The 114,548-nt window shown below is 64.3% G+C and carries 104 protein-coding genes and 1 pseudogene (2 of these 105 running past the window's edge); 57 read left to right on the top strand and 48 right to left on the bottom strand.

The window, feature by feature from the left end; all coding sequences use genetic code 11:
• On the bottom strand, nt 1-345 hold the beginning of the coding sequence (locus CK224_RS06755; RefSeq protein ID WP_066994049.1) for a glycosyltransferase family protein. It extends 870 nt beyond the left edge of the window; the window shows 345 of its 1,215 coding nt (coding positions 1-345); its start codon is at nt 343-345; its stop codon lies off the left edge, out of view.
• Nucleotides 346-1,023: 678 nt separating this feature from the next.
• Between CK224_RS06755 and CK224_RS06750 the strand changes: the two genes are divergently transcribed.
• Nucleotides 1,024-1,887, top strand: coding sequence for a FecR domain-containing protein (locus tag CK224_RS06750; protein WP_095781210.1), 864 nt, complete (start codon nt 1,024-1,026; stop codon nt 1,885-1,887).
• Between the two features lie 178 nt (nt 1,888-2,065).
• Here CK224_RS06750 and CK224_RS06745 read toward each other — a convergent pair whose 3' ends face one another.
• The 3 genes from CK224_RS06745 to uxuA form a co-directional block, all read right to left on the bottom strand.
• Nucleotides 2,066-4,270: an adenylate/guanylate cyclase domain-containing protein gene (locus CK224_RS06745; protein WP_095781209.1), complete on the bottom strand. Its 2,205-nt coding sequence runs from the start codon at nt 4,268-4,270 to the stop codon at nt 2,066-2,068.
• A gap of 215 nt (nt 4,271-4,485) precedes the next feature.
• A complete protein-coding gene (locus CK224_RS06740) occupies nt 4,486-5,730 on the bottom strand; it encodes an MFS transporter (protein ID WP_095781208.1) in 1,245 nt (414 codons plus the stop codon).
• Between the two features lie 351 nt (nt 5,731-6,081).
• Nucleotides 6,082-7,266, bottom strand: coding sequence for a mannonate dehydratase (gene uxuA, locus CK224_RS06730; protein WP_095781207.1), 1,185 nt, complete (start codon nt 7,264-7,266; stop codon nt 6,082-6,084).
• Nucleotides 7,267-7,455: 189 nt separating this feature from the next.
• On the opposite strand from uxuA, the gene CK224_RS06725 reads away from it, so the two are divergent.
• The 4 genes from CK224_RS06725 (at nt 7,456) to CK224_RS06710 (ending at nt 11,565) form a co-directional block, all read left to right on the top strand.
• The gene (locus CK224_RS06725; protein ID WP_245425760.1) at nt 7,456-8,187 is read left to right on the top strand and encodes a FadR/GntR family transcriptional regulator; all 732 of its coding nucleotides are present in this window, start codon (nt 7,456-7,458) and stop codon (nt 8,185-8,187) included.
• A gap of 17 nt (nt 8,188-8,204) precedes the next feature.
• Nucleotides 8,205-8,990, top strand: a complete 786-nt coding sequence (locus tag CK224_RS06720) for an SDR family oxidoreductase (protein WP_095781205.1) — start codon at nt 8,205-8,207, stop codon at nt 8,988-8,990.
• A gap of 671 nt (nt 8,991-9,661) precedes the next feature.
• A complete protein-coding gene (locus CK224_RS06715; RefSeq protein WP_245425805.1) occupies nt 9,662-10,342 on the top strand; it encodes a WecB/TagA/CpsF family glycosyltransferase in 681 nt (226 codons plus the stop codon).
• Nucleotides 10,339-11,565, top strand: a complete 1,227-nt coding sequence (locus CK224_RS06710) for an NAD(P)/FAD-dependent oxidoreductase (RefSeq protein WP_095781204.1) — start codon at nt 10,339-10,341, stop codon at nt 11,563-11,565. Before CK224_RS06715 ends, CK224_RS06710 begins: the two co-directional genes overlap by 4 nt.
• A gap of 99 nt (nt 11,566-11,664) precedes the next feature.
• Here CK224_RS06710 and CK224_RS06705 read toward each other — a convergent pair whose 3' ends face one another.
• Nucleotides 11,665-12,822, bottom strand: a complete 1,158-nt coding sequence (locus CK224_RS06705) for a GNAT family N-acetyltransferase (protein ID WP_095781203.1) — start codon at nt 12,820-12,822, stop codon at nt 11,665-11,667.
• A gap of 280 nt (nt 12,823-13,102) precedes the next feature.
• Between CK224_RS06705 and CK224_RS06700 the strand changes: the two genes are divergently transcribed.
• Complete coding sequence (locus CK224_RS06700) at nt 13,103-14,578, top strand: hypothetical protein (protein ID WP_095781202.1); 1,476 nt, start codon at nt 13,103-13,105, stop codon at nt 14,576-14,578.
• Here the strand turns inward: CK224_RS06700 and CK224_RS06695 are convergent.
• Both CK224_RS06695 and CK224_RS06690 read right to left on the bottom strand, forming a co-directional pair.
• Complete coding sequence (locus CK224_RS06695; protein ID WP_095781201.1) at nt 14,564-15,658, bottom strand: glycosyltransferase family 4 protein; 1,095 nt, start codon at nt 15,656-15,658, stop codon at nt 14,564-14,566. The two genes, CK224_RS06700 and CK224_RS06695, sit on opposite strands and share 15 nt — an antisense overlap.
• The gene (locus CK224_RS06690) at nt 15,655-17,067 is read right to left on the bottom strand and encodes a lipopolysaccharide biosynthesis protein (protein ID WP_245418647.1); all 1,413 of its coding nucleotides are present in this window, start codon (nt 17,065-17,067) and stop codon (nt 15,655-15,657) included. Before CK224_RS06690 ends, CK224_RS06695 begins: the two co-directional genes overlap by 4 nt.
• A 238-nt stretch (nt 17,068-17,305) precedes the next feature.
• Between CK224_RS06690 and CK224_RS06685 the strand changes: the two genes are divergently transcribed.
• The 3 genes from CK224_RS06685 to CK224_RS06675 all read left to right on the top strand — a co-directional run bounded on the left by CK224_RS06685 (nt 17,306) and on the right by CK224_RS06675 (nt 22,173).
• A complete protein-coding gene (locus tag CK224_RS06685; RefSeq protein WP_095781200.1) occupies nt 17,306-19,456 on the top strand; it encodes a GumC family protein in 2,151 nt (716 codons plus the stop codon).
• 20 nt (nt 19,457-19,476) lie between these two features.
• Complete coding sequence (locus CK224_RS06680; RefSeq protein ID WP_095781199.1) at nt 19,477-20,583, top strand: cellulase family glycosylhydrolase; 1,107 nt, start codon at nt 19,477-19,479, stop codon at nt 20,581-20,583.
• Nucleotides 20,584-20,649: 66 nt separating this feature from the next.
• The gene (locus CK224_RS06675; RefSeq protein WP_095781198.1) at nt 20,650-22,173 is read left to right on the top strand and encodes a hypothetical protein; all 1,524 of its coding nucleotides are present in this window, start codon (nt 20,650-20,652) and stop codon (nt 22,171-22,173) included.
• Nucleotides 22,174-22,213: 40 nt separating this feature from the next.
• Here CK224_RS06675 and CK224_RS06670 read toward each other — a convergent pair whose 3' ends face one another.
• Nucleotides 22,214-23,098 (bottom strand): hypothetical protein, encoded by an 885-nt coding sequence (locus CK224_RS06670; protein WP_245425758.1) that lies wholly within the window; start codon nt 23,096-23,098, stop codon nt 22,214-22,216.
• Between the two features lie 513 nt (nt 23,099-23,611).
• On the opposite strand from CK224_RS06670, the gene CK224_RS06665 reads away from it, so the two are divergent.
• Genes CK224_RS06665 through CK224_RS06655 form a run of 3 tightly spaced genes read left to right on the top strand, consistent with a single transcriptional unit; the run spans nt 23,612 to nt 26,456 of the window.
• A complete protein-coding gene (locus tag CK224_RS06665) occupies nt 23,612-24,166 on the top strand; it encodes a MaoC family dehydratase (RefSeq protein WP_095781196.1) in 555 nt (184 codons plus the stop codon).
• A complete protein-coding gene (locus CK224_RS06660; RefSeq protein WP_095781195.1) occupies nt 24,163-25,320 on the top strand; it encodes a CaiB/BaiF CoA-transferase family protein in 1,158 nt (385 codons plus the stop codon). The genes CK224_RS06665 and CK224_RS06660 overlap by 4 nt, the downstream gene beginning before the upstream one ends.
• A gap of 14 nt (nt 25,321-25,334) precedes the next feature.
• Nucleotides 25,335-26,456, top strand: coding sequence for an extracellular solute-binding protein (locus CK224_RS06655; protein WP_095781461.1), 1,122 nt, complete (start codon nt 25,335-25,337; stop codon nt 26,454-26,456).
• Nucleotides 26,457-26,481: 25 nt separating this feature from the next.
• Here CK224_RS06655 and CK224_RS06650 read toward each other — a convergent pair whose 3' ends face one another.
• Entirely contained in the window at nt 26,482-27,318 is an 837-nt protein-coding gene (locus CK224_RS06650; protein WP_095781460.1) for an amidohydrolase, read from the bottom strand.
• 120 nt (nt 27,319-27,438) lie between these two features.
• Nucleotides 27,439-28,224 carry an IclR family transcriptional regulator gene (locus CK224_RS06645; RefSeq protein ID WP_095781194.1) on the bottom strand — a complete coding sequence of 262 codons (786 nt, stop codon included), beginning with the start codon at nt 28,222-28,224 and terminating at the stop codon, nt 27,439-27,441.
• A gap of 156 nt (nt 28,225-28,380) precedes the next feature.
• On the opposite strand from CK224_RS06645, the gene CK224_RS06640 reads away from it, so the two are divergent.
• The 10 genes from CK224_RS06640 (at nt 28,381) to CK224_RS06595 (ending at nt 37,689) form a co-directional block, all read left to right on the top strand.
• The gene (locus tag CK224_RS06640; RefSeq protein WP_095781193.1) at nt 28,381-29,694 is read left to right on the top strand and encodes a sugar ABC transporter substrate-binding protein; all 1,314 of its coding nucleotides are present in this window, start codon (nt 28,381-28,383) and stop codon (nt 29,692-29,694) included.
• Nucleotides 29,695-29,800: 106 nt separating this feature from the next.
• Complete coding sequence (locus CK224_RS06635) at nt 29,801-30,697, top strand: sugar ABC transporter permease (protein ID WP_095777216.1); 897 nt, start codon at nt 29,801-29,803, stop codon at nt 30,695-30,697.
• Nucleotides 30,698-30,699: 2 nt separating this feature from the next.
• Nucleotides 30,700-31,566: a carbohydrate ABC transporter permease gene (locus CK224_RS06630; RefSeq protein ID WP_095777215.1), complete on the top strand. Its 867-nt coding sequence runs from the start codon at nt 30,700-30,702 to the stop codon at nt 31,564-31,566.
• 4 nt (nt 31,567-31,570) lie between these two features.
• Nucleotides 31,571-32,668, top strand: coding sequence for a sn-glycerol-3-phosphate ABC transporter ATP-binding protein UgpC (gene ugpC / locus CK224_RS06625; RefSeq protein WP_095777214.1), 1,098 nt, complete (start codon nt 31,571-31,573; stop codon nt 32,666-32,668).
• A 2-nt stretch (nt 32,669-32,670) separates the two neighbouring features.
• Nucleotides 32,671-33,792, top strand: a complete 1,122-nt coding sequence (locus CK224_RS06620; RefSeq protein WP_095781192.1) for a mandelate racemase/muconate lactonizing enzyme family protein — start codon at nt 32,671-32,673, stop codon at nt 33,790-33,792.
• 2 nt (nt 33,793-33,794) lie between these two features.
• Nucleotides 33,795-34,124 (top strand): L-rhamnose mutarotase, encoded by a 330-nt coding sequence (locus tag CK224_RS06615; RefSeq protein ID WP_067002289.1) that lies wholly within the window; start codon nt 33,795-33,797, stop codon nt 34,122-34,124.
• Nucleotides 34,117-35,190: a Gfo/Idh/MocA family oxidoreductase gene (locus CK224_RS06610; protein ID WP_095781191.1), complete on the top strand. Its 1,074-nt coding sequence runs from the start codon at nt 34,117-34,119 to the stop codon at nt 35,188-35,190. The genes CK224_RS06615 and CK224_RS06610 overlap by 8 nt, the downstream gene beginning before the upstream one ends.
• An 8-nt stretch (nt 35,191-35,198) precedes the next feature.
• Complete coding sequence (locus tag CK224_RS06605) at nt 35,199-35,651, top strand: MaoC/PaaZ C-terminal domain-containing protein (RefSeq protein WP_095781190.1); 453 nt, start codon at nt 35,199-35,201, stop codon at nt 35,649-35,651.
• A gap of 18 nt (nt 35,652-35,669) precedes the next feature.
• Nucleotides 35,670-36,401: an SDR family oxidoreductase gene (locus tag CK224_RS06600; RefSeq protein ID WP_095781189.1), complete on the top strand. Its 732-nt coding sequence runs from the start codon at nt 35,670-35,672 to the stop codon at nt 36,399-36,401.
• Nucleotides 36,402-36,414: 13 nt separating this feature from the next.
• Nucleotides 36,415-37,689, top strand: a complete 1,275-nt coding sequence (locus CK224_RS06595) for an L-fuconate dehydratase (protein ID WP_095781188.1) — start codon at nt 36,415-36,417, stop codon at nt 37,687-37,689.
• A 61-nt stretch (nt 37,690-37,750) separates the two neighbouring features.
• On the opposite strand, the gene doeB is transcribed toward CK224_RS06595, so the two are convergent.
• The 10 genes from doeB to CK224_RS06545 all read right to left on the bottom strand — a co-directional run bounded on the left by doeB (nt 37,751) and on the right by CK224_RS06545 (nt 47,533).
• Complete coding sequence (gene doeB, locus CK224_RS06590; protein WP_095781187.1) at nt 37,751-38,752, bottom strand: N(2)-acetyl-L-2,4-diaminobutanoate deacetylase DoeB; 1,002 nt, start codon at nt 38,750-38,752, stop codon at nt 37,751-37,753.
• A 5-nt stretch (nt 38,753-38,757) separates the two neighbouring features.
• The gene (gene doeA / locus CK224_RS06585) at nt 38,758-39,936 is read right to left on the bottom strand and encodes an ectoine hydrolase DoeA (protein WP_095781186.1); all 1,179 of its coding nucleotides are present in this window, start codon (nt 39,934-39,936) and stop codon (nt 38,758-38,760) included.
• 37 nt (nt 39,937-39,973) lie between these two features.
• Nucleotides 39,974-40,966 carry a cyclodeaminase gene (locus CK224_RS06580; protein ID WP_095781185.1) on the bottom strand — a complete coding sequence of 331 codons (993 nt, stop codon included), beginning with the start codon at nt 40,964-40,966 and terminating at the stop codon, nt 39,974-39,976.
• Complete coding sequence (gene eutB, locus CK224_RS06575; protein WP_095781184.1) at nt 40,963-41,958, bottom strand: hydroxyectoine utilization dehydratase EutB; 996 nt, start codon at nt 41,956-41,958, stop codon at nt 40,963-40,965. Before eutB ends, CK224_RS06580 begins: the two co-directional genes overlap by 4 nt.
• Before the next feature lie 11 nt (nt 41,959-41,969).
• A complete protein-coding gene (gene eutA, locus CK224_RS06570) occupies nt 41,970-42,746 on the bottom strand; it encodes an ectoine utilization protein EutA (protein WP_095781459.1) in 777 nt (258 codons plus the stop codon).
• Nucleotides 42,747-42,751: 5 nt separating this feature from the next.
• Nucleotides 42,752-43,411 carry an ectoine/hydroxyectoine ABC transporter permease subunit EhuD gene (ehuD, locus tag CK224_RS06565; RefSeq protein WP_095781458.1) on the bottom strand — a complete coding sequence of 220 codons (660 nt, stop codon included), beginning with the start codon at nt 43,409-43,411 and terminating at the stop codon, nt 42,752-42,754.
• Between the two features lie 16 nt (nt 43,412-43,427).
• On the bottom strand, nt 43,428-44,087 hold the full coding sequence (ehuC, locus tag CK224_RS06560; RefSeq protein WP_095781183.1) for an ectoine/hydroxyectoine ABC transporter permease subunit EhuC: 660 nt from the start codon (nt 44,085-44,087) through the stop codon (nt 43,428-43,430).
• Between the two features lie 183 nt (nt 44,088-44,270).
• A complete protein-coding gene (gene ehuB / locus CK224_RS06555) occupies nt 44,271-45,071 on the bottom strand; it encodes an ectoine/hydroxyectoine ABC transporter substrate-binding protein EhuB (protein ID WP_245299776.1) in 801 nt (266 codons plus the stop codon).
• A 154-nt stretch (nt 45,072-45,225) separates the two neighbouring features.
• A complete protein-coding gene (ehuA, locus tag CK224_RS06550; RefSeq protein ID WP_067326178.1) occupies nt 45,226-46,011 on the bottom strand; it encodes an ectoine/hydroxyectoine ABC transporter ATP-binding protein EhuA in 786 nt (261 codons plus the stop codon).
• 136 nt (nt 46,012-46,147) lie between these two features.
• A complete protein-coding gene (locus CK224_RS06545; protein ID WP_095781182.1) occupies nt 46,148-47,533 on the bottom strand; it encodes a PLP-dependent aminotransferase family protein in 1,386 nt (461 codons plus the stop codon).
• A gap of 81 nt (nt 47,534-47,614) precedes the next feature.
• Between CK224_RS06545 and CK224_RS06540 the strand changes: the two genes are divergently transcribed.
• The 4 genes from CK224_RS06540 (at nt 47,615) to CK224_RS06525 (ending at nt 52,309) form a co-directional block, all read left to right on the top strand.
• A complete protein-coding gene (locus CK224_RS06540; protein ID WP_095781181.1) occupies nt 47,615-48,100 on the top strand; it encodes an Lrp/AsnC family transcriptional regulator in 486 nt (161 codons plus the stop codon).
• 128 nt (nt 48,101-48,228) lie between these two features.
• Nucleotides 48,229-49,722, top strand: a complete 1,494-nt coding sequence (locus CK224_RS06535) for an NAD-dependent succinate-semialdehyde dehydrogenase (protein ID WP_095781180.1) — start codon at nt 48,229-48,231, stop codon at nt 49,720-49,722.
• A gap of 36 nt (nt 49,723-49,758) precedes the next feature.
• A complete protein-coding gene (locus tag CK224_RS06530) occupies nt 49,759-51,138 on the top strand; it encodes an aspartate aminotransferase family protein (protein ID WP_095781179.1) in 1,380 nt (459 codons plus the stop codon).
• Nucleotides 51,139-51,205: 67 nt separating this feature from the next.
• Nucleotides 51,206-52,309 (top strand): alcohol dehydrogenase family protein, encoded by a 1,104-nt coding sequence (locus CK224_RS06525; RefSeq protein WP_095781457.1) that lies wholly within the window; start codon nt 51,206-51,208, stop codon nt 52,307-52,309.
• Between the two features lie 37 nt (nt 52,310-52,346).
• Here the strand turns inward: CK224_RS06525 and CK224_RS06520 are convergent, their stop codons facing one another.
• The 3 genes and pseudogenes from CK224_RS06520 to CK224_RS06510 all read right to left on the bottom strand — a co-directional run bounded on the left by CK224_RS06520 (nt 52,347) and on the right by CK224_RS06510 (nt 54,608).
• Complete coding sequence (locus CK224_RS06520) at nt 52,347-53,108, bottom strand: SDR family NAD(P)-dependent oxidoreductase (protein WP_095781178.1); 762 nt, start codon at nt 53,106-53,108, stop codon at nt 52,347-52,349.
• Between the two features lie 34 nt (nt 53,109-53,142).
• Complete coding sequence (locus CK224_RS06515) at nt 53,143-53,913, bottom strand: SDR family oxidoreductase (RefSeq protein ID WP_095781177.1); 771 nt, start codon at nt 53,911-53,913, stop codon at nt 53,143-53,145.
• 132 nt (nt 53,914-54,045) lie between these two features.
• Nucleotides 54,046-54,608 (bottom strand): annotated as a pseudogene (locus tag CK224_RS06510) (hypothetical protein).
• Nucleotides 54,609-55,204: 596 nt separating this feature from the next.
• On the opposite strand from CK224_RS06510, the gene CK224_RS06505 reads away from it, so the two are divergent.
• Nucleotides 55,205-56,071 (top strand): hypothetical protein, encoded by an 867-nt coding sequence (locus tag CK224_RS06505; RefSeq protein ID WP_095777194.1) that lies wholly within the window; start codon nt 55,205-55,207, stop codon nt 56,069-56,071.
• Nucleotides 56,072-56,260: 189 nt separating this feature from the next.
• Here the strand turns inward: CK224_RS06505 and CK224_RS06500 are convergent, their stop codons facing one another.
• The 11 genes from CK224_RS06500 to CK224_RS06450 all read right to left on the bottom strand — a co-directional run bounded on the left by CK224_RS06500 (nt 56,261) and on the right by CK224_RS06450 (nt 71,476).
• Complete coding sequence (locus CK224_RS06500; RefSeq protein ID WP_095781176.1) at nt 56,261-57,772, bottom strand: aldehyde dehydrogenase family protein; 1,512 nt, start codon at nt 57,770-57,772, stop codon at nt 56,261-56,263.
• A 183-nt stretch (nt 57,773-57,955) separates the two neighbouring features.
• On the bottom strand, nt 57,956-59,230 hold the full coding sequence (locus tag CK224_RS06495; protein ID WP_095781175.1) for an RNA polymerase sigma factor: 1,275 nt from the start codon (nt 59,228-59,230) through the stop codon (nt 57,956-57,958).
• Nucleotides 59,227-59,601 carry a YciI family protein gene (locus CK224_RS06490; protein WP_095781174.1) on the bottom strand — a complete coding sequence of 125 codons (375 nt, stop codon included), beginning with the start codon at nt 59,599-59,601 and terminating at the stop codon, nt 59,227-59,229. The genes CK224_RS06495 and CK224_RS06490 overlap by 4 nt, the downstream gene beginning before the upstream one ends.
• A 106-nt stretch (nt 59,602-59,707) precedes the next feature.
• Nucleotides 59,708-60,799: a DNA topoisomerase IB gene (locus CK224_RS06485; protein WP_067002336.1), complete on the bottom strand. Its 1,092-nt coding sequence runs from the start codon at nt 60,797-60,799 to the stop codon at nt 59,708-59,710.
• 74 nt (nt 60,800-60,873) lie between these two features.
• The gene (locus CK224_RS06480; protein ID WP_067002338.1) at nt 60,874-61,617 is read right to left on the bottom strand and encodes a hypothetical protein; all 744 of its coding nucleotides are present in this window, start codon (nt 61,615-61,617) and stop codon (nt 60,874-60,876) included.
• A complete protein-coding gene (locus CK224_RS06475) occupies nt 61,614-62,486 on the bottom strand; it encodes a glycosyltransferase (protein WP_067002340.1) in 873 nt (290 codons plus the stop codon). The genes CK224_RS06480 and CK224_RS06475 overlap by 4 nt, the downstream gene beginning before the upstream one ends.
• The gene (locus CK224_RS06470; protein ID WP_067002342.1) at nt 62,486-63,421 is read right to left on the bottom strand and encodes a glycosyltransferase family 2 protein; all 936 of its coding nucleotides are present in this window, start codon (nt 63,419-63,421) and stop codon (nt 62,486-62,488) included. The genes CK224_RS06475 and CK224_RS06470 overlap by 1 nt, the downstream gene beginning before the upstream one ends.
• A gap of 105 nt (nt 63,422-63,526) precedes the next feature.
• The gene (locus CK224_RS06465; RefSeq protein WP_067002343.1) at nt 63,527-64,402 is read right to left on the bottom strand and encodes a transglutaminase family protein; all 876 of its coding nucleotides are present in this window, start codon (nt 64,400-64,402) and stop codon (nt 63,527-63,529) included.
• Nucleotides 64,403-66,814 carry a circularly permuted type 2 ATP-grasp protein gene (locus CK224_RS06460; protein WP_095781173.1) on the bottom strand — a complete coding sequence of 804 codons (2,412 nt, stop codon included), beginning with the start codon at nt 66,812-66,814 and terminating at the stop codon, nt 64,403-64,405.
• Nucleotides 66,815-66,820: 6 nt separating this feature from the next.
• Nucleotides 66,821-70,180 carry a transglutaminase family protein gene (locus CK224_RS06455; RefSeq protein ID WP_095781172.1) on the bottom strand — a complete coding sequence of 1,120 codons (3,360 nt, stop codon included), beginning with the start codon at nt 70,178-70,180 and terminating at the stop codon, nt 66,821-66,823.
• A 105-nt stretch (nt 70,181-70,285) separates the two neighbouring features.
• Entirely contained in the window at nt 70,286-71,476 is a 1,191-nt protein-coding gene (locus CK224_RS06450; RefSeq protein WP_095781171.1) for an acyl-CoA dehydrogenase, read from the bottom strand.
• A 108-nt stretch (nt 71,477-71,584) separates the two neighbouring features.
• Between CK224_RS06450 and CK224_RS06445 the strand changes: the two genes are divergently transcribed.
• Nucleotides 71,585-72,496: a LysR family transcriptional regulator gene (locus tag CK224_RS06445; RefSeq protein ID WP_095781170.1), complete on the top strand. Its 912-nt coding sequence runs from the start codon at nt 71,585-71,587 to the stop codon at nt 72,494-72,496.
• On the opposite strand, the gene CK224_RS06440 is transcribed toward CK224_RS06445, so the two are convergent.
• From CK224_RS06440 to CK224_RS06405, 8 genes are all read right to left on the bottom strand, one after another.
• Nucleotides 72,497-74,818: a Tex family protein gene (locus CK224_RS06440; protein WP_095781456.1), complete on the bottom strand. Its 2,322-nt coding sequence runs from the start codon at nt 74,816-74,818 to the stop codon at nt 72,497-72,499. It lies immediately after the preceding gene.
• A 123-nt stretch (nt 74,819-74,941) separates the two neighbouring features.
• Complete coding sequence (locus tag CK224_RS06435) at nt 74,942-76,120, bottom strand: serine hydrolase (protein ID WP_095781455.1); 1,179 nt, start codon at nt 76,118-76,120, stop codon at nt 74,942-74,944.
• A gap of 30 nt (nt 76,121-76,150) precedes the next feature.
• The gene (locus CK224_RS06430) at nt 76,151-77,347 is read right to left on the bottom strand and encodes a serine hydrolase (RefSeq protein ID WP_095781169.1); all 1,197 of its coding nucleotides are present in this window, start codon (nt 77,345-77,347) and stop codon (nt 76,151-76,153) included.
• Nucleotides 77,348-77,412: 65 nt separating this feature from the next.
• On the bottom strand, nt 77,413-78,441 hold the full coding sequence (locus CK224_RS06425) for an extracellular solute-binding protein (protein WP_176477866.1): 1,029 nt from the start codon (nt 78,439-78,441) through the stop codon (nt 77,413-77,415).
• Nucleotides 78,442-78,488: 47 nt separating this feature from the next.
• On the bottom strand, nt 78,489-79,301 hold the full coding sequence (locus tag CK224_RS06420) for an ABC transporter permease (protein WP_095777180.1): 813 nt from the start codon (nt 79,299-79,301) through the stop codon (nt 78,489-78,491).
• Nucleotides 79,294-80,241, bottom strand: coding sequence for an ABC transporter permease (locus CK224_RS06415; protein WP_082953946.1), 948 nt, complete (start codon nt 80,239-80,241; stop codon nt 79,294-79,296). The genes CK224_RS06420 and CK224_RS06415 overlap by 8 nt, the downstream gene beginning before the upstream one ends.
• A complete protein-coding gene (locus CK224_RS06410; protein ID WP_095781168.1) occupies nt 80,241-81,341 on the bottom strand; it encodes an ABC transporter ATP-binding protein in 1,101 nt (366 codons plus the stop codon). The genes CK224_RS06415 and CK224_RS06410 overlap by 1 nt, the downstream gene beginning before the upstream one ends.
• Nucleotides 81,342-81,484: 143 nt before the next feature.
• Nucleotides 81,485-83,143 carry an amidohydrolase gene (locus tag CK224_RS06405; protein WP_095781167.1) on the bottom strand — a complete coding sequence of 553 codons (1,659 nt, stop codon included), beginning with the start codon at nt 83,141-83,143 and terminating at the stop codon, nt 81,485-81,487.
• Nucleotides 83,144-83,311: 168 nt separating this feature from the next.
• Between CK224_RS06405 and CK224_RS06400 the strand changes: the two genes are divergently transcribed.
• The 3 genes from CK224_RS06400 (at nt 83,312) to CK224_RS06390 (ending at nt 86,235) form a co-directional block, all read left to right on the top strand.
• Complete coding sequence (locus CK224_RS06400) at nt 83,312-84,343, top strand: histone deacetylase family protein (RefSeq protein WP_095781166.1); 1,032 nt, start codon at nt 83,312-83,314, stop codon at nt 84,341-84,343.
• A 414-nt stretch (nt 84,344-84,757) separates the two neighbouring features.
• Nucleotides 84,758-85,468, top strand: coding sequence for a helix-turn-helix transcriptional regulator (locus CK224_RS06395; protein ID WP_067002732.1), 711 nt, complete (start codon nt 84,758-84,760; stop codon nt 85,466-85,468).
• Nucleotides 85,465-86,235, top strand: a complete 771-nt coding sequence (locus CK224_RS06390; RefSeq protein ID WP_095781165.1) for a helix-turn-helix transcriptional regulator — start codon at nt 85,465-85,467, stop codon at nt 86,233-86,235. The genes CK224_RS06395 and CK224_RS06390 overlap by 4 nt, the downstream gene beginning before the upstream one ends.
• A 35-nt stretch (nt 86,236-86,270) precedes the next feature.
• Here the strand turns inward: CK224_RS06390 and CK224_RS06385 are convergent, their stop codons facing one another.
• The 6 genes from CK224_RS06385 to motA are packed head-to-tail and all read right to left on the bottom strand — an operon-like array spanning nt 86,271 to nt 91,154.
• Nucleotides 86,271-86,708, bottom strand: a complete 438-nt coding sequence (locus CK224_RS06385) for a hypothetical protein (RefSeq protein ID WP_067002370.1) — start codon at nt 86,706-86,708, stop codon at nt 86,271-86,273.
• A gap of 19 nt (nt 86,709-86,727) precedes the next feature.
• The gene (flhB, locus tag CK224_RS06380; protein ID WP_095777175.1) at nt 86,728-87,810 is read right to left on the bottom strand and encodes a flagellar biosynthesis protein FlhB; all 1,083 of its coding nucleotides are present in this window, start codon (nt 87,808-87,810) and stop codon (nt 86,728-86,730) included.
• A 24-nt stretch (nt 87,811-87,834) separates the two neighbouring features.
• Complete coding sequence (locus CK224_RS06375; protein ID WP_095781164.1) at nt 87,835-88,851, bottom strand: flagellar motor switch protein FliG; 1,017 nt, start codon at nt 88,849-88,851, stop codon at nt 87,835-87,837.
• A 43-nt stretch (nt 88,852-88,894) separates the two neighbouring features.
• Nucleotides 88,895-89,281 (bottom strand): flagellar motor switch protein FliN, encoded by a 387-nt coding sequence (gene fliN / locus CK224_RS06370; protein WP_095781163.1) that lies wholly within the window; start codon nt 89,279-89,281, stop codon nt 88,895-88,897.
• Nucleotides 89,282-89,311: 30 nt separating this feature from the next.
• Nucleotides 89,312-90,244 (bottom strand): FliM/FliN family flagellar motor switch protein, encoded by a 933-nt coding sequence (locus tag CK224_RS06365; protein WP_095781162.1) that lies wholly within the window; start codon nt 90,242-90,244, stop codon nt 89,312-89,314.
• Nucleotides 90,245-90,278: 34 nt separating this feature from the next.
• Nucleotides 90,279-91,154: a flagellar motor stator protein MotA gene (motA, locus tag CK224_RS06360; RefSeq protein WP_095781161.1), complete on the bottom strand. Its 876-nt coding sequence runs from the start codon at nt 91,152-91,154 to the stop codon at nt 90,279-90,281.
• A 145-nt stretch (nt 91,155-91,299) separates the two neighbouring features.
• Here motA and CK224_RS06355 point away from each other — a divergent pair, with 145 nt between their 5' ends.
• The 26 genes from CK224_RS06355 to CK224_RS06230 form a co-directional block, all read left to right on the top strand.
• Nucleotides 91,300-92,076, top strand: a complete 777-nt coding sequence (locus tag CK224_RS06355; protein WP_095781160.1) for a DUF1217 domain-containing protein — start codon at nt 91,300-91,302, stop codon at nt 92,074-92,076.
• A 7-nt stretch (nt 92,077-92,083) separates the two neighbouring features.
• The gene (gene flgF / locus CK224_RS06350; protein WP_067002386.1) at nt 92,084-92,806 is read left to right on the top strand and encodes a flagellar basal-body rod protein FlgF; all 723 of its coding nucleotides are present in this window, start codon (nt 92,084-92,086) and stop codon (nt 92,804-92,806) included.
• A gap of 4 nt (nt 92,807-92,810) precedes the next feature.
• On the top strand, nt 92,811-94,217 hold the full coding sequence (fliI, locus tag CK224_RS06345; protein ID WP_095781159.1) for a flagellar protein export ATPase FliI: 1,407 nt from the start codon (nt 92,811-92,813) through the stop codon (nt 94,215-94,217).
• Nucleotides 94,198-94,857 carry a hypothetical protein gene (locus CK224_RS06340; RefSeq protein WP_095781158.1) on the top strand — a complete coding sequence of 220 codons (660 nt, stop codon included), beginning with the start codon at nt 94,198-94,200 and terminating at the stop codon, nt 94,855-94,857. The genes fliI and CK224_RS06340 overlap by 20 nt, the downstream gene beginning before the upstream one ends.
• Nucleotides 94,858-94,946: 89 nt before the next feature.
• A complete protein-coding gene (gene flgB, locus CK224_RS06335; protein WP_067002392.1) occupies nt 94,947-95,327 on the top strand; it encodes a flagellar basal body rod protein FlgB in 381 nt (126 codons plus the stop codon).
• 2 nt (nt 95,328-95,329) lie between these two features.
• A complete protein-coding gene (gene flgC, locus CK224_RS06330) occupies nt 95,330-95,746 on the top strand; it encodes a flagellar basal body rod protein FlgC (RefSeq protein WP_067326083.1) in 417 nt (138 codons plus the stop codon).
• On the top strand, nt 95,746-96,075 hold the full coding sequence (locus CK224_RS06325; protein ID WP_095781157.1) for a flagellar hook-basal body complex protein FliE: 330 nt from the start codon (nt 95,746-95,748) through the stop codon (nt 96,073-96,075). The genes flgC and CK224_RS06325 overlap by 1 nt, the downstream gene beginning before the upstream one ends.
• Nucleotides 96,076-96,084: 9 nt before the next feature.
• On the top strand, nt 96,085-96,873 hold the full coding sequence (gene flgG / locus CK224_RS06320) for a flagellar basal-body rod protein FlgG (RefSeq protein ID WP_067002397.1): 789 nt from the start codon (nt 96,085-96,087) through the stop codon (nt 96,871-96,873).
• Nucleotides 96,874-96,879: 6 nt separating this feature from the next.
• Complete coding sequence (gene flgA, locus CK224_RS06315; protein WP_067002399.1) at nt 96,880-97,422, top strand: flagellar basal body P-ring formation chaperone FlgA; 543 nt, start codon at nt 96,880-96,882, stop codon at nt 97,420-97,422.
• Nucleotides 97,419-98,660 carry a flagellar basal body P-ring protein FlgI gene (locus CK224_RS06310; protein WP_095781156.1) on the top strand — a complete coding sequence of 414 codons (1,242 nt, stop codon included), beginning with the start codon at nt 97,419-97,421 and terminating at the stop codon, nt 98,658-98,660. The genes flgA and CK224_RS06310 overlap by 4 nt, the downstream gene beginning before the upstream one ends.
• Nucleotides 98,661-98,722: 62 nt before the next feature.
• Nucleotides 98,723-99,256, top strand: a complete 534-nt coding sequence (locus CK224_RS06305) for a MotE family protein (RefSeq protein WP_095781155.1) — start codon at nt 98,723-98,725, stop codon at nt 99,254-99,256.
• The gene (gene flgH / locus CK224_RS06300) at nt 99,253-99,957 is read left to right on the top strand and encodes a flagellar basal body L-ring protein FlgH (RefSeq protein ID WP_067002405.1); all 705 of its coding nucleotides are present in this window, start codon (nt 99,253-99,255) and stop codon (nt 99,955-99,957) included. Before CK224_RS06305 ends, flgH begins: the two co-directional genes overlap by 4 nt.
• Before the next feature lie 17 nt (nt 99,958-99,974).
• Nucleotides 99,975-100,469: a flagellar basal body-associated FliL family protein gene (locus tag CK224_RS06295; protein ID WP_095781154.1), complete on the top strand. Its 495-nt coding sequence runs from the start codon at nt 99,975-99,977 to the stop codon at nt 100,467-100,469.
• On the top strand, nt 100,466-101,197 hold the full coding sequence (fliP, locus tag CK224_RS06290; RefSeq protein ID WP_095777164.1) for a flagellar type III secretion system pore protein FliP: 732 nt from the start codon (nt 100,466-100,468) through the stop codon (nt 101,195-101,197). Before CK224_RS06295 ends, fliP begins: the two co-directional genes overlap by 4 nt.
• Nucleotides 101,198-101,432: 235 nt before the next feature.
• Nucleotides 101,433-102,317 (top strand): flagellin, encoded by an 885-nt coding sequence (locus CK224_RS06285; protein WP_067002410.1) that lies wholly within the window; start codon nt 101,433-101,435, stop codon nt 102,315-102,317.
• Nucleotides 102,318-102,598: 281 nt separating this feature from the next.
• Nucleotides 102,599-103,483 carry a flagellin gene (locus tag CK224_RS06280; RefSeq protein ID WP_067002412.1) on the top strand — a complete coding sequence of 295 codons (885 nt, stop codon included), beginning with the start codon at nt 102,599-102,601 and terminating at the stop codon, nt 103,481-103,483.
• 187 nt (nt 103,484-103,670) lie between these two features.
• Nucleotides 103,671-105,329: a flagellar basal-body MS-ring/collar protein FliF gene (gene fliF / locus CK224_RS06275; protein WP_067002414.1), complete on the top strand. Its 1,659-nt coding sequence runs from the start codon at nt 103,671-103,673 to the stop codon at nt 105,327-105,329.
• Nucleotides 105,330-105,332: 3 nt separating this feature from the next.
• Nucleotides 105,333-105,959 (top strand): hypothetical protein, encoded by a 627-nt coding sequence (locus tag CK224_RS06270; RefSeq protein ID WP_095781153.1) that lies wholly within the window; start codon nt 105,333-105,335, stop codon nt 105,957-105,959.
• On the top strand, nt 105,956-107,401 hold the full coding sequence (locus CK224_RS06265) for a MotB family protein (protein WP_095781152.1): 1,446 nt from the start codon (nt 105,956-105,958) through the stop codon (nt 107,399-107,401). The genes CK224_RS06270 and CK224_RS06265 overlap by 4 nt, the downstream gene beginning before the upstream one ends.
• Nucleotides 107,398-108,828 carry a chemotaxis protein MotC gene (locus CK224_RS06260; RefSeq protein ID WP_095781151.1) on the top strand — a complete coding sequence of 477 codons (1,431 nt, stop codon included), beginning with the start codon at nt 107,398-107,400 and terminating at the stop codon, nt 108,826-108,828. The genes CK224_RS06265 and CK224_RS06260 overlap by 4 nt, the downstream gene beginning before the upstream one ends.
• Nucleotides 108,825-110,210, top strand: a complete 1,386-nt coding sequence (locus tag CK224_RS06255) for a flagellar hook-length control protein FliK (protein ID WP_095781150.1) — start codon at nt 108,825-108,827, stop codon at nt 110,208-110,210. Before CK224_RS06260 ends, CK224_RS06255 begins: the two co-directional genes overlap by 4 nt.
• Entirely contained in the window at nt 110,140-110,733 is a 594-nt protein-coding gene (locus CK224_RS06250) for a transglycosylase SLT domain-containing protein (protein WP_095781149.1), read from the top strand. Before CK224_RS06255 ends, CK224_RS06250 begins: the two co-directional genes overlap by 71 nt.
• A 221-nt stretch (nt 110,734-110,954) precedes the next feature.
• Entirely contained in the window at nt 110,955-111,623 is a 669-nt protein-coding gene (locus tag CK224_RS06245) for a response regulator transcription factor (RefSeq protein ID WP_067002421.1), read from the top strand.
• A 91-nt stretch (nt 111,624-111,714) separates the two neighbouring features.
• Complete coding sequence (locus tag CK224_RS06240; protein ID WP_067002423.1) at nt 111,715-112,971, top strand: flagellar hook protein FlgE; 1,257 nt, start codon at nt 111,715-111,717, stop codon at nt 112,969-112,971.
• 32 nt (nt 112,972-113,003) lie between these two features.
• Entirely contained in the window at nt 113,004-114,458 is a 1,455-nt protein-coding gene (gene flgK / locus CK224_RS06235) for a flagellar hook-associated protein FlgK (protein WP_095781148.1), read from the top strand.
• A gap of 3 nt (nt 114,459-114,461) precedes the next feature.
• On the top strand, nt 114,462-114,548 hold the 5' portion of the coding sequence (locus CK224_RS06230; RefSeq protein ID WP_067002427.1) for a flagellar hook-associated family protein. Its footprint extends 963 nt past the window's final position; the window shows 87 of its 1,050 coding nt (coding positions 1-87); its start codon is at nt 114,462-114,464; the stop codon falls past the right edge of the window.

The raw sequence follows: 114,548 nt of genomic DNA, 5'->3' as shown, positions 1-114,548 counted from the left end.
GAGCGGTTCCTTGTCGACGATGAAGATATCCGGCCGAAACGTCTCGGCTGTGTGGCGAATGATCGACTGGCGCATTCTTAGCGTCTCATGCAGATCGATATCCTTTTCCAGCGAGGTGTATTCGCCGTTGCGCAACTTGATGACGCTCGGGATCTTCACGAAGTCGACGCGGGCGCGGTAGTCGAAGGCGCCGGCGATAGGCGCGCCCGAAATGATAAGCACTTGAAGTCCGTGGAAATCCTCGACCAGGGAATGCGCGATCGTGCGGCAGCGCTGCAAGTGGCCGAGCCCGAACGTGTCGTGGCTGTACATGAGAATTCGAGCATCTTGTACGTGCTGGGTCATTGTCGAACCTCTTTAGAATTCTCGCCTGAGGACCGCGGGTCCCCCGCAGGATTCGAACCCATTTCTCGCGGGTCTATCGACCTGTTTTGAACATGAGGGAGCAATTTTTTCAAATTATATTACCCAAGAGGGTTCATATGCTGAGCAGCGTCTGCTCAGCTGCTATGCACATTGGATGCGATGCCCAGCCTATTTGCCTTGTCGGCCTCGTGCGCTGCAGATAGATCACGGCGGATACATGCACTTGTATCGAGACGGGTCGCGGGCTGGCCGATTGCTTGCTTTCAGAAAAGCGGCCAGGGCGATGGCGCTCCTCCCTCGTGGCCGACGCGGCTAAACTGCCCAAGAATGGGCTGAAGGTCTTCAAAGACAGCGCGCCGACACAAACCATGATCGATGCCCCAGATGCGGGCGCTCTCACGCCGCCCACGCAGAACATCGCCTTGTCCCTCAGCCAGACGATTCAGTAACAGCATTGTATTGCCGTTGTCCCACCTCCGACCCGATGAGCGAGGGGGCAACCCCGCGCGGCCCACCCAAGCGCAGGACCTAACGTCGACGATTGTGCCTTCGAGCGTCGCCCAAGCGAAAGAGCCATGTCCTACTCAAATTGAGGTATGACTCCGCGGGGACAGCCTTTCAAGCATGTGCTAATAAAGCCGTTTCGGGGAGGATGCCATGCCGTCCTTGAGGTGGGCTGCAGTTGTCGCGCTTGCCGCGAATCTCATCAATGCGACACCGACCATAGCCGCCGAAGCAGTGGGCCGGGCAGTCGTGATCAAGACTGCCGTTACCGGCGCAACCGGACCACTGGTGGTCAGCGCACCGGTTCATCGGGACGAACGTATCAGGACATCCAATACGGGACTTGGCCAATTCGTCTTCCGGGATGGCACCAAGCTGGCGGTGGGGTGGGGTTCTTCCGTCGTCCTCGACAAATACGTCTTCAACGATGATAATTCGGTGAAGAAGCTCACCATCCGCGCTGCCAAGGGAACGTTTCGCTGGATAAGCGGGAGCTCGCCTTCGTCCGCCTACCAGATTGTGACGCCCGCAGGCACAATAGGCGTGCGGGGAACAGCATTCGATGTCCACATCGCGCCCAACGGCAAAACCGCCGTCGTGCTGCTGAAGGGGTCGGCCCGATTCTGCAGCGGCGGCGGATGCAGGGAACTGAAGCGGCGCTGCGATTGTGTGGTCGCGACGCCGTCAGGCGCAATGACCGACGTTGTCAAGGTCAATCGATCTGTGCTCACCACACTCGGGACCTCGCGGGCATTGCCGTTTCTGACCGGCAATCAGCAGCTCTCGGGAGGCTTTGACGCAATCGGCGGAAATTGCGGGCTTACGGCTGCCATTCAGCAGGAGCATACGGCGCGGCCGCAGCGGCGCAACTCACCGGCACCACCCGGTCCGGGCACGCCCGATCCGCCGAGCCCGCCGCGGGGCGACATAGATGACGGCAACAACGGCCATGGAAATGATCCGGGCAAGCACGATCCCAGCAATCCCGGAAAATCCAAGGGTCCTGGCAAAAAGTAGCGGCAGGGGCGGTGGCCGGCAGCGGCAAGAGCAGCGGATAGCCGCTCTTTTTCTCGGCGCGTCCGTATCCGACTTCGCCAACCGGTCTGGGCCAACTCGCCCCTACGTCGGGGTGGACGAAATTATTGCCCTTGAACAGCGGCGAGTCGAGCGGTCGACCGCCCTGCATGAATGAAGGTCAGGAACCGGAGCCGAATTGTTGCTCCGCATAGCCGGCATTCGTTTCCATCGCCGCTCCCGCCCGTTTGCCAGCAAAATCGTCCGCTCTGCGCGAGATCCGGCCATAGAATTCCTGCAATCCTGCCGGTAGCCTCGCGCTTTTGGCTTTGGCCGCCGCGATCATCTTTCGGCTGCCTGGCAAGCGCGATTGCAACGCCTCGACGAGCTTGCCGTGGAGAAGCCGCAATTCCCCAAAATCCGGCGACGACCCAACGTTTTCATCGCCTACGACGGCATTGATTCTGGTCCTCGTGCTCTTTCCCTTGAGTTCCAGCGATCCCGCGTCGAGCAAAGCCCAGCCTTGCAGCGATCTTACTGTGTCGTCGGACGCGAGAATATCGAAACTCACCGTCTTGCACGTTGTCTCGATACGCGCTGCGATGTTCACCGCGTCGCCAACGGCCGAATAGTTGAAACGCGACTCCGCGCCCATATTGCCGACACAGGCGACGCCGGTATGAATTCCGATACCGATGCGAACCGTCTGCCCGGCCCCAAATCCGAATGCATCGCTTTCGTTGAGGCGGGCAATCGTCTCGCGCATCGCCAATGCCGCGCGAGCGGCTTTGCGAGGATGATCGGTGACGTCGACCGGGGCATTCCAAAAGGCCATGATCGAATCGCCGATGAACTTGTCGAGCGTGCCTTCATTGGCGGTGACATGACGGCTGAGCGCGTCGAGAAGCGTGTTCAAAAACCGCACGACGGCGGTGGGCGGCAGTCTTTCGCTGATCTCCGTGAAGTTTCGCACATCGACAAACATCACGGTCAGTTCTCGGTCGTCGCCGCCAAGACGAAGCGCGTCGCGCGTGTGCTCGATGCGGTAGAGAAGCGATGGCGACAAATACTGTCCGAAGGCCCGCCGGATCGCGCGCCGCTCCCGATCAGTCACCAGGAAGCGGAAAGAGGTTGTCGCGAAATGCGTGATCGTGCCCATGAGGATCGGCGCAAACGGGTCGAACAGCAGTCCCCCAAGCGAAAAGGCAAGCCATGATGCGACGAGCGCCAGGCCCGTGATAGCAAGCCCGCAGGCGAGCGCAATCGCGGGGCTTACGAAAATCGTCAGGATCACCAGAAGGCTGCCGAGCATCGCGATCGACGCGATTTCCAGCCCGTTTGCCCAATCGGGCCGAGACAGGTAGTGGCCGGACAGCACCTGTTCAACGATCTGCGCGTGGATCGAGACGCCCGGCACGTTCTCACCGAGCGCGGTGACACGAATGTCCTGCAGCCCGGCGGCCGAAGTGCCGACAAACACGATGCTGCCTTCGATCGCGGCCCTCGTTTCGGACGAGACGCCGCCGGGTGCAAGCACGTCCTTCGCCGAAACATAACGCTCGGCCCTGTCGGGGCTAACGTAGAGCCAGAGTTCGCCGGCCGAGGTCACCGGGACAACGAAGTCGCCGATCTTGACGGAGGTCATTATGCCCTGCCGATCCGGCGCGCCGGTAATGAGGTAGGTGGAGGCCCTCTGCGCTACTCTTATGGCTTCGAGGGCAAGATCCGGATAAAGCTGCTCGCCATCAGTCAGAAAGAGTGGGGCTGTCCTCACCACAGCGGTCGATCTGCCGGGATTGAGGCTGATGTGTCCGATGCCGGGTGAATTGGCCTCAAGCTGCGGCCGCAGCGGCGTGGCTGCCTTGATAGGCGGAGGAGCAGCGATCGGGCTCTCGCCCATAAAGGCAATGCCAGCCTTGATTTGCGGCCGATAGTTCCCTTCGTTGGAGATGCCGTAGCCCAGGATAACTGGCTTGCCGGCGATCGACCCGGCGAAGATCTCGTCATTGTCGGGCAGGCGGTCGAGCAGGGCCGGATCGATGCCCGGCACGTCGCGGAGGACAGTGCGAGGCGACAGACGGTCGGGCTCGGCGAAAAGAATGTCAAACGCGATGGCTGACGCACCAAGCTCCGTCAGCTTTTCGACCAGGGCCGCCATGCGATCCCTGGGCCACGGCCACTGCCCGAACTGCTGCAATGAGACCTCGTCGATGTCCACCACGCGGACGGGCATCGACTCGAAGCGGCGAGGTGCCAGCCTCTGATACTGGTCGAACGTCGCTTCGCGGGCGAGTCTCAACGGCTGCGGGTCGCTCGCCCGGACAATGGTAAGCGCTGCGACCAGCGACAGACCCAGGATGACGCCGGCCAACTGGGCGCGTGTCATGACATCTGCACCAGTAACTGTGCCGCGTATCCTGCCTGCATGGCCCCGCTCCGGGAGGCAGCTTTCGAGCCTCGAAGCTAGGCTGCATTGTTCCCGGCAAATGTGCAATCGCCAACCTTACGCCCAACGGAGCAGCGCGGGCCCAGCGCTGGCGATTTGCGTAGCGACGAGGTTCTCAATCGGCTCCAGCGCTAGACAGTCGAGGAGCAAGAGCGCTAGCGGAGGCCGCCGGCCATTTTCACGCTCTCCGGCAAGTTTCGCAACCACAGCATAGCGGCCGCCCCGAGAAGCGGGCCCGGCACCAGCAGCAGGAAGGCCCAGCGCCAGCCGCCGATGAAGTCGGCGAAGCGCGGCGTCAGCCAGATGGCGAGCACCGTCAGCGCAAAGCCGGCGCCAAGCTGCACCGACAGCGCCGTGCCGACGAAGCGGCGATCGCCGAGCTCGGTCACTGCGGCGGAGAATTGCGCCGAATCGCCGATCACCGAAATACCCCAGACGACGGCGACCAGCATGAAGAGCCAAAGCGGCCCGGCAAACAGGAAGCCCATCAGCAGCGCACAGCTTCCCGAGACGATCATCATGCCGGCGGTGGTCGCGGTTCTGCCGATGCGGTCCGACAGATAGCCGCCCAACAGGCAGCCAATGATGCCGGAGGCGACGACGAAGAAGGTCGAAAGCGAGGCGGAAGCGGCCGATCCGATCGCCTGCGCCTCGAATGCCGAGCGCGTATAGGCAAGCAGCCACGCCCACATGGCGTAGAGTTCCCACATATGGCCGAGATAGCCGAGATTGGCCAGGAGCAGCGGCCGCTCGCGAAACACCTGCCCGATGCGCGATGGCTCGAACACCGCCTTGCCGAAAGGATAGGGCCCCTCCCTTGCGAACAAGAGAAACAGCAGCGCGCCGATGGTCGTTGCTACACTGGCGGCCGCGACCACCGACCGCCAGTCGAGCGCGGTCAGGACAGCGCGAAAGAGATGCGGCAGCGCCGAGCCGATGGTGAGCGCGCCGATGACTGCGCCGAGCGCCAGCCCCCGGTCGCGCGTGAACCAGGTGGCGACCAGCTTCAGCGCCGGCGGATAGACGCCGGCAAGCGCTGCGCCGGTGACAATACGCGCGGCGATCACGCCGCCTGGCCCGGGATGAAGCAGCAGGCTCGCATTGGCGAGCGCGGCGACAAAAGCGGCGGCCGCCATCAGCCGGCTGAGCCGCACCAAATCGGGAAGGTTGACAAGGCTCGCACCCAGCGCACCGATCACGAAGCCGACCTGAACACCGTTGGTCAGCCAGGCCTCCCCGCCGGCGCCGAGCGCAAGCTCCTGCCTCAGTTCGGGCAGGATGGCGGTCGCCGAAAACCAGGTGGTCAGCGACAGAACGACCGCCAGGCAAAGCAGCGACAGCAGGCGCCAGCGGCCGCTGTCGGCGGCCATGCCAAGCGGGCTGCCGCTCACCGCGCTCATGCGCCTTGCAGCGGGACGGTCAACACGGTCGCCGCGCCGGTGGGACAAAGCTCCCCTGGCCGTTGCGTAGGCTGGTCTCGATCTTGCAGATCGGCTTGTCGGGGCGCAACTTCTTGACCTCCACGCGTCCGGTGATCGCCTCGTCAACGCCGACCACCTTGACGAACTTCCATGCGATTTCAAGAAAGACCGTCCCGGCCCCAGGCAAATCCTCCGCGACCAGGTATTGAGAGTACCAGAACTGACGCGGCCGTGGAGGATCAGCTTGCCGAACACCGATTGGTCGGTCGGCACGCGGTCATCATGCAGCGGATTTCGCTCGCCGGTAGCGTCGGTGGAAGGCTTCGATTCCTATGCCAGCCCGAACCGTTCGACGGCCCGCATGATGCCGCGCAGTTCGGCGAGGCCCTTCAGCCTGCCGATCAGCGAATAACCGGGATTGATCCTGGTCTTGCCGATGTCGTCGGCGAGCAGATGTCCGTGATCGGGCCGCATCGGAATGCGCCAGTCGGCGCGGCCTTCCTTCCGACGGCGCGCTTCCTCCTGCATCAGGGCGAGGATGACATGCGCCATGTCGGTGCCGCCCTCGAGATGCTCGGCCTCATAGAAGGAGCCGTCATCCTCGATGGTGACGTTGCGCAGATGGACGAAATGGATGCGGCCCGCGAACTCCTTGACCATGGCGACGATGTCGTTGTCGGCGCGCGTGCCGTAGGAGCCTGTGCAGAATGTCAGCCCGTTTGCCGGGCTGTCCACGGCATTGAGGATGAATCGCGCATCGTCAGCTGTCGAAACGATGCGCGGCAGGCCGTAGAGCGAGAAGGGCGGATCGTCGGGATGGATGCACATGCGCACCCCTTCCTGTTCGGCGACCGGAATAATCTCGCGCAGGAACCAGGCGAGATTGTCGCGCAATTCCCTTGGCCCAATTGAATCGTACTCAGCCAAGGCCTCGCGAAAAGTGTCCCGGTTGTAGCTGCGCTCGGTGGCGGGCAGTCCGGCGATAAGGTTACGCTCGATCCGGTCGATTTTCTCGTCGCTGAGCTCTTTCAATCGCGCTTCCGCTTCGGCGATGCGGGCGGCGATGTAGCCGGCCTCGGCATTCCGGCGCTTCAGCACGAACAGGTCGTAGGCCGCGAAATCGATCGCGTCGAAACGCAATGCATAACCCGTCGTCGGAAGGCGATACGCCAGATCGGTGCGGGTCCAGTCGACCACCGGCATGAAATTGTAGCAGATCGTCGCGATGCCGGCCTTCGCCAGCACTCGGATGGTATCCTTGTAAAAGCCGACATAGCGCAGCCGTTCCGGCGAGCCGATCTTGATCGAGTTGTGGACGGGGATGCTCTCGACGACCGACCAGGTCAGCCCCGCCGCCTCGATGATCCGCTTGCGCTCCAGGATGTTTTCCAGCGGCCAGGCGCGCCCGTCATAGATGTCGTGCAGCGCCGAGACGACGCCCGTCGCCCCGGCCTGCTTGACGTGATCCAGCGTCACCGGATCGTCCGGGCCATACCAACGCCAGCACTGCTCCATTTTCTGCCTTCCTTTGAGAGGGAGCGGCAAGTTATTGTTGGACCACGATGAGAGTCAATCGACAATTTCGGCTTTCTCGGACGCCTGACGGACGACAAGTAGCGTGCTAAACCGATCGAGACGGCATCCAACTCGATTGTTTTCCCGTAATCTTTCGATATTCTGGTCCAACAATTTGGGAGGTCGTCATTGGAAAATTCTCAGGCCGTGCGCGACAGCGTCGCCCGCCGCCACCCCGGTGGCAGCTCGGCGGTCGATGCCGCGGCCGGGCGGATCCTCGATCTCATCCGCTCGCGGCAGCTGAATGTCGGCGACGTGCTGCCGACAGAGCGCGAGCTCAGCGAGATCACCGGCGCCAGTCGCAACACCGTGCGCGAGGCTTTGCGCGCCATCCGGACCTACGGGCTGATCGAACCGAAACCCCGCGTCGGCGCGGTGCTCGCCGACGGGCATAGCATCGCCATCCAGAATTTCTTTGCCGCGCATATGGATGTCTCGCGCTCCTCCTTCGCCGACATTCAGGGCTTCAGGCGCATCATCGAAGTCGGCATCGGTGACCACATCGTGCTCAACGCCACCAACGAGCAGATCGAAGCGCTCGACGCGGTCAACGCGCGGATCGTCGAGAGCCGCTCGATCCAGGAGGCCGCCGAGAGTGATTTCGACTTCCACATGGCGTTGATCGGGCTGGCGAACAACCGCATGCTGTCGGACATGTATTCCTTCCTTTCCCCGGTGATCCTGCGGATCATGACCATCGGCAAGGAGATGCGCCCGGTCCTGGCCGACACCCGCGCCGCGCATGGCGAGATCGTCGCCGCCCTCCGCGCGCGCGACAGGGTGGCCTACGCCTACCTGATGAGCCGCCATCTCGATTTCGCCCTGCGATTCCTGCCGGAAGAGCCGGCGTCGGACACGTGACTGAAGGAGTTCCCGCAATGAAGGATTTTGTTGGCAAGGTCGCCCTGGTGACGGGGACGACGGGAATCGGTCTGGCAACCGCCAGGCGCCTCACCGCAGGGGGTGCTGCGATCATCGCCTGCGGCATCGACCGCTCGGCCAATGCGGCAATGAGAGCGGAGCTCGAAAATTCCGAAGCCGGCGCGCTGGTCGTCGACACCGACGTCTCCGTGGCGGACCAGGTCCGCGATGCCGTCGCTGCCGGGGTCGCACGGTTCTGCGGCCTCGACGTGATCGTCAATTCGGCGGCCGTCCATCCCTACGGAACCGCGACCACGACCGACTGGGAAACATGGAACAAGACCATGACGGTCAATGTCGGCTCGATCTACCTGACGGCGCATTTCGGCATCCCCGAAATGATCCGCCGCGGTGGCGGCGCCATCGTCAATGTCGCCTCGGTGCAGGGTTTCGCCTGCCAGCAGAACGTCGCCGCCTATGCCACGACCAAGGGCGCCATCCACACGCTGACGCGTTCGCTGGCGCTCGATTACGCGGCGGCCGGCATCCGGGTCAATTCGGTCAGCCCAGGCTCGATCCGCACACCGATCCTGGAGAAGGCCGCGCGTGGCGAAACCGGCAGCGATGCCGATGTCGAGGAAGCGTACAGGCGCTTCGGTGCGGCGCATCCGCTTGGCCGCATCGGCGAACCGGAAGAAGTGGCCGAACTCATCGCCTTTCTGTGCTCCTCCAGAGCGAGCTTCTGCACCGGCGCGGATTACAAGATAGACGGCGGCCTGACCGCCGGCATCGGTGTGAAATAGAGCCATGAAGATCGGTCTTGGCCTTTGCCGGAGTAGCTGACGCCGGACGATTTCGCTTTGCCCGTCTGGCGGGCGCCATGCATGTCGCTGCCCGCCTCACCAACTGATTTTCGTGGCCCCGACGATCACCCAGGATAGATCAGGAGCTCGTTGGCATTGCAATGTGGTCGCACCAGCGGCGATCGCATCGCATTCGTGTTGAAAACGCAGCTTCAAAATCACCCAAAAAGCAAGTGAAGTCGAGGTCAAAAGGTTAAACTGATTTATATTTCGATTCAAATTGTCCATATTAACTAACTATTAACATGTCGCTTAACTTTTTGATTTTTTTACGTATGGTGCCATGAAGGAGGTAGTTTGAACTACCGGAGAGTGGGGCGACTTCTCCTATGCGAAAAGTTTTAGAAACTTCAAAAAGAGATTTTGAACAACACAGCGTTACGACCGGCGGATCGGATCCGCTCCACTCCAGCCAACATCTGACGTCCGCGAACCATGAGACCTCTCGTTTTCCCCGGTTGCAGCACCAGACTTCGACCGGACGTCCAAGCGTGACCGCCGTGGCAGCGCTGGAAGCAGCCCCTTCCCGGCAGGACCTGCCTGCATTGCCGACGGTGCAGCTTGGCGGGCTGCCTGTCACCGTGATCGACCGGCAGGGCGCCGCCCGCCTGATGCTCGCGGCGGCGCGGCAGCATCGCCATGGCAGCCGTCCCTACTACTTCACCTCCGCCAACGGCGACGTCATCGCCCAGGCTCGCGCGAAATCGGAGATCGCCGCCCTCTTCCGGGAAGCCGATCAGATCTTCGCCGACGGCCAGCCGCTTGTTCTCGCCTCGCGCCTATTGTGCCGCACGCGGTTGCCGGAACGGGTGGCCACCACCGATCTGTTCCACGATGTGGCAAAGCTCGCCGAGAACGAGGCCGCGACCTTCTACCTGCTTGGATCGACTGAAGCCGGGAACGCCAAGGCCGTGGCCGCCATCAAAGCCAGCTATCCGCGCCTGCGCATCGTCGGCCACAGCCATGGCTACCTCACCGGCGAAGCGCTCGAGAAAAAGCTCGAAGAGATCGACGCGCTTGCACCGGACATTTTGTGGCTCGGCCTCGGCGTGCCGCGCGAGCAGATCTTTGTCCGCGATTTTGGCTCGCGGCTCTCGAATGTCGGTGTGATCAAGACTTCCGGAGGGCTGTTCGACCATATTGCCGGCAAGGTCCGGCGCGCCCCCCTCTGGGTCCAGAAGGCGGGTTTCGAATGGCTGTGGCGCATGTTGATGGAGCCGCGCCGGCTGTTCTGGCGCTACTTCACCACCAATCCGCGTGCCCTTTATGCCCTGTTGAGGTATTCCCAATGACAGCCGAACATTCGCTTCGTCCGCTGCCGGAGGGAACCGACACGGAGATCGCTGTCGTCGGCGGCGGGCTCTCCGGGACACTTGCCGCGACTCTCCTCGGCCGGTCGGGCTACCGTGTCACATTGATCGACCGCCATCCCGTCTTTCCGCGCGAGTTCCGTGTCGAGAAGATCGCCGGCGACCAGATCGACAAGCTGCGCCGGATCGGCCTCCTCGACAGTCTTTCCACGGCGGCCGCGGCATTCGACGAGATCGTCAACGTGCGCAAGGGGCGAGTGCTCGACCGCACGCGAGCCCGCCATTACGGCATCTTTTACGACGACCTCGTCGCGGCGATGCGGGCCGAACTGCCCAAGACCGTTCGCTTCGTCGCCGGCAGGGTGAGCGCTGTGGAGGCCGGGCCGGAGCGGCAGCGTGTGTCGATCATCGGGCAGCCGGATGTGACGGCTCGCCTGCTTGTGCTCGCCACCGGCATGGGCGACATCCTGCGCCGCGACGTCGGCATCGAGCGCCGGTTCGTCCACCAGCGCCAATCGCTGACTTTCGGTTTTAATGTCCGGCCGGCGGGAGCAAGCGCGTTCAAGCATCCGGCACTGACCTATTACGGCGAACGCGTTTCGGACGGCATCGATTACCTGAACTTCTTCCCGGCCGGCGGCGTCACCCGCGCCAACCTCTTTGTTTTCCGGGAGCATACCGACCCGTGGGTCAAGGCGCTGCGCGACCGCCCGCGCGAAACGCTCATCGAAACGCTTCCGGGACTCCTCAGGACCTTTGGCGATTTCGAGGTCATCGACCGCGTTTCGAGCTGGCTCACCGACATCACCGTCGCCGAAAATTGCAAGCGCGACGGCGTCGTCCTGATCGGAGACGCCTATCAGACATCCTGTCCGGCCGCCGGAACAGGCGTCAGCCGCCTCCTCACCGATGTGGAGCGCCTGTGCATGGTGCACGTGCCGCAGTGGATGGCCTCGCCCGGCATGGCGGCGGCGAAGATCGCCACCTTCTATGATGATCCCACGAAGCAGGCGATGGATGAACGGGGGCTCGAGTTGGCGAATTTCCGCCGCAGCCTGACCATCGACACGGACCTGCGCTGGCGCGCGCGCCGGCAGGTTCATTTCAGCCGTCGCCGCATCCTGCACGAGATCGACAAGTTCAGCCCGAGCTTTGCCGCGCGGCTGCGCGGTCTCAGGCGGCCGCAAGTGGAAGCCGTGACCTGATTGCGGGTCAGCCGGCGCATTTCGTTCAAAGTACGCTTCGGCATAGGTGTGCGCGACCGCCTGAAGCTAGCGTAAGGCGTCCGACCCGACCCGTTTCGACTAGGACGACTCGGCGGCCTCATCGGCACCCGGCGGCACGATGACAGCCGAAGGCTTGGCCTTCTTGACATGCGCGGCCTCCAGGATATGCCGCGCCAGCGCCTTGGCCGCCGGCAATTTCTGCACCGTCAGATGCGCCGCATAGCCGAGCGGACTCCCTGCGCGGTAGATTTGCCACATCGGTGAAGGCCGGCCGCCGAAGACGCGCTTGTAGGGCTCGTCGCCGATGGTGAAATCGAGGTGTTGATCGCCGCGCTCGATGCAATCGCGGGCGATCTGCTCGAACATCAGGCTGCCGATCGACTGCTTCCGGTAGCCGGTCTCGTCGAAACCGCCGAGGATGACCAGAAGCGAGCCGCGGTGCTCGAGCCCGAGCGCGCCGGCGATCGGCTGACCGTTCATCCAGAATGCATAGGTGCGGGCGAAGCCGCCGCATCCTTCATTGGCCACGGCCAGGTAGAAATCGAAATAGGAAGGCAGCTGCAAAAGGTCGGCGGGACCGTTGCTGCCGTCGAAGCGTTTGCCGCGATAGAGCTTGAGGGCATCGAATGTCGTGCGGACCGCGGCCGGGCCGTCAACGCATTCGAAGCGCGCCTCCCCGATGCGGTTGAGCTGCCGGGATTTCTTGTCCAGCTCCTTGCGATAGGACCGGTCCAGCCGCTGCTCGCGCCAGCCGGCGAATGTCGGCTCCAGCTTGCTGGAATAGGCGCTCATGCCCATGCTGTCGCGCTTGTCGACGCCAAGCAGGCGCTCCATCGCCAGGGAGCGGTCCGCCAACTTGCCGATGCGCAGGAGATCGTATGGCCGCAGATGCTTGCGGATGGCGGCGACGGTGCGGGCGTCGGCAAGAATGCGGGAGAAGGTCTCCTCGTCGGCCACGGGCGAGACATAGTCCGAAACCCGCATATCCGCGAATTCCACGACCTTCAGCAGCGTGTAGCGGCGCCTCACCAGCGGCAGGACCATCGCGAGCCTTCCGCTCGCACGCACGCGGACGACGATGATCAGTGGCGTGGCGGCGCCTTGCCGCACGAGCCTCTCATAAAGTTGCGCGAGCCAAATCGGATGCTGAAAAGCGGTTGCCGCCGAGCTGGCGAAGAGCTCGGCGTACTCCGTCGAACGAAAATCGAACGCATCCTCGGCAGTGACTTCAAACATGTGATCCGAACCGGCAGGGACAGCGGCTATCCACGACTTCTTACGTTCCAGGTCAAGACCGGTCGCCGCGATTGTTGGAATCTTGGTATATGCCGAAACCGCTAATCTTGCGTTGCGTGGCAGGCCGGGCGGACGACCACAACCGCTTCGGGATCGCAAGTCGAAAATCATGCCGGAAAAGTAGAAATCCGGTTTTGCGTGTAACGCCGATGTAAGTATTTTCGGCCAGTCTCTCGTTCCTCATTGTTGGAAATCCGAGCAGGACATAGCCGCCCAAGACATGCTGGCGATCGAGGTCATCGTTCCGCAATCGGCGCCCCGCCATTGGCAGCAGCTCGCCATAGAGCGGCTGGAGGCGGACGGCCACGATGTCACGGTGGCGCATCAGCCCGGGCCGTCGACCTGGCCGGCCGCGGCAAAAGCCGCCTTCCAGTTCGAGCAACGTCTTTTCCGCCGGCGCGGACCCCTTCTCGGCTCCGCGGTGCAAGCAATCCCGGCACGGCCCGGCAATCGCCCCGCCGCGCTGAGGCTCGATCTTGCCGGCGATGCGGCCTTGTCGAATGTTCCCACCATCGGCCTTCGCTTCGACGGATCCAGCGCCGATCTCTCGGCTGCAATTGCCGTCGCGGCCGGCAGGCTCCCGGTGATCGAGGCCGTGCTCGACAGGAAGACGGTGGTCGGCCAAGCGCGGCCCATGGTCGACAAGCGGGAATCCAGCGCACTCGGCACCGAGGACGTGTTCGCCCGCGCCATCACTCTGGTTCAGTCGGTCACCCGCGCGTTCGCGGCCGACCGGCTGCCACGAGAGGCAATTGCTGAAATCCATGGTCGTGGCGAGCGAGGCGGGTTCACATCCGCCTATTTCGGCTCGGCGCTGCCGCGGCTCGGCCGGGAAGCGCTTCGGCGCGCGCGCTTCCGCCACGCGCATTGGCGTGTCGGCTATCGCTTCACCGATGCCCTGGGCGTCGCCGATACCGGCAAGCTCGGCACCGGCTGGTCGGTGCTGCCGGACCCGGGCGATCATTTCTATGCCGACCCGTTCCCCTTCTGGTGGCAGGGTCAGCCCTTCGTGTTCGTCGAGGACTATCCGCACGCGACCGGAAAGGCGGTCATTTCCGTTGTTCCGTTTGATGCGGATGGCGTTCCAGTTGAGCCTCGGGTCGTGCTGGAGGAGGCTCACCACCTCTCCTACCCGCAGGTATTCGAGCGCGACGGCGCGATCTGGATGCTGCCGGAGGCGAGCGCCGGCGGCAAGCTCACGCTCTACCGCGCGTCGGGCTTCCCGGACAGCTGGCTTGCCGAGACCGTGCTGGTCGAAGGCGAGATTTCCGATGCCACCTTGTTCGAGCATGAAGGCATGCTCTGGCTGTTCGCCACGGATCGTGACGGCCATGGAAGCACTTCCGACACGCTGGTGATTTTCTCCGCCCCCGCGCTTGCCGGTCCGTGGCGGCCGCATCCGGCGAACCCGATCCTGATCGACCACCGCATGGCCCGCCCCGGCGGAGCCTTCGTCCGCAACCGCGACGGCCGCGTGCTTCTTCCGGTTCAGGACGGAACGCTGGGCTATGGCGGCGGGCTGGGCCTGTCGAAGCTGCTGGAACTCAACCAGCAGACGGTGCGGCTGTCGCCGCCGCGGCCGATCGATGCGGCTGGCGACTTTCCTTATCCGAAAATCCACACACTCAATCGGGCCGGGCGCCTGGAAGTGATCGACGGGATCGCCGCCGTGCGCAAGCGGTCAGGCAAGCAGTAGCGCCTCGTAGCCCGCGCACATCCTGGCCGGCGAATACTTGTCCCGCAGCCGCCGTCCCGCGTCTGAAAGCCTGGCCTTGGCTTCCGGCCGCGCAAACAGATCGCCAAGGCCCCTGGCCATGCCGGCAGCGTCGGCCTCGACGAACAGTGCGGCGGGAGAGCCGTCCTCCGCGGTCAGCACCTCGCGCAAGACGTCGAGGTTGCTCGCCACGACCGGCAGCCCGGAAATGGCGGCTTCGACGCAGGCGAGGCCGAAGGTCTCCGTCATCGAGGCAAACGCATAGGCATCGCCAGCCGCGAGGAATTCGAAGATGCGCGCCGGCGGAACCTCGCCCACGAGATGCAGGCGGTCGGCAACGCCGCGGCTTTCGGCAAAGGCGACGAGCGCCTCGCGCTCCGGCCCCGCGCCTGCCAGCGCGACATGGACGTCGGGCAGTCGATCGAGCGCGCCGACAAGCGCGATCTGGTTCTTCATCCGCGTCAGGCGGCCCGATGATACGGCCAGCCAAACGTCCTGCGGTAAGCCGAAGGCGGCGCGCGCCGCTGCCTTGTCGAATTCCTCGCCCGACGCGGGTACGCCGTGATCGATGCGACGCATGCGCCGCCGATAGGAGCGCGGATAGCGATCGAACTGCGCTTGCGTCCAGCCGGAATTGACGACATTCGCCTGGTAAAGGCCGACCGTGCCCATCAGCTTGTCGATCTGGGAGAGCAGCCCCATGACGCCGATGCTTTGCGGGGCGCCGCTTTGGTTTGCGACGATGTGCCTGACGCCGGCCAGCCGGGCGCCGAGCGTGCCGAAGATGTTGCCATAGTGTTGGTAAGTGATGACTGCGTCGGGGCGTGCCGCGCGCAGATATCGCGCCAAGCCGACGGTCGCCCGGATCTGCCCGGGCAATCCGCGCGGTCTATCCGTCAGGACGAAATCCACATTGGGATCGCGGTCGTAGGCTTCGGTCTTGCGGTACATGAAGACGGTGCGCACCTCGTGCCCCCGCACCCGCAATCCCTCGCCCACCATGTCGGAGATGCGCTGCGCCCCCGCAGCCTCCGCCTGGGTCTGCACTTGGACGATCTTCACGTGCGCCCTTTCAGGAGGGCATGAGGCACCAGCCCGATCCTGTCCAGGGACAAGCCGAGGATCGACGGGTTGATGCCGATTCTGCGCCGGGCGATCAATACCCCGAAAGCCGTCCATGCGATGACGGTTCCGGCAATGCTGAGGGCCGCTCCTATGGACCCGAGGTAGTAAGTTGCCACGGCCGTCACGCAAAGTCCGACAACGTTGACGATGACCAGCACCTTGAAGAGCGCATGCTGCAGACCCGTCAACTGCAACAGGACTTCGATCGGGCCGCAAGCGGTGCCGAACGTCGCCCCGATGCCGAAGATGACCAGCGTCGCCCTCATGGTCGGCGTCGCATAGGCCGGATTGAAGATGGACAGGATGAAGTCGCCGAATATCCAGAAGGACGCCAGCACGCACAGCGCAATGGCCGAGCCGCCAAGCGCGGCGAGGCTGGTGATGCGTTGAACGTGAGCCCTGTCGCCGCTGTAGAAGGCCGCCGATATCTGCGGCGCCAGCGCTTGGTTGATGCCGTTGAGGGCAAGGGTCACGAAGCGCGTGGTCCGGTCCGCCACGAAGATCGCGCCTGCCGCCTCTGGCCCGAGGATCATCGCCACGAGCAGGGTGCTGACCTGGCCGAGCGCGGGCGGCAGCGAGGTGACGCCCCACAGGCCAAGCGTCACCGTCTTGAATTCCTGCTTTTGCCCTTCCGTGAGACCACCGCGATCTGCCCGCGCCGTGTCGCGCAACAGCACAATTGTTTGCGGGACGACCGAGAGGATGAGCAGCAGCGCCGTCAGATATGTCGCCGCGATCGCATCGATCTTCACTTGCATGAAGTGCAGCGCCGCAACGGCGGCGATTGTCGCCGCGCGCCAAATGATGTCCCGCGGCAGCAGGCCCGATATCAGCGCGTTCTTGGCCCGGAAGGCGCCCGAGGTAAACTCCGACCAGCCGAGCGAGAACGACAGCACCGCCGCCGCCACGCATAGCGGCAGCCATTCCGGCGTTCCCCTGCCGACGAAGGGCAGGAATCCCACCACGATGATGAGCAGGCTGGTGCCGACAAGCCCGGCCAGCGCCACGAGAATGGCACGCGCCATCAGCCCGTGAGCCGAGCCGAGATCGCCCAGCCCGGCATATTGAGGCCAGAACCTGAGCACGGTGCTCTGCTGGCCCACCGAAGCGAAGAAGGAAACCAGGCTCGCGCCGGCATAGGTAGCGCTGTAAAGGCCGAACTCGCGTTCGTTCGTCACCATCGCCACGGCCACGAACATCAGGAAGGACAGGCCCGCGCTGGCAAGCTTGATGATGCCGGCCACGGCGCCGCTCTTGGCAAGCGCCGTGACCGACATGCGTATGTCGGTCGCCGGGCTGGCCCCTGCCCCGGGGGCGGCCTCGCGGTTCCCTTTAGTGTCCTTCAACCTCGCCTCCTGAGACGATCGGCGATGGGCTACCCGCACCTACGACGACGCTCAAAACCCGATCCTGCATAAGCAAAATGCCGCAACCGCGCCAGCGCGAACGCTTCGCATGGTTACCGGCATCGCCAGCGCCGAGCGCATCGTCACGCCGCCAAGCTTAACGGATGGCTAACGATAATCCTTAATACTGTGGAGACGAGTGAGGTCGTGAAGTCGCGGCTCTCGACGAGGAAAATCGATGAAGCCAGCCAGTATCGACGAGCGCACTCTAACGCCGTTGTTCGACATAGGTGCAGTGTGGGCCATCCTTTGGGCGCGACGCGTGATGGTGCTTGCCATCGCCGGCGCGGCAGTGCTGCTGGCGCTCTCCTATCTTGCGGTGACCAAACCAAGCTATACCGCAACGGCCTCGATACTGATCGACCCCCGCGACACGCGCGCGACCAATTTCAACAACGTGCTTCCGGGGATCGGCTCCGACAGCGCCGCTATCGCCAGCCAGGTCTTCGTCATCCAGTCGCCAGACCTGCTCGGCGCCGTCTTCAAAAGCCAGAAGCTCGACAGCGATCCGGAATTCGCCGGCGGCGGCCTTGCTTCACGTCTGTTCGGAGCCGGCGCAAGCGCGCCGCAGGACGCCGCCTTCAAGCGCTTCCAGAGCAAGGTTTCTGTCGAGCGCGAAGGGCTGACCTACGTCATCAATGTCAGCTTCACGTCGCCGTCGCCGGAAAAGGCCGCGCGCATCGCCAATGCCATCGTCGATCAGTACCGGGCAGGCCTGGTGGGAGAACGCGAGAGCGCCAACAGCGACGTGAATACGCTGCTCACGGACAGGATCTCCGGCCTGCAGCAGGACGTCAGCGACGCCGAGCGGGCGGTCGAGGACTTCAAGACGAAACACAATATCGTCAATTCGACGGACGGCGGCACGCTGCAGTCGCAGCTCGATCAGCTGACGACGCAGCTGATCGCCGCCCAGGGCGACGCCGACCAGGCCAAGGACCGCTACAATCAGGCGCTGGCTGCGGGCAGTTCGCCGGCCGGGCTCGCCAAGCTTGCGGATATTCTTACCTCCACCTCGGCCATCAAATTGCGCGACGACTACAACCAGCGCGCCACCGAGCTTGCCAGCCTGCAAACCATGTACGGGCCGCGCCACCCCACCATCGGGCGGCTGCAGTCCGAGCTGGATAGGTTGAAGCGGCTGATGGCCGCCGAGGCGGATCGCATAAGGCAGCAGTTGAAGGCCAGCTATGATCTCGCCGTGCAGAATGTCGGCAAGCTGCAGGACAAGCTCGAAGCCTTGCGCCAACAGTCGACGAATTCGAACATCGCGCAGGTACAACTGCGGCAGCTGGAATCGAAAGCCCAGGCGGCGCGCGCCGTGCTCGACGACTATCTCAAGCGGGCGCAGGAAACGTCGCAGATGCAGGGCGTGCAGACTTCCGAAGCGCGCAAGATCGGCGTGGCTTCGCCGCCTGTCCAGCCGACATGGCCGAAGCCGGTCCTGCTTCTCTTGGTGAGCGCCGTTCTGGGGCTCCTCGCCGGATGCGGCCTCGCTCTGGCGCTTGGTCCGGTCCCGCAGCCGCAAGAGGACCCGCAGGCGCCGAAGGCGGCCGTGCCGCAGCCGGTCGTGGACCGTAAGGACAGCGCGCCGGTCAGCCCCCGGCCATTGCCGATGCCAGCCAATTTCGGCGAGTACCGTCTGCCCGGCGTCGCCGGTGGGACCGCCTATTCAAACATCAAGGCGATCAGGAAACAGCTCTTCCAGACCGGAAACGAAACGCTGTCGCTCGCCGTCCTGAAGATCATGCGACAGATGGTCTTGCACCTGAACGACCACGGCAAACCGTTCGTCATCCTCGTGTCTTCGATCCACAGCAGTTTCGAGGCAAGGATTGCGGGCGCGATGCTGGGCATAGGCATGCAACGGGCCGATCAGAACGTGCTGATGGTGGAAATTGGCGATCGTCTGTCCAGCGCGACGACAGACGGCGCCGGATTGTTCATCGATGGCGCGACCGGTCTGCAGGCGATCGTGTGCAGCTCAGTGGCGGAAAAAAGTCCTGGCGTTGCCGATCGCAACTCGTTCCGCGGCATTCTGGCCGAAGCCGGGAGCGCGTTCGATTTCGTGCTCGTGATCGCGCCCTCGCTCAATGAGAACGGCTGGAATCCGGAGCTCTTCGCCAAAGCCGATCTTGCGCTTCTGGCGCTCAGCCCCTCCGAGCAGCCTTCGGAAGCCGCCAGGCTGCTCGCGCAAAAATTCGGTGCCGGCCAGATCGGTCGCAGTGCCACTCTTGTCGTCGCGCCGGCTGACGCGCGGCCAGCCGCGGCGATCGACAGTCCGCGAGCGGCCGGCGAGCAGCGCCGCAGCGCCGCCGCCCGGGGCTAGACCGTGGAGGCGGTGCATCGATGACATCGCCGCCCAAGGTGTCGAGGCGACAGGCGCTGGCCTTTGCCGCCGGAGCCGTTTTCGCGGCCTCCCCTCTGCCGCAATCCGCTGCGCTCGCGACGGCCGGCCACGTTCCGTCGCACGGCTTCAACCTTCCCGGATGGCTCGACCGAAACGATGGGCTTGCTCCCGCCACGGCCACGCTTGAGAAGCTGCGCCAATCAGGCTTCGAAACGATCCGGCTGCCGGTCAACGGCGATCTCGTCTCCAACGGCGACCCGGCAACGCTTCGCCGCATCCAGAACGGGATCAGGGATCTTGTCGGGCTGGGCTTTTCGGTCCTCCTCGACATGCATCCTTCTGGCGAGCTCGTGGCGGCTTTTCGAAACGATGCCGAGGCGGCCGCAGGAAGAGTGCTTCAGGCCTGGATGGCGTTGCGTGCCGTCGTTGCCGATCTGCCTGCGGAGTGGGTCTATCCCGAGCTGCTGAACGAGCCCCCGATGGAACGGAGCGCCTGGCTGGCGCTGCGGGAACGGATCGCCGCGGCGCTGCGGGCGAAATGTCCGCGCCACACGCTGGTCTGGGGACCGGCACGGTTTCAGGGCATCTGGGAAATCGCCGACACGCCGCCGCTCGCCGACGACAACCAGATTGCCGCCGTTCACTATTACGCCCCCCTGGCCTTCACCCACCAGTGCGAGACCTGGGATGCCTCGCCGCTTGCCCGCATCGCGGACCTGCCCTTTCCCGCAAGCAAGGAAATGGCCCAGGTGAGCCGGCTTATCTCGAAACTGCGGTCGGCCGGCGACGAAGAAGCCGCCAACCTCGTTGAAGAGGAATTGTCGGCGCCTTGGACGGGCGCGCGGATCGGCTCCGATTTTGCCGATCTGGCGCGCTGGTCCACGACCAACGGCTGCCCGGTCATGCTGAACGAATTCGGTGTGCTCAACTTCTGCGTGGATGCCGAAAGCCGCGCCTCCTGGGTACGCGCCGTGCGCAAGGCGGCTGAAGCGAACCATGTGGCATGGACCTATTGGGAGCTCGATCAGGGTTTCGGCTTCATCAGGACCAGGCAGAGCGTCGAGGGTTTCGACGGCTCAATGATTGCCGCGCTCCTTGGAGGTTAAGCCGGAAATGGACGACAGGCGCCATCTACGCTTGCTGGGACAAGTGACGAGCGGAGCGGATCAGCGATGAGCACGACGCAGGTCTCTTCGCCCGTCGGACTGGGTTTGCCGGGCAGGAATACGCCCGAAACCATGCTCCATGTCGGCACGGCCTTGCTTGTCGTTGCGCTGGCCGTCTCCGCATTTGCCGTGTGGACGCCGTTCGGGATTGCCGCAACATTCGTGCTGACGCTGATCGTTTCGAACGCGATGCCGGCGGGCGTTCCGGTGCTGATCATCTGCGCCTTTCTCTTTCAGAACCTCGTGGTCGCCTGGTTCACCCCCTACATTCCCGACAACGACACGTTCGACGCGCTGCGCGGCACCAATTTCATCATCCTGATGACCGCGTTCGGCATTTTCCTGGCCGCCTCATTTCAGTACCGCGTCCGCGCGCTGACCGAGTTGCGCCCGTGGCTGCTGCTGAGCATGGTCCTGTGCGGAACGATTTGTTTCTATTTCGCTCTCGGCGTCGTGCATGGCGGCCCCAAGGACGCGGTCGTCTATTTCCGCAACACTATCACGCCGCTCGCCTGCTTCCACGTCGCGGTCCTCGCCGCCAGCCTTTATCCCGTCGATCTGCGCAAGAGCATGCTGTGGCTCGGCGCCGGCGCGATCGTCTATGGCTATGCGGAACTGACCTTCACCATGGATTTCCTCGGACTGTTCCACGGTGACCAATATGTCGAGCGCAGCATCTCGCGGCAGGTCGAGACCGGCGTGTGGGAAAAAGCGCTCCAGGAGACCGGTTTCGTTTACCGTGGGATCGAGGACGTGATGACCACGACCTTCTTCAACACGCCGCTGTTCAACGACATCCTGCCAAGCGTCTTCCGCATCGGCGGCCCGAACTTCCATCCGATCAGCTATGCTTACGCCTTGAGCATCATTTCGGCCTGGCTCCTCTTCAAAGGCCGATGGGTGCTGCCTCTCGCGGCTCTACCGCTGCTGCTCGTCATCGGCTCCAAGGGCGCGACCTTCATGCTTTTCGTCGCAATTGCCGTGCGGCTGATCTACAGCCCCTCCCGCGCCGGTCTGGCGCTCATGGCCGCGATGGCCCTGGCAGTGGTCTGGACGACGGCGGCGATCGGCTATGGCGCCACCCATGGCGACTATCACGTCCTCGGTCTGATTGCCGGCATGCGCGATTTCCTGGCCGATCCGCTCGGCCAGGGCTTGGGTCTCGGCGGCAACCTGTCGAGCACCAGCATCAATCTCAACTGGCAAACCGCCCAGGCCGAAGGCGCCGCCTCCGTGCCGGTCGAGAGCGCGGTCGGTGTCATGCTTTACCAGATGGGCGTGGGGAGCCTCGTCTTCTTCGGCTTCCTGGCGGCGCTGGCCGTGGCATTGCGACGGCAGCTTATCCAGACCGGCGACCCGGATTTCCTGTTCGGCTTTGTCGGCATCGCCACCATTTCGGCCAATGCCGTATTGCAGGAGGAGGCTTTCTACTCCCCTCTTGCCCTCGCCTTCTGTCTGCTGCTCGTGGGCGTCTCGCTGGGAACACGCTGGCGCATGGCCGCGGCGGCAAGAGCCGAAGCGGCGGGCTGACTTCGGATCGGCTGATTCCAGACCGGCTTCGCGATTTCGTTCAGGAACCGAACAGCACCATTTCGGTGAACGTCAGGTCTCCCGGAGAAGGCGATTTCGGACCCTTGAAATATTTGATTCCCTTGTTCGGAAAATACCTGCCGGACAGACCGGGAACCGGCCCCATCGCATCGACGAGGCAAAGCAGCTGTCCGCGCCGCAGGAGAAAGCGGCCCACGACCCCGGCGCACCTGACCAGATCCGCGTGGGATCGGCAGTAGACGACCTGGCAGCACGGCACGAGGCCATGCAATATCCGGCGCGGCTTCAGAACAAGCGGCAACGCCAGACCGTCGCAGACGCAGATCAGCGAAAGACAGCCCAACGCGGCGTGCTCGAGCAATATGTATCTTTCGTTGTCGGTGAGTTCAGCCATTTCGGCGAGGTCCGCATAGGCTTCCAACACCCGGTCCGGACGCGGCATACCATTCAGAATGGGCAAGAAGGCGATCTGTCCGCCGGAAAACAGGCGAAAACCGAAGGCTTTGTTGAGCCTCACTGTCCCGGACGATGGAGAAATATTGGTGTAGACCACATCCTTGCGCAGGATAACCGTCGCGATCATCCGGCTGGCATAGGGCCGGAATTCCGCGTCCACGGACCAGCTCGAGAGATTGCAGCGGATTTCATCGCCTTCCAGGCTTCTGTGCCTGGCATAGAGCGTAAGCACCGCGCCGACGATCCGGCCCGACTTCTCCAGGACGAACCCATATCGCGGAAAATCGGCGACCGCGGGCCGCTGCGACAGGCGGGTCAGCGCTTCTATCCAATAGCTCCTGCTGCGCTCCGGAAACCCTCGGTGCAGGCAATCCGCCACGCCTCCCCAATCCCCCTCGTCGAAGGGCCGGCAACCGATACCGGGAGGGAATGCGCCGAGAACCGCCATAGTCGACTCAAGAAAAAGGCACCAAATATGTCGAGGTCCGGGTTATCCTGACGATCGATTACTAACCAATTACACCGCTATCGAAGCTAATTTTATTGGCCGGATTTGACGGGATCGTGCAGTGCTCCTCCGCCTACAACTGATCGTCGCATTACCCTTAGGCGGGTTACAATTGTAGGATTGACTGAAACAATCATTGGTTTTGCATGATTCGGGCCGGTGGCGGTCCTTTCCTGGCAGAAGCGCCTCGCCATCCCGGCCGGCACAGCGGCGTTCGCCGTGACCCGGAAGTCCGCCGGCAACTGCCGGAAGTAGCCGGGCCTGGCGCTGTGCCTGCTGCATCCAAGGCAACTCCGAGTTCGATCGTGCAGGCAAAATTTCACCTGACCGGCTTGTGCGCAAATCTCATATGTGAATATAGTATTCACAAAAGAAGATTTGGAGGATCGATCGCGTCCGACTCCGGCTTGCCGGAACGGTGCGGCCATTCTCCCGGAGCGGACGAACAGCGCAATGACCAGCTTCCCGCCCACCGTCGGCGTCGTTTCGACCTGCCCTGCCGACATGCCGCCCAATCACGCCTTGCTGCCGGTATGGAATGCCGAAAACTGGTTCTATGAAGATTGGCCGATCGGCCAGAAAATCCGCTCGCTCCGGCGCACTATGGCCGAAGGCGACAGTCATCTCTTCAACACCCTGGTGCTCGACATCCACCCTTATGTGCAGGACCAGATGTTCGCCGAGCGCGAAGGTATCTTCGGCAAGCGCCTCGTGGCGGGCGCGTTCGTTTTCTCGGCCGGGCTCGGTCTAGTCGCCACCAACTGCGTCAATGCCTTTTCCTACGGCTATGACAAGCTCCGCTTCATAAAGCCGGTCTTCATCGGCGACACCATCTATTCGATCCGCACCAACATGGAAAAGAAGCCCCGCTACAAGGACATGGGGCTGATCCGCGCCAGCTATGAAGTGTTCAAGGGCGAAGGCGACCTGGTGCTCTACTGCGAGCATCTGCAGACGGTGAAATACAGGGACCCGGCCGACTTCGCCGGCAAGACGGAGAAGCAATGATGGCCGCCGAACAGCCGCTGTCCGGCCTTGTCGTTGTCGACATGAGCCAGTTCCTGTCGGGACCTTACTGCTCGCTGAGGCTCCTCGACCTTGGTGCCCGCGTCATCAAGATCGAGCGGCCCGATGGTGGCGACCTGTCGCGCCGGCTCTATCTCAGCGACACCGAGATCGGTGGTGATTCCACCATCTTCCACGCCATCAACCGTGCCAAGGAAAGCTTTGCGGTCGATCTGAAGAACGACGACGACCTTAAAGCGCTGCGCGGGCTGCTCGCCAAGGCCGACGTGCTGATTCAGAACTTCCGGCCCGGCGTCATCGAGCGGCTCGGCCTCGATTACGAGCATGTGCGCACGATCAATCCGCGCCTGGTCTACGCCTCGATCAGCGGCTATGGCGAGGAAGGACCGTGGGTAAAGCGTCCGGGCCAGGACCTGCTTGCCCAGGCGCGCTCCGGCGTCATGTGGCTGAACGGCGACGAAGATCAGGGTCCGGTGCCGTTCGGCCTGGCAATCGCCGACATGCTGGCCGGCGCCGCCTGTGCGCAAGGCATCCTTGCAGCACTGGTCCGGCGCGGCATCACCGGCGCGGGCAGCCATGTCGAGACCAGCCTGTTCGAGGCGCTGATCGACCTCCAGTTCGAGGTGCTGACGACGCATCTCAATGACGGCCGGCGGCTGCCGCGCCGTTCGTCGTTCCATAGCGCCCACGCCTATCTGGCGGCGCCCTACGGAGTCTATCCGGCCAAGGACGGCTTCCTGGCGATCGCCATGACGCCGATCCCGAAGCTCGCCGACCTGCTCGAGATCGAGGGGCTGGCGCCCTATCGCGACCAGCCGGCGACCTGGTTCACAGCACGCGACGAGATCAAGGCGATCATCGCGCAACGCATCGCGCAGAAGTCGGTCGACGAATGGCTGGCGATCCTCGAGCCCGCCGACATCTGGTGCGCGAAGGTGCTGAACTGGAAAGAGGTGCTGGAAAGCGACGGCTTCAAGGCGCTCGACCTGCTGCAAACCGTGACGCGCGAGGACGGTGTTTCGATCGATACCACGCGGTCACCGCTCAGGATCGACGGCATGCGCGCCAAAGTCGAGCAGGCGGCGCCGCGCGTCGGCGAGCACAGCGCAAAAATCCGCAAGGAGTTCGGCCTGTGACGACACTCAAGGGCATGACCTGGAACCATCCGCGCGGCTATGATCCGATGATCGCGTGCTCCAGGCTGTGGCAGGAAAAGACCGGCGTCTCCATCGAGTGGGAGAAGCGCTCGCTGCAGGACTTCGAGTCCTTCTCTGTCGAAGAACTCGCCCGCGCCTACGACCTGATCGTCATCGATCATCCGCATGTCGGCCAGATCACCGCCGAGAAGTGCCTGGCCCCGCTCGACGTGCCCGGCCGCGAGGCGGAGCGCGAAGCGCTGGCGAAGGCAAGCGTCGGCCGATCCTATCCGAGCTACACTTGGCAGGACCGGCAATGGGCCTTTCCGATCGACGCCGCGACGCAGGTGCAGGCCTGGCGACCCGATTTGATAGACGCCGCGCCGAAGATCTGGACCGAAGTGCTGGAGCTTGCCCAGCGGGGCCGAGTGCTCTTGCCGCTGAGGCCGCCGCACTCGCTGATGTGCTTCTTCACGCTTGCCGCCGATCTCGGCCGGCCATGTGCAGTCGAAAGCCCGAGCGATCTGATCGATCCCGATACCGGCGAGACCGTCTTCGAAATGCTGCGTGAGATCGCGGCACTCCTCCATCCCGAGTGCTTGACGATGGATCCGATTGCGGTGTTCGAAAAGATGGCCGAGGCCGGCTCGCGCATCGCCTGCGCGCCGCTGATCTATGGCTACGTGCCCTATGCCACTGCAGGCTTCCGGCCGAACCGGCTCTTCTTTTGCGACATGCCGACTGTGGGCGGCAACGGCCCGGTCGGCTCCGCGCTCGGCGGCACCGGCATCGCCGTCTCCGCCTTTTCCGCTGCCGGCGAGGAAGCGATCGACTTCGCCTACTGGATCGCCAGCGGCGACGTGCAGCGCGGCCTCTATGCCGCCGCCGGCGGCCAGCCCGGCCATGCCGCCGCCTGGGAGGACGAAGCCGTGAATGTCGCGACGGGCGACTTCTACCGCGGCACGCGGGCGACGCTGGAAGGCGCCTGGGTGCGCCCGCGCCACGACGGCTACATGGCGTTTCAGCAGGCGGCGTCCGATCGCCTCAACGAGGGTCTTGCCGGCCGGCAGGACGCCCCCCGCGTCGTCGCCGACATCAATCGCTTGTTCCGGCAGAGCTTCGCGGCGCCCCGCTAATACAGTCAGGCATCGGCCTTGCGGCTCACAGCCGCCAGAGCTTCTTCGCGTTGCCGGAGAGCAGTTTCGCGCGCTCGGTTTCGCTCGCCCCGGCAAGGAGGGCGTGCGTCGCCGCCACCCAGCCGAGCAGTCCGCCGCCGAGCGTGCAGACCGGCCAGTCGCTGCCCCACACGACGCGATCCCAGCCGAAGCTGCCGATCGTGTGCTCGACATAAGGCCGCAGGGTCTCGACGGTCCAGCTCGCCGGATCGGCATAGGCGACGACGCCGGAGATCTTGCCGACGACATTGGGGCGCCGGGCGATCTCGGCGATCTGCTCGCGCCAGGGATGCTGGGCCTTGCCCTGGATGTCGGGCACGCCGCAATGATCGAGAACGAATTGCACGTCAGGCGCCAAATCGACCAGCGCGATCGCTTGGCTCATCTGTCGCGGCAGGACGCAAAGATCGAAGGTCAGCCCGCTGCCGGCGATGCGCCTGATGTTCTCGCGGAACAGGGCGCCCTCGGAGACGTCGTCGGGCACGACATGCAGCACGCGGCGGAATCCTTTGACAAATGGATCGGCCTTCACCTTGTCCAGCCAGGCGGCGAAGCCAGGTTCTTCCGGCCGGCAAGACACGATCGCGCCCCGCACCAGGCTGCCGGGCTTGTTCGACAGTCCTTCGACAAGGCCTGTCTCAGCCGCGATATCTGCCGGGTGGACGTCGACCTCCATATGGAGCGCCAATTCTATGCCCGCGCGGCGCGCCTCGGTGGCGTATTCGTCGTGGGAAAAATCGCGGTCGAGGGCCGGCACGCCGGACAGCCAGGGATAGCGTAGCGCCGCCCTGTCGATGAGATGCAGGTGGGTATCGACGATCATGGCTTCCTCCCTTGTCGCGCTATCCACGTGGCCCGAATTGCGCAGCGGCTTTTGCGCAAACGACATGCTTCAGACATGGACTCGATCATCTCACCGGAGAATTCGCCATTCAAATAAGAATTATTCCTTTGACCTGACATCCGACCCGGCGAGTTGCGACAGGCGGGCCGCTGCTGCCTGGAGCAGCGTGATGGTCCTGGTGATATCGGGCGCTGCCGGCGCGTTGACCAGAGTGATATAGGGTATGGTGAGCGCGGCGATGCCGTGCCCGTCGGAACCGAGCACCGGCGCCGACAGATTGTAGACGCCGGCGGTCTGCAGCGAAGCCATCATCTCGTAGCCACGATCGCGCACCTGGTCAAGGCGGGCGAAGAAGTCGGGCGACAACTTCATCTCCTCGTTGCTGCGCAAATGCTCGGCGATCATCATCTCGCGCTCTTCCGGCGAGCGGAAGGCCAGCAGCACATGTCCCGAGCCGGTGTCGAACAGGCTGATATGCGAGCCGACGCGGATCGAGATGCCCCAGTATCGCGGCGCTTCCTGCTGGGCAATGACCACGGCGCTGCCGCGGTCGAACACGACGAGCTGGTTTGCCTGCCAGGAGGTCTCGGCCAGCTCGCGCATGATCGAGGTGGCGTAGGAGACCAGCCTGCGCACCGGTGCATGCAGCTGGCCAAGCCCGAACAGCTTCAGGGTCAGCGAATAGCGGTCGCCGTCTGGCCGGGTGACGTAGCCGCGTTTCACCAGACGGTCGAGCATCCGGTAAAATTCGTTCGGGCTGCGGTCGAGCCGCTTGGCGATCTCGGCCTGGGTCAGGCCGCCATCGACGCTGGCGAGCAGTTCCAGAATGTCCAGCCCCTTGTCCAGTGCCGGCGCGCGATAGCGATCTTCCTCGTCGTCCTGCACCCGATGCCCTCTGGTGAATTGTGATCTTCATATACGCAAGACAGCCTTCATAGGGAAGAAGTTTCGGCTTGACGACTTATGAATAATTTGTTTGCATATGAATGAAGCATGGAGCTTCAGCCATGACGGCCTGCGGCCGTTCCAGGGAGGATATTCATGAACAGACTGCTTTCCGGCGTCGCCGCCGGCGCATTGCTCATGGCATCGGGTGCGGTCTTTGCGGCCGACCTGCCGGGCAAGTTCACCGGCGTCACGATCGACGCCAAGCTGATCGGCGGCCAGCAATACGAAAAACTCTACGCGCGCATCGGCGAGTGGGAGAAGGCGACCGGCGCCAAGGTCAACGTCATCTCCAAGAAGAACCACTTCGATCTCGACAAGGAGATCAAGTCGGACATCGCCTCCAACTCGATCACCTGGTGCGTCGGCTCCAACCACACCTCGTTCGCGCCCCAATATCCAGGCATCTACACTGACCTCGCCAAGCTGCTGCCGAAGGAGGAGATCGACGCTTTCGTCCCGGCCAACATCGCCGCCGGTACGCTCGACGGCAAGCTGGTGATGCTGCCGCGCGCGCAGTTCGACGTCTCGGCGCTCTACTACCAGAAGAGCCTCTACCAGGACGAGGCCAAGAAGAAGGCCTACAAGGAGAAGTACGGCGAGGAGCTCGCCCCGCCGGACACCTTCGACGAGATGGCTCAGCAGGCGGAATTCTTCGCCAGCCCGCCCGACTTCTACGGCACGCAATATGCCGGCAAGGAAGAGGCGATCAACGGCCGCTTCTACGAGATGCTGATCGCCGACGGCGGCGAATATCTCGACAAGGACGGCAAGCCTGCCTTCAACTCCGAGGCCGGCGTCAAGGCGCTCGACTGGTTCGTCAAGCTCTACAAGGCCAAGGCTGTGCCCGCCGGCACGACCAACTATTTGTGGGATGATCTCGGCCAGGGGTTCGCGTCCGGCACGGTGGCGCTCAACCTCGACTGGCCGGGCTGGGCCGGCTTCTTCAACGACCCGAAGTCGTCCAAGGTCGCCGGCAATGTCGGCGTCAAGGTGCAGCCGAAGGGCTCATCCGGCAAGCGCTCGGGCTGGTCCGGCGCGCATGGCTTCTCGGTGACCGAAAACTGCGCCAACAAGGAGGCCGCCGCCTCCCTCGTCTGGTGGCTGACCAACGAGGACAGCCAGAAGCTGGAAGCCGCGGCCGGCCCGCTGCCCACCCGCACCAAGGTGTGGGAATGGGACCTCGAGCAGGCCAAGTCCGATCCTTACAAAACCGAAGTGCTGCAGGCCTTCCAGGAAGCCGCCAGGAACGCCTTCCCGGTGCCGCAGACGCCGGAATGGATCGAGATCTCCAACGCGGTCTATCCCGAACTTCAGGCCGCCATCCTCGGCGACAAGACCTCCAAGCAGGCGCTCGACGACGCTGCCGCCAAGGCGACGCAGATCCTCGAGGACGCCGGCAAGCTCTAAGGACTATCCTCCCAGCGGCGCCGGTCTTCACGACCGGCGCCGCTTTGACCGAGGCGGCCGCCCTGCGATTGGATCGCCGGCCGTGCAAACAATTTTGGGACTTTGCATGACGGCCAAGCGGCTTTCCGCGCCAACGCTTCTTCTGCTGCCGGCCGTGCTCGTTCTGGCGGCCGTGGTGGTCGTGCCGCTCTGCCTGTCATTCTATTCGAGCTTCACGCCGTTCAGGCTGACGCGGCCGGAAACCTTCTTCACCTTCATCGGCCTGCGCAACTATCGCAACATTCTGTCCGACGCGAATTTCTGGTGGGCCTTCGGCCGCACCGTGCTCCTGCTCACCATCGCGCTCAATCTCGAAATGCTGCTCGGTCTCGGCCTCGCGCTGCTGGTCGAGAAGGCAAGCCGCGGCCAGCGGTTGCTGCGCACCATCATGATGTTCCCGATGATGTTCTCGCCGATCCTGGTCGGCTTCCAGTTCAAGTTCATGTTCAACGACAATATCGGCTTGGTGAACAACGCGCTGCAGTCGCTAGGCATCACGCGGGACGCCATTCCCTGGCTGATCGAAGGCCATCTCGCCTTCATCGCCATTTCAGTCGCGGAGATCTGGTCGTCGACCTCGATCTTCGCGATCCTGATCCTCGCCGGCCTGCTCGCCATGCCGAAGGAGCCGGTCGAAGCGGCACGCGTCGACGGCTGCACGCCGTGGCAAACCTTCCGCTATGTGACCTGGCCCTTCATCATGCCCTTCGCCTATATCGCCATGACCATCCGCTCGCTCGACGTTGCGCGCGCCTACGACATCGTCAAGATCATGACCGATGGCGGCCCAGCCGGTCGCACGGAACTGTTGTGGACGCTGGTCGCGCGCACCGCCTACAGTGACGCGCGCATGGGCGTGGCCAATGCGATGGCCTATTTCTCGATCCTGCTGTCGATCGTCTTCACCGTCTATTTCTTCAAGAAGCTCGCCGCGGCACGGACCCAGATCGGCGCGGAGTGGTGACGATGGACGCCAACGCATCCGCCCGTCTGAGGCGCCGCGCCGGCGTCGTCGCCCACCGCGTCGGCCTGTTCCTCGCCATGCTTTTGATCTGTCTGCCCGGCATCTGGATCGTGCTGTCCTCGCTGCGGCCGACGGTCGAGATCCTTGCCAAGCCGCCGGTCTGGATCCCGCAGCAGGTCTCGCTCGATGCCTACGTCGCCATGTTCAGCGGTGTCGGCAAGGGCGGCATTCCCGTCCTCGACTATTTCCGCAATTCCCTGATCATCTCGGTGACCTCGACCGTCATTGCCATCGCCATCGGCATGGCCGGTGGCTACGCTTTCGCGCGCTACCGTTTCCGCGGCAAGTCGGCGATGTTCCTCGGCCTGATGCTGACCCGCACCGTGCCCGGCATCGCGCTGTCGCTGCCGCTATTTTTCGTCTATGCGCGGCTCGACATCATCGACACGCATTTCGGCCTGATCCTCGCCTATGTCGCGCTCAATGTGCCGTTCACCATCTGGCTGATCGACGGCTTCTTCCGCCAGGTGCCGAAGGATCTCGCCGAGGCCGCGCAAATCGATGGCTGCACGCGCTGGCAGGCCTTCTGGCAGGTCGAGTTTCCACTCGCCGGGCCAGGCATCGCGTCGGCCGGCATCTTCGCCTTCCTTACCTCCTGGAACGAATTCGCGCTCGCCTCGCAGCTGACGCGCTCGATCAATTCCAAGACGCTCCCCGTCGGGCTGCTCGACTACACCGCCGAATTCACCATCGACTGGCGCGGCATGTGCGCGCTGGCGGTGGTGATGATCATCCCGGCGCTGCTCCTTACCTTCATCGTCCAGAAACACCTCGTCGGCGGCCTGACTTCCGGCGCGGTGAAAGGTTGATCCGATGGCGATTGTCTCGCTCAAGAAACTGACCAAGCGTTACGGCAACATGGAGATCGTGCACGGCATCGACCTCGATGTCGCCGACCGCGAATTCATCGCGCTGGTCGGGCCGTCCGGCTGCGGCAAGTCGACCACGCTGCGCATGATCGCCGGGCTGGAAGACATCTCCGGCGGCACGATCGAGATCGGCGACCGCATCGTCAACGATCTGCCGCCGCGTTCGCGCAACATCTCGATGGTGTTCCAATCCTACGCACTTTATCCGCACATGACGGTGCGCGAAAACCTTGGTTTCTCCCTGAAGATCGCCGGCGCGCCGAAGGAAGAGATGGACCGTCGCGTCGCCGAGGCCTCGGCCATTCTCGGCCTCGATGCGCTGCTCGAGCGCCGCCCCTCCCAGCTTTCCGGCGGCCAGCGCCAGCGCGTCGCCATGGGCCGCGCCATCGTGCGCGATCCGGACGTCTTCCTGTTCGACGAGCCGCTCAGCAATCTCGACGCCAAGCTGCGCACGCAGATGCGTACCGAGATCAAGAAGCTGCACGCCAAGGTGAAGTCCACCGTCATCTACGTCACTCACGACCAGGTCGAGGCGATGACGCTCGCCGACCGCATCGTCATCATGCGGGACGGCAACATCGAGCAGGTCGGCACGCCGGACGAGGTCTTCCAGCGGCCGGCGACACGCTTCGTGGCGGGCTTCATCGGCTCGCCGCCGATGAACCTGCAGGAGGCGACCGTGGACGACGGCAAAATCGTCTTTTCCGGCGGACAGAGCCTGCCGCTGCCAGGCCGCTTCAAGGCCAAGGTGAACGCCGGCGACAAGGTAGTGTTCGGCCTGCGTCCCGACGACCTCTACCCCGTGGGCCACGGCCTGCATTCGGGCGATGCCGCTGACGTCCACGAGATCGAGCTGCCGGTGACGGTGACCGAGCCGCTCGGCAACGAGACGCTGGTGTTCGCCGAGTTCGACCGCCGCGACTGGGTTTCGCGGATGCTGAACCCGAGGCCATTGCGGGCGGGCGATCGCGTGGCGATGAGCTTCGACCTGTCGCAGGCGCATCTCTTTTCCGCGGAAACCGGCAAATCCTTGAGGGCCTGACGATGGCGAAGATCGAGAAAGTCGAGCTTGCAATGGTCGATCTGGTGCCGAAGGTGAAGCGCACCGACGCCATCCAGAGTTTCGTCAGCCAGGAGACGCCGATCGTCACCATCACCGACGTCGACGGGGCGGTCGGCATCGGCTACAGCTACACGATCGGCACCGGCGGCTCTTCGGTGATGCGGCTTCTGGCCGACCACCTCGCGCCGCGCCTGATCGGTGAGGATGCCGACCGGATCGAGGCCATCTGGCACGATCTCGAATTCGCCACGCACGCCACCACCATCGGCGCCATCACGGCCATCGCGCTCGCCGCCATCGACACTGCGCTCTGGGACCTTCGGGCGAAGAAGCAGAAGCTGCCGCTCTGGAAGCTTGCCGGCGGCGCCAAGCACCGCTGTCCGCTTTACACCACCGAAGGCGGCTGGCTGCACATCGAGACTGAAGCGCTTGTCGAAGATGCGCTGGCCGCCAAGGCGAAAGGCTTCACCGGCTCGAAGGTCAAGATCGGCAAGCCGCACGGCGCCGAGGATTTTGCCCGGTTGTCGGCCGTGCGCAAGGCGGTCGGCGACGGCTATGAGATCATGACCGACTGCAACCAGGGTTTTGCCGTCGACGAAGCCATCCGGCGCGCCGAGCGGCTGCGCGATCTCGATCTCGCCTGGATCGAGGAACCGCTGCCGGCCGACGACATAGACGGCCATGTGCGGCTATCGAATTCGACGGCGACGCCGATCGCCGTCGGCGAGTCGCTCTATTCGATCCGCCATTTCCGCGAATATATGCAGAGGGGCGGCTGCAACATCGTCCAGGTCGATGTCGGCCGCATCGGCGGCATCACGCCCTGGCTGAAGGTGGCACATATGGCGGAAGCCTTCGACATGCCGATCTGCCCGCATTTCCTGATGGAACTGCATGTCAGCCTGGCCTGCGCGGTGCCGAACGGCAAATATGTGGAATATATTCCGCAGCTGGATGAGTTGACGGGCAAGAAGATGGTGATCGAAAACGGCCACGCCCTGGCGCCGGACGAGCCGGGCCTCGGCATCGACTGGGATTTCGATGCGATCGAGGCGCTGAGCGTCGTCGAATTCAGCGTCACCGTCACGGAGCGGAGGAACTGAGAATGCAGCGAATGGGCATGGTGCTTGGCCTGAAGCCGGAAAAGATCGAGGAATACGTGCGCCTGCACGCCGCCGTCTGGCCGGACGTGCTCGAGATGATCTCCGCCTGCAACATCAAGAACTACTCGATCTACCTCAAGCGGCCGGAGAACCTGCTGTTCTCCTATTTCGAGTATCACGGCACCGACTATGCCGCCGACATGGCCAAGATGGCCGCCGATCCGAAGACCCAGGAATGGTGGTCGGTCTGCATGCCATGCCAGGAACCCTTGCCGACAAGGCAGGAGGGCGAGTGGTGGGCGACGATGGATGAAGTCTTCCACCATGACTGATGCCTTCGATCCCGCCTCGCTGGCGCAATCCTGGCCGATGCCTGCAAAGCCGCGTCCGATCGTCACCTTCGGCGCCGGCTCGATCGTCGGCGATGCGCATTTCCCGGCCTATCGCAAGGCTGGTTTTCCAGTGGTGGGTCTCTACGATCCGGACCAGGCCAAGGCTCGGAAACTGGCCGAACAATGGGGCGTGACGGCATTCGGCTCGGTGGACGAAGCGGCCGCCGTCAAGGATGCGATCTTCGATCTCGCAACGCCGCCCGGCCGGCACGCCGAGGTGCTGAAGGCCCTGCCCGACGACGCGGTCGCATTGATCCAGAAGCCGATGGGCAACTACCTTGGCGAGGCAACCGAGATCCTTGAAATCTGTCGCACCAAGAAGCTCAAGGCTGCAGTGAATTTCCAGCTTCGCTTCGCGCCAATGATGCTGGCGCTGAAGGACGCGATCGCCAAGGGCTGGCTTGGCGAGGTCGTCGACTTCGATGCCTGGCTGGCGCTCGCAACGCCGTGGCAGCTCTGGGAATTCCTGCTTACGGCGCCGCGTGTCGAGATCGCCATGCATTCGATCCACTATCTCGACGTGATCCGGCAGCTTCTCGGCGACCCGAAGGGCGTGCATGCCAAGACGCTCGGCCATCCCAATCACAAGGTCGCGCAGACCCGTACCAGCGCCATCCTCGACTATGGCGACACGGTGCGCTGCGCGCTCTCGATCAACCACGATCATAAGTTCGGACGCCGGCATCAGGCCTGCGATTTCCGTATCTGCGGCACCGAGGGCGCCGCCTACGTCAGGCTTGGCCTCAATCTCGACTATCCGCGCGGCGAGCCCGACGTGCTGGAAATCCACCCTAAAGGCGGCTCCGATTGGGTCGCCGTGCCGCTCACCGGCGAATGGTTCCCCGACGCCTTTGTCGGGCGCATGGCCAATGTGCAGCGCTTCGCCTCCGGGGAAGACAAAGAGCTGGTCAGCTCCGTCGAAGATGCCTGGAACACCATGGCACTGGTGGAAGCCGCCTATCGTTCGAGCGCCGCGCCGGCGACGCCGCTCACCGCAAAACCGTAAGGAACGGCATGGAACAGGTCACCTATTTCGAGGACTACGAGATCGGCTCGTCGCGGCTGACCAGCGGCCGCACCATCACCGAGACCGACTTTGTCGTCCATGCCGGCCACACCGGCGATTTCTTTCCGCACCACATGGACGCCGAGTTCATGAAGACGACGCCCTTCGGCCAGCGCATCGCGCATGGCACGCTGGTGTTCTCGGTCGGCGTCGGCCTGACCGCGAGCGTCATCAACCCGGTCGCCTTCTCCTACGGCTATGACAGGCTGCGCTTCATCAAGCCGGTCTTTATCGGCGACACGATCCGCACGCGCACGACGATCGCCGCGAAGGAAGACGATCCGAAGCGGCCGGACTCCGGGCGCGTCATCGAACGCGTCGAGGTTTTGAACCAGCGCGACGAAGTCGTGCTGGCCGCCGATCACATCTATATCGTCGAGCGGCGCCCCCGGCTCGGCTGAAGACGGAGACAAAACAACATGGCTGATCTGACAGGCAAGGTGGTGGTCGTAACGGCCGCTGCGCAAGGCATCGGCCGGGCTAGCGCGTTGGCTTTCGCCAAGGCTGGCGCGATCGTCCACGCCACCGACATAAATGAAGCGGCGCTGGCCGAGCTCGGCAACACCTCGGTCATCAAGACTCGCAAGCTCGACGTGCTGAACGACGAGGCCGTGAAGGCCGCCTTCGCCGAAATCGGCCGCGTCGATGTGCTGTTCAACTGCGCCGGCTTCGTCCATTCCGGCTCGATCCTCGACATGAAGGACGAGGACCTCGACTTTGCCTTCAACCTCAATGTGCGCGCCATGATCCGCACTATCCGCGCCGTGCTGCCCGGCATGCTGGAGCGCGGCGATGGTTCGATCATAAACATGGCATCGGTCGCCGGCGCCCCGAAAGGCGTGCCCAACCGCTTCGCCTATGGCGTGACCAAGGCGGCCGTGATCGGGCTGACCAAATCGATCGCCGCCGACTATGTCGGTAAAGGCATTCGCTGCAACGCGATCTGCCCCGGCACGGTGGAGAGCCCCTCGCTCGAAAGCCGCATGCGGGCGCAAGGCGACTATGAGGCCGCCCGTGCCGCCTTCATCGCCCGCCAGCCGATGGGAAGGTTGGGCACGGCGGAGGAGATCGCCGATCTTGCCGTCTATCTCGCCGGCGCCACCTATACGACCGGGCAGGCCTATAATATCGACGGCGGCTGGTCGATCTGATGAGGCACCGAGCATGACCTGCATTACCGATCTTCGCGTCTTCGATCTGCGCTTCCCGACGTCGCAGAGCCTCGACGGGTCGGACGCGATGAATCCGGACCCCGATTATTCGGCCGCCTATGTCATCCTCGACACCGATAGCGAGGGGCTCAGCGGCCACGGGCTCACCTTCACCATCGGCCGGGGCAACGAGATCTGCTGCGCGGCGATCGAGGCGCTGCGCCATCTTGTTGTCGGGATCGACCTCGACTGGGTCAAGCAAGATCCCAGCCGCTTCTGGCATCACGTGACCGGCGACAGCCAGTTGCGCTGGATCGGCCCGGACAAGGGCGCCATGCACCTCGCCGTCGGCGCGGTTGTCAATGCGGTCTGGGATCTGTGGGCCAAGGAAGCCGGCAAGCCGGTCTGGCGCCTTGTCGCCGACATGAGCCCGGAAGAGATCGTGCGCATCGTCGACTTCCGCTATCTCACCGATGCGATCACGCCGGCCGAAGCGCTGGAGATCCTGAGGAAGGCCGAGGCCGGCAAGGCCGAGCGCATCGCCAGCCTCGAGCGCGAAGGCTATGCCTGCTATACCACATCGGCCGGCTGGCTCGGCTATCCCGACGACAAGCTGAGGCGCCTCTGCCAGGAAGCAGTCGACGAGGGGTTCAATCACATCAAGCTGAAGGTGGGCCGCGACCGCGCCGACGACATCCGCCGTCTCAGGATCGCCCGCGAGGTGATCGGTCCGGACCGTTACCTGATGATCGACGCGAACCAGGTCTGGGAGGTCGACCAGGCGATCGACTGGCTGCGCGATCTTGCCTTCGCCAAGCCCTTCTTCATCGAGGAGCCGACCAGCCCGGACGATGTCGCCGGCCATGCCAAGATCCGCAAGGCGGTGGCGCCGATCAAGGTTGCGACCGGCGAGATGTGCCAGAACCGCATCATGTTCAAGCAGTTCATCGCCGGCGGCGCGATCGATATCGTGCAGATCGATTCCTGCCGCATGGGCGGCCTGAACGAGGTGCTGGCCGTGCTTTTGATCGCCGCCAAGTTCGGCCTGCCGGTATGGCCGCATGCCGGCGGCGTCGGCCTGTGCGAATATGTCCAGCATCTGTCGATGATCGACTATATCGCGGTGTCGGGCACCAAGGATGGAAGGGTGATCGAATATGTCGATCACCTGCACGAGCATTTCCTCGAGCCCTGTGTCATTGAGAATGCGGCCTACATGCCGCCGACGGCGCCGGGCTTCTCGATCGAGATGAAGCCGGACTCGATTGCCTACCTATTCCACAGTTGAATGCGAGCCGTAACGCAGGTGGCCTTGGCGGCGTTACGGCGTCGCTTCTACCTGGCGCGCTTCAGTCAACCTCGACGGCAAGCACCGCGACACAATCTCCGGCCTTGACGAGGCCGGGGAAATGGCGCGCGGCCAGGAGCCCTGACATCCTGGCCTTGATCTCCTGGGGCGCGGTGCCGGTGCGACCGGTCGAATGGATGCGCGCCACGACCTGGCCTTCCTCCACCTTCTCGCCGAGATCGATCATGGTCTCGATCATGCCCTCGTCTTCGGCAAATGCAAAGCAGTCGCCCGAAGGCATGTCGAGCCATTGGGTTTGGCTCTTCTCGACGGCGCCATCAACGATGCCGGCATGGCGAAGCACATTGAGGATGCCACGGCGAGCGATGCGCACGGTCTCGGCCCGGGCCGTGCCGCCACCGCCGAGCTCGGTGGTGACGAAGACCTTGCCCATCTGCTCAGCCGCGGTGTCATACATGCCATCGGTATCGATCTCGGTCATGCGCATCGAGAACGGAGCCGCGAAGGCCTCGACCGCGGCGAAGGCCTTTTTCTCCTGCTCCTTGTCCAGCAGCGTATGCGCGGCGCAGAACGGCACGAAGTCCAGCGTCTTTCCGCCGGAGTGGAAGTCGAACACGATGTCCGCCCGCGGCAACAATTCGCGCTGGAAATAGTCGGCGATCTTTTCCGTCACGCTACCGTCCGGCCGGCCGGGAAAGCTGCGGTTCATGTTGCCCTTGTCGATCGGCGAAGTGCGGCTGCCGGCGCGGAACGCCGGATAGTTCATCGCCGGCACGATGATGACGGTCCCGGTGACATCCTTCGGGTCGAGCGTGCGAGCGAGCTCGTAGAGCGCCAGTGGCCCCTCATACTCGTCGCCGTGATTGCCGCCGGTAAGCAGCGCCGTCGGCCCCTCGCCGTTGCAGATCACGCAGATCGGAATCATCACCGAGCCCCAGGCGGAATCGTCGCGGCTGTAAGGCAGGCGCAGGAAGCCGTGCTGGACACCGTCGCGCTCGAAATCGACTGTCGGCGTGATCGGCGATGGAGGCAGAGCTGACATAGGCCTCAATCCTTGACGAACAGCTTGCGCGGCACATAGGCTAGGCACTCGACGCCGGTCTCGGTGATCAGGATCGATTCGGTGATTTCAAGTCCCATTGTCTCGAGCCACAGACCCGTCATGAAATGGAAGGTCATGCCGGGCTTGAGCTCGGTGCGATCGCCGGGGCGCAGGCTCATCGTGCGCTCGCCCCAATCCGGCGGATAGGAAAGACCGATCGAGTAGCCGGTGCGGTTGTCCTTGACGATGCCGTACTTCTTCAGCACGGCGAAGAAGGCATTGGCGATGTCCTCGCAGGCATTGCCCGGCTTGGCGGCGGCAAGGCCCGCCTCCATGCCCTCGAGCGTCGCCTTCTCGGCGTCGAGGAAGGCTTGCGTCGGCTTGCCGAGGAAGACGGTGCGCGACAGCGGGCAGTGGTAGCGGTTGTAGCAGCCGGCGATCTCGAAGAACGTGCCCTCGCCCGCCTTCATCGGCTGGTCGTCCCAGGTGAGATGCGGCGCCGAGGCGTCGGCGCCCGATGGCAAGAGCGGCACGATCGCCGGATAGTCGCCGCCGATGCCCTCAACGCCGCGCGTGCCGGCATCATAGATCTCGGCGACCAGATCGCATTTGCGCATGCCGACCTCGATCTTGTCGACGATACGCTGATGCATGGCCTCGACGATGCGGGCGGCCTTGCGCATATAGTCGATCTCGGTCGGGCTCTTCACGGCGCGCCGCCAGTTGACCAGCGCGGTGGCGTCGACGAAGCGGGCGTTGGGCAGGTGCTTCTGCAGCGAGGCGAAGGCCGCCGCCGAGAACCAATAATTGTCCATCTCGACGCCGATGGTCAGCTTGTCCCAGCGGCGATCAGCAAGCACGCTGGCGAGATAGTCCATCGGGTGCCGCTCGGTCGACTGCACGTAGTGGTCGGCGTAGCCGATGATGTTGTCATGCGCGAGATAGGCGGTGCGCTTGGCGCCGTTGGCGTCCTGGCCGCGGCCATACCAGACCGGCTCGCCCGAAGGCGGCACGATGACCGCCTGATGCACATAGAAGGACCAGCCGTCATAGCCGGTCAGCCACGCCATGTTGGACGGATCGCTGACGATCAGCAGATCGACCCCCTTGGCCTCCATGGCTTTCCGCGTCTTGGCGAGGCGATCGGCAAATTCGCCTCGCGAGAATTTCAGGTTCGGCTGCATTTTGTTGGTCCTCGTTTGTTGGGCCTCACGGCCATATTCAGCTTTCGAAAATCGTTCCCGTCTTCGCCGCCCCAGCGCGGTCGCGGGCTAAGGTGGCGATCGCGGTGTCCTGCACGCCGGTGCCGGTGAGATCCGCGATGGTGATGTCGCCGGCCGATCGTCGTCCGTGCTTTTTCCCGGCGATGACCTGGCCGAGCTCAGTGACTTCCGCGTCGGCCGCCATCGCCCCTGCCTCGATGGCGTGGTGAAGCTCGCCCAAGCGCCGCGTCTGCTTCGCGCTGTCTGCGACATAGAGATCTGCCAGGCGAAGGATCGCCGGCGCGATCTCGTTCTTGTGCTCGGCATCCGAGCCCATGGCGGTGATGTGCTGGCCGGCCGAGACGAACCCGGCCTTGATCAGCGGCTCGGTCGAAGGCGTGGTGGTGACGATGATGTCGGCGCCCGCTGCCGCCCTCGCCGCATCCGGCTCGGCACGCACCATGATGCCCAGTCTCTCGCGCAAGCGGGCCGCGGTCGCCTCGGCCTTGGCCGCATCGCGCGCCCAGACGCGCGCCTCCGCGATCGGCCTGACGAGGCGCAGCGCTTCCAATTGCAGGCCGGCCTGCAAGCCGGCGCCGAAGATCGCCGCTACGCCGGAGTCTTCGCGCGACAGATGCTTGGCCGCGACCGCGCCGGCTGCGGCGGTGCGCACATCGGTCAGATAGCCATTGTCGAGCAGCAGCGCCTCGACCACACCGGTCTTGGCCGAAAGCAGCACCATCATGCCGCCGCCGCTCGGCAGGCCGAGCTTCGGATTGTCGAAGAAGCCGGAGCTTATCTTGACGGCGAAGCCATCTATGCCGGGCACGTAGGCGGACTTCACGTCGACCTCGCCGCGATGCTCGTGAATGTCGAGCCTCAAGATTGGCGGCATCGCCACCGGCATTGTCGCCAAAGCCCGAAACGCGTTCTCGACGCAGGCGACCGCATCCAGATCGAGCGTCACGATCTTGCGCAGCTCGGCTTCGGTGAGGATGGTCATGCGGCTCATGTGGGGCGCTCCGTCAGTGCAGCGTTGCCGCAGACGATGCGGCGATGCAGGCTCATGTCGATGTTGCGGCCAGACAGGATGGCCACCACCGGTCCTTTCGCAGTGACCTTCCCAGCAAGCAGCGCGCCGATGCCGACCGCGCCCGCGCCTTCGACGATCTCGCGCTCTTGCTCATAGGCATGCCGAATGCCGGCGGCGATCTCGTCCTCGGAAAGCAGGATGACGTCGTCGAGCAGCTCACGGCACATGGCAAAGGTCAGCCGGTTATCGAGGCCGATGCCGCCGCCCAGCGAGTCCGCAAGCGTCGGCAATTCCTCGATCTGCACGGGGCGGCCGGCATCGAGGCTCGCCTTCATCGCGGCACCGCGCGACATCGAGACGCCGACGACTTTGGTGGCCGGGCTCACCCCCTTGACCGCCGCCGCAACGCCGGCTGCCAGGCCGCCGCCGGAGAGCGGCACTAGCACACTTGCTGCGTCCGGAACCTGCTCCATGATCTCCAGCCCCAGCGTGCCCTGCCCGGCGACGATGTCGGGATGGTCGAAGGGCGGCAGCATGACCAGCCGCTCCTCCGCGACCAGCCTGTCGACCTCCTGCTGGGCATCGTCCTGGCTGTTGCCGACGATGCGAATATCCGCGCCGAGGCGGCGGATTGCGTCGAGCTTGTTCTCGGGCACCAGCCTCGACATGCAGATCACCACGCGCATGCCCTCGAGCTTCGCCGCATGGGCCAGCGCGCGGCCGTGATTGCCGGTCGATGCCGCGACGACGCCGCGCGACCTTTCCTCCGGACTCAACGCGGCGATCGCGTTGGACGCGCCACGCAGCTTGAACGCGCCGGTCGTCTGGTGATGTTCCAGCTTGAGGTGAACGGGATGGCCCACGCGATCCGAGAGGCTTTGCGACAACACAGTCGGCGTCCACTCGACCTTTCCGGCAATGCGTTCGCGCGCAACGCGGATATGCTGAAGCGTGACTTCCGTTTTGGTCATTGGCATGCCGCTCACCGGGCCAATGGCTTCGTCATCAGCCGGCCGAACTGCGGCCGCGCCGTGTCGTCGCCGCAAAGCCGCAGGCAGTTCCAGGCGCTCGCCTGGTTGCTGGTGACGACCGGGCGGCCGATTGCCTCCTCCATGCCTGGAACGGCGAGCGCCGCGCGTAGCGCGGTGCATGAAACGAACAGCGCATCTGCCTGCGCATGCGTCGCCTTGCGCGCCAGATCGACGAGCGAGGTAGGCTCGATGCGTGCCATCTCCCGATCGTCCTCGAAGCCGAGGCAGGTGACGCTCTCGATGTCGAAGCCGTGCGCGGCGAAATAGGCGGCCATCGGCCGGCTGGTCTCGACAGTGTAAGGGGTGAGAATGCTGATCCGCTTCACGCCAAAAGCGTTGAGGCCGCGCACGCCGGCCACGGGCGGCGTGACCACGGGAACATTCGGCTTGGCCGCCTGGATCGCCTGCTCGATCTCGGCGTCGCCGATCACCACGGAAGCAGACGTGCAGGAATAGCAGACGGCATCGAGTGTCTCGTCCGGCAAGATCAGTGCCGCGCCCTTCGAAAGCGAGGGCTGCATCTTGCGCAGATTGTCCGGCGTCGTCGGATTGGCGTAGGGGATGCGTGCGACATAGACGCCGATCCGCTCGCTCGCCACTATGCGGCGGAAGTCGACCTCGCTGGTATGATCGGTGGCCAAAGCAATCAGCCCGACGCGCTTTTCGAGCGGACGCGCATCGAGTGCGGGCCGGGTCGATGCCAGCTCGATTTCGGGCAGCGGTTTCACGACTTTCATCTCTCGATCCTGCCGTAACGACGCTCCAGCCAACGCAACAGCACGACGGAGCAGAGGCTGATGACGAGGAAGAAGGCGCCGACCAGCGTCATCGGCTCGATGTAGCGGTAATAGGTATTGGCGACGCTCTTGGCTTGGTTCATCAGCTCCAGCACGGTGATCGCCGAAAGCAGCGGTGTCTCCTTGAACATGGCGATGAAGTAGTTGGCCAAGGCCGGGATCATCGGCGGGATCGCCTGCGGCAGGATGACATGCGTCCAGGTGTGGCGCCCGTTAAGATTGCAGGCCTTGGCGGCCTCCCACTGGCCGCGCGGCACATTGTCGATGCCGGCTCGATAGACCTCGGCCGTATAGGTGCCGTAGTGCAGTCCAAGCCCGATGACGCCCGCCACCAAGGGCGGCAGCAGGATGCCGATATCGGGCAGCACGTAGAAGATGAAATAGAGCTGCACCAGAAGCGGCGTGCCGCGGATGAATTCGGCGAACCAGCCGACGTTGCGCGACACCGTGCGGTTAGGCGAGCGCCGCGCCAGCGCGATCGCCAGACCGACGATACCGGCCAGGATCGAGCCGAGCACGGTCGCCAAGATCGTGATCTTCACCCCCTGGATCAGGGTCGGCATGATCTCCCAGACAAAGTTCCAATCCCATTCCATCAGCGGGCCCATTCCATCAGACACGCACTCCGTCGAGACCGCGCGCCATGCGGCGCTCCAGCGAGCGCACGCCCCAGGAGATGATCAGTGCGAGCGCGAAATAGATGACGAGAACGGAGACGAAGGGCATCAGCGTGCTGCCGGTCTGCGAGCGAACCACCTGCGCCTGGAAGGTGAGATCGGCAAGCGAGATCAGCGATACGACCGAGGTCGCCTTGAGCAGCTCGATCGCGTTGTTGCCGAAGGTTGGCAGCATGATGAGCAGCGCCTGCGGCAGGATGACGTGGCGCATGCCTTGCCAGCGGCCGAGATTAAGCGCGGTGCAGGCCTCATATTGCTCACGGCCGATCGACAGGATGGCGCCGCGCACAACTTCCGCCGCATAGGCCCCGACATTGAGCCCCAGCGCCAGCACGCCGGCCTGCAAAGGCGTCAGCGACAGACCGGCGAAGGGCAGCACGAAATAGGCCCAGAACAGCTGCACGAAGATCGAGGTGCCGCGGAAGAACTCGATATAGGTCGTGGCAATCGCGCGCACGATGAAGAAGCGCGACACACGTCCCATGCCGGCGAGAAAGGCCATGACGAGCGCAAGCACCGACCCCATCAGCGTCAGCTCGATGGTGACAAGCGCTCCCTGCAATATCAGGCCGAGATAGCCGGACCACTGGGTCATTGAGTTTCAAATTTTCCTAACGTTTGCAGTCGTTGCGAGAGGCTGCGACAGCCTTGTCCCCGCCCACGGGAGAAGATGCCGTCAGGCAGATGAGGGGCAGCGCTGACCTTGAAATGCTGGCGCGCCGCCCCTCATCCGGCTCTTCGAGCGACCTTCTCGCCGCGCAAGCGGGAAGAAGGGAGATTACTTCGCCACGCAGAGCTTCTCGCGCGTCGTCGACATCGCCGCCTTGGCCGAGAAGCCGTAGGGCTCGATGATCTTGGCGAACTCGCCGGACTTCTTCATCTTGGCGAGCTCGACGTCATAGGCATCGCGCAGCGCCTCGTCGCCCTTCTTGAAGGCGGCGCCGTCGCAATAGACCGGCGCGCCCTGCACCGGCGCGATCACTTCGAGGTTCGGATCGTTGGCCTTCTTGATGAGGTCGTTGATCGACAGTACGGGCAGCGAATAGGCGTCGATGCGGCCGTCCTGGACCATCTTCAGACCGCTCTGGCCGTCCGGCACGACGATGACGCGGTCGCGCGGCACGCCGGCATTGAGCGCCAGCTTCTCCTCGGTGCCGCCGCCCGGCGCGCCGATAGTGGCCGACGTGTCCTTGGCGACGTCCTCATAGCTCTTGAAGCCCTTGGGGTTGCCCTTCTTCACCAGCATCGCTTCCGCATCGCACAGCACCGGCTCGGAATAGGCGACAGCCGCGCAGCGCTCGGGCTTCATGAACAGGCCGGCGGTGACGACATCGAAGCGGCCGGCCTGCAGACCGGGGATCATGGCGCCATATTCGGAGATGGAGGCGACGATATCGTTGACGCCGAGGCGCTTGAAGATCTCGCGCGCTACGTCGGGTGCGGCGCCCGAGACCTTGCCGTCCGCGGCGACCGCGGTGTAGGGCGGCTCGTTGGCAATGGCGACGCGGGCGAAGCCCTGCTGCTTGAGCTGCTCGAGCTTTGCGTCGTCTGCTGAACGCGCGCCGGAGGCGAGCAGCATGGTGCTTACGGCGAGACCGGCGACGCCAGCCAGGATGCCAAGTTTCTTCATCGTTCCCAACTCCTTGTTTCTCTTCTTGGTTCGCTCGGTTCGGATGGCGTACTTGCCACCCGTTTCTGGCTTTCGGGACGGCTTCGCCGCCCTGGCATGGCGGTCAGACGCGATGTCCGGCCGCGATGATCTTCTTCAGGAAGCCCTGCGTGCGTTCCTGCTTGGGATGGCGGAAAATCTCATCGGGCTTGCCCTCCTCGACGATCCTGCCGCGATCGAAGAACAGCACGCGATCGGCGAAGTCGTGGGCAAAGCCCATCTCATGAGTGACGAGCAGCATCGTCATGTCGGTTTCGGCGGCCAGCTTACGCATGACGTTGAGCACCTCCTCGACCAACTCGGGGTCGAGCGCCGAGGTGACCTCGTCGAACAGCATGATCTTGGGCGACAGCGCCAGCGCGCGGGCGATCGCGACGCGCTGCTTCTGGCCGCCGGAAAGCTGTGCCGGCATGCTCTTCGCCTTATCGGCGAGGCCCACCATGTCGAGCAGCTCCATCGCCCGTTTTTCGGCGGCGGCTCGCGCCACGCCCTTGGTCAGCATGGGTGCCAGCGTGACGTTGTCCATGACGCATTTGTGCGGGAACAGATTGAAAAGCTGGAAGACCATGCCGATCTTCTGGCGCATCTTGGCCAGGTGCCGCTCGTCAGCCGGCACCAGCTGGCCGTTGCGCTCCATATGATAGAGCTGCTCGCCGTCGATCTGGATATGGCCGCCGTCGATCTTTTCCAGCGTCATCAGGATGCGCAGGATCGTCGTCTTGCCCGATCCGGATGGGCCGATCAGCGCCAGCTTCTCGCCTGGCATGACCTGCATCGACAGGCCGTCCAGCACCTTGAAGGCGCCGAAGCTCTTCGAAATGGCGTCGACCTTGATGATGGGCGCGGGCAATCCATTTCCCCGTTCTAAAGCGGCCTATGGTCCTAACGATGCGAAACGCGCTAAATCATGTCAATTAGGAAAATAATATCATGACAATTTTTCGAGCGCTGCACAATTTCGGGGCAATTGGCGCTCCGCATTTGCATCAAATGGCGAGCAGAAGATGCTCCGGATCGCCCAGCAGGAGCTTGGCGACAACGCTCAAGCCCGCGCGCAGTTCCCCTTCGGTGGTCGAGCCGAGCGAGATGCGCACGGCCGGGTGCCACGGCGTGTCGGCGATGCGGAACGACGTGCCCGGGGCAATCGCCACGCCGCGCAGGCGCGCCTGCGCAACGAAGCTTTCCTCGGCGCGGTCGCCCGGCAATTCGAGCCACAGATGCAGCCCGTCGCGATGGGAGCGATAGTCGACACCGGCCAGCATTTCGGCTGCGATTTCCTGCCGGCGTCTCAGCGCCCCGCGCTGCCAGTTGACCAACTCAAAAGCCGTGCCGTCGTTCACCCACCGCGTCGCGATTTCCGCCACCATTGGCGTCGCCATCCAGTTCGAGACGAGATGGCGGTTGGCGACGGCCGCGACATAGCGGTCGGGCACCGCGAGATAGCCGATGCGCAGGCCGGGCACGGTGATCTTGGTGAAGGAGGTGACGTAGAGCGTCCGCTCGGGCGCGAAGGCGGCAACCGCCGGAGGCCGGCCTTCGACGAGCGGCCCGAGCACGTCGTTCTCGATGATGGCGATGTCATGTTTGCGCGCGACCGCGGCGATCTGCTCGCGCCGGCTGGCGTCCATCAAGCTCGCCGTCGGGTTGATGACCGAAGGCTGGACGAAAACGGCGCGAATGTCGGAGAGACGGCAGGCCTCGTCCAACGCTTCCGGGATCAGGCCGTTGCCGTCGATCGGCAGGCCTTCGAGGTTGAAGCCGAGATAGCGGGCGAGCGGCACCAGCGTGTGGTGGCCGATCGCCTCGGTGGCGACCGTCGAACCGGGCGGTGCGACGCTCATCAGCGCTACCGTCATGCCGGCGGTGGCACCGTTGGTGAGGCTGATGTTCTGCGGTGAGGCGTCGAGGCCGCAGAGCTTCAGCCATTCGACCGCCACCGTGCGATGACGCGGGAACACCATGTTCGGCCGGAACGACAGCGCCGAACTCGACGGCAGGTTCTCGGCCAGCCACCCCAACGCATGCTTTAGCTTCTCCAGATGCATCGGCTCGCAGACCGGCTTCAGGATCGAGAGGTCGATGACCTCGCCCAACCGTTCCGGGAGGTAGGGCGGCTCCGGCTCCCGGCGCTGCGTCTGCACGAAGCTGCCGCGCCCGACCTCGCCGGCAATCAGACCGCGGCGGATCAGTTCCTCATAGGCGCGGCTGACCGTCTGGACCGAAAGTTTCAGGTCGTCGGCAAGCCGCCGGTGCGTCGGCAGTCGCGCGCCATTGGCGAGCTTTCCATCATGGATGGCGCGCGCGAACTGATCGGCCAGCGAGAGGTAGGCCGGGCGGCGGATGAGCGCAGGATCTGGCTGCCATAATGTCATGACTTTATTAGAGATCGAAATCAGTGCAATTGACAATCGAAATAATGCATCGTCATGGTGTCCGGAACAAAAAGGCGGAGCATGGCGGCAGCGAAACTCGATCCGATCGACCTCAAGATCCTCGACGCCATCCAGCGCGACGGGCGCATCACCAAGCTGGCGCTGGCCGAGAAGGTCGGCCTGTCGCCGACGCCTTGCTGGATGCGGCTGCGCAAGCTGGAGAAGGCCGGCATCGTCTCGGGCTACCACGCCGCAATCGCCATGCGCGCGATCGCGCCGGTGGCGACCGTGCTGATGGAGGTGACATTGGCCAGCCACCGGCAAGCCGATTTCGACCGTTTCGAGCGGGTCATCCGCGACGTGCCCGAGATCGTCGCCTGCTGGTCGGTCGGCGGCGGCGTCGACTATGTGCTGAAAGTGATGGCGCGGGACATCGACGCCTATCAGCGGCTGGTCGACGCCCTTCTGGAACGCGAGATCGGCATCGACCGCTACTTCACCTACATCGTCACCAAGACGGTGAAGGAGGAGTCCGTGGTGCCTGTCGCCGACCTGTTGCCAGGCTGAAGCCGGAGAGATCGTCTGGCGCGGCGGGCGATGGGAGACAATCTCTCTCCTGGCGGCTGCCGAAAAAGCCTCTCTGTCTCGGTCGCGCGGCTAATCTCTCCGCATCGACTGGCACCGGGAGACAAACGATGTCCGCGCATTTTGCACGCCCACACCGCCACGAAGCACTGGATCGTCTCGCCGATCGCCGGCTGCTGCGCGATCTCGGCTATATCGGGGGACATTGGACGGCCGGCGACTCGGCCGCGAGCTTCGCAGTCACCGATCCGGCCACCGGCGCTACAGTCGCCTTCGTTGCCGCCCTCGGCGCAAGCCAAACGGCGGAGGCTGTCGACGCTGCAGCGCGTGCCCTGCCGGCCTGGCGCTCCGCGCTGCCGCAAGAGCGTTCCAGAATCTTGCGAAAATGGTTCGAGCTGATCGTCGCCGCCAAGGACGACCTGGCGCTGCTGATGACGCTTGAACAGGGCAAGCCGCTAAAGGAATCGCTGGGCGAGATCGACTACGCCGCCTCCTTCGTCGAGTGGTATGCCGAGGAAGCAAAGCGCCTCAATGCCGAAAGCGTCACCAGCCATCTGCCGAATGCTCAGATGACCGTTCGCCGCGAGCCGCTCGGCGTCGTCGGCGTCGTCACCCCATGGAACTTTCCGTCGGCCATGCTCACCCGCAAGGCCGCTGCGGCGCTTGCCGCCGGCTGCACCGTGGTGGCGCATCCGTCCTCGGAAACGCCGCTTTCGGCGCTGGCGCTGGCCGAACTCGGCGAGCGTGCCGGACTGCCCGCCGGCGTCTTCAACGTTGTCACCGGGGATGCGCGCACCATCGTCGGCGCGATGTGCGCTGACGCCCGGGTGCGCGCCATGAGCTTCACCGGTTCGACCGACGTCGGCCGGCTGATTGCCGCGCAGAGCGCGCCGACGATGAAGCGGCTGGTCATGGAGCTCGGCGGCCATGCGCCGCTGATCGTCTTCGGTGATGCCGATATCGAAAAGGCGGTGACGATCGCGCTCGACGCCAAATTCGCCACCTCCGGCCAGGATTGTCTTGCCGCCAACCGCATCTATGTGCAGCGCCAGATCTATGACCGCTTCTGCGTCGCCCTCGCCCGTCGCATCGAGCGTCTGCGCACCGGCAACGGGCTTTCACCCGACGCCGATATCGGCCCGCTGATGCATAAGCGCGCCGTCAAGAAGGTGGAGGAGCAGGTCGCAGACGCGCAGGCTCGCGGCGCGCGCTGCCTCATCGGCGGCAAGCGCCATGCGGCCGGGCCGCTGTTCTATCAGCCAACGCTGCTCGTCGATGTGCCGGACGAGGCGCTGATCATGCATGAGGAAACCTTCGGCCCGGTCGCCGCCGTCACCCCGTTCGACGAGGAAGCGGAAGTCGTCGCCCGCGCCAACGCTACCGAATATGGCCTCGTCGCCTATGTCGTGACCGAGAACGGCGCGCGCCAGGCGCGCATGGGTCGCGCGCTGGAATACGGTATGGTCGCGATCAACCGGGTGAAGATCACCGGCGCGCCGATCCCGTTCGGCGGCGTCAAGCAGTCCGGCATCGGCCGCGAAGGCTCGCGCCATGGCCTCGAAGCCTTCACCGATCTGAAATACCTTTGTCTGGACGTCGCCTAGCGCACGCCGGAAGAATTCCCTGCAAGGAGAAAAAAGATGCTCGAACAGTCCAACGAACTTTCGGCCTGGGATCGCGACCACTTCTTCCATCCCTCGACGCATATGGGCACGCATGCGCGGGGCGAGTCCCCGGCACGCATCATGGCCGGCGGCGAAGGCGTCACCGTCTGGGACAACACCGGCAAGAAGAGCATCGATGCCTTTGCCGGGCTCTATTGCGTCAATGTCGGCTATGGCCGCCAGAAGATCGCCGATGCCATTGCCGATCAGGCCAAGAACCTAGCTTATTACCACGCCTATGTCGGGCACGGCACCGAGGCCTCGATTACGCTCGCCAAGATGATCATCGACCGCGCGCCGAAGGGCATGTCGAGGGTCTATTTCGGCCTCTCCGGCTCCGACGCCAACGAGACCAACATCAAGCTGATCTGGTATTACAACAACGTTCTCGGCCGGCCGGAGAAGAAGAAGATCATCTCGCGCTGGCGCGGCTATCACGGCTCCGGCGTCATGACCGGATCGCTGACCGGGCTCGACCTGTTTCACAACGCCTTCGACCTGCCGCGCGCGCCGATCATGCACACCGAGGCACCCTATTATTTCCGCCGCACCGACCGCTCGATGAGCGAGGAGCAGTTTTCGCAATATTGCGCCGACAAGCTCGAGGAGATGATCCTTGCCGAGGGCCCGGAGACGGTCGCGGCCTTTATCGGCGAGCCGATCCTCGGCACCGGCGGCATCGTGCCGCCGCCCGCCGGCTATTGGGAAAAGATCCAGGCGGTGCTGAACAAATACGACGTGCTGCTTGTCGCCGACGAGGTGGTGACCGGCTTCGGCCGTCTCGGCACCATGTTCGGCTCCGACCATTACGGCATCAAGCCGAACCTGATCACCATCGCGAAGGGCCTGACGTCTGCCTATGCGCCGCTTTCCGGCGTCATCGTCTCCGACAAGGTCTGGCAGGTGCTGGTCAGGGGTTCCGACAAGCTGGGCTCGCTGGGCCACGGCTGGACCTATTCGGCGCATCCCATCTGCGTCGCCGCGGGCGTCGCCAATCTCGAACTTATCGACGAGATGGATCTGGTCAGGAATGCCGGCGAGACCGGCGCTTATTTCCGCGCCGAGCTGGCCAAGGCCGTCGGCGGCCACAGAAACGTCGGCGAGGTCCGCGGCGACGGCATGCTTGCTGCGGTCGAGTTCGTCAGGGATCGCGACGATCGCGTCTTCTTCGATCCGGCGCTCAAAGTGGGCCCGCAGATCGCCACGACGCTCGCGGCAAGCGGCGTCATCGGCCGCGCCATGCCGCAGGGTGACATCCTCGGCTTCGCGCCGCCGCTTTGCCTGACGCGCGAGGAGGCCGACACCATCATCGCCAAGACCGCTGACGCCGTGAACAGCGTGTTCACCAGCCTCTGAAGCAATCCAGGAAAGGTGTGAACGGTTTTCCCACCGGAATTGCGTGAAAGCAAAGGAACAGACCGACATGAATGCCATGACCAGAACCGTCCCGGCCACGATGGCCGCGGTGCAGCTCACCGGCCACGGCGGCCTGGAAAAACTCGTCTACCGCACCGATGTGAAGGTGCCGTCGCCGGCTGCCGGCGAGGTGCTGGTCAAGGTCAGCGCCTGCGGCATGAACAACACCGACGTGTGGGTGCGCCAGGGCGCCTACGGCACGGAAGAAGATGCCGCTGCCGTGTCGACCTGGCGCCGGCAAGGCAACACGCTGACCTTTCCGCGCATCCAGGGCACCGATACGGTCGGCACCATCGTCGCCGTCGGTGACGGCGTACCCGCCGAGCGCATCGGCGAACGCGTCATGGTCGACTTCTCCATCTACAACCGTGACGACGATTCGCTCGCCGACATCGACTATATGGGCCACGGCCGTGACGGCGGTTATGCCGAATACCAGGCGCTGCCGGCCGAGAACGCGCATGTGGTCGATACCGATTTGAGCGATGTCGAGCTCGCCACCTTCTGCTGCGCCTATCTCACCGGCGAGCAGATGCTGGAACGTGCAGGCTTGAAGGCCGGCGAACGGGTGCTGGTCACCGGCGCCTCCGGCGGTGTCGGCTCCGGCATCGTGCAGCTGGCGCGGGCGCGGGGCGCCATTCCCTATGCCGTGGTCGGCAAGGGCAAGGAGCAAGCGGTGCTCGACATCGGCGCCGAGAAAGTGGTCACGCGCGGCGTGGCCGACCTGCCTGCCGCCGTCAACGAAGCGACCGCTGGCCAACCCATCGACGTGGTCGCCGACCTTGTCGGCGGCGCCATTTTCAATGATCTGCTGCGCATCCTGCGGCCCGAGGGACGCTACACCACCGCAGGCGCCATCGCGGGGCCGGTGGTGCAGTTGGACCTGCGCACCATGTATCTCAAGCAGCTTCAGCTGCACGGATCGAGCCAGGGCACCAGGGCCGATTTCCGCCGCATCGTGCGCTACATCGAGGAGAAGAAAATCCGCCCGCTGGTCGGCGGCGTCTACAAGCTGTCGGACTTCCACCGCGCCCAGACCGACTTCATGGCCAAGGACTTCGTCGGCAAGCTGGTGGTGGTGCCGGACGCGATTGCCGACACGAACAAGTAGCGGCCGATGGCGGCGGTCGACGGGTTGACCTTGGCGGTCAGCCCTTGCGCTCCTGAAGGGTGTTGCCGCCATCCACCACGAGGACGGCTCCGTTGACATAGCTGGCGCCGTCGGACGCCAGGAACAGCACAGCCGCGGCGACCTCCTCCGGAGTGCCGGCGCGTCCAAGCGGCGTGTTTTGCGCCGCGAGGAGTTCTTCCGGGGTCGAGGCGCCCGTCGCGATCCAGCCCGGCGCCACGGCGTTCACGGTGACGCCGCTGCGGCCGACCTCCAGCGCAAGCGCATGCGTCAGCCCGACCATGCCTGCCTTGGCGGCGGAATAAGCGGCCTCGCCTTCGTTGGAGACGTAAGGGCCGGTGACCGAGGCCATGTTCACCACGCGTCCATGACCGCGTCGGACCATGCCGGCCAGAAATGCGCGTGTGGCAAGGAATGTGGTCTTCAGGCTGACATCGATGCCGCGGTCCCAGTCGCTCTCGCTGAGATCGAGAAATCGCCGCTGCAGCGCCGGCTGGGCGACTGTTCCCATCCCGGCATTGTTGACGAGGATATCGATTTCGCCGACCTCCGAGCAGAGCCGCTCGACATCCGCTGCACGCGTCAGATCGGCCACGACCGCACGAACGTCGAGCCCCTCCGCCCGCAGCTCTTCGGCGCGCTGCTCGACGCGATGCGACGAGGCGGTGATCGCGACCGCAAGCCCGGCGTCTCCGAGCGCACGCGCCACCGCGGCGCCGATGCCGTCGGCGGCGCCCGCGCCGGTCACCAGCGCTGTGCGGGATTTGCGAAACGTGGTCATGAGCCCCCCAAGGCGATGACGCCAATGCCGCGAGTCAGTATCCGGCGCTGATGCCGAAATCGATCGAAAGCGCGGCCCCGGTGATCGGCGCCGCGCCGGGCTGGCAAAGATAATGGATGAAGGAGGCGATCTCTTCCACGCCGATGAACCGTGCTCTTTCCCCTTGCGGGTAGTGCCCAAGGAGCCGGCGCTTGTAGCCGTCCGGGTCATCTCCGCCATAGGTCCTTGCCTGATACTCGATCATCGGCGTCGCCGTGTCGCCAGGACAGACGGCGTTGACCCTAATGCCGTGCGGCGCAAGCTCCAGGGCGAGAGCCTTGGTCAGCAGCACCAGCCCGCCTTTGGAGGCGCAATAGACCGCCGCGCCGCTGTTGCCGACGATGCCCGCGTCGGAGGCGATATTGATGATAACGCCCTGCGCCGCCGACAGGTGCGGAATGGCGGCCGAGATCAGGAAGAAGGCGCCTTTGAGATTGACATCCAGCACCAGGTCCCATTGCTCTTCGCGGACCTCGCTTGCCGCTCCCTCGAGCCAGACGCCGGCGGCGTTGACGAGAATGTCCAGGCCGCCTCCCCACTCGCGCGCCTTGTCCACAACCTCCCGGCAGGCGGCGACGGAACGGACGTCGAGCGGCAGACCGATCGCGTTCGCACCGGTCGCAGCAATCTTTGACACGGCCTCGTCGAGTTTCGCGCCGGGAAGGTCGGCGAGCACGATCCGCTCACCGTCAGCCGCCAGGCGCAGTCCCGTCGCAAGACCCATTCCCCCGGCGCCGCCCGCGATCAGGACGGTTCTTCCAGCCATTCGATAACCTCCGCTGTGCGATAAACGTTGCGGCAAGACACAGTCCGGCATCCGAACCACGTCGGAGAGACATCTCGCATGCGCCAAGCCCGACAATCAATGATCACAGGACCGAAGCCATTCGCTTCGCGATCACCCCAGCTCCAGCGTCGTGATGCCGAAAACCTTCGACGGCGCATTGCCTGGTTTCCCGCCGCGGTACATGCGGGTCGTCGTGAAACCGGGGACCATGCCGACAGCCTGAAGCACGGCGGTAAAGCCGATCTGAGTGGCCGGCACGTCGATATGCAAGGCTTCGCCCGCCGTCCTTCCCGTCAGTTCCACCATCAAGCCAGAGCTGTTTCCATGTCATCCGCGAACAGCGGACCGACCTTGAAACCTTCGCGGCATCGGCGCGCCACGCCGTAGCCGGCAAGGCCGGTCGAGCCAGTGGACATCATCGCGATCCGGGGCGGCCGCAGCCATTCCCGCAGGAAGGCCTCCCGAGGCGCCGGAAAGCACTGGCGGTCATAGGCCAGGATCTCGGCTGTCTCGGCGGCCTCAACGGACCGGATTTCCCGCCCCCCGGTCAGTCCCGCCGGACGACCGCTGAAGCGGACGGTCTCATAAGCCGGCACGAACCCTTTGTGTTGGTAGTTGGCCCGCTGCTCGGCTACGCCGTCGAGGCCGACAATGCGGTCGCCGAGCCGAGCCATGCCGGCATCCCAGACCGCCTTGCCATGGCCTTCACCGCGCCGATCGGGCCGGCAGATATAGAGGCCGATGAAACCGAACTCTGCGCCACAGGCGACGGCCGAGATGCCGGCCACCATCTCGCCGCCGACGATGGCACCGACAAATCCTTCCGGATCGGCGGCCCTGAGCGCGGCGGCATCGCCGATGCCCGGATTCCATCCCTCCCCCGCCGCCCACTCGACGAGCGTTTCCACCTCGCTGGCGGTCAGCGTCCGGATCGTTCTCGGCATGGCTTCACTCGGCGCGGCAACGGATTTTAAGTCGCCAGGATAGGTCGCCGCCAGCAGGTTGCAAAGACCGGTTTTGGACGTTGCCGACCTGTCCACGCCACGAAGCCCAACCGTCGATGCTCCTTCGCCGATTCGGCGAAGAGGCCGCCCATTGAACGCTAGACCGTCGAGCGGATTGCTATCCGGGTTTTTCGAATCGATGCAAAGGGTTAGCAAGAACGCGCCCGAAACATCAGCCGTTGTTCCAATGGGCAACTGGACACGACCGTCGAAGGCGGGGAATCTTCTTTGGTCGTTGCTTCGAATTGAATGGAGTACCCGAGGAAATGCCCTTGAGCGCCGAAGAAATCGCCAGTCATCCGGCAGCTCTGCGCGGTGTCAAGGAGCAGTCGCGCGCGCTCATCCATATCTACGAAACCAGCCCGCGCCTTGCCGCCGTTTTTGCCACCCAGCAGCGCTGGCTACTCGGCCATGTCGGACTTGCGCTGCATTTCAGGCGCGACCCCGATGACCGCCGCACCGAAATGACCGTAGCGCGTTTCATCGAGGTCGTGCGCCGCAATTCAGTTGCCAGCCGCAACACCGCCGAAGCGTTCGTCAAGGAAATGCTCCATTACAACGTCGCCGAATACATTTCGTCGCGTGGCGATGGCCGAGCTCATCCCTTGCGGGTGACCGCGGCCACCATCGAGACCTTTACCGGCTGGATCCATGCCCATTTGCGAACGCTCGACCGCATCGATGGCGGAGCCCGGCTGACGACTTTCCTCGAACACCCCGATATGCTGGCCAAGCTGCAGCCATTGATCTGCGACGGATTGCTCGCATCCATTCCGGTGCGGGAACCCCAGCAAACCTTCTCGTTGTTCATCTGGCTCAACAACGGCGGCATCGTCATGGACTGGCTGATGTCGGGTATCGATCCGGAGGACGCCAGCCTCGAGAAGATTCCGACCGGCGTCATTTCGATCAGCGAATTCGCGCATTGGCTGAAACTGTCGCGCACGCATCTGGCGCGCAAGCTCCGCGACGCCGAGGCGCTCGGCAGCATCGGCTGGGTCGGGCAGCGCGGACATTCCGTCATGTGGGTGTCGCGGCAGTTCTTCGACGAGTATATGGCCGTTCAGGCAGCCAAGCTCGCCATCGTCGACGCAGCCTTCGAGGCGTGTTTTTCCGGAGCGGGCGAAGGCTGAGCGCCGCGGCGCCTGCTCCGAGCTTGCCGTGGCGGCGCGCAAAGAGACGCGCCGTTGAGCCGCTTCGACCATGACGCGGCGCTCAGAGCAATTCCAGGAAAGTGTGAAACGGTCTTCCGTCCGGAATTGTCAAATCAAAGAGATAGGGCGGTTTGCCGTTTCCGTGAAACGGTGAACCGCTCAATGTCCTCAGTCGATGTCGAACGACACGCCTTGCGCCAAAGGCAGCGCCTTGGAGAAGTTCACCGTGTTGGTGGCGCGCCGCATATAGGCCTTCCAGGCGTCCGAGCCGCTCTCGCGGCCGCCGCCGGTTTCCTTCTCGCCGCCGAATGCGCCGCCGATCTCGGCGCCCGACGTGCCGATATTGACATTGGCGATGCCGCAGTCCGAACCGTCGACGCCGAGAAAGCGCTCCGATTCCTGCAGGTCGCGTGTGAAGATCGAGGACGACAGGCCGGCGCCGACCGCATTGTGCAGGTCGAGCGCCTCCTCGAAATCGGCATATTTCATCACATAGAGGATCGGCGCGAAGGTCTCTTCCGTCACCGGCGAGACCTGCTTCGGCATTTCGACGAGCGCCGGATGCACATAGTAGGCCTCGGGATGGCCGTTCTCGAACCGCTTGCCCCCGGTCACCTTGCCGCCATGTGCTTCCGCTTCTTTCAATGCCTTCTGCATATTGTCGAAGGCGGCCTTGTCGATCAGCGGACCGACCAGCGCCGAGGTCTCCAGCGGATTGCCGACCGAAACGCTCTGATAGGCCTTCTTCAGGCGCGGCAGCAGCGCGTCATAGACACTCTCATGCACGAACAAACGCCTGAGCGTCGTGCAGCGCTGGCCGGCGGTGCCCATGGCGCCGAACGCAATGGCGCGCAGCGCCATGTCGAGATCGGCGCTCGGGCAGACGATGCCGGCATTGTTGCCGCCGAGCTCGAGCACCGCGCGTGCAAAACGCTTGGCCAGCCGCGGACCGACCTCGCGGCCCATGCGGGTCGAGCCCGTGGCCGAGACCAGCGGCACCTTCGGATGGTCGACCAGCACCTCGCCGACGGCGCGGTCGCCGATCAGCACCTGGAGCAGGCCTTCCGGCGCATCGGCGAAACGCCTGGCGGCGCGCTCGAAGATCGCCTCGCAGGCAAGCGCCGTCAGCGGCGTCTTTTCCGACGGCTTCCACACCACCGCGTCACCGCACACGAGTGCAAGTGCCGCGTTCCACGACCACACCGCGACGGGGAAGTTGAAGGCCGAGATCACGCCGACGACGCCGAGCGGATGCCAGGTTTCCATCATGCGGTGTCCAGGGCGCTCGGTGGCGATGGTCAGGCCGTAGAGCTGGCGGGAAAGACCGACCGCGAAATCGCAGATGTCGATCATCTCCTGTACTTCGCCGAGACCCTCGGACGGGATCTTGCCGACCTCGATCGACACCAGCCGGCCGAGCTCCGCCTTGTGAGCACGCAACTCCTCGCCGAGCAGGCGCACCAGTTCGCCCCGCTTCGGCCCCGGCACCAGCCGCCAGGCCTGGAAGGCATTGTGCGCGGCATCGATAGCCTTGCCGGCATCGATCGCCGAGATCGACTTCAGTGCCGCGATCTGCTCGCCCGTCACCGGGCTGCGCACGATGAGGTCGCCGCCGGAAAGCGTATCCTTGGCGACGCCAAGTTTCTCCAGAAGTGAGGCCGTTTCCTTCGCAATCGTCATGTTTGTTCCTTTTCAGATCTCGCCTTGGATATGGCGAGCGTCGAAGCCTTGCGCCACGTCTTGTCGCCGCCCTGAGGCACGACGGCGCTTTCATGGCGTGGCATTACTCGTTTCAGGGAAAAACCGCCACCCCGGGATGGTCCAACCCCGGCGCGCAAAATTGGGCCAGCAGTGAAAGTGGGATCAGCGCGCCTTCTTGGCCTGCGACGTCTCGGTGCTTTCCTTGATCAGCCGGTCGATATGCATGCGGATATGAGCGGCTTCGGCGGCGGTATTGGCTAAAGCGATCGCGCGGTCGAAGGCCACGCGCGCCTCCTCGCTGCGGCCAAGCTGCATCAGCAGGCCGCCCTTCAGGCCGAAGAAGTGGAAATAGCCTGCCAGCCGATCTTCCAGCGGCTCGATCATTGCCAGCGCCGATTCGGGGCCGCGCACCTTGCTTACCGCGACAGCGCGGTTCAGCGTCACTACCGGCGACGGCTGCATCTGCTCGAGCAAGCCGTAGAGCAGGTCGATCTCGGTCCAGTCCGTATCCTCGGGTGTTGCCGCCCGCGCATGCAATGCCGCGATCGCCGCTTGCACCTGGTATGGGCCAGGCTTGCGATGACGCAGCGCCTTGTCGACCAGGGCAAGGCCCTCGTCGATCATCTTGCGGCTCCAGAGCGACCGGTCCTGATCCTCGAGCAGCACGATCTCGCCATGCGCGTCGAAGCGCGCCGGCGCGCGCGCATGCTGGAGAAGCAGCAGCGCCGTCAGCCCCATGATCTCCGGTTCCTGCTGAAACAGCCTGAGCAGCAGCCGGGCGAGCCGGATCGCCTCCTCGCAGAGCGGCGCGCGGGCCGGCGCCTCGCCGCCATTGGTCGAATAGCCCTCGTTGAAGATCAGATAGATCATGGCCGCGACCGCCGCCAAGCGCTCGGAACGCTCGACCGCGCCTGGCGTCTCGAACGGCACGCCGGCATCGGCGATGCGCGCCTTGGCGCGGGTGATGCGCTGCTCCATGGCGCTCTCGCCGACGAGAAAGGCCCGCGCGATCTGCTTGACGGTCAGGCCGGAGACGATGCGCAACGCGACCGCGATCTGCTGCGTCGCCGGCAGATCGGGATGGCAGCAGATGAACAGGAGCCGCAGGATGTCGTCGCGATAATGCGCGCCGTCGAGCCGCTCGGCCATATCGCCTTCGGCATCCTCGATATCGGAGATCTGGTCCTCTTCCGGCATCGGCGCCTGCCTGGCGCGCTTGCGCACCGCGTCGATGCCGCTGTTGCGGCCGACGAAGATCAGCCAGGCCGCCGGATCGCGCGGCGGCCCGTTTTTCGGCCAGTTCTTCAGCGCCCTCAGGCACGCATCCTGGAAAGCTTCTTCCGCGGCGTCGAGGTCGCGGAAATAGCGCAGCAGCGCGCCCATCGCCTGCGGACGGGCGGTGCTGATCGCGTTGCTGATCCAGGCAAGCTCGGTCATGCGGGAACCTTTGTCGGATTGAAGACCGAGATCGGCCTGATCTCGTAGGAACCACCGCTCGGATTGACCTCGGAGAGTTCGCGGGCGAACTCGACGGCTTCGTCCAGGTGATTGCATTCGAGCGTGTAGAAGCCGAGGAACTGCTCCTTGGTCTCGGCGAACGGGCCGTCGAGCACCACCGATTCGCCGTTGACCTTGCGGAGCGTCGTCGCGGCTGTGGTCGGCAGCAGGCGCGCCACCGGCCCCAGCCGGCCTGCCCTGGCGTATTTGTCCTGTACGTTGAGGAGCTTTGCCATGACCTCCTCGTCCTGTTCCTTGCTCCAGGAGCAGACGACGTCTTCGGAGGCATAGCAGAGGATGGCATAAAGCATGGCGCGTCCTTTCCGTATCAAAGGACGCAACAGTAGGACCCTTCCCGACACAAGGTCGACAAAAAAGTTGTAGGGCTATCGAGGGTTTACGCTATCATCCTGGTGGTCAGGCTTCGCGCGCCTGCAGCCATCTCAGCACCAGCGTCTCCTCCTCGTCGAGGCCCGGTATAAGGCGCTTTCGTTTGTTGGCTTCGGCTATTTCGCCGAGCAGCTTCCCTTCGGCCCACGCCTCGAATACGAGCGGATGGATATAGCACCGGCGGCAGACGGCTCGCGTATTGCCGAGTCGTTCGGCGACCTTGTCGACGACACTGTTCATCACGCGGTTTTTCTGGGTGATGCTCTCGGGCAACTCCGCCTGCGCGAACAGGGATGCCGCATGGATGGTGCCGCCCCAGGTGCGAAAATGCTTGGAGCTGAACTCCGGGCCAGATGCCTCGCGAATATAGCGGTTGACGTCCTCCGACCGCAGCGGCCGGCGTGTTCCCTCGTCATCAAGATACTGAAACAGCTTCTGGCCAGGCAGGTCCTGCGCGCCGCGCACGATCTTGGCGATGCGTCGGTCGACGAGCTTCAGCTTCCATTCCTTGCCGGACTTGCCCATGAAGGAGAAGCGCAGGCTGGAACCGGTGATTTCGACATGGCGGTCGCGCAGCGTGGTCAGGCCGAAACTCTTGTTGTCGCGGGCATAGGCGGCATTGCCGACACGGATCATGGTGTTGTCGAGCAGCCAGACGACAGAGGCGACAACGCGCTCCAGTGGCAGTCCATGACGGCGCAGATCGGCATCGACCTGGCGCCTCAAGGAGGGCAGGCTTTCCGCGAAAGCAACGAGGCTGGAGTATTTGACGCCGTCCCGTTCCTCGGTCCACTGCGGATGATAGCGGTACTGCTTGCGTCCGCGCTGATCCCGGCCGGTCGCCTGGATATGGCCGTTCGGGTCGGGCGAGATCCATACATCCGTCCACGCCGGCGGAATGACGATCGCCTTGATACGGTCGAGCGTCGCCGCGGTGACCGCACTCCCGTTCGGGCCGACATAGGAAAATCCCTTGCCTTTTCTCAGGCGCCGGATGCCCGGATCGGCATCGCTGACATAGCTGAGCGCGGCGCGCTCGGCGGAACTCTGCGCGCCGTTCCCTTGTATTTCCAGACCACCCGCCAGGCGGCCGAAGGACGATTGTGCTCGTTGCAGCATGGTAACTCCACGGAACTGGTCCGTAGATAAGCCGCGCGACAGCGGCTGGTTCCGCCGTCCCCAGAGGGCGTCCTTCAGCTCCGCCGGTCGGCGGACACCTCAGCCATCCAAAGCCTGCCGTCGTCGACATGGGTGGGAAAGTAGTCTCGCCCGGCCGGTATCGCTTCCAGAACCGCTCCCGACTCGTCCGTCAGATAGTCGTAGCCGATCTGCTGCAAACGTTGCTCCGGATCGAGATGATTGTAGAGGTCGCGACGTGCCACGCGCCGTTTCGGCTCGATCATCTTCAAATGATAAAGATTAAGGCCGCTGTCCCGAAGCTTGAAGCGCAGATCTTCGGGGAACCAGGCCTCATGCAGCCCTTGCGAGCGGCTCAGATCCGGGTGATAGGCGGGGAAAAGCCTGTGCTGCATCTTTTGGCCCCAGACGCCGTCGATGCGATAGCTTGCCGGCGTATACATCTCCCTTAGGCGAAATCCCCAGGCATTGCGCCTGGACCCGCTGGTCAGTTGGCCGATCCGGCTGGCCACGGCATCTTCCAGCCTTTCGTCCGGATCGATTGCCAAAAGCCAATCGGCACCCGCCTCATAAGCCGCGGCAACGAGCGCGCGCCGCCTCTGCGGTTCATTGCTGAAGACCGCATCCGCCGCCCGATCGTCATAGGCGATCCAGCCATCGACGATTGCGTCGAGATTGGCGAGGAGGTCTGGCACAAGATGCGCGTCGTAGCGATAGCTGAAAATGGCGACGATCCTTTGCCGCGACCAAAGCCATCGACCGCGCCGCCGGCGCGGCTGCTTCATCTCCATGGTGATCATGGCCGCGTGCCTGTCCTATCGCCATGCGTTACGCCGACGGCTGCCCCCAGAGATTTTGCGAACAATGCCGCCCATACGATCGGCAGCGATAACATCGCGAAACGTCTATCCTCTTCGGCCAGGCCTTCTTTTGCGAACTTGCCGACATTGCGCCGGTCCCGAAACACCCCTTTGAAAATCCGCAATGGTTTTCGGTGCCCAACGGATTTGAGGTAGGTCCCATATCGGTATCCGCGCAGATACTGGTCGACAATCACTCGGATCAGCCGTGTCTCGTTGCGATGGACGGTAAGCACCGCCGGCTCCCATAGCGGCACTATCGCCTTCGGCAGCCTTTCCAGGAATTCCGTGTCTTCTCCCGTCGCCATTTGTTCGTCGAATAGCCCATACCGATCGAACAATTTTCGGTCGAAAGAAACACCGTAGCGAAGTGCCTTATGAGCGGGAAGACCTGGCAGGCGCCGCATATAGGTAACGAGATGGGCCGCGCACGCGACCAGATTGCGCGGATGACTGTTGGCGATGGCGCTTGCCACGGCCGCGACGCCTTCCCGGTGATGGCGCAGCCGGACCTCTGCCCATCGCGGGCATGCCAGGCAATCATCCGCGAGAAAGGCGATGAAAGGAGCTTTCGTCGCCGCTATGCCGCGATTTCTCGCGGCCCCGGCAAAGAGCCTTTCTTCGCACTCGATGACTGGCACGTCGAGTCCGGCATTGGCCAGAAGCGCCTGGGCATTCCCGCCGCCGGAATTCACGACCACCACCTCGAGCGGGATGTTCTGGCCGAGCACCGACCTGACCGCCGCGACCAGATCGGTCGGAGCCCGAAAACCTATCACCACGACTGCAAGTTCCGGCCCGTCGGCCATCAGGCACTTTGCAGCTGGACGCGATGGGCTGGGAACCGGCGCCGCGCCGCGATTTTGAGCCGGTAGCGCATGCAGCGCCAGATGTCGGTGGAAACCTTGGGCGCCGCTTCGGCAACCGCCAGGAATTTTGCCGCCGTTTCGAGATCGCCGCGAGCGTAGTGTACGCGGGCGATCTTGAGCGCCACAAGCCCTTCCCTCGCTTTCAACGACGATTTCGCAATGCCGCAGTCGGCGAGTTCGCGCAGCGCCAGGCGCCATTCGAGGAAGCGTCGCGCAGGCTTTATCGCGAAGCGGTCATCCGAACGGTCCGACGATACGAAGTAGATCATGATCGGTTGCCTCACGACCGCGAGCGATGCCTTGCTCATAACCCGCGCCCAAAACAATGTGTCCTCGTCGTAGGCAAGACCGGTCGGGAAGCGCGTGTCGCCGACCGTATGCCGCGACACCAGCGCGCTGCCGACGGCAATCGACCGTATCCTGCCATCCACATAGGCGGAGGCATTGGCGAGTCCGGCAGTCATGTAGCCGGCCGGCGTTTTGAACTGTCGGTCCCGGCCATCGGTCCGCCGGCGGTAGGCGCCGACCACCATATCGGCGCCTGGCTTGGCCCTGGCCTTGGACAGCAGCGTCCGCAACCCGCCCTCGATATGCAGATCGTCGGCGTCGATCATATAGATCCAGGGGAAGCGCGCCTCGGCCAGCGCAAGATTGCGGGAGCCGCCCGCGTCTCGACAATTGGACCGGATGATCCGGAACGGCAGCGCCAGCCGCGAGGCTGCGTCCGCGGCCACGGCCGCCGTGTTGTCCGTCGAGGAATCGTCGACCAGTATCACTTCGCCGATGATCTCGGCTTCCGAGCGCAAGGTTGCCAACGTGTCTGCAACGGTTGCCGACGCGTTGTGTGCTGGAATGATGATGCTGACCGATGTCAACAATTGAACTCCGCGCAAGTGCCCGGCAGGCCGGTCCACGGTCCGGCGGCAAGATAGCGGCGGGATCGCGATTTGAGAAGCAGCCGCATCACCGATCGTGCGCCTTCAGGCAGCGACCGGGATGACATCGACCGCCTGCTCGCCGATCTGCTCGCCGGTGATTTTCAGGACGCCGACAATCGGCGCCACGTCGGAATAGTCGCGGCCGTATCCCACCGTGATATGGTCGTTGCTCGCCCGCATGCCGTTGGTCGGATCGAATTCCTGCCAGCCGGCATCGCGCCCGCACCAGGCCTTGACCCATGCATGCATGGCGTCGGCGCCTTCGAGCCTCGGCTTACCCTTGGGCGGGATCGTGCGCAGGAAGCCGCTGACATAGCCGGCGGGGATACCAAGCCCGCGCAGCCCGGCGATCATGATGTGCGAGAAATCCTGGCAAACCCCACGCTGAAGCGCAAAGGCATCGCTGGCGCGCGTCTGCACCGTGGTTGCCTTGCCGTCATAGGTGAAATCGCGGTGGATCCGATTGCAGAGATCGACCGCCGTGGCGATCGCCGAACCGGCGAGGCTTTCCCGCGCATATGCCGTGATTACCGGATCGATGCCGGCGTGGTCGCTGGCGGCGAGGAAGTGATGCGGCGCCTCGGCGGACAGCGAACGCACCGCGTCGAGTTCCGCCCTCAAGCCGTGAATGTCGGGCGAGACGTCGAGGCCGGCTTCCGGCCGCGACACCGACACACGGGCGCTCATCCTGACGTGGAGCTCCTCATGCGCGTCGCGAACGGCGATCGCAGTGACGTTGTTGCCGAAGAAATCGGAAAAATCCGCGCGCTCGGCCGGATTCGGCTGGAACGACAGCGAGGCGGCGATAACCCGCTGCACGCCGGCGATCGTCTGCGGCAGCACGCGCACCTGGTGCCTGCCGCCGCCGGCTGCAGCCGCATAGCCGTAATGAAGATGAAGCCTGACGTCGTAGAGCATTTATCCGAAATAGGCCTTGGCGAGACTGTTGTAGAGATCGCCGATCTGAATGGCGAGATCGTCCAGCACCTTCGCGGTCATGTCCTGAGGCTCCATCACGGCGAGCGCCGTGTTGAGCTGCAGGATTTCTTTCGCCGCGGGCGACATATGTCCCTCGCCCCCGACGGAAGGCAGCATGCCGATCTCGGCCTTGAGCCGCTCGAACTGGAACAGGATCGAGCGCGGGTTGAGCGGATCGAGCGCCAAGAGGTCTATAGCCGTGCGCCGGCCTGACTGAACCGGATATTGCCGGCGGTGGGTCATGACGCTGTCGCCGATCTCCAGCATCATGTCGAGTGCGCCGTCGGGCGCGTCTGCCTTTGTCAGCCTGGCTAGCGTGCGCGCGATCTGGATGCCACGTTCCAGTCGGCGGCCGATCTCCAGGAAGCGCCAACCGGTGAAGCGGTACATGTTCTCGTGCAGCAGCCCCGAGAAGCCCGCAAGCTTTCGCAGCATCACGGTCATCGCCCGCGTCGCGTCGTCGCCCGGCGCGACCGTCTCCGCGAATTTGTGGATGGTCTTCGACAGATCCTTCAGCGCCAGCCAGCCATCCGGCGAGAAGCGGTCGCGGATCTGGCCGGCGCTGTAGACGGCGCTGTCCAATGTGCCGATCAATCCAAGCGGGATCGCGGTTTCGACCTCGATGCCGAACGGTTCGAGATAGTCTCTGATGTCGGCGAGCAGCGGCATCTCGGGGTCGGATGTCTCCGCCAGCCTGACGTGATAAGCGCGCAGCACCCGCACCGTGTCTTCCGAGCGCTCGATATAGCGGCCAAGCCAGGTCAGGTTTTCCGCGGCGCGGCTCGGCAGGCTGCCGGGCATGGTGCGGGTGAAGCCGTCGGTCTCCTGCGGCAGCAACGTCTCCCGCTCGACAGGCCTGTCGCTGACCACCCAGACATCCGCCGCCTGACCGCCGCGCTGCATGGCCATCGCGGTCGGGTCGAGCGAGAAGCCGACGCGTGCAAAGCCGCCGGGCATCACCGTCCAGCCTTCGTGTGTTCGCGCCAGGTAGACGCGCAGACTGGCGGGCCGCGGCTCCAAGCGGCCGCCGGCAAAGACCGGCGTAGTCGAGAGCGTGACCGCCTCCTGGCCGACGAAGCCAACCCCGTCGGCTTCGATCCGCGCGATAAGATCCGCCCGCTCTCCGGCCGAAAGCGCCGAACCGAGCCTGGTCGCGCCATCGTCCTCGAAGGCAAGCCGTGTCGACAGCGCCGGGCCGACCACCATGCGGTCAATATTGGCCAGCACATGGTCGCGTTCGGCCTGCTGTCCGCACCACCAGGTCGCAATGTTCGGCAGCTTGAGTTCCTCGCCATGCAATTCCCGCGCGATCCGCGGCAGGAAAGAAAGCAGCGCCCGCGTTTCCGCCAAGCCGGAACCGAGCCCGTTGACGGCCGAGACGGTGCCGCGCCGGATCGCCTCGACCAGCCCCGGCGTGCCGATCTGCGAGTCCGGTTTGAGCTCCAGCGGATCGGCGAAAGCGGCATCGAGCCGCCGCCACAAAACGCCGATCGGCATCAGGCCCGAAACCGTGCGCACCATCAGCCGGCCGCCGGACACCGTCAGGTCCTCGCCTTCGAGCAGCATAATGCCGAGATAACGCGCGATATAGGCGTGCTCGTAATAGGTCTCGTTGAGCGGTCCGGGCGTCAGGATGGCGACGCGGCCGCCGGAATCCTTCGCCATGCCGTTCAGCGCATCACGGAAGCGGCGGAAGAAGCCGGCCAGGCGATGCACATGCAGCTCGCCATAGATGTCAGACAAGGCGCGCGTGGTGGCAACGCGGTTCTCCAGCGCAAAGCCGGCGCCCGACGGCGCCTGCGTGCGGTCGCCCAGAACCCACCAGCGGCCGTCGGGGCCGCGGCCAAGCTCGAAGGCGACCATGTGCAGGAAATGGCCGCTGGCCGGACGGACGCCGACCACCGGGCGCAGATATTCCGGGCTCGCCGCGATCAGCCCCGCCGGCAGGATTCCCTTCTCGATCAGCCGGTTCGGCCCGTAAATGTCGGCCAGTATCGTCTCGAACAGGTCGGCGCGCTGGACGAGGCCGGCGCTGATCTCGGCCCATTCCTTCTCGTCGATCAGCAGCGGGACATGCGCCAGCGGCCATTCGCGCTCGTTGGCGCCGGCTTTGTCGTAGACGCGGTAGTAGACGCCGGCATCGCGCAGATATTGGTTGGCGCGGGCAAAGCGCTGTCCGAGCGCCTCAGCCCCCAGATCGTCCAACGCTCCGATGAAGGACTGCCAGGCCGGGCGCGGATTGCCCGACGCGTCGACCATCTCGTCGACGACGCCTTCAATCGGCCGGTAATGCTCCAACAGGCTCTGCGCCCGCGGCCTGCCGCCCGCCCGTTTCTGATTCCCCTTGGCCATGCTCGATCAGAATCTCGCCGGTCGCCTGAGGTCAAGGGTCATGGGAAACTCTTCAGAACCTTGTTCTTCACGTAGCACATAGGCACCCGGCGTATGGCCGCGCGGCTCGAAGCGGGCCAGCCGCCGCGCCTCCGCCTCGTTGCCGTTGACCGGGAAGGTCTCGTAGTTGCGGCCGCCCGGATGCGCGACATGATAGACGCAGCCCCCCAACGAGCGGCCCGACCAGCGGTCGTAGATGTCGAACACCAAGGGCGTGTTGACCGGCAGGGCCGGATGCAGGCCGGAGGCCGGCTGCCAAGCCTTGAAGCGCACGCCTGCCACCGCGACCTCTCTGCTGTCGGTCGCCTTCATCGGCACGATGCGGCCGTTGCAGACGACCGCGTGACGCTCCGGATTGAGGCCTTGCGTCCTCACCTGCAGCCGCTCGATGGACGAATCGACGAAGCGGACGGTGCCGCCGATCGCGCCTTGCTCGCCCATCACATGCCAGGGCTCGAGCGCCTGCCTGAGCTCCAGCTTGACGCCGCCATGCTGCACCTCGCCGCAGAACGGGAAGCGAAATTCGAGTTGGGCTGCGAACCATTCCGGGCGGAAGTCGAAGCCGTTGAGCTTCAGATCTTCCAGCACGTCGAGGAAATCCGCCCAGACATAATGCGGCAGCATGAAACGGTCATGCAGCGACGTGCCCCAGCGCGCGAAGCGGCCGTCGAGCGGGTTCTTCCAAGCCCGCGCGATGATAGCGCGGACCAGCAATTGCTGGGCGAGCGACATCCGGGCATTGGGTGGCATTTCGAAGCCGCGGAACTCGACCAAACCGAGCCGTCCCGTCGGACCGTCCGGCGAGAACAATTTGTCGATGCAGATTTCCGAACGGTGCGTGTTGCCGGTCACGTCGGTCAAGAGATTGCGGAACAGCCGGTCGACCAGCCACGGCAACGGCGCCTCGCCCTTGTCGGGATGCGGCACCTGGGCCAGCGCGATCTCGAGTTCATAGAGGTAATCATGCCGTGCCTCGTCGATGCGCGGCGCCTGGCTGGTGGGGCCGATGAACAGGCCGGAAAACAGATAGGAGAGCGATGGGTGCCGCTGCCATTGCAGCACCAGGCTCTTCAACAGGTCCGGCCGGCGCAGGAACGGACTATCGTTGGGCGTCGCGCCGCCGACAACGACATGATTGCCGCCGCCCGTGCCGGTGTGACGGCCGTCGATCATGAACTTGTCGGTGCCGAGCCGCGACTGCCTGGCTTCCTCATAGATCGCCGTGGTCGTCGCGACGCATTCCCGCCAGTCGGCGGCCGGGTGGATGTTTACCTCGATGACGCCGGGATCAGGCGCCACGCGGATGACGTTGAGGCGCGGGTCGTGCGGCGGCCCATAACCCTCGATATGCACCGGCAGGCCGATCGCCTTGGCCGCGTTCTCGGCCGCCGCCACCAGCTCAAGATAGTCCTCAAGCGCCTCGACCGGCGGCATGAACACGCAGAGCCGCCCGTCACGCGGTTCGACGGTGAGCGCCGTGCGCACCGCACCGCCGATCTCGGTGATCTCCTGCTCGACGCGGTCCTGCTGGCCCGTTGTCGCGGTGAAGGACGCTGCCAACTGGCGGCGCGCCATTTCGTCGGGGCCCTCAAGTTCTGCTGGGGCAGGTTCCGGCAAGAGAGCGTCGCGCGCCGGCAGCGTAGCGCGCGGCAGCGACGGATCGACCGGCACGATATAGGGGTATTGCGCCGGCGGCACGTAAGGCAGCGCGCCGAGCGGCAGCCGATAACCGACCGGGGAATCGCCCGGCACCAGGAACAGCCGGCCGCGCCGCGTCTTCCACTTTTCCGAACGCCAGCGCTGCCCGGCGGCCTGGCTGTTCCAGCGCTGCACCGGCAGCACATAGCCTGACGGCTTGGTCAGGCCGCGCTCGAACACACGTGCCATGCGGCTGCGCTCTTCCGGATCCTCCAGCTTCGAGTTGGACGGGTCGACATTATCCGGCAGCTTGCCTTCCTTGAGCAGCCATTCGGCCGGATCCTCATAGGCCTCGCCGACCATCGCCTTGTCGATGCCGAGCTCGGCGGCGATCGCCGTGAGCAAGCTTGCGGCCTGCTCAGGCCCGACAGAGACGGTGCTCGTTTCGCGCGCGATCAGCGACGGGTCGCGCCAGACCGGCTCGCCATCGGTGCGCCAAAAGAGCGAGAAGGTCCAGCGCGGCAGGCTCTCGCCCGGATACCACTTGCCTTGCCCGTAGTGGAGGAAACCGCCCGGCGCGAAGCGCTCGCGCAGCCGGCGGATCAGCTGATCCGCCTTGTCGCGCTTGGTCGGCCCGACGGCAGCCGTATTCCATTCGGCGGCCTCGAAATCATCGATCGAGACGAAGGTCGGCTCGCCGCCCATGGTGAGCCGCACATCCTGTTCCCGCAAAACCGCGTCGACCTTGTTGCCCAAGGCGTCGAGCGCCTCCCAGCTTTCATCCGAGAACGGCTTGGTGATGCGCGGATGCTCGGCGATGCGATCGACGCGCATGTCGAAGTCGAAATCGACATTGGCGAAGCTCGCCATGCCGGAGATCGGCGCGGCATTGCGGAAATGCGGCGTCGCCGCCAGCGGCACATGGCTTTCGCCGGTGAGCAAACCGGAAGTCGGGTCGAAGCCGATCCAGCCGGCGCCCGGAATATAGACTTCGCACCAGGCGTGCAGGTCGGTGAAATCGACCGAGGTTCCAGGCGGTCCGTCCAACGAGACGAGGTCCGGCTTCAACTGGATCAGGTAACCGGAGACAAAACGCGCTGCGATGCCGAGGTTGCGCAGGATCTGCACCAGCAGCCAGCTTGAATCCCGGCACGAGCCTTTGCCTGCGGCCAGCGTCTCCTCCGGCGAATAGACGCCGGTCTCCATGCGCACGATATAGGCGATCTCGCGCTGCAGCCGCGCGTTGAGGCCGACCAGGAAGTTGACCGTGTTTGTCGGACTGCGGTCGATGGTTTTCAGGAAGGCCGACAGCAACGGGCCGGCCGGCTCGGGCGTGCGGTATATGGCGAGGTCTTGCCTGATCTCTTCCGGGTACTCGAACGGGAAATTCTCGGCTGATTCCTCGACGAAGAAATCGAACGGATTATAGACCGTCATATCGGCGACTAGATCGACTTGGATCTTCAGTTCCGTCACCGGCTCCGGGAAGACGAAGCGGGCGAGGAAGTTGCCGTACGGGTCTTGCTGCAGGTTGACGAAATGGTTCTTCGGCTCGACCTTCAGCGAATGGCTGAGCACCTTGGTGCGCGAATGCGGCGCCGGCTGCAGCCTGATCACCTGAGGGCCGAGAACGACCGGCCGGTCGTATTTGTAATGGGTCAGGTGGTGGACGGCTGCCAGAATTGCCATGGTGCCCCGGGGAACGGCGTTTCAATCGCCGAACCCTGACATAAGTGCTGGGCATTCTCCAAGCAGAGATGTTGCGCTGCACCTAATTTAAGCACCGTTGCCGGCTTAGAAAAACGCCTGAAGCCCCGTCTGCGCCCTACCCAGTATCAGCGCATGCACGTCATGCGTGCCCTCATAGGTGTTGACCGTCTCCAGGTTCTGGGCATGACGCATTACGTGATAGCCGATCTGGATGCCGTTGCCGCCATGCATGTCGCGAGCCTGGCGGGCGATGTCGAGCGCCTTGCCGCAATTGTTGCGCTTGACGATCGAAATCATCTCCGGCGCCATCTTGCCTTCGTCCATCAGCCGGCCGACGCGCAGCGAACCCTGCAGGCCGAGCGCGACCTCGGTCTGCATGTCGGCGAGCTTCTTCTGGAAGAGCTGCGTGCCGGCGAGCGGCTTGCCGAACTGCTTGCGGTCGACGCCGTACTGCCGCGCGCGGTGCCAGCAATCCTCGGCCGCGCCCATGGCGCCCCACGAGATGCCGTAGCGCGCGCGGTTGAGACAGCCGAAGGGTCCCTTCAGGCCCGAGACATTGGGCAGCAGCGCCTCCTCGCCGACCTCGACGCCTTCCATCACAACCTCGCCGGTGATTGAGGCTCGCAGCGAAAGCTTGCCGCCGATCTTCGGCGCCGACAGCCCCTTCAGGCCCTTTTCCAGCACGAAGCCGCGGATCTGGTTGTCATGCGCGGCCGACTTTGCCCAGACGACGAAGACGTCGGCGATCGGCGCGTTGGAAATCCACATCTTGGAGCCGGAAAGCCTGTAGCCGTTCGCCGTCTTCTCGGCCCGTGTCTTCATGCCGCCCGGATCGGAGCCGGCATCCGGCTCGGTGAGGCCGAAGCAGCCGATCCATTCGCCGGAGGCGAGCTTCGGCAGGTACTTCTTGCGCTGCTCTTCCGAGCCGTAGGCATGGATCGGATACATGACCAGCGACGACTGCACGCTCATCATCGAGCGATAGCCGGAATCGATGCGTTCGACTTCGCGCGCCACCAGCCCGTAGGTGACGTAGTTGGCGCCGAGCCCGCCATATTCCTCCGGAATGGTGATGCCGAGCAGGCCCGCCTCGCCCATCTCGCGGAAGATTGAGGGATCGGTTTTCTCATCGGCATAGGCTTCCTCGATGCGGGGCGCCAGCTTGTCGGCGGCGAACGCCGCTGCGCCGTCGCGCACCATCCGCTCGTCTTCGGAAAGCTGGTCCTCGATAAGGAAGGGATCGTTCCAGACGAAGGCGTTCTTCTCGGCGGCCATGACGTGGGTCTCCCGGCAAAAATTCTTGGATGGCCCGGCTTATCCGCCTCCATCTGGAAAAAATCAAACGAAATTGCATCGAGGATCGATGAGCGTTAGTAATAGATCATGAACGTCCAGCGCCGCCTCTTGCCAAACGTCAGCGCGCTTGCCGCCTTCGAGGCGGTGGCGCGTCTCGGCTCCTTCACCGCCGCGGCCCGCGAGCTCGATCTAACGCAAGGTGCCGTCAGCCGGCAGATCAATCTGTTGGAAGAGCAGTTCGGGCGCCGGCTTTTCGAACGCGACAGCCGCAATGTCAGGCTGTCCACGGCGGGCGAGATCTATGCCGACGCGGTGCGGTCAGCCCTCGCGCAGTTGCGCGATGCGGCGCTTGGATTGATGAGCAATCGGCATAGCGGTGTTCTCAACCTTGCCATCCTGCCGACCTTCGGCACGCGCTGGCTGATGCCGCTCATTCCGGATTTCGTCGCCCGTCATCCGGACATCACGATCAATTTCGCCACGCGCATTGGCCGCTTCGACTTCGCGCGCGAGCGGCTCGACGCCGCAATCCACCACGGCATGCCTGATTGGCCGGACGCTGATTGCACGCTTTTGATGCGCGAGGCCGTGATGCCGGTCGCCGCGCCCGAATTCCTGGCGCAGCGGAAGGTCGCGACGCCGGCCGATATCGGCCGCCTGCCGTTGCTGCACATGGCAACGCGTCCCGACGCCTGGAGCGAATGGTTCGAGCATCAGGAGCTCGACGCGCCGACCGGCCCCGGCATGCAGTTCGAGCAGTTCGGCACGGTCGCGCAGGCCTGCATGGCGGGGCTCGGCGTGGCGCTGCTGCCGCAGATCCTGGTCGCCGGAGAATTGCAGCGTGGCCAGTTGGTGCCGGCGCCGGGCAAGCCGATGCAGAGCCGCAGTGCCTATTATCTCGTCGTGCCGCACGCCAAGCGCGGCCATCCGCCGGTTGCCAGCTTTCGCGACTGGCTGCGGGGCCAGGTTGAGAAGGAGCCGGCTGTTCTGGCGTGGTAACTATTTCCGCTTCATCGCCTCGGCGAGCGCCGCGCCGAACGCACCCTGCGCCGGCCGTTCGGGCTGGCGCTGCGGCGCCGGCGAGCGCGGTTCGGGCTTGCCGCCGCCGCTGTCGCGCTGGCCGACCCGAGGCGCCCCACCCTGGCCGCCATCCTTGCGCATCGAGAGGCCGATGCGATTGCGCTTGATGTCGACATCGACCACCCGAACTTTCACGACATCGCCGGCCTTCACCACCTCATGCGCGTCCTTGATGAAGCGGTCGGCCAGTTGCGAGACATGCACCAGCCCGTCCTGGTGCACGCCGATGTCCACGAAGGCGCCGAAGGCGGCGACATTGGTGACGGTGCCTTCGAGCAGCATGCCGGGCTTCAGGTCCTTGATGTCGTCAACGCCTTCGGCAAAGGTCGCAGTCTTGTAGCCCGGCCGCGGGTCGCGTCCGGGCTTTTCCAGTTCCGCGATGATGTCGCGTACCGTCGGCAGGCCGAAGCGCTCGTCGACGAAGACACGAGGGTCGAGTGCCTTGAGCGCGGCACTGTCGCCCATCAGCGCGCGCACGTCGCGGCCGCAGGCGGCGACGATCTTCTTTGCCACGCCATAGGCTTCCGGATGCACGGATGAAGCGTCGAGCGGCTCGGAGCCGTTCGGGATGCGCAGGAAGCCTGCGCACTGCTCGAACGCGCGCGGTCCAAGCCGCGCCACGTTCAGCAGATCGCGGCGCGTAGCGAACGGACCGCCGACGTCGCGATGCGCGACGATCGCTTCGGCAAGCGATGGCCCCAGTCCCGAGACGCGCGCCAAGAGCGGCGCCGATGCCGTGTTGAGGTCGACGCCGACAGCATTGACCGCATCCTCCACCACCGCCTCCAGCGAGCGGCCGAGCCGGTACTGGTCGACATCGTGCTGATACTGGCCGACGCCGATCGACTTCGGCTCGATCTTGACCAGCTCGGCGAGCGGGTCCTGCAGGCGTCTCGCGATCGACACAGCGCCGCGCAGCGACACGTCGAGGTCGGGAAACTCGGCGGCCGCCGTCGCCGAGGCCGAATAGACCGACGCGCCGGCTTCGCTGACGATCACCTTGATCGGCTTCGGCCCGCCGTCGGACGGCAGGCTGGCGAGCATGTCGGCCACCAGCTTCTCGGTCTCGCGGCTGCCGGTGCCGTTGCCGATCGAGATCAGTTCCACTTTGTGGAAGCGAATGAGCCTGGCAAGTTCCGCCTGCGTGCCGCGCACATCGTTCTTTGGCGGAAACGGATAGACGGTGGTCGTCGCCACCAGCTTGCCGGTACCGTCGACCACCGCCACCTTGACGCCGGTACGGATGCCGGGATCGAGACCCATCGTGGGCCGCGAGCCGGCGGGCGCGGCGAGCAGCAGGTCCTTGAGGTTGCGGGCAAAGACATGGATGGCCTCGTCCTCGGACCGCTCGCGCAGGTCGCGCATCAAATCAAGCGTCAGATGGAGCGATAGTTTTATCCGCCAGGTCCAGCCGGCCACTTCCATCAGCCAGCGGTCGCCCGGCAGGGTGCTACCAATCGCATAGGCGTTGGCGATCATCCGCTCGACCGGTTTCACCGGCGATTGATCGTCGGCATCGACTTCGATGTCGAGCGACAGCACCTCTTCGTTGCGGCCACGCAGCATGGCCAAGGCGCGATGGCTGGGCACGTTCGCCCAGCGCTCGACATGATCGAAATAGTCGGAGAATTTCGCGCCCGCCTCCTGCTTGCCGTAGACGACCCTGGCGCGCAGGAAGGCGCGCTCCTTCATATAGGCGCGCAGCTTGCCGACCAGATCGGCATTCTCGGCCAACTGCTCCGACAGGATGTCGCGCGCGCCTTCGAGCGCCGCCTTGGCGTCGGGAACCTCCTCTGTGAGATAGGCTAGCGCGAGTTCGGCAGGCACCGCCGAACGGTCGGCGAGGATCGCCTCGGCCAGCGGCCCCAGTCCACGTTCCCTGGCGATCTCGGCCTTGGTGCGGCGCTTCGGCTTGTATGGCAGGTAGATGTCTTCGAGCTCGGCCTTGGTGGTCGCCGCCGCGATTTTGGCCTCGAGGTCCTCGGTCAGCTTGCCCTGCTCACGGATCGAACCGAGGATGGTGTCGCGGCGCGCATCGAGCTCGCGCAGATAGGCAAGCCGCTCGGAAAGGTCTCGCAACTGCGTGTCGTCGAGGCCACCGGTGACCTCCTTGCGATAGCGCGCCACGAAAGGCACCGTTGCGCCCTCGTCCAGCAGCCCGATTGCGGCTGCCGCCTGCTCCGGCCGCGAGCCGATCTCGGCCGCGATGATTGCTGCGATGCGCTTGATGTCCGATGCCATGCTGGTTCCTGCCGAAAAGAGCGGCGACAATAGGCCGGGACGACGGCTGCGCCAACCGCGCTGTCTCCACCCGACAGGAAAGCTCCACAGGAAAGAGCTGCGAGGAACGACCAGCCGAACGGCTCAAACCATCCGGCTCAGGGCCTCGAAGAAGGCGACGACATCGAGATCAAGCTGATCGTCGACCGGTTCCGGCTGCGACGACATCTTGGCGATGACCACCTCGTCGCTCGCGTTGACGTAGATCCACTGGCCGTGAATGCCGATGCCGCAGAAGGCGCCGCTTGGCGTGCCCATCTGGTACCATTTGTTGCGGTAGCGGCCCTTGGGGAAGAGGAACACCATCGTACCGCGCCGCCAGGCTTCATGGCTGCCGCCGCTGGCAACCGTGTCGCGCACCCAGGCCTCCGGCACGATGCGGCGGCCATTGGCCGTGCCGCCCTGGCGCATCATCTCGCCGATGCGGGCAAGGTCGCGCGGCGTCATCGACATGCCGCCGGCGGTACGCGCCGTGCCTTCCATGTCGACCGTCACCGACATCTCGCTCGCGGCGCCCAGCGGCAGCCACAGTTTCTCGCTGAGCAAGTCGCTGACGCGTTTGCCGGATGCCCGCTCCACCAGGATGCCCAGCAAATCCGAATTGGGTGAGCGATAACGGTAGGTCTGCCCATGCGGCTCGGCGAGGCGCGGTAACGTCAACAGAAACGCAGCGAGGCCTTCCGACCCGCCGCCCGGATTCCACAGTGTCGCGCGGCGATAGCGGGCGAAGGCGCTTTCCGGATCGAGATAGGCCTCCTCGAAGTCGAGGCTGACCGTCATGTCGAGCACATTGCGCACGCTCGCATCGCCATAGGCCGAGCCCTTGGCTTCGGGGATGTACTCTGTCACCGGCGCTTCCGGGTCGAACACCCCCTCGCCTTGCAGGATGCCGGCGAGGATCGCCGTCATCGACTTGCTGATCGAAAAGATGATGTGGCGCTGACCGAACGCCATATGCGGGGCCGACCAATCGCCGACCAGCCTGCCGCCCTTCAGGATCGTCAGCCCGTCAGTGTCGGAGCGCTTCAGGAATGCTTCGACTGTTTCGGCGCCGCCAGCCAAGGTGACTTTCTCCTCGAGCAGCGCGCCGAGCGATTTCACCTGTTCCTCGCCGCCGGACGCGGCGGCAACGTGGACGCTCGGCTCCAGTTCGCCGACATTCTGGAACGACCATTGACAGAACGGCCTCAGCCGCCAATTGTCGAGCCGCACATCCTTGCGGGAAAAGCCGTATCTGGTCTCGAACGCGGTGTTGCCGGTCACGATTGTCTCCCGGTCGTCCATTTCTGACTTTCAGCCTAGCGCGGCGGCTACGGCGTGCACGGCCTTAAGCGTCGCCACCGAATAGGCGGCGTTGAGGAAATCCGGATAGGTCGAAAGCTTCACGACGACCATCCTGTGCTCCCAGCTGATATGGATCATCTGGCCGAACACGCCCTTGCACATCAGTGCGCGAGAGCGTGGATCCTCGATCCAGAACTGATTGCGGTAGCTGCCGTCCGGAAGGCTCGGGCTGAAATCCGGTCCGTGCTTGCCGTTACGCGTCGTTTCGATCCACTCGGCAGGGATGACTCCGCCGCCATTGTCGAGGATCAACTGGCCGAAGCGGCCATAATCGCGCAGCGTCGCGTTGAAGCCGCCATCGGCCAGCGCATAGCCGGCGCTGTCGACGGTGAAACAGGCGCTCTCGTCGGCGCCGAGCTTTTGCCAGAGTTCTTCCGAGACCAGCTGCGCCAGGCGCTTGCCGCTCACCCGCTCCATGATGAAGGCAAGCACATCGGTCTCGATCGAGCGGTATTCGAAGGCCTCGCCATGTTCGCGCACCTTGTCCTTCAGCCGCAGGATCAGCTCGAACAGATGTGCGGGCCACCGGAAATCAGGATCGCTGCCCGGCGGTATCGGCTTCCAGCCGGTGGCGACATCGACCTGGCCGATCTCGGAATAGCGATCGGTGTACTCTTCCGAGAAGCGAACGCCGGTCGTCATGTCGAGCACTTGCTGCACGGTGGCTCCGGCCCAGGCGGTCTCGCCGAGCTCCGGAAGATAATCCGTCACCAGCCTGGCCGGGTCTATCAGGCCGCGCCCGACCAGGATGCCGAACACCGATCCCGTGACCGACTTTGCCATAGACTGCGACAGATGCAGCGTGCGCTCGTTCATGCCGTTGAAGTAGCGCTCATAGGCGACCGTGCCGTCCTTCAACACCAGGAAACCGTCCGTGTAGGTCTCGTCGAGCAGGCCGGCGAGCGTTGTCGGCCGGCCCTCGCTATCCGCCACCGCCAGGTCATCGAGATCGACCTCGGCGCGATCGAGCCGACGGCGATGACCTTGGCCGCGCCAGACCTCGACGGTCGGCAAAAACTCACGCACGTGCTGGAAGGCCCAGCGGTTCCACGGTGGCCGATCCCAGTCGAGCTTCGGCAGAGCCATGGCCGGCGGCGAGCCCTGCATGATCGGCGGCCGCGGATCGGAGTTGCGGTAAGATGCCATCAATCCTCCCTGCACATAAGAAAGGGAGGCCGGAGCCTCCCCTCCCTTCATGCGTTCCCGCTCAGTTACTTGCGCAGGTTGGTCCAGATCTTGTTGTAGATCTCCACCACATCTGGCGGGCACGGCGGCACGAATTCCGGCGTCGGCGAGCCGGCCGGCGGGCTGATTTCCGGCGAGTTGGCGAACTCTGCCGGCAGAAATTTGTGGCTGCCGGCGATGCCGTTGTCGTAACCGGCATACTCGGAGATCAGCGCCGCGTTCTCAGGCGCCATGACGAAATCCTGGAAGAGTTTGGCGTTCTCCAGGTTCTTGGCGCCCTTCAGCACGGCGACATTGTCCATCCAGCCCTCGATGCCTTCCTTCGGATAGGCATATTTGATCGCCGGGATCTTCTGACGCGAGCGGTAAGCCGCACCATTCCACTGTTCTGTCACGATCACGTCGCCGGAAGTGATCTTGGTGATCGTGTCGTAGCTGAACGTCTTCCATGACGGCTTGGCGGCCATCAGTATATCGTTGATCTTTTTCAGGCTGGCCTTGTCTGCGCCGCAGCGCGGCACGCCGGCATAGCGCTCGGCCGCGTGCATGACGGTGTTAACGTCGTCGAGCACGTTGATCTGGCCCTTCAGTTCGTCCGGCGGGTTGAACAGGATGGCCAGCGTGTTGATGTCGCCCTTGAACTTATCCGTATTGACGGAGAACGCCGTCGTGCCGAATTGCCACGGCGCGGTGTAATGGCGTCCGGAGTCCCAGTAGATATTGAGGAAGCGCGGATCGATGTTCTTGCCGTTCGGCATCGCGTTGGGCTCGGTCTTTTCGAGCAGGCCCTCCTCGATCATGATCTTCACGGTGTAGTCGGACGGCACGACGATGTCGTAGCCGGAATTGCCGGCGCGCACCTTGGACAGCATGGTTTCGTTGGAATCGTAGTCGTCCAGCGTCACCTTGACGTTGTACTGCTTTTCGAACTTCTCGATCAGCTTGGGGTTGGTGTAGTCGCCCCAGTTGTAGATATGCAATTCGCCGTCGGCGAGCGCCGGAACGGCCCATAACAGCACGGCCGCGGAAACGGCCGCCATCAGTTTTCCAGACATTTAATGTTCTCCTTGCCTTCCCATTGTTTTGTGTTGGAGCTCACGGATCATTTGGCGCGTCTGCGCGCGATCAGGAACGAGACCGAGACGAACAGGATCGACACCAAAAGCAGGATGGTGGAGATGGCGTTGATCTCCGGCGTCATCGGCCGCCGGATCTGGTTCCAGATATAGAGGGGCAAAGTCGTCTGGCCGGGGCCGGCGACGAGCTGGGTGATGGTGAAATCGTCGAATGAGACGATGAAGGCGAGTGCTGCGCCCGACATGATGCCGGGAACAAGCAACGGCAGCGTGATGCGCTTGAAGGCCTTCCACGGCGTCGCGTAGAGGTCTGCGGCGGCATATTCCAGCGTCAGGTCCATGTCTTCCAGCCGCGCCCGGATCGGCATGTAGGCGAACGGAATGCAGAACACGGTGTGGGCGAGGATCAGATTGCCGATGCCGAAATTCAGCCCGAACGTGCCGGCGATCAGCGCGAAGAAGGAGAGCGTCGCCACCGCCGTGATGATTTCCGGCACCATCAGCGGCAGATTGATGACCATGAAGGCCGCCGCCAGCCCGCGCCACGGCTTCACTCTTGTCATGCCGATCGCCGCGAGCGTCGCGCACACGGTAGAGATTATCGTGGCGCTGATCGAGATGATCAGCGTGTTGCGGGCAGCGTTGTGGAATTCCTCGTTGCGCAACGCGCTGCCGTACCAGCCGAGCGTGACGCCCTCCCAATGCGTGACCAGCGAGCCGCTGTTCAGCGAGAAGATCATCAGGATCAGCACCGGCACGTAGAGCACCAGCAGGCAGATGACAGCAATCGAGCGGAAGCCCGGCTGCTCCTTGATGTCGATGCTGCGGGGCTCAGCCATGCTGCACCTTCCCCGACGTGTTGCGGACGTAGAAGAACAGCGCCACCAACACCGCGGCCATCAGGATCAGCGCCTGCGCGCAGCCGAGCGGCCAGTTGCGCCCCGATCCGAATTGCTGGGCGATGAGATCGCCGATCATCAGGTGGACGCCCCCGCCGAGGATCAGCGGCGTGACATAGGCGCCGAGCGCCGGGATGAAGACAAGCAGGCAGCCGGCGATGATGCCGGGCTTCGACAGCGGGATGATCACCCGCCACAGCACCTGGCGGCGCGTCGCGTAGAGGTCGTAGGCCGCCTCGATCAGCCGGAAATCGAGCTTCTCCAGGCTGGAATAGAGCGGCAGCACCATGAACGGGAGGAAAGCATAGAGCAGGCCGAGCTGGATGGCGAAATTGGTGTAGAGCATGGTGATCGGCTTATCGATGACGCCGAGCCCCAGCAGCGCATTGTTGATCAGCCCTTCGTCGCGGATGATGAACATGATCGCCAGCGTGCGGACCAAAAGGTTCGACCAGAACGGGATGGTGATCAGAAGCACCCACCAGTTGCGCTGCGCCGGCGGTCGCGTCGCCATGAAATAGGCGGTCGGAAATCCGAGCAGCAGGCAGATGATCGTCGTCACCACCGCGAACAGGAACGAGCGCAGATAGATGATCAGGAAGTCCGGCGTGAACTGCAGGGTGTCGTCGAAGATGTCGCGCTGGAACAGGAAGTTCAGATAGGCGTCGGTCGAGAACCGCCACTGCACGCCGCCATAGGGCGCGGCGGCCAGAAACGAATAGACGCAGATGATCAAAAGCGGCAGCACGCCGAAAATGCCGATGATGAGCAGCGCCGGCAGCGACAGCAGGCGGTTGCGTCGCGCGCCGGCTTTCACTGCCTGGGCTTCGAACAACGCGGCCTTGGAAGGCATGGTCGGGGAGAGCGTGGCTGTCGTCATCAGTCTTTCAGGACGCGCGCGGCGCCCTCCTCGAACTGGATGCCGACCTCGGCGCCAGTCTCGTAGGTCACCGGAGACGAGCGGCTGTTCTGATGGCGCACGATGAAGTTTTCACCGCCGTCGAGCCTCACGTGGTAATGCGTATCGGTGCCGAAATAGACGATGTTGGAGAGCGTGCCAGCGATCGTGCCCTTGGCCGGATCGGGCACCAGGTCGGCATGCTCTGGGCGCACCACCAGCGTCACCTCGCCTGTCGGATCGAAGCCCTCCGGATAGCCGGCGGCGACCGTCGCGTTGCTGTCGAATTTGACCGTCGCGACCCCTGGCTTCTTCGACACCACCGTGCCGGCCAAGAAATTCGTCTCGCCGATGAAGTCGGCGACGAAGCGTTCAGCGGGGCGATCATAGATGTCGCGCGGCGTGCCGACCTGGAGGATCTTGCCGGCCGACATCACCGCGATGCGGTCGGACATGGTCAGCGCTTCTTCCTGGTCGTGGGTGACGAAGATGAAGGTGATGCCGGTCTCGTGCTGCAGACGCTTCAGTTCGATCTGCATCTCCTTGCGCAGCTTGTAGTCGAGCGCCGACAAAGGCTCGTCGAGCAAGAGCACCTTCGGCTGTGGCGCGAGCGCCCGGGCGAGCGCCACGCGCTGCTGCTGGCCGCCCGATATCTGGCTGGTGCGGCGCGCCTTGAGCGCCTCCATCTTGACCAGTTTCAGCATCTGAGCGACCCGTGCCTCGATTTCGCCCTTGGGCTTGCCGAGCATCTCCAGCCCGAAGCCGATGTTCTGCGCCACCGTCATGTGCGGGAACAGCGCATAGCTCTGGAAGACGGTGTTGACGGGTCGCTTGAACGGCGGCAGCGGCGCGATGTCCTGGCCGTGCAGCATGATTTCGCCGGCGCTTGGGAAATCGAAGCCGGCAATCAGTCTCAAAAGCGTCGTCTTTCCGCATCCGGACGGGCCGAGCAGCGTGAAAAACTCGTTCTCGCGGATCGAGACGGACACCGTGTCGAGAGCCGCTACCTGGTTTTCACCGGTTCCAAATACTTTTCGTACGCCGCGAACTTCGATCGCATTCTTACCCGGTTGTTCCGGCACGATTACCCCATTGAGAGAGCCTGCTCTTGGCGGCAGGTGCGTTCCTGTTTGATTGTCACCATAAGCCGGCCGGCTTGGCAACTGCGGAGCTGCTACTCGTTTTTTTAAGGCAATACCCATGCCAGCCTCAGGCCTGGACAATCCTAAGCTTGGAAAGTGATCTTGCCGCCACAGATGGTGGTAACCGGCCGCACGGTGTGCAGCGCCTCCGGCGCCGTCTTCTCGATATCGGCCGACAAAACCACGATATCGGCGAGGTATCCGGGCTTCAGGCGCCCCTTGCGGTGTTCCATGAACTCGGCATAAGCGCCTTCGACCGTGTAGCCGGCAATCGCTTCATGCAGCGAGAAGCTCTGGTCCGGCAGGCCTTCTGCCCAAGGTTTGCGCAAGACCGCCGCCTGGATGCCCAGGATCGGGTCAACCGGCGAGACCGGCCAGTCGGATGCGAAGACGACCCGCGCGCCGGCATTCTTCAAGGTGCGCCAGGCATAGCTCAGCGGCCACTTATCGCGGCCGATGCGCGAGATCGTCGGCTCCAGCGGGAAATTCATCGCGCCCGGCGGATGCGGCGGCTGCATCGAGGCGAGCACGCCGAACTCGGCGAAACGCGGCACATCGGACGGGGTGATTACTTCGATGTGCTCGATGCGGTGCCGGCTGTCGCGCCTGCCGTTTTTCTTCACTGCCGCCTGGTAACCGTCGAGCACGGCGCGCACCGCTCCGTCTCCGATCGAATGAACGGCGATCTGCAGGCCGCGCCTGTCGGCTTCGGCCGCAACCTCGGCGAAATGCTCGGGGGAAAAAAGCGGCTCGCCGCGCCAGCCCGGACGGTCGGCATAATCGTCGACCATCACCGCGGTCCAGGAATCCAGCACCCCGTCGTAGAAGACCTTGACCATGCCGGACGACAGCCACTCGGAATTGTACGCCGCCGCCATGCGCGAGGCTTTTTCCAGCATGTCCAGCTTCATGAAATTCTTGAAGTGGAACGGGATCTTGGTGCGGCAGATGAGCCGTCCTTCCTCTTGCAGCCCGGCGAGCAGCTCGAGCTGGTAGAGGTTGCCGTCCATGTTCTGGATCGAGGTGATGCCGTGCTTTGCGCACCACTCAAGCCCGCGATGCATGAGGTCGCGGTCGGCGACAAGCTCCGCTGCCGACGGATAGGGATCCGGCTCGGCACCTTCGAGGCCGAGCCGTGTCCGGTTCGCGCCGAAATGGTCGAGCACGGGACCGAACGCCTCGCCTTCGCGCAACTCGCCGGCGGCAAGCCCGTCCGCGTCCATGACGATTTCGTTGCCTGGTCCCACCTGCTTGCCATGCAGCAGGCCGGCCTCTTCCAGCGCCTTGGTGTTCGCCCACATCGTGTGATGGTCGGAGGCCGACATGGCGAAGGGCCGGTCGGGAATGATACGGTCGAGGTGATGGCGGGTCACCGGCTCGGGCAGGATCGCATAGTCTACACCGGCGCCGAGCAGCAGCCCGGCTTTCGGACGCTTCGCCGCAAAGCCCCGGATCGCGTCGCGAAGCGCGTCGAAGCCCTGCACGCCTGCCAGATGCAGATTGTCGAGCTCGGCCGCGCCGCCGAACAAATGCATGTGCGCTTCGATGAAGCCCGGCAGGACGGAGCCGCCCTGAGCATCGACGACACGAGTGGCAGGGCCTTTGCAGTCGCGGACGCTATCGCGATCTGCGATCGCAATTATCTTATCACCTTTGATGGCAATGGCCTGGGCGGCGGGGGTATCCGGATCCATCGTCAATATGCTGGCGTTCTCGACGATAAGATCGGCCGTTTGCGGCATCATTTTCTCCCATTTGTGCCTAGGCTAGCAGAGTATTGGCGCCTGGCAAGCCGTCCCATGCTGGCCCGAACGACAAATTGAAATGCCCCTTGGCGGCGCCGGAACTCTCTGCCACAAAGCTGTTTGAGGCCCCGTAACCAGAACTCGAACAGCGAGCCAACTCCCAAAATGAAGACAGTTTTTTCGCCGCTTCACGCCGGTCACGCCGGCCAGATGGAACTGGTCACCTCGGCGATCGTGCCGGGTTTCGAGAAGCCCTCGCGGGCCGAATTCATCAAGGCAAGGGTGGAAAGCGAGAAGCTGGGGCCGATCATCGGGCCGGTCGAGCACGACCTTGCCGCCGCCAAGCGCGTGCATGAAGCGCACTACATCGATTTCCTGCCGACGGTTTGGCCGGAATGGGTCGCCGCCGGCTTCAAGGGCTCGGCGATGGGCTTCACCTGGCCGACGCGCGGCCTGCGCGGCGATGTCCCGCCGAAGCGCATTGACGCCCTGCTCGGCTATTATTCCTTCGACGCCGGCGCCACCTTCGTCGAAGGCACATGGAAAGCGATCAAGTCATCCTATGACGTCGCGCTGACGGCGGCCGCTCTGGTCAAGGGCGGCGAGCGGACCGCCTTCGCGCTCTGCCGCCCGCCCGGCCACCATGCCGGCGCGGCCTTCATGGGCGGCTACTGCTTCATCAATAACGCCGCCGTCGTCGCGCAACGGTTCCGCGACCAGGGCGCAAGCCGCGTCTCGATCCTCGATGTCGATTACCACCACGGCAATGGCACGCAGGAGATTTTCTATCGCCGCGGCGACGTCCAGGTGCTCAACCTGCATGGCGATCCGATGGTCGAGTACCCCTTCTTCCTCGGCCATGCCGACGAGCGCGGCGAGGATGAAGGCGAAGGCTTCAACGTCAACTACCCGATGCCCTTCGGCACCGACTGGGGCGGCTGGAACGCGGCGCTGGAAGACGCCTGCACCAAGCTTGCCGCCTATGCGCCGGACGTGGTCGTGGTCTCGCTCGGCGTCGACACCTTCGAGAAGGATCCGATCAGCCAGTTCAAGCTGAAGAGCGAAGACTATCCCAAGATCGGCCGGCGCATCGCCAAGCTCGGCCTGCCGACGCTGTTCGTCATGGAAGGCGGCTACGCGGTTGAGGAAATCGGCATCAACGCCGTCGGCGTGCTGACCGGCTTCGAGGACCGCTGAGCCATATCTGATTGAAAGGACGCGCTTCCGCCTGCAACGGACGTCACCGGGAAATCATCGGCTCGATGCAGCTCTGAAGCCACCCCCAAGCAACGCGATGAGCAGCAGCTGAGTCGCAACACGAGTCCAGCGGATTCGATTTTGTCAAATCGCGTTTGATGTCGGATTCATCTGCGGGTAGATTAGACCCGAATCAGCCGGTCCACGGGGGGCGCGGCGACCACCCAAAGTCTCAAGTTCCGGCGTCCTGCCGGCACCAGACGCGGACGGCTTCGCGTTCCCTGTAAGGATTCGGCTCGGTTGGGCGCTGTGCGCGCCCGTGAGTGTGTCTTCGTAAACGTGACGCGTTTCGGGTCCGAGCGCTGGCCAATGCCAGCACCGGGCGCAAGGATCGATTCCGGTCAGAATATCAAAATGAGCAGTCCCGCCGCGCTTCTTCAATCCGACGCTTCAGGCTCGCGCCTGGCGTCGCGCGGCGATCTCACCAGTTTCTTCATGCAGCTTTCAGCCGATATCGGCGCCGACAGCTATATGTTGGTCGCCATGGTGCACGATCAGGATCGAAACGACGCGCGTATCGTGTCGTCGAACTGGATTTTCGACGCCATCGAGTTGATCGGCAAGCGGCTGATTGCCAATCTCGCGCTCGGCCCGCTGACGGCAGCGCCGGGCGTGCGCCCCAAGCCATTGGTCGCGGCGCATGCGCCCGACGCGGGCGCGCTACTGAGCGGCGAGGAAGCGCGTCTGCTCGATGTGCTCGGCCACGCCGAGATCTATTCGCTCAGGCTCAATGTCGGCCGCCAGCGTCTTTTCGTGCTGTTTTCCGCCGCCGAGCCCGGCAAGATCGACCTTACGGCCCTGATGAAGGCGCAGCTGAAATGCTGCTACGCGCTATCCAGCATCCCGCAATTGATCGCCGCGGCATCCATGCAGGATCCGCTGTCGGACCGCGAGCGCGAATGCCTGTTCTGGGTATCGGAGGGCAAGACCACCGACGAGGTGGCCCTCATCCTTGGCGTCTCGTCGAATACCGTCAACAGCTACATCACGCATGCCATCCAGAAATTCGCGGCCTCGAACCGGGCGATGGCGATTGCGACCGCGATCAGGAGCGGCATCATTTGAAGCACGCACAGATCAAAGAGGCCGCTGCCGCCCTTTTCAACGAGCAGCGCAATCCGTTCGGCGCCTTCTCGCTCGGATCGGAGACGCATCACGCGGTGACCATTCCGGACGCCGTGCGCCGCTGCCGCTGGATCGCGGTCGATATCAACGCTTCTGGTTTCGGACTGTTCTTCGTCAGCCCCTCGCTGGAGCGAGCGCGCCTGGTCGCCTGCTTCGATTCCGATTATCCGTCGACCGGCCTCACCACCAAATTCATCTCGGGCGCCAGCGGCGAGGAAATGGTGCGGCACAGCCGCATCTCGACGACGCCGCGCTGGTGGGCCGACAGCGGCATGGCCGGCTCGCGGCAGAGGTTTGAAAGCCTGGCATGGTCCGAACCGACCGCGCCGCTGGCGCCCGGCACCGACGGCATCGCCTTTCCGGTGCATGCGGAGCGCGGCCAGTGCGGGCTACTCGTCTTCCAGGGGCCGGACATGACCCTTTCGGACGACACGCTCTTTGAAATCCACGCGCGCTGCTTTGCCCTGTTTGCGTCGGTCGCCCGCATCCGTCCAAGCGAAACCGGCAGGACTCGCGCCATTTCCAAGCGCGAACTCGAATGCCTGAAGCTGACCGCCAACGGCAACACCAGCGAGGAGATCGCGAAGCTCCTGAAACTGTCGGTGCACACCGCCAACCAGTATCTCACCCAGTCGACGCAGAAGCTCAACGCTGTCAACCGCAACCAGGCGGTCGCGAAGGCGCTGCGGCTTGGTCTGATCGAGTAGCTCGCCCAGGCCAGGCGCCGAGACCTGAAACATCGTCAGGGAAAAGCGAGCGGCTCGGTCCTCCGGATGCGCGCCTCGTCGATCGCGTCCTCGAGCAGGGCGGTGTTGTGCTCCGGCGTCTCGCCGGGCTTCTCGAAAGAGACGTAATTGACGATCACGGACGTGCCCTGCCCGGTCAGCATCAGCTGGAAATAGACGGTTACGCCGCGCGGCCGAAGCTCGAGATCGAGCACGATGCGCGGGCTGCCGCTCCAGTCGACATGCGCTTCGCCGCCATGACCGAGCCTGAGCGTGCCCGGCTGGAAATAGAGCTCCGCAGCCGAGTCCACCAGGTCCGACAGGCAGGCGAAATGCTCCAGCCGGATAAAGGCGATATAATCCGCGACCTCGATCAGGCGCAGCTCGCCCACCACGTCCTGGATGGCATTGGCGACGATCTGCTCGCGTGAATTGGCGTGTGGTTGCCGGTTCATGGATAGAAACAGCGTCCGATCATTGGGTTACTTTTCGCTCGGCCTTCTTCGAGTAGACGATCCGCACCAATTCGGCGACGGCCTGGTAGAATTGCGACGGGATCACGCTATCAACTGAAACTTGCTTGTACATGGAGCGGGCAAGCGCCACGTCCTCGAAGATCGGAATGTTGTTCTCTCTCGCGATCTCGCGGATTTTCAGCGCCACCAGATCCTGGCCCTTGGCGAGCACCAGCGGAGCGGAGTCCTCTTCGCGCACATATTTCAGCGCGATGGAATAGTGGGTCGGATTGGCGATGACGAGCGTCGCGCGCGGCACCGCCGTCATCATGCGCCGCCGCGCCCGGTCACGCGCCAGCGAGCGCAGGCGCGACTTCACGATCGGATCGCCTTCCGACTGCTTCAGCTCGTCTTTCACTTCCTGCTTGGTCATGCGCAAGTCGCGCCGCCAGTGGAAGCGCGACCAGACGATGTCGGCGACCGCGATCACCCCCATGACGAAGACGATCGCCACTAATATGTCGACGAAGATGCCGCGGATGACCATGCCGAACGACACCGGGTTGGTGATCATGCCGGCGAGCAGCCTGCGGTGATCTTCCGACAGCGTGAAGGCCAGCACGGCGATGGCGAAGACAAGCTTGGCCAGCGACTTCGCGAATTCGACAAAGCCCTGCACGCCGAACAGGCGGCTCCAGCCCTTGGCGATCGAAATGCGCGACAGCTGCGGCCGGATCCGATCGCCGACGAATTGCGGGATGTTCTGGAACACCGAAGCGCCGACGCCGGCGACCACCAGCAGCACCAGCAGGCTGACGACGGCGCGACCGATTTCGAACAGCACGGTCTTGTAGAGCTCGATGACGTCGGTCTCGGTGTCCATCGGCCAAGCTTCCGGCTTTTCCAGGAACATGGCGAGGAACATGCCGAGATTGACGATGGCGTCCTTGGCGTAAAAGACGCTGAACACCAGTATGGCGAGGAAGGAAGCAAAGATCGCCGTCTCGCGCGAGTGAGGCAGCTTGCCCTGCTCGATCGTGTCGCGGATCTTCTTTTCTGTGGCTTCCTCGGTTTTGGAATCCTTGTCGACCGCCTCAGCCATGATGCCCTGACCGCATTACTATCGTCAGGCGGCTTCGGCAGTGGTCTGCATCGAGGGAAGCTCGAATGCTCCCTGCCGCGAGAGACGAATGGTCGCCACGGCGATCGTCTTTCGCGCCGCCATGATGTCGGCCAGCGCGATACCTTCCGATCCCTGTCCGAGCTCGGATTCGATCATGCGGCGCGAGCGTGCGCCGATCGCCGACAGCACGGATTCGATAAGCTCCGCCGGCGCGCCGCGCAAAGCCAGTGTGACGAGCTCCGTCGACAGTCCGTCGAACAGAAGCACGCGCGCCTTCTGGGCGAGCAGCGGCAAGTCGTCGAAGGCAAACAGCCGCGACCTGACCCCGGCCAGATCGGGCGTGCCGGCTTCCTCCAGGTCCTGCATGAGTTCGTCGAGCTCGGGCTTGGCCATCTCGTTGAGCACGCTGGCGACGCGCTCCTGGCCCACCGAGGTGTCCCTGGTCGCTTTTTGCGAAAGCACGCTGGCGCGCAACTGGTTCTCGACGATCCTGGCTGCCGCTTCCGGAATGTTGGCCATCGTCACCATGCGCTTGATGATCTGGCTGCGTATCGGCTTTTCCATCGTCAGCAGCACATTGGCCGCGGTCTGCGGCGCAAGCTTCGACAGCACCATGGCGGACGTTTGCGGGTGTTCGCCGGCGAGGAAGGTGCCCAGGCGCGTCGGCTCGAGCTTTTCCAGATCCGGCCAGATCGGCGGCGGTCCCTCAGGAGCGGGCTCGAACTTCTTCTCGCCCATGATGGCGCTCATTTCCTCCGGCGACAGCGATTCGTTGAGGATCGTGTCCATCCGGTCCGCCGAATCCAGCAGGCCTGCGCCCTCGGTGAACTCGGCCTCGAATTCCGCAACGATGCGCTCCAGATCGGTTTGCGGAATGGTTCGCAGCAGCCGCGCGCCCTCGATCAACGCCTTCAGCTCCTCCTGCTTGAAGAATTTGAGCAGCCGGCTGGCCGAGGGCTTGCCCATCGCCACCAGGATGGCGGCGGCCTTTTGCGGGCGCGTCAGCGTCAACGACGTCATTGGGCCTGGCTCCGCTGCCGGTGAATGCTCTCGCCGTCCATGCTCAGGCGCTCTTGGTAGCAGCGTTGATTTCGGTAAGCCTGATGCCGAAGCGCGTCGGATCGTGTTCCAGCACCGTGATCTCGCCGCGCGCGATTCTGCGGCCGTTGACCACCACGTCGACCGGCTCGCCTATGCGGCGGTTGAGCGCTACCGTCGAGCCCTTCTGCAGCGCCATCAGCTCCGAGACCGGCATTTCGGTGCTGCCCAGAATGATCTGCACATCGACCGGGATCGTCATGATGATCGAGGAATTGGCGCCGGCCTGCAGGGCGGCTTCGGGGCGGTTCTCCTCCTCCCGCAGCACGCCGCGCAATTCCTCGATGGCGCGGTCGAGCTGCTCGTCCGGCTGGTCGGCTTCGGGTTCGGCTTCCAAGTTGGTCTTTGCCATGCCTCGTCTCCAATAATCCCAAGCCAGGCCTCAGCCCGGCACCAATCCGTCGATGAAATCCTGCCCGCCATCGTGGGGATGCCGGATGCGGACCGTGTAGTTCTGTCCGAGCTTGCCGAACTCGCAGACAAACAGCGTCTTGTCGCGCGCGCTGAGCTTTGCCTGCAGCTGCGCATCTTCCTCGAACTCGATCACCTGTCCGGGCTGGAAGGCGGCGAGATCGCCAAGCGACAGCCGGGCGAGCGGCATGGTGGCCTCGAGCCGCACGGCCGAGCGCATCACTTCCTCCGAGAAGCGGGCTCGCCAGTCGAATTCCGTCGTCTGGTCGCCGCCGTGATCGGCGGTGGCGCCGCGGGTCGCCAAAAGGATTCGCTGCGGGATCATCACCGTCACCGTGCCGGTGTCGGTCGGCGTCGAGATGCCATAGATGATGCGAACCGCCGCCCCGTCGCGCAGCACGCGCCGTTTCGCCTCGTTGCCGGACATCGCCCTCGGGACAGGCTGGCGCAGTTCGAGAGAACGCCGGCCCGATCCGTTCAGCGCCATCGCGACCTCTTGGAAGACGGTGGTGGCGACGTCGGTCTCGATCTGTGACAGGTCGCGCTCGATCGGCGCCACCGGCTGGTCCGGATCGCCGCCGAACAGCGCCTGGACCATGACGGCGATCGCCGGCGCGTCCAAGACGAGCGTCATGGCGTCGGCCGAGGTCGGCGAAGGAACGATAGTCATGGCGAAGGTTTCGCCGGCGCGCATACGCGCATCGGGGACACGCCCCACCTCGACGGCTTGCAGGTCGACGGTGACCGGCGCGCCAAGCTCTCCAAGGGCTTTCTGCAGCAGCGGCAGCGAGCGCTCGGCCATGCCGCGGCCGACGCCGATCACCTGCGCAGCCTCGCCGCTGTCACCGACGAGACGCTCGATGATGAGAGCCCGGGTTTGCGACGGACTTGCCGGACTGGTCATGACGCCAAACGGCCCCGGCTGAAGTTTTGCATGCTCAGGCCGCCTTCTTCTCGGCGGTGCCGGTGCTCATCGTGCTCTGCTCGACGGCATCGATAGTAGGACGCTCATAGGACGAGATGGTCTTGCGGCCGAACTCGATCGCGACCTGCGGCAAGGCGCCGTTCATGTAAGCGAGCAGCGTCTGCTTGACGATGATGTAGAGGCGGTTCTTCTTCTCGCGCACCGTCTTGATCTTGGTGGCGACCGGACCGACCACGGCATAGGACAGGAAGATGCCAAGGAAGGTTCCGACGAGCGCAGCACCGATCAGCCCGCCGAGAATTTCCGGCGATTGGTCGAGCGCGCCCATCGCCTTCACAACGCCGAGCACGGCCGCGACGATGCCGAGCGCCGGCAGGCCGTCGCCGACCGCGACCATCGCGTGATAGGCCTTCAGCTTGTCGGTGCGGATCGTCTGGATCTCCTCATCCATGAGCGCCTCGATCTCGTGCGAGCGCGCATTGCCGATGATGATGATGCGGCAATAGTCGCAGATGAAATGCGTCAGGTCGTGGTTCTTGAGCACGGTCGGGAACGCCTGGAAGATCGCCGACTCTTCCGGATTGTCGATATGCGCCTCGACCTCGCTGCGCGACTTCGATCGCAACTCGCGCATCAAGCTGTGCAGGACGCCAAGCGTTTCGAGATAGTCGCGCTCCTTCGGCACGGCCTGCTTGAAGGCCTCGAGAATGCCCTTGCCGGTGTCCTTGACCGTCTTCATCGGGTTGGCGACGAGGAAAGTGCCGAGCGCTGCGCCGCAGATGACCACCGCTTCCCAAGGCTGGATCAGCACATGCAGATGCCCACCCATGGCCATGAAGCCACCGAGCACGCAGCCAAGCGTCACCACAAGTCCGATCAGAATACCCACGACAGGTCCTTCCGCATGTCACGTCGGGGATCAGGGATAGTCCTCGTGCCTTGTGTGAGGCTTGAATCGCGATGCGGAAACCGATTCAGCCTCGCACAAGGAAGCATCGCTATCGTCACCCGGAAAGCTTCGGCCGGAGGCGCAGATGTTGAACACCTATACGAGCTATCAGCTCATCGCCAAGGACATCCCAAAGGCAATCGACCAGGTCGAGTCGCAGCCCGTCGTCAAGCGTGAGACCGACTACTATTTGGCCAATATCGGCAACGTCAAAAGCATCGACGATTTCGTCAATAACACTCGGCTGTTCAACTACGCGATGAAGGCGTACGGGCTGGAAGACATGGCCTATGCCAAGGCCTTCATGGTCAAGGCGCTCAAGGAAGGCGTGTCCGACTCCGACAGCTTCGCCAACAAGCTGAGCGACAAGCGTTACGCCGACTTCGTCAAAGCGTTCAACTTTGCGGCTTACGGCTCGACCGCCACGCTCTATCCTTCCGCCCAGCAAGGCGCGGTCGACAAATACATGCGCCAGACGCTGGAGGAGAATGCCGGCGAGACCAATCAGGGCGTGCGGCTGGCGCTCTATTTCCAGCGTAAGGCGCCTGACATCAACAGCTGGTATGACGTACTCGCCGACACGGCCCTTTCGAGCGTGGTGCGCACCGCTCTCGGCCTGCCCGACTCCATCGCCTCCGCCGACATCGACAAGCAGGCGCAGATGTTCGAGCAGAAGCTCGATCTCGCCGACTTCAAGGATCCCGACAAGCTGAACACCTTCCTTACCCGCTTCACCAGCCTGTGGGAGATCAACAACCCGACGACCACTGCCGTGACCTCGGTCAGCGTGCTGTTCGCGCAACCGACGACAGTCGGCATCTCGACCGATCTGATGATGGCCATGCAGAAGCTGAAGTTCTGAGAACACCATGCAGGACAGTCTCTACGTCGCCCTCTCCTCGCAGATTGCGCTCGAACGCCGTCTCGACACCATCGCCGACAACGTCGCCAACGCTTCGACCATCGGCTTTCGCGCCACCGGCGTGAAATTCGAGGACGTGGTCTCCGGCACCGGGCCGAAGTCGGTATCCTTCGCATCCTCCGGCAAGACCTATCTTTCCAGCGCGCACGGCTCGCTGACCGAAACCGGCAATCCTTTCGATTTCGCCATCCAAGGCGACGCCTGGTTCGCCATCGAGACGCCGGCCGGCACGGTGATGACCCGCGACGGCCGTTTCTCCATGAACGAGAACGGCGAGCTGATGTCGATCGAAGGCTACCCGGTGCTGGACAGCGGCGGCGCGCCGATCCAGCTCGATCCGCGCAACGGTCCGCCCAAGGCCGGCGCCGATGGCTCGCTACGCCAAAACGACCAGCTCGTCGGCGCCATCGGCCTCTACGATTTCGACCCCGGCGCCAATTTCGTCCGCTACGGCAATTCGGGCATCGTTCCCGCGCGGACCCCGGAACCGGTCACCGACCGCTCCGATGTCGGCGTAGCTCAAGGGTTTCTCGAGGAATCCAACGTCAATCCGGTGCTGGAGATGACCCGGCTGATCCAGGTGCAGCGCGCCTTCGAGAATACGGCTGCGCTGATCCGGCAGAGTGCTTCGTCCACCGACGATGCGATCAAGACGCTCGGCGACAAGTAACGGGATGGCGAACGGCTCGTCCCTGCTCCGCGCGCCTGAGAACCTTGCAGACGCCGGTCCCACGGATCGGCTGGCCGCGCTCGAACGCATCTGGCGGCGGTTCGACAACCCGGAAACGCTGCTCAGCCGCGGCGGCCGCGTCGTCGAGATCTCGCCCACTCACTACAAGGTGCGCGGCCTTTCGGACATTGCCAGGCTCGGCGACATCGTCGAGCAGCGCGGCAAGACCGGCACGCGCCGCGGCGAGATCGTCAGGATAGGCCGCGACGAGGTGGTGGTCGCGCCGTTCGAGCGCCACGCCGATGCCGGCATCGGCGACACCGTTTTCCGGCGCGGCCCACTCGCGGTCGCGCCGGATGTTTCCTGGCGCGGGCGCGCCATCGACGCTTTGACTCGCGTCATCGACGGCGGCCCGCCGCTGGTCAGGCCGAATGCCGCCGGCAGCGCCGACACATTGACGCCCGGCGCCATGTCGCGGCAGCGGGTCGACACCGGCTTCCTGACCGGAGTGCGGGTGATCGACATCTTCACGCCGCTCTGCTTCGGCCAGCGGCTCGGCATTTTCGCCGGCTCCGGCGTCGGCAAGTCGACGCTGCTTGCCATGCTCGCCGGCGCCGAGGCTTTCGACACGGTGGTCGTGGCGCTGATCGGCGAGCGCGGCCGCGAGGTGCGCGAATTCCTCGAGGACACGATCGGCGCCGACAGCATGGCCAAGACCGTCGCGGTCGTCGCCACCAGCGACGAGAGCGCCATGATGCGTCGGCGCGCGCCCGACACAGCCATGCGTGTGGCCGAGCATTTCCGCGACCAGGGCCATCGCGTGCTCCTGGTGCTGGATTCGATCACCCGCTTTGCCCATGCGCTGCGCGAGGTGGCGACGGGCACCGGCGAGCCGCCGGTCGCGCGCGGCTACCCGGCATCGGTCTTCACCGATCTGCCGAAGCTGCTCGAGCGCGCCGGACCAGGCGCCGAGGGCAAAGGCTCGATCACCGCCATCATCTCGGTGCTGGTGGACGGCGACGACCACAACGATCCAGTGGCCGATTCGGTGCGCGGCATCCTCGATGGCCACGTCGTGCTCGACCGCGCGATCGCCGAGCAGGGACGCTACCCGCCGGTCAATCCGCTGTCGTCGATCTCACGTCTCGCCGACAAGGCTTGGAGCGCGGAGCAGCGCATGCTGGTGACAAGGCTGAAAGCGATGATCGCGCGCTTCGAGGACACGCGCGACATCCGTCTGCTCGGCGCCTATCAGGGCGGCGCCGACGCCGAGCTCGACATCGCCGTGCGCCAGGTGCCGCTGATCTACGACGCGCTCACGCAGTCGCCGAGGGACCGCGCATCGGCCGATCCGTTCACCGATCTCGCCCGCCATCTCAAGGGGAAGCAGAATGGCGATCAAGGAGACTGACCTGCAACAGACCGAGCGCATGCTGCGTGAGATGATTGCCGAGGCGAGGGCCGCCGAGGAGGCCGACGCCAGCCGCGACTCGCTCATCAACGGCCTGTTCCCGAAAAAGGTGGAGTGGCCCCAGCCGCCGCCGGCCCAGTTCCCCCGCCTCACGAGCAGGAAAGCGGACCGGCGCAGCGATTTCGTCGTGGCAGCGCTCGGCATCACGCTCGGCCTGATCTGCGCGCTGTTTCCCTGGTATATCTTTTTCAACCAGGAGCAGTTCGGCGTCCAGACCATCAAGTTCGGCGGCAGCGGCAGCAATTCGGGACGCGACGGCGGCGGCGTCGCGGCCGAACGCAGCGGACCGCTGACGGCCAAGGACGTTCCCAACGCCGATATCGACCTGCTGGCCACCGGAACGGTGCAGGACGAACCCCCGCCGGCGCCTGGCGACCAGCCCTTCCCTGCGGCCGCGGCGGAATTCAGGATGGTGCATGTCGCCAATGGCCGCGCGATGATCCAGGACGACACCGGCCTGTGGATCGTCCAGCGCGGCTCCGTCCTGCCGGACTCCAGCCGCGTCGCCGCGATCGAGCAGCGCGGTGGCAAGTGGGTGATCGTCACCGATGCTAACAAGGTGATCCAGCTTTCCAGGTGATGGTCTCGTAACGGGCCGCGGGCTCGCTCCGCGCAAGGTCCGCGCAAGACTGGCGGCCTAGTCTTGTGCGTACTCGCCCGGAGAGTCCCATGGAATCCGTCAACCTCTTTGACCTCGCCACCCGGCAGTCGCAATGGCTGGCCGTGCGCCAGTCGGCGATCGCATCCAACATCGCCAATGCCAACACGCCGGGCTACACGGCAAACGACGTCGAACCGTTCGAAAAGGTCCTCGACCGGACTGCGGTGACGCTGGCGGCCACCCAGACCGGCCATCTGGGCGCCGAGGGGACCAATGCCGGCTTCAATCTCAAGCCGGAGGATGTCACGGGCTCGATAATGCCGTCGAAGAACACGGTGGTGCTCGAGGACGAGCTGATGAAGGCCGGCGAAGTGCGCCGCTCCTTCGAGCTCAACACGGCGATCGTCAAAGCCTTCCATTCGATGATGACGATGGTGGTGAAGAGCTGACCATGGACGCCCTGACCGCAGCCCTCAAAGTCGCGGCATCCGGCCTTGGCGCCCAGTCGGAGCGTCTGCGCGTGGTGTCGGAGAACCTCGCCAATGCGCAATCGACGGGCAACACGCCTGGCGCCGATCCCTATCGCCGCAAGACGATCAGTTTCCAGTCCGAGCTCGACCGGACGAGCGGTGGTTCGCTGGTCGAGGTGAGCTCGATCGCGCGCGACCCGTCGGACTTCCCGATCGAGTTCCAGCCCGGCAACGAGGCCGCCGACGCAAAAGGGTACGTGAAGATGCCCAACGTCAACGTGCTGGTCGAAATGGCCGACATGAGCGAGGCGAACCGCTCCTATGAGGCCAACCTGCAGGTCATCAAGCAGGCTCGCGATCTGATTTCCATGACCATCGACCTGATGAGGAACCAGTAATGATCGGCGGTATCGGGGCACTACAGTTCAAACCGGCAATCGACGGCGCGGAGGCCGCCTCGCCGGGCCTGCTTCAGGGCGGCGTCGGCACCAAAGCAGGCGAAAGCGTCGGCAGCAGCTTCGCGGAGGCTCTCGGCCAGGCTGCGACCAAGACCGTCAACACGCTGCAGAACGCCGAACAGATGTCGATCCAGGCGCTGAAGGGCGACGCCGACACCCGCCAGGTGGCCGATGCGGTGTTGAGCGCCCAGCAGGCCCTGCAGACGACGATCGCCATCCGCGACAAGGTCGTCTCGGCCTATCTCGAAATCAGCCGCATGAGTATCTAGGACCGCGTCATGAAAGCCCTTGCCATCGCCGCGACCGGCATGAACGCCCAGCAGACCAATCTGGAAGTCATCGCCAACAACATCGCCAACATCAACACCACCGGCTACAAGCGGGCGCGCGCCGAATTCTCCGACCTGCTCTATCAGGTCGATCGCACCCAAGGGGTGCCCAACCGCTCCAACACCTCGCTGGTGCCCGAGGGCGTTTCGATCGGCCTCGGCGTCAAGACGACGGCCGTGCGCAACGTCCACACACAGGGCGAGCTGACCAGCACGGGCAACAGCTTCGACCTAGCGCTGACCGGCCGCGGCTGGTTCCAGATCGAGGGCGCCGACGGCAGCACGCTCTACTCCCGCGCCGGCGCCTTCAACACCAATGCCACCGGGCAGCTGGTCACCGCCGACGGCGCCACCGTCATTCCGGCGATCACCGTGCCGACCGACGCGGTCGAGGTCATCGTCAACAAGACCGGCCAGGTCTTTGCCCGTATCGACGGCCAGACCGACCTTCAGCTTCTCGGCCAGCTTCAGATCGCCAACTTCGCCAATGAGGCGGGCCTGGCGCCGCTCGGCGACAATCTGTTCCAGGAGACGGCGGCCTCCGGCCCGGCCAATGTCGGCGTTCCAGGCGATCCGGGCTTCGCCACCATCGAGCAGGGCTATCTGGAGTCCTCCAACGTCGATCCGGTCAAGGAAATCACCGAGCTGATCTCGGCGCAGCGCGCCTATGAAATGAACTCGAAGGTCATCCAGGCCGCTGACGACATGGCCTCGGTGGTCTCAAAGAACATCAGGTAACCGACGATGGCCATGCCGGCTTCCTGCCCTGCTTTTCGTCGCGTCGTGCTGGCCCTTGCGCTGGTGGTCGTCGGCGTGCCGGCACTTGCGCAAGAGACGGGCCCATCTCCCTTGCGATCCGGGGAGTCGGCCAACCAGCTCGCCGCCAATCAAGCGGTCGGCGAAGCCGTGCTGATCCCCAACCGGGTCATCTATCCCGGCGAGACGATCGAACTTGCGGCGCTGAAGCAGGTGACGCTTGTCCCGGGCAAGCACAAGCCGGACGGAATGGCGACGCGCTCCGAGGAACTTCAGGGCAAGGTCGCCAAGCGCACCCTCGTGCCCGGCCGCTACATTCCGGCGGCCGCGATCCGCGATGCCTGGCTGGTCGAGCAGGGTGCCTCGGTGGAGGTCTATTTCACCGCCGGAGCGCTGACCATCTCCGCCGCCGGCGTCACGCTGCAGCCGGGCGCCGCCGGCGATCTCATCAAAATCCGCAATGTCGACAGCGGCAAGATCATTTCCGGCACGGTAATGGCCGACGGCACGATTCGGGTCGGCGCATCGTGAGGCGCGTCTTTGCCCTTCTGCTGAGCGCCGCGATCGGTCTTCAGCCCGCATTGGCGGATGGGCTCACGTCCAAGGCCAAGCGCGAACTTGCGCAGAAAAATGGCGGCGTCTACGACGACCCGGAATACGATCCGGCGACCACCACCCGCATGTTCCGCGTCTCGACGGGACCGAGCACGCTGCCGCCCGGCCAGGTCGCCGCGCGCATCAAGGACATTGCCCAGTTACAGAGCGCGCGCGACAACCAGCTCGTCGGCTACGGCCTGGTCATCGGCCTGGCGGGAACCGGCGACAGCCTGCGCAACTCGCCGTTCACCGAACAGTCGATCCGCGCCATGCTGGAGAACATCGGCATCGCCACCGAAGGTGGCAGCGCGCGCGCCAAGAACGTCGCCGCCGTCATCGTCACCGCCAACATGCCGCCCTTCGTCCAGTCGGGCGCGCGCATCGACATCGACGTCTCCTCGATGGGAGATGCCACCTCGCTTGCCGGCGGCACCCTGGTGATGACGCCGCTCAAGGCCGCGGACGGCGAGATCTATGCCGTCGGCCAGGGCTCGGTGATCGTGGGCGGTTTCACCGCCCAGGGCCAGGCAGAGCAACTGACGCAAGGCGTGCCCACCGCCGGCCGCGTGCCGAACGGCGCCATCGTCGAGCGCTCGGTGCCGGCCGAGTTCGATGACCAGGGCGTGCTGACGCTGCAATTGCGCAATTCCGATTTCTCGACCGCCATCCGCATCGCGGACGCCATCAACGACTACACCTCGCAGCGCTTCGGCATGCGCGTTGCGGCCGAGCGCGATGCCCGCACCGTGCAGATCAGACGGCCGAAGAACGTATCGGCCGCGCGCTTCTATGCCGAGATCGAAAATCTGGTCGTCGAGTCGGATGCGCCTGCCCGGGTCGTCATCGACGAGCGCACCGGCACCATCGTCATCGGCAACAACGTCAAGATCTCGCGCGTCGCCATCAGCCACGGCACGCTCACCGTGCGCATCACCGAGGCGCCGAAAGTGGTTCAGCCGGAGCCCTTCTCCAAGGGCGAGACGGCGGTCGAACCCTTCACCGCCATCGAGGCCTCGCGACCCGATGCCCGCGTCGCCGTGCTCGACGGCCCCGACCTTGAAACGCTCGTCTCCGGTCTCAACCGTCTCGGCGTCAAGCCCGACGGCATCATCGCCATCCTGCAAGGCATCAAGTCGGCCGGCGCCCTGCAGGCCGACCTGGTTCTCCAATAGGCATGCCGATGATGGAGCTCTTCTCCTCAAACCCGCATCGTCGCCCGAGACTTCATACGACCATGAAGCTGCTAGCCGCTGTCGCGATCGCTGCGCTGCTGGGCGGCACTCCGGGTCGCGCGGAAGAAGTCCGCCAGGTGCTGCCCGGCGGACAGGCCCCGGCCCAGCCGGCTGAGCTCGCGCGCGGGAAGGCGCCGGACGAGAGCGAGATCCAGCGCTTCTGCTCCAACATCGCCGATGCGGCTCGCGACCGCCGCTACGCGTTGCAGGCCGAGGAGCTGAAGCAGCTCCAGGCAGGCATCGACGAGCGCATGAAAGCGCTGGAGACAAAACGCGCCGAGTACGAGCAGTGGCTGAAGCGACGCGAGGTATTCCTGGCGCGCGCCGAAGAGAGCGTCGTCAAGATCTATGCCGGCATGAAGCCAGACGCCGCAGCCGAGCGCCTGGCAATGGTCAACGCCGAGCTCGCTGCGGCCATCCTGATGAAGCTCGATGCGCGCAAGGCCGGCGTCATCCTCAACGAAATGGACCAGAAGGCGGCGGCGACGCTCACCGGCATCATGGCCAGCGCGGCGCGAAGGGTTGATCCGTCATGAAGTTGAAATTGCTCGTCCTTGTCGCGGTCGCGGCACTGTCCGGCTGCGGCACCGATCTCAAGGAAGTCGGCCGGGAGCCTGCGCTCTCACCGGTCGGCTCCGGCATCGGCAATGGCGGCGCTGCCCCCTACTCCTATCCGGAGCCGCCGGCAAGACCCGTCAAGAAATTCTCGCTTTGGGATGATCGCCAGAGCAGGCTTTTCACCGATCCGCGGGCGCTGCGCGAGGGCGATATCCTGACCGTCAACATCAAGCTCAACGACAAGGCCAATTTCAAGAACAAGAACGACCGCAGCCGCACCGCCGCGCGCAAGCTCGGCTACGACGTGACGCTCGGTTGGGACGGCAAGAGCACCAGCGGCAAGGGCGATGCCGGCTTGAGCTCCAGCACCGAGACCAACGCCGACGGCGAGATCAATCGCTCGGAGAATCTCGAGCTCAATGTCGCCGCCGTCGTCACCGAAGTGCTGCCCAACGGCAATCTGATGATCAGGGGCTCGCAGGAAGTGCGCGTCAATTACGAACTTCGGGTCCTCACCATCGCCGGCATGGTCCGTCCCTCCGATATCGGCGCCGAAAACACCATTCCCTACGAGCGCATCGCCGAGGCACGCATCTCCTATGGCGGACGCGGCCGCGTGAGCGAGGTCCAGCAGCCGGCCTACGGTCAGCAGATCCTCGACCAGGTTCTTCCTTTCTAGGCGGGGAGATCGCTGTCGTGGCAAACGTCGACCAGGCTCAGTCCAAGAAGGGACCTTCCCTTGTGGTCCAGCTCGCCATGCTCTTGGCCATGACGGGGGCGGCCGTCGGCATGGGCTGGTTCTCGGGCGGCTATCTCAAGCAGGGAGAAGCCCCGGCGCCTGTTCCTGCCGCACCTGAGAACGCCGGCAACCCGGAGAAGTCGGCCGAAGTGGGCAAACAGATCGCCGGACCGACGGTGGTCCAACTGGCGCCGATCACCACCAATCTCGCCGCACCCAGCGAAGTCTGGATAAGGCTGGAGGCATCGGTGCTCTACGACGCGCCGCAGCCGCAGGATATGACCGAGCAGATCCATCAGGACCTGCTGGCGTTCGTGCGCACGCTGAAGATGCATCAGATCGAAGGCGCCAGCGGCTACCAGCATCTCAAGGCCGATCTCGACGAGCGTGCGGCGCTGCGCAGCGGCGGCCACGTCAAACAGGTTCTCATCAGGACGATGCTGCTCGAATGAGAAAGTTCCTCATCGCCACGGCGCTCATCGTCGTCACCACCTCTGTCGCCGCGGCCCAGCAGCTCGATCTCGGCGGCATAGGCAAGGCCGACGGCACCACGGTCGGTTATCTCATCCAGATGTTCGGGCTGCTCACCGTGCTTTCGGTGGCGCCGGGCCTGCTGATCATGGTGACGAGCTTCACCCGCTTCGTCATCGCCTTCTCGATTCTGCGCGCCGGCATCGGCCTGCAGTCGACCCCGGCCAACCTGATCCTGATCTCGCTGTCGCTGTTCATGACCTTCTATGTCATGGCGCCGACCTTCGACCAGGCCTGGAACACGGGCGTCAAACCGCTGATGGACAACCAGATCACCCAGGCCGAGGCGTTCGAGAAGATCTCGGATCCGTTCCGCAGCTTCATGCTGCACAATGTGCGCGACAAGGATTTCGATCTTTTTGCCGATCTCGCCCGCGAGCGCGGCCAGACCGTCTCGCGCGACACCGTGGACCTGCGCATTCTGGTGCCCGCCTTCATGATCTCGGAAATCAGGCGCGGCTTCGAGATCGGTTTTCTGATCGTGCTGCCGTTCCTGGTGATCGATCTCATCGTCGCCACCGTGACCATGGCGATGGGCATGATGATGCTGCCGCCGACGGTGGTTTCCCTGCCGTTCAAGATCCTGTTTTTCGTGCTGATCGACGGCTGGAACCTTCTGGTCGGCAGCCTGGTGCGATCCTTTACCTGACCGCCCACCGGGCTCCAGGACTGCATTCAAAGCGCTAAGGCTTCGGCTGCTAAAGCCCGCGCGAATTATTTTGGATTAACCGTCCAGTTTAGCCGTTTGGTAGGAACTTGCCCGCATAGTCCGCTCCAGATGGCGGGTGATCGGGTCTCAGCGATCATTGGCATGATGCCGCACCGTCATACCGGACAAGCCGGTATGTCAAAAAAATCCGTGTAAAAACCAAGGTACGAGTATCATGTCCAGTATCATGACCAATTCCGCTGCGCTGACCGCGCTGCAGAGCTTGAACAACACCAACAAGCAGCTCGAGACCACCCAGTCCCGCATTTCGACCGGTTACCGTGTCGCCACCGCGAGCGACAACGCCGCTTACTGGTCGATCGCCACCTCGATGAAGTCGGACAACAAGGCGCTCTCGGCCGTTCAGGACTCGCTCGGCCTCGGCGCCGGCAAGGTCGACACAGCCTACACCGCCATCAACGACGTCAAGGATCAGGTGGACCTGATCAAGACCAAGCTGGTTACCGCCCGCGGCGCCAGCCAGGAAGACCAGCAGAAGATCGCGACCGAAATCAAGGCCATCCAGGATCAGATCAAGTCGTCGGTCACCAACGCCAACTTCGCCGGCTCGAACCTGCTGCAGAACGACGGCACGGCTGCTTCCGATCTGAACATCGTTGCTTCGTACAACCGCACCGGCTCGACCGTCACCATCGACACCATCAAGGTGGCCTCTGCCGACACGCAGGTCCTCGACACGGCGGGCACCGGCGGCATCGTCGGCGGTCTGCTTGCGACGACCTTCTTCGATCCGAGCTCCGCCGCCGTCGCCGACACCGCCATCGACACCGCGCTCGGCACCGTTGAAACGGCGCTCGGCAAGCTGTCCACCGGCGCCGCCTCGCTCGGTGCCGCAAAGTCGCGCATCGATACCCAGCAGAGCTTCCTGTCGAACCTGTCGGACTCGATCGACAAGGGCGTCGGCGCTCTGGTCGACGCCGACATGAACAAGGAATCGACCCGCCTGCAGGCCCTCCAGGTGCAGCAGCAGCTCGGCATCCAGGCGCTGTCGATCGCCAACGGCAACTCGCAGCAGATCCTGTCGCTCTTCCGCGGCTGATCGCCCAGCGAAATTCAGGCATTTTTGTCGGGTCGCGCCACCAGCGCGGCCCGATTTTCATTTTTGATGCTGCTGCCCCTCCGAGGCGCGCCTCTTCCCTCGAGAAATATTACCGCACCGCGGTTTCAAGGCTGGCTTTTAACGCGCCGTTAACTGTGACGCGCTAGCTATGGTTAACCAATCGCTATGACGGGCCGACCGACGGTCGACAGGCATGACCGCCCCCGCCAGAGAGTTGACCGGCATGCGCGAGGCATGCCTGCTTTGAGAAGGGGTGTATCTTGGCAAGCATCATGACCAACGCCGCCGCGCTCACCGCGCTGCAGAGCCTCAACGCCACCAACAAGGCGCTTGAGACGACGCAGGGCCGCATCTCGACCGGCTACCGTGTCGCCACCGCTTCCGACAACGCCGCCTACTGGTCGATCGCCACCTCGATGCGGTCCGACAACAAGGCGCTCTCGGCCGTCCAGGACGCGCTCGGCCTCGGCGCCGGCAAGGTCGACACAGCTTACACCGCCATCACCGACATCAAGGACCAGGTCGACGCGATAAAGGCCAAGCTGGTCACCGCGCGCGGCGCCAGTCAGGACAACCAGCAGAAGATCGCGACCGAAATCAAGGCCATCCAGGACCAGATCAGGTCGTCGGTCACCAATGCCAGCTATGCCGGTTCGAACCTGCTGCAGAATGACGGAACGGCCGCCTCGGACCTGCATGTCGTGGCTTCGTACAACCGCACCGGCACGACCGTCTCCATCGACACCATCGACGTGGCAGCGACCGACACGCAGGTTCTCGACACCGCCGGCACGGGCGGCATCGTCGGCGGGCTGCTTGCGACGACCTTCTTCGATCCGAGTGCCGCGGCCGTTTCCGACACCGCCGTCGACACCGCGCTCGACAGCGTTGAAACGGCGCTTGCCAAGCTCTCCACCGGCGCTGCCTACCTTGGCGCCGCCAAGTCGCGCATCGACACCCAGCAGAGCTTCCTGTCGAACCTGTCCGATTCGATCGACAAGGGCGTCGGTGCCCTCGTCGATGCCGACATGAACAAGGAATCAACCCGCCTGCAGGCGCTCCAGGTGCAACAGCAGCTCGGCATCCAGGCGCTGTCGATCGCCAACGGCAACTCGCAGTCGATCCTGGCTCTGTTCAAGAGCTGATATTTCCGCTGAGGCAACCCTTCCATCGCAAGGCCGCGTCTCGGGCGCGGCCTTTTTCTTGCGCGTTGGACTGCTGCCTCCGGGCCGTTCGGGCCTAGCATAGCCCCTGGCCGCGCGCACTATCATCCTCGCACAAGCTTCGCGGTCTAGTCTTCCGGCGGAAAGTCATGCTGGGAGCGGTTGAATCGTGCCGGAACAGATCCAGAGCCTCATCGCGAACCTCCGCGGCTTCGGCGTCAGGCGTCTCGCTCTCATGGGCGGCATCGCCGCGCTGGTCATGGCCGTCATCGGCGTCGGCTCGGTCTATCTCAACCGTCCGGCCTACGAGACGCTCTATGTCGGGCTCGACCGCAGCGACGTGAACCAGATCGGCCTGGTGCTGGGCGAGGCCGGCATCGGCTTCGATGTCGGCGCCGACGGAACATCGGTGCTGGTGCCGGCCGGCACCACCGCGCAGGCGCGCATGCTGCTCGCCGAAAAGGGCCTGCCGACCAGCGCCAACGCCGGCTACGAGCTGTTCGACAATGTCGGCTCGCTCGGCCTCACGTCGTTCATGCAGCAGATCACCCGCGTGCGTGCGCTGGAAGGCGAGATCGCGCGCACCATCCAGTCGATCGCCGGCGTCAAGGCGGCGCGCGTACACATCGTCATGTCCGAGCGCGCCAATTTCCGCCGCGACGAGCAGCAGCCCTCGGCCTCGGTGGTCATCCGCTATGCCGGCGTCGATGCCGAAAAGAGCGCCCAGTCGATCCGCCACCTCGTCGCCGCAGCGGTTCCGGGCCTGTCGGCCGACAAGGTGACCGTGCTCGATTCCAACGGCAATCTGCTCGCCGCCGGCGACGACACTTCGAACACAAGTGCTGCCCGCACGCTCGGCGTCGAGCAGACGGTCGAGGCGCAGATCGGCGACAACATCCGCCGCGCGCTGACGCCTTATCTCGGCCCCGACAATTTCCGCGCCAGCGTCAAGGCCGACGTCAATACCGACACCCGTCAGACCGAAGAAACGATCTTCGATCCCGAATCCCGCGTCGAGCGTTCAGTGCAGTCGGTGCGCACCAACGAGGCCAGCAACCAGAAGCAGGCCTCGAACCCGACCAGCGTCGAGCAGAACCTGCCCGAGACGCAGACGACCACGACTGAAGGGCCGCAGTCCTCCTCGCAGAACGACCGCAAGGAGGAGATCACCAACTACGAGATCAACTCCAAGAAGATCGCCACCGTTTCCAACGGCTACTCGGTGACCAAGATGTCGATCGCCGTCGTCGTCAACCAGGATCGGCTGAAGACCATTCTCGGCAAGGACGCCACCCCCGAGCAGCTTGCCAAGCGCGTCGCCGATATCCAGAAGATGGTGGCCTCCGCCACCGGCTTTGAGGAGAAGCGCGGCGACGTCATCGATGTCTCGGCGGTCGAGTTCATCGACGGGCTGGACGGTGAGCCGATTGACCAGCCGGGCATCCTCGCCTCGATCGGCACATACACCGGCACGCTGATCAATGCCGGCGCCTTTATCGTCGTCGTGTTCCTGGTCGCCTTCTTCGGCCTGCGGCCGATGGCGGCCGCGCTGACGGCGTCGGCCAAGCCCGCGGCCCTCGCCGGCCCGAGCTTCGACGATGTCCAGCGCTCGCTCCCGACGCCCGACGCGCCGGTGGCCGCAATCGCAGCCGACACGGCCGTCGGCGCGCTGCCGGGTGCCCGGCCGGGCGCCACTCCGCTCGACGACCTGCGCCAGAAGATCAGGCCTGCGCCGCAGGAACGGCTAGCACGCATGGTCGACCTCAACGAGGAACGCACCGCCCAGATCCTGCGCAAATGGGCGGCCGCCCCGGAAGCCGCGGGTTAAGCCATGGCTTCGGCGGCCCTTTTCGATCTCCTGCCCGATTTCGGTTCGCGCGCCCCGCGCGCCGGCCAGGCACCGTCAGCGCCTGACATCGAGCGCAAGCCAGACGTATCGCCACCGCAGGCCGACATCGGCGCGCTGATCGCCGAGGCGGTGGCCGATGCGGAAGCAGCACTCGGGGCGCGGCTCGCGGCCGCCCACGAGGCGGCCCTCGAGGCCGAACGCCAGGCCAATGACGATGCGGCAAAGGCGTTCCTCAAAAGCTTCGGCGGCGATCTGGGGGCGGCGGTCGCGACACGGATCGATGCCATGGAAGCGCGCGTGGCCGAGCTCACCGCCGCCACCGTCGCCCGCATCATCGGCGGCGTGGTCAGCGATGATCTGCAGGAGCGCTCGATCGAAGCTCTTGCCCGTACCGTAAGCGCCGCGATTGCCGACAGTGAGGCGGTGCGTATCGGCGTGCGCGGGCCGCTGTCGCTGTTCGAGCCGCTGAAGGCGTCGCTTGGAGATCGCGCGGCCAATCTCGATTTCACCGAGGCCGCCGGCTTCGACCTGACCGTGACCATCGATGAAACCGTCTTCGAGACGCGCATCGCCGAATGGTCGGCTTCCCTGTCGGAGGTCCTATCATGAGCGCCATCGACCACGGCGAGGCCAGGCACGAGATCATCATCGTCAAGCGGAACCACGACGGTCATGACGACGGCCATCATGGCGGCGTCTGGAAGATCGCCTTTGCCGACTTCATGACCGCCATGATGTGCTTCTTTCTCGTCATGTGGCTAATCAACGCCGCCAACGAGCAGACCAAGGCGGCGGTCGCCAGCTATTTCAACCCGGTCGAGCTGATCGATCGCAATTCCAGCCGCAAGGGCTTGGAAGATCTTGGCGACGGCCCGAGCAAGGTTGGCCTCACCGCCGACAATCCGCAGGATGGCGCGAGCAAGGCCGGCGAGGACGGCAAGGGCGGCGCCAGCTCCTCCGACCGCAGGCAGACGAAGGAGGCCTCGCAGAAATCCGATCTCTCCGACGAGCATCTGTTTGCCGATCCCTATGCCGTGCTGTCGGAGATCGCCACCGATACCGGCGTGATGCAGAATGTCAGCGCCAAGGGTGAAGGCGGCGCTCAGAACGCCGGTCCGGCGACCGGCGCTTCCGGCGGCGAATCCTATCGCGATCCTTTCGCGCCGGACTTCTGGTCGCAGCAGGTTGCGACGCCTGGCGCCGAAGCCAGCGCCGAACGCAGGAGGATCGAAGGCGATCCGGCCAGGCCTGGCGAGAAGGTCGCCGAGACCGATGTGCCGAAAGTCAAGGCCGCTCCGCCGGCACCGCCGCAGTTGGATGCGCCGCTCGAGCCGCTGGCGGCACCGGAAAAACCCGCTGCCAAGGTGGTCGCCGGATCGGACGGCGACACAAAAGTCGGGAAGGCCGAAGGCAAGGCGATCAAGGGTGAGAAAGCCCAAGCTGAAAAGGCAGAAGCCGAAAAGGCGGAGGCCGCTGCGACCGATGCTGCGATGCCGGGAGCCGCGGGGGCCGAAGCGGCGACGGCCGAGCCGGCAAAGGCGGAGCCGAAGCAAGCCTCCGACAAGGGAAAGAAGGTCCCGAGCAGCGCCGCCCTCAAGGCGGCCGCCGAAATCAAGCAGGAACTGGCAAAGGCCTTTGCGCCCGGTGAAAAGCTGGCCGAGGGCGTCTCCGTCGAGGCAACCGACAAGGGCGTCGTCATCTCGATCACCGATCAGCTCGATTTCGGCATGTTCGAGATCGGCTCGGCCGTGCCGCGTCGCGAGATGGTGCTGGCGATGGAGAAGATCGGCCGCATCATCAACGAGAAGAAGGGCACCATCACCATCGGCGGCCATACCGATGCGCGGCCGTTCCGCAGCGGCGCCTACGACAACTGGCGGCTGTCCACCGCCCGCGCCCACTCCGCCTATTACATGCTGGTGCGCGGCGGCGTCGACGAAAGCCGCATCACCGAAGTCGCGGGCTTCGCCGACCGCCAGCCCAAGATCGCGTCCGATCCGCTGGCCGCCGCCAACCGCCGCATCGAGATCCTGATGGCGACCGGCGGATGAGGGGCAGGACCGCCATCGGCCGCGCAGTCGGGCTGCTGCTGCTCGCCGCAGGATCGCCCGCTGCCGCTTTTGCACAGGATGACGGCCTGCAGCCTTACCAGCTGGTGCGCTCGCTGCAGTTGGTCCAGGACCGCATCGCCGGAGGCGATCATGCGGCGCTGCCGATGCAGGCCAAGCTGCTCGAAATGACCGATGCGAGGCTTCGCGCCGCCGATGCCGCCGACTTCAAGGACCCGAAGAATTTCCGCGCTCTGCTCGTCTACGGCATGAGCGGCGGCAATCCCGTCACTGTCAAGGCGGCGGCTTCGCGCGCGGCGACCGACCCGCAAAGCCTCGCCATCGCCAAAGGGGTCGTCGCCTATCTCAACGGCAGGCCGGCCGCGGCAATCGAAATCCTGAAGCCGATCGACCCGATGAGCGTGCCCGCCGACCTCGGCGCCTTCCTGGCGTTGGTCAAGGGCTCGCTGCTTGCGACCGATGAACCCGCAACGGCGCTGACGCTGCTGGACGAGGCCCGCCTGCTCAGCCCCGGCACACTGGTCGAGGAGGCAGCGCTTCGCCGCTCGGTCGGCCTCGCAGCGACTCAAGGCGACGCCGCGCGCTTCGCGCTTGCCTCGACGCAATATGTCGCCGGCTATCTCTATTCCCCCTATGCCAGCCAGTTCGCCGATTCCTTCGTCTCCGGTGTGATTGCGCTGCACATGTCGATCAGCCAAGACAAGCTCGCAGACATCACCTCGATGATGGACCCCGAGCGCGAGAAGGTGATTTATCTGCGCATCGCGCGCCGCGCCGCGATCGACGGGCTGAGCGACCTCTCCGCCTTCGCCTCGGCCCGGGCCGAGCAGGGCCGCAACGGCAAAGGCAATCAGGACGACCCGCGCGCCGTGCTCTATTCGGGCCTCTCCACGGTGACATCGGCCACGATCGATGATGTGCGCGCGAGGCTCGGCAAGATCGATCGCGGCAAGCTTTCGGAGAGCGACCGCGCTTTGCTCGATGCGGCACAGGCCGTTGCCGGCGAGGTCGTCGCTCCCGTGCGTGCGGCCGCCATGAATGAGACGGAGGCCGCAGGTCCGGCAAAGAGCGATGCCGCGAAACCCGCTGAAACCGAGGCTGCGAGCCAGGCCGACGCCGAAGGGTTGCCACCAGTGGAGGGCGCGATGGCCGAGCAGCCGGCCCCGGTCAAGCTGGCGGACGCGCCGGCCGCAGCATCCGCGCCGCCGGCTCCGCCGATGACGGCTCAGGCCGCGGCCGAGGCTCAAGCCCCCGCTCCTGCACAGCCCGAAACGCCATCCGTGCTGCCTGCATCCGCGCCGGAGGCCGCAGCAAGCCTCGATCCGCACGATCCCACCGATGCCGCGATGCTCAAAGCGCGCCGCCAGCTCGACCAGATCGACCAGCTACTCGGAGCCGCTCCCAAATGACCAGCGCCCAAATGAACAGCGTGAGCCAGGCCACGCCGGGACTTGCATCCGCCCAGGTCCAATCGCGGCAGCATCCTGCCGACAGCAAGGAAAACGGCTCGAATTTTGGCGAGATGGTGCATGGCGCCGAACAATCGGCGCGGCAGGCAAAGCAGCCGGCCGAGCCTGTGTCTTCCGATGCGCAGCCGGCGCGGCGCGCCCTCGCCGGTCCGCCCAAGCCACCACCCGATCAGGATGGCCAGAACAAGACTGCCGCGCCGAAGCCAGCGGCCGGAAAGGCCGCGAAGAATGGCGCCGAGGCTGACCATGTAAAGGCCACGGACGATGCCGATGCGGCGGCGCAATCGTCAGACAGCGCTCTGCTTCAGGACGGTTTTCCCCTGCTGATGGCGCTGGGCGACATCCGCCGCTTCGCAACGTCGATAAATGCCGAGCGCGGTGGATCTTCTGTCGAGGGAGAGCCCTCGATCGGCCAGGCCGCGTCTTCGCAGCTGGCGATCCGTCAAGGCAAACGCATGTTGGCCGACGCTTCCGAAGGCAGCGAGCCGTTGCCGCGATCCGGTCGCGCGACGATGGCGACCGAGAAGCCCGGGCCCGATTTCGGACAGAAACCGGCCGGCGCTGGTCAGGGCCCGGACATGTCGATCCGCAAGGACGACATCCTGTCTGGAACGCAAGGAGCCGCAACCGACGCAACGACGCCGCAAGGCTGGCGTCCGGCGGCCGCCCAGAAGACCGCGCAAACGGCGCAAGCCCTCGCATCGAACAATCAAGCCAAGCCATCCTCTGCCGCCGCGCGCATGGATGTGGTCAGCCAGCAGAGCTTCCCCGCGCCGGCCCAAAACGCCTTCGGCCAGACGGTATCGGCGCTGGCTGAGGCGATCGCCTCTGACAGCGGGGTTCAGCAGGCCTACTCGAGCGCTCCGATCGGCTCGCACGCGACCAACTCTGTTGCCGTTTCGACACATGTCCTGAAGATCGAGCTCCACCCGGCTGACCTCGGCACGGTCACCGCCAGCCTGCGTCTTTCCGGAGAGCAGCTTTCGATCGAGATGAAGCCGGAAACGCACGAGGCGTACCGCCGTCTGACCGCCGACAGCGACGCCATCGTCAAGTCGCTCCGCAGTCTTGGTTTCGACGTCGATCACGTCACCATCATGCAACCCTCGATAGCGGTCCATTCGGCCGGTCGCGTCGAAGCGAGCGGCGCGCCGCCGATGTCCACGGGCCGCGAACAGCCTTCGTTCCAGCCCGGGAACTCGGGCGGCAACAGCGCCGGCGGCGATCGGCAACCGGGAAGGAACAACGGCAATGGCGCACAGGAATTCGGCCGTGCTGCTTCGCCTCTTGGCGAGCGCGCTGGCGACGATATCTATATCTAGTGTGGCCGCGACCGTCGCCGCCAAAGCCGCGCCCAATCCTTGCGAGCCGGAAATCCTGCGCGCCGCCGATCGCTATGGCGTGCCGGCCGGTATCCTTTACGCGGTCGGCCTGACCGAAACGGGAAAGAAGGGCAGCCTTCAGCCCAACGCTTTGAATGTAGAAGGAAAGGCTGTTTTTCCGCGCAGCAGGGGCGAAGCGCTGGCGACGTTCGAGAATGCCCGCCGCGAGGGCAAGACGCTGATCGATCTCGGCTGCATGCAGATCAATCATCGCTATCATGGCGCGCAGTTCCGCAGCGTCGAGGACATGCTAGACCCGCACCAGAACGTCGACTACGCCGCGCGCTTCCTGGCGAGCCTCCACGCCCGCCACATGACTTGGTCGATGGCCGTCGCCCGCTATCATGCCGGCCCCGACAACGACCCGGCGCAGAAGGTGTATGTCTGTCGCATCATCGCCAACATGGTCGCCACCGGCTTCGGCAAATGGACGCCGAACGCCAGCGCGTTCTGCAACCCGTAGTTGCCAAACCATATGCCTTTGGTCCGCCGCGATGGGGTTCACAGCGGCCGCCGGCAGCCCTCTATCCAGTGCCGCGAATAGTCCCTTCACGGCCGGCTTTATTACGGCTCCCAAAAAAACTCCCAAGAAAATAGCTACAAGAAATGACGGTTTTTCAGGATTCACCGCACCGGATACCGCTTTCCGCACGGGGCAAATGAGATGATTCGGAGGGCGGGCCGATGATCGTGATCGTTGATGAGCGCGAGCTCGTAACTGAGGGCTACAGCTCACTTTTCGATCGCGAGGGCGTTGCCACCGCGGGCTTCGCGCCAGGCGAGTTCGGCGAGTGGGTGAACTCTGCCGCCGACACGGACTTGAGATCGGTCAGGGCTTTCCTTATCGGCGACTGCCGCGAGGGCGCCATCTCGCCGCGCCAGATCCGCGACCGCACCGGCGCGCCGGTGATCGCGCTCAGTGAACAGCACTCACTGGAACACACGCTCAGGCTTTTCGAGAGCGGCGTCGACGACGTCGTCCGCAAGCCCGTGCACATCCGCGAGATCCTCGCCCGCATCACCGCCATCCGCCGCCGCGCCCGCGAAGAGGCCGCCTACACCGAGGTCGGCTCGATGCGCATCTTCATGGACGGGCGCGACCCGGAGATCGACGGCGAGCCGCTGCCGCTGCCGCGTCGCGAGCGGCGCATCCTGGAATATTTGGCCAGCAATCGCGGCCGGCGCGTGACCAAGACGCAGGTGTTCAACGCCATCTACGGCATCTTCGACGAGGAGGTCGAGGAGAACGTGGTGGAGAGCCACATCTCGAAGCTGCGCAAGAAATTGCGTGAGAAGCTCGGCCACGACCCGATCGATTCCAAGAGGTTCCTCGGCTACCGGCTGGTGTTTTGATGGCCGTCGCCGGCACATCCCGCGCCAGCCTCGCGCAAGACACGAGGCTTAGTTTTGTAGCCTCTCAGAAAGGCACCGAGGAGATGTATCGATGAGCCTCTACGGAATGATGCGGACCGGCGTCTCCGGTATGAACGCCCAGGCCAATCGCTTGTCCACGGTGGCCGACAACATCGCGAATTCCGACACAACCGGCTACAAGCGCTCCTCCGCCGAATTCTCGACGCTGATCATGCCGAGCACCGGCGGCGCCTATAATTCAGGGGGCGTGACAACGACGATCCGTTCGGCCGTCAGCTCGCAGGGTGTTCTGCAATACACCACTTCGGTCTCCGACCTCGCAGTCAACGGCGACGGCTTCTTCGTCGTGCAGGACCCGAGCGGAACGCCCTATCTCACCCGCGCCGGCGCCTTCGTTCCGGACGCTCAAGGACGCCTCGTCAACGCCGCCGGCTACCAGCTGATGGCCTACAGCTACGCCAATGGCGATCCGGCCGCGACCGCCAACGGCTTCGAAGGCCTCGTGCCGGTGCAGATTTCCGATCAGGAGATGACGGCGACGCCGAGCACGGAAGGGACTTTCACCGGCAACCTGCCGGCTGGCGCCACCGCTGTCACCGCCGGCAACCTACCCACCGACAACAGCACCTCGTCACAATACACGTCGAAATCGTCGCTGGTCGCCTATGACAATCTCGGCAACAAGGTGTTGCTCGACGTCTACTTCACCAACACCGGCACCGGCACCTGGCAGGTTTCGGTATTCGATCAGTCGAAGGCCACGGCCGGCACGTCGTTCCCCTATGCGGGCGGCGCGCTGGGTTCGGCCAATCTCACCTTCGACACCACCACCGGCAAGCTCACCGGCGCGACCACCGGCGTCTCCTTCACGGTGCCGAACGGTTCGACTCTCAACCTCGACCTCTCCAAGCTGACGCAGCTCGGAACCGGCTTCACGGTCTCCGACGCCAACGTCAACGGCAATGCGCCGAGCACGATCGAAAAGATCCAGATCAGCCAGGACGGCGTCATCTACGCCCAATTCGAGGATGGCTCCACCAAGCCGCTCTACAAGATCCCGCTGGCCGACGTTCAGAGCCCCGACAACCTCACCGCGATGCCGGGCAACGTCTATGTGCAGAGCGCGGACTCAGGCGCTGTTCGCATCGGCTTTGCCAATGAAGGAAAGCTTGGCTCGGTCGTCTCGGGCGCGCTCGAAAATTCCAATGTCGATATCGCCGAGGAACTGACCAACATGATTGCGGCGCAGCGCAGCTACACCGCCAACTCGAAGGTCTTCCAGACCGGCTCCGACCTCATGGACGTCCTGGTCAACCTGAAGAGATAACCCCATCGGGCGCCAGCCCGTGAAAGACCCGCATGTCGCTTTCCACCGCATTAAGCATCGCCCAGTCGGCGCTCCTGGCCACATCCAAGCAAACCAGCGTCGTGTCGCGCAATGTGGCCGACGCGTCCAACCCGGACTATGCCCGTCGCGTCGCCGTCGTCACCAGCACGGCGCCCGGCGCGCGATCGGTGGAGATCCAGCGCGCCGCCAATGATCTTCTGTTCCGGCAGAACCTCTCCGCTCTGTCGGCATGGAGCGGCCAGAGCGCGCTTTATAGCGGCATGGATCAGCTCGACCTATCGGTGAATGGAGTCGACAATGCATCGTCTGCGTCGACCGCGATCGGCAATCTGCAGCAAGCGCTGCAGCTCTACGCCACCACGCCGTCGAACCAGAATCTCGGCGCCAGCGTCATCGACGCAGCCAAACAGGTGGTGAGCTCGCTGAACGACGGCACCACGGCGATCCAGGATTTCCGGACCCAAACCGACGGCCAGATCGCCACCGCCGTCGACGACCTCAACTCGCTGCTCAGCCAGTTCCAGGACGCCAACAAGGCCGTCATCGCCGGCACGCGCTCCGGCACGGATGTGTCGGACGCGCTCGACCAGCGCGACGCGCTTCTGAAGAAGATCGCCGAATATGTCCCGGTCTCGACCTTCACGCGCGGCGACAACGACATGGTCATCACCACCAAGGACGGCACGACGCTGTTCGAGACGGTGCCGCGGTCGGTGACCTTCACGCCCTCGGCCGGCTACACCGCCGGCACGCCCGGCAACACGATCTATATCGACAATGTGCCGCTTTCTGCAGGCACCGGCGACAACACCAGCGCCGACGGCAAGCTTGCCGGCATGCTGAAGCTGCGCGACGGCGTTGCCGCAACCATGCAGAGCCAGCTCGACGAGATCGCGCGCGGCCTGATCACGGCATTTGCAGAGACCGCGCCGTCTCAGCCCAACGCCGCAGGCCTGTTCACCTGGTCCGGCGCGCCGGCTATTCCCGCTGCCGGCACCCTGGTCGACGGCCTCGCCGGCTCGATCAGCGTCAACGCCGCGTTTGACCCGAGCGCCGGCGGCAGCGCGGCGCTGCTGCGTGACGGCGGCGCCAACGGCGCGGCCTATGTTTCCAACACCGGCGGCGGCGCCTCCTATTCTGACCTGCTGATCGCCTACGGCAACAGGCTCGACCAGCCGATGGCATTCGACACCTCCGCCGGCATCACGGTCAGCTCCGGCGTCTCGGATTACGCGGCCAACACCATCGGCTGGTTCGAAGGCGTGCGCCAGCAGGCGTCGACCAACGCCGACGCGAAGGAAGCGCTGTCCACGCGCACCGCCGAAGCGCTGTCGAACGATACCGGCGTCAATGTCGACCAGGAAATGTCCCTACTTCTCGACCTCGAGCACACCTATCAGGCGTCGGCGCGCATGATGAAGACCGTCGACGACATGCTGGACGCCTTGTTGGGCGCGGTGGGATAATCGATGAAAGCGACAGCCGTCTCTTCAGCCGCCATCTCCAACGCCCTGCGCTATCAGCAGATGCGCATGCAGGCCGAACTCGTCAAGGCG

It is taken from the genome of Mesorhizobium sp. WSM3862 (assembly GCF_002294985.1).
In the GTDB taxonomy this organism is placed as follows: domain Bacteria; phylum Pseudomonadota; class Alphaproteobacteria; order Rhizobiales; family Rhizobiaceae; genus Mesorhizobium.
Note: the sequence above shows the minus strand (reverse complement) of the source record. Positions and strands in the feature narration are given on the sequence as shown.

What these genes read in the sequence shown, in the direction of transcription:
- CK224_RS06750 (WP_095781210.1), top strand. Translation starts at nt 1,024, where the DNA reads ATGCCGTCCTTGAGGTGGGCTGCAGTTGTCGCGCTTGCCGCGAATCTC.
- CK224_RS06745 (WP_095781209.1), bottom strand. Translation starts at nt 4,270, where the DNA reads ATGACACGCGCCCAGTTGGCCGGCGTCATCCTGGGTCTGTCGCTGGTC.
- CK224_RS06740 (WP_095781208.1), bottom strand. Translation starts at nt 5,730, where the DNA reads ATGAGCGCGGTGAGCGGCAGCCCGCTTGGCATGGCCGCCGACAGCGGC.
- uxuA (WP_095781207.1), bottom strand. Translation starts at nt 7,266, where the DNA reads ATGGAGCAGTGCTGGCGTTGGTATGGCCCGGACGATCCGGTGACGCTG.
- CK224_RS06720 (WP_095781205.1), top strand. Translation starts at nt 8,205, where the DNA reads ATGAAGGATTTTGTTGGCAAGGTCGCCCTGGTGACGGGGACGACGGGA.
- CK224_RS06715 (WP_245425805.1), top strand. Translation starts at nt 9,662, where the DNA reads ATGCTCGCGGCGGCGCGGCAGCATCGCCATGGCAGCCGTCCCTACTAC.
- CK224_RS06710 (WP_095781204.1), top strand. Translation starts at nt 10,339, where the DNA reads ATGACAGCCGAACATTCGCTTCGTCCGCTGCCGGAGGGAACCGACACG.
- CK224_RS06705 (WP_095781203.1), bottom strand. Translation starts at nt 12,822, where the DNA reads ATGTTTGAAGTCACTGCCGAGGATGCGTTCGATTTTCGTTCGACGGAG.
- CK224_RS06700 (WP_095781202.1), top strand. Translation starts at nt 13,103, where the DNA reads ATGCTGGCGATCGAGGTCATCGTTCCGCAATCGGCGCCCCGCCATTGG.
- CK224_RS06685 (WP_095781200.1), top strand. Translation starts at nt 17,306, where the DNA reads ATGAAGCCAGCCAGTATCGACGAGCGCACTCTAACGCCGTTGTTCGAC.
- CK224_RS06680 (WP_095781199.1), top strand. Translation starts at nt 19,477, where the DNA reads ATGACATCGCCGCCCAAGGTGTCGAGGCGACAGGCGCTGGCCTTTGCC.
- CK224_RS06675 (WP_095781198.1), top strand. Translation starts at nt 20,650, where the DNA reads ATGAGCACGACGCAGGTCTCTTCGCCCGTCGGACTGGGTTTGCCGGGC.
- CK224_RS06670 (WP_245425758.1), bottom strand. Translation starts at nt 23,098, where the DNA reads ATGGCGGTTCTCGGCGCATTCCCTCCCGGTATCGGTTGCCGGCCCTTC.
- CK224_RS06665 (WP_095781196.1), top strand. Translation starts at nt 23,612, where the DNA reads ATGACCAGCTTCCCGCCCACCGTCGGCGTCGTTTCGACCTGCCCTGCC.
- CK224_RS06660 (WP_095781195.1), top strand. Translation starts at nt 24,163, where the DNA reads ATGATGGCCGCCGAACAGCCGCTGTCCGGCCTTGTCGTTGTCGACATG.
- CK224_RS06655 (WP_095781461.1), top strand. Translation starts at nt 25,335, where the DNA reads ATGACCTGGAACCATCCGCGCGGCTATGATCCGATGATCGCGTGCTCC.
- CK224_RS06650 (WP_095781460.1), bottom strand. Translation starts at nt 27,318, where the DNA reads ATGATCGTCGATACCCACCTGCATCTCATCGACAGGGCGGCGCTACGC.
- CK224_RS06640 (WP_095781193.1), top strand. Translation starts at nt 28,381, where the DNA reads ATGAACAGACTGCTTTCCGGCGTCGCCGCCGGCGCATTGCTCATGGCA.
- CK224_RS06635 (WP_095777216.1), top strand. Translation starts at nt 29,801, where the DNA reads ATGACGGCCAAGCGGCTTTCCGCGCCAACGCTTCTTCTGCTGCCGGCC.
- CK224_RS06630 (WP_095777215.1), top strand. Translation starts at nt 30,700, where the DNA reads ATGGACGCCAACGCATCCGCCCGTCTGAGGCGCCGCGCCGGCGTCGTC.
- ugpC (WP_095777214.1), top strand. Translation starts at nt 31,571, where the DNA reads ATGGCGATTGTCTCGCTCAAGAAACTGACCAAGCGTTACGGCAACATG.
- CK224_RS06620 (WP_095781192.1), top strand. Translation starts at nt 32,671, where the DNA reads ATGGCGAAGATCGAGAAAGTCGAGCTTGCAATGGTCGATCTGGTGCCG.
- CK224_RS06615 (WP_067002289.1), top strand. Translation starts at nt 33,795, where the DNA reads ATGCAGCGAATGGGCATGGTGCTTGGCCTGAAGCCGGAAAAGATCGAG.
- CK224_RS06610 (WP_095781191.1), top strand. Translation starts at nt 34,117, where the DNA reads ATGACTGATGCCTTCGATCCCGCCTCGCTGGCGCAATCCTGGCCGATG.
- CK224_RS06605 (WP_095781190.1), top strand. Translation starts at nt 35,199, where the DNA reads ATGGAACAGGTCACCTATTTCGAGGACTACGAGATCGGCTCGTCGCGG.
- CK224_RS06600 (WP_095781189.1), top strand. Translation starts at nt 35,670, where the DNA reads ATGGCTGATCTGACAGGCAAGGTGGTGGTCGTAACGGCCGCTGCGCAA.
- CK224_RS06595 (WP_095781188.1), top strand. Translation starts at nt 36,415, where the DNA reads ATGACCTGCATTACCGATCTTCGCGTCTTCGATCTGCGCTTCCCGACG.
- doeB (WP_095781187.1), bottom strand. Translation starts at nt 38,752, where the DNA reads ATGTCAGCTCTGCCTCCATCGCCGATCACGCCGACAGTCGATTTCGAG.
- doeA (WP_095781186.1), bottom strand. Translation starts at nt 39,936, where the DNA reads ATGCAGCCGAACCTGAAATTCTCGCGAGGCGAATTTGCCGATCGCCTC.
- CK224_RS06580 (WP_095781185.1), bottom strand. Translation starts at nt 40,966, where the DNA reads ATGAGCCGCATGACCATCCTCACCGAAGCCGAGCTGCGCAAGATCGTG.
- eutB (WP_095781184.1), bottom strand. Translation starts at nt 41,958, where the DNA reads ATGACCAAAACGGAAGTCACGCTTCAGCATATCCGCGTTGCGCGCGAA.
- ehuD (WP_095781458.1), bottom strand. Translation starts at nt 43,411, where the DNA reads ATGGAATGGGATTGGAACTTTGTCTGGGAGATCATGCCGACCCTGATC.
- ehuC (WP_095781183.1), bottom strand. Translation starts at nt 44,087, where the DNA reads ATGACCCAGTGGTCCGGCTATCTCGGCCTGATATTGCAGGGAGCGCTT.
- ehuB (WP_245299776.1), bottom strand. Translation starts at nt 45,071, where the DNA reads ATGCTGCTCGCCTCCGGCGCGCGTTCAGCAGACGACGCAAAGCTCGAG.
- CK224_RS06545 (WP_095781182.1), bottom strand. Translation starts at nt 47,533, where the DNA reads ATGACATTATGGCAGCCAGATCCTGCGCTCATCCGCCGCCCGGCCTAC.
- CK224_RS06540 (WP_095781181.1), top strand. Translation starts at nt 47,615, where the DNA reads ATGGCGGCAGCGAAACTCGATCCGATCGACCTCAAGATCCTCGACGCC.
- CK224_RS06535 (WP_095781180.1), top strand. Translation starts at nt 48,229, where the DNA reads ATGTCCGCGCATTTTGCACGCCCACACCGCCACGAAGCACTGGATCGT.
- CK224_RS06530 (WP_095781179.1), top strand. Translation starts at nt 49,759, where the DNA reads ATGCTCGAACAGTCCAACGAACTTTCGGCCTGGGATCGCGACCACTTC.
- CK224_RS06525 (WP_095781457.1), top strand. Translation starts at nt 51,206, where the DNA reads ATGAATGCCATGACCAGAACCGTCCCGGCCACGATGGCCGCGGTGCAG.
- CK224_RS06520 (WP_095781178.1), bottom strand. Translation starts at nt 53,108, where the DNA reads ATGACCACGTTTCGCAAATCCCGCACAGCGCTGGTGACCGGCGCGGGC.
- CK224_RS06515 (WP_095781177.1), bottom strand. Translation starts at nt 53,913, where the DNA reads ATGGCTGGAAGAACCGTCCTGATCGCGGGCGGCGCCGGGGGAATGGGT.
- CK224_RS06505 (WP_095777194.1), top strand. Translation starts at nt 55,205, where the DNA reads ATGCCCTTGAGCGCCGAAGAAATCGCCAGTCATCCGGCAGCTCTGCGC.
- CK224_RS06500 (WP_095781176.1), bottom strand. Translation starts at nt 57,772, where the DNA reads ATGACGATTGCGAAGGAAACGGCCTCACTTCTGGAGAAACTTGGCGTC.
- CK224_RS06495 (WP_095781175.1), bottom strand. Translation starts at nt 59,230, where the DNA reads ATGACCGAGCTTGCCTGGATCAGCAACGCGATCAGCACCGCCCGTCCG.
- CK224_RS06490 (WP_095781174.1), bottom strand. Translation starts at nt 59,601, where the DNA reads ATGCTTTATGCCATCCTCTGCTATGCCTCCGAAGACGTCGTCTGCTCC.
- CK224_RS06485 (WP_067002336.1), bottom strand. Translation starts at nt 60,799, where the DNA reads ATGCTGCAACGAGCACAATCGTCCTTCGGCCGCCTGGCGGGTGGTCTG.
- CK224_RS06480 (WP_067002338.1), bottom strand. Translation starts at nt 61,617, where the DNA reads ATGATCACCATGGAGATGAAGCAGCCGCGCCGGCGGCGCGGTCGATGG.
- CK224_RS06475 (WP_067002340.1), bottom strand. Translation starts at nt 62,486, where the DNA reads ATGGCCGACGGGCCGGAACTTGCAGTCGTGGTGATAGGTTTTCGGGCT.
- CK224_RS06465 (WP_067002343.1), bottom strand. Translation starts at nt 64,402, where the DNA reads ATGCTCTACGACGTCAGGCTTCATCTTCATTACGGCTATGCGGCTGCA.
- CK224_RS06460 (WP_095781173.1), bottom strand. Translation starts at nt 66,814, where the DNA reads ATGGCCAAGGGGAATCAGAAACGGGCGGGCGGCAGGCCGCGGGCGCAG.
- CK224_RS06455 (WP_095781172.1), bottom strand. Translation starts at nt 70,180, where the DNA reads ATGGCAATTCTGGCAGCCGTCCACCACCTGACCCATTACAAATACGAC.
- CK224_RS06450 (WP_095781171.1), bottom strand. Translation starts at nt 71,476, where the DNA reads ATGGCCGCCGAGAAGAACGCCTTCGTCTGGAACGATCCCTTCCTTATC.
- CK224_RS06445 (WP_095781170.1), top strand. Translation starts at nt 71,585, where the DNA reads ATGAACGTCCAGCGCCGCCTCTTGCCAAACGTCAGCGCGCTTGCCGCC.
- CK224_RS06440 (WP_095781456.1), bottom strand. Translation starts at nt 74,818, where the DNA reads ATGGCATCGGACATCAAGCGCATCGCAGCAATCATCGCGGCCGAGATC.
- CK224_RS06430 (WP_095781169.1), bottom strand. Translation starts at nt 77,347, where the DNA reads ATGGCATCTTACCGCAACTCCGATCCGCGGCCGCCGATCATGCAGGGC.
- CK224_RS06425 (WP_176477866.1), bottom strand. Translation starts at nt 78,441, where the DNA reads ATGTCTGGAAAACTGATGGCGGCCGTTTCCGCGGCCGTGCTGTTATGG.
- CK224_RS06420 (WP_095777180.1), bottom strand. Translation starts at nt 79,301, where the DNA reads ATGGCTGAGCCCCGCAGCATCGACATCAAGGAGCAGCCGGGCTTCCGC.
- CK224_RS06415 (WP_082953946.1), bottom strand. Translation starts at nt 80,241, where the DNA reads ATGACGACAGCCACGCTCTCCCCGACCATGCCTTCCAAGGCCGCGTTG.
- CK224_RS06405 (WP_095781167.1), bottom strand. Translation starts at nt 83,143, where the DNA reads ATGCCGCAAACGGCCGATCTTATCGTCGAGAACGCCAGCATATTGACG.
- CK224_RS06400 (WP_095781166.1), top strand. Translation starts at nt 83,312, where the DNA reads ATGAAGACAGTTTTTTCGCCGCTTCACGCCGGTCACGCCGGCCAGATG.
- CK224_RS06395 (WP_067002732.1), top strand. Translation starts at nt 84,758, where the DNA reads ATGAGCAGTCCCGCCGCGCTTCTTCAATCCGACGCTTCAGGCTCGCGC.
- CK224_RS06385 (WP_067002370.1), bottom strand. Translation starts at nt 86,708, where the DNA reads ATGAACCGGCAACCACACGCCAATTCACGCGAGCAGATCGTCGCCAAT.
- flhB (WP_095777175.1), bottom strand. Translation starts at nt 87,810, where the DNA reads ATGGCTGAGGCGGTCGACAAGGATTCCAAAACCGAGGAAGCCACAGAA.
- CK224_RS06375 (WP_095781164.1), bottom strand. Translation starts at nt 88,851, where the DNA reads ATGACGTCGTTGACGCTGACGCGCCCGCAAAAGGCCGCCGCCATCCTG.
- fliN (WP_095781163.1), bottom strand. Translation starts at nt 89,281, where the DNA reads ATGGCAAAGACCAACTTGGAAGCCGAACCCGAAGCCGACCAGCCGGAC.
- CK224_RS06365 (WP_095781162.1), bottom strand. Translation starts at nt 90,244, where the DNA reads ATGACCAGTCCGGCAAGTCCGTCGCAAACCCGGGCTCTCATCATCGAG.
- CK224_RS06355 (WP_095781160.1), top strand. Translation starts at nt 91,300, where the DNA reads ATGTTGAACACCTATACGAGCTATCAGCTCATCGCCAAGGACATCCCA.
- flgF (WP_067002386.1), top strand. Translation starts at nt 92,084, where the DNA reads ATGCAGGACAGTCTCTACGTCGCCCTCTCCTCGCAGATTGCGCTCGAA.
- fliI (WP_095781159.1), top strand. Translation starts at nt 92,811, where the DNA reads ATGGCGAACGGCTCGTCCCTGCTCCGCGCGCCTGAGAACCTTGCAGAC.
- CK224_RS06340 (WP_095781158.1), top strand. Translation starts at nt 94,198, where the DNA reads ATGGCGATCAAGGAGACTGACCTGCAACAGACCGAGCGCATGCTGCGT.
- flgB (WP_067002392.1), top strand. Translation starts at nt 94,947, where the DNA reads ATGGAATCCGTCAACCTCTTTGACCTCGCCACCCGGCAGTCGCAATGG.
- flgC (WP_067326083.1), top strand. Translation starts at nt 95,330, where the DNA reads ATGGACGCCCTGACCGCAGCCCTCAAAGTCGCGGCATCCGGCCTTGGC.
- CK224_RS06325 (WP_095781157.1), top strand. Translation starts at nt 95,746, where the DNA reads ATGATCGGCGGTATCGGGGCACTACAGTTCAAACCGGCAATCGACGGC.
- flgG (WP_067002397.1), top strand. Translation starts at nt 96,085, where the DNA reads ATGAAAGCCCTTGCCATCGCCGCGACCGGCATGAACGCCCAGCAGACC.
- flgA (WP_067002399.1), top strand. Translation starts at nt 96,880, where the DNA reads ATGGCCATGCCGGCTTCCTGCCCTGCTTTTCGTCGCGTCGTGCTGGCC.
- CK224_RS06305 (WP_095781155.1), top strand. Translation starts at nt 98,723, where the DNA reads ATGAAGCTGCTAGCCGCTGTCGCGATCGCTGCGCTGCTGGGCGGCACT.
- flgH (WP_067002405.1), top strand. Translation starts at nt 99,253, where the DNA reads ATGAAGTTGAAATTGCTCGTCCTTGTCGCGGTCGCGGCACTGTCCGGC.
- fliP (WP_095777164.1), top strand. Translation starts at nt 100,466, where the DNA reads ATGAGAAAGTTCCTCATCGCCACGGCGCTCATCGTCGTCACCACCTCT.
- CK224_RS06285 (WP_067002410.1), top strand. Translation starts at nt 101,433, where the DNA reads ATGTCCAGTATCATGACCAATTCCGCTGCGCTGACCGCGCTGCAGAGC.
- CK224_RS06270 (WP_095781153.1), top strand. Translation starts at nt 105,333, where the DNA reads ATGGCTTCGGCGGCCCTTTTCGATCTCCTGCCCGATTTCGGTTCGCGC.
- CK224_RS06265 (WP_095781152.1), top strand. Translation starts at nt 105,956, where the DNA reads ATGAGCGCCATCGACCACGGCGAGGCCAGGCACGAGATCATCATCGTC.
- CK224_RS06260 (WP_095781151.1), top strand. Translation starts at nt 107,398, where the DNA reads ATGAGGGGCAGGACCGCCATCGGCCGCGCAGTCGGGCTGCTGCTGCTC.
- CK224_RS06255 (WP_095781150.1), top strand. Translation starts at nt 108,825, where the DNA reads ATGACCAGCGCCCAAATGAACAGCGTGAGCCAGGCCACGCCGGGACTT.
- CK224_RS06250 (WP_095781149.1), top strand. Translation starts at nt 110,140, where the DNA reads ATGGCGCACAGGAATTCGGCCGTGCTGCTTCGCCTCTTGGCGAGCGCG.
- CK224_RS06245 (WP_067002421.1), top strand. Translation starts at nt 110,955, where the DNA reads ATGATCGTGATCGTTGATGAGCGCGAGCTCGTAACTGAGGGCTACAGC.
- CK224_RS06240 (WP_067002423.1), top strand. Translation starts at nt 111,715, where the DNA reads ATGAGCCTCTACGGAATGATGCGGACCGGCGTCTCCGGTATGAACGCC.
- flgK (WP_095781148.1), top strand. Translation starts at nt 113,004, where the DNA reads ATGTCGCTTTCCACCGCATTAAGCATCGCCCAGTCGGCGCTCCTGGCC.